Origin of the sequence: Wenxinia saemankumensis, from assembly GCF_900141735.1 — a bacterium.
Classification (GTDB): Bacteria; Pseudomonadota; Alphaproteobacteria; order Rhodobacterales; family Rhodobacteraceae; genus Wenxinia; species Wenxinia saemankumensis.
This window is the reverse complement of the sequence record NZ_FQYO01000004.1, coordinates 1-113919: the sequence shown is the minus strand read 5'-3', so window position 1 is coordinate 113919 and position 113919 is coordinate 1. Positions and strand designations below refer to the sequence as shown.

The 113919-nt window shown below is 71.1% G+C and carries 93 protein-coding genes, 1 tRNA gene and 2 pseudogenes (1 of these 96 only partly in view); 57 read left to right on the top strand and 39 right to left on the bottom strand.

Translation table 11 applies throughout. From position 1 onward, the window contains the following. The 4 genes from BUE30_RS11645 to BUE30_RS11630 form a co-directional block, all read right to left on the bottom strand. Positions 1–879, bottom strand: partial view of an ABC transporter permease gene (locus tag BUE30_RS11645; protein ID WP_073330633.1) — the 5' portion only. Its footprint begins 126 nt before the window's first position; only the first 879 of its 1005 coding nucleotides appear in the window; its start codon is at positions 877–879; the stop codon falls past the left edge of the window. Positions 880–961: 82 nt separating this feature from the next. Beyond that, entirely contained in the window at positions 962–2872 is a 1911-nt protein-coding gene (locus BUE30_RS11640; protein WP_073330630.1) for an ABC transporter substrate-binding protein, read from the bottom strand. Positions 2873–3106: 234 nt separating this feature from the next. Further along, the gene (gene arfA / locus BUE30_RS11635) at positions 3107–4618 is read right to left on the bottom strand and encodes an arabinosylfuranosidase ArfA (RefSeq protein WP_073330627.1); all 1512 of its coding nucleotides are present in this window, start codon (positions 4616–4618) and stop codon (positions 3107–3109) included. A 91-nt stretch (positions 4619–4709) separates the two neighbouring features. Next, positions 4710–5639 (bottom strand): ArsR/SmtB family transcription factor, encoded by a 930-nt coding sequence (locus tag BUE30_RS11630; RefSeq protein ID WP_073330624.1) that lies wholly within the window; start codon positions 5637–5639, stop codon positions 4710–4712. A gap of 187 nt (positions 5640–5826) precedes the next feature. Here BUE30_RS11630 and BUE30_RS11625 point away from each other — a divergent pair, with 187 nt between their 5' ends. The 4 genes from BUE30_RS11625 to BUE30_RS11610 all read left to right on the top strand — a co-directional run bounded on the left by BUE30_RS11625 (position 5827) and on the right by BUE30_RS11610 (position 12619). Then, positions 5827–8994, top strand: coding sequence for an alpha-mannosidase (locus BUE30_RS11625; protein ID WP_083601365.1), 3168 nt, complete (start codon positions 5827–5829; stop codon positions 8992–8994). A gap of 25 nt (positions 8995–9019) precedes the next feature. Then, positions 9020–10231: an AGE family epimerase/isomerase gene (locus BUE30_RS11620; protein ID WP_073330621.1), complete on the top strand. Its 1212-nt coding sequence runs from the start codon at positions 9020–9022 to the stop codon at positions 10229–10231. Positions 10232–10369: 138 nt separating this feature from the next. Then, positions 10370–12073, top strand: a complete 1704-nt coding sequence (locus BUE30_RS11615; protein WP_073330618.1) for a bifunctional sulfate adenylyltransferase/adenylylsulfate kinase — start codon at positions 10370–10372, stop codon at positions 12071–12073. Positions 12074–12259: 186 nt separating this feature from the next. Then, complete coding sequence (locus tag BUE30_RS11610) at positions 12260–12619, top strand: hypothetical protein (RefSeq protein ID WP_139300551.1); 360 nt, start codon at positions 12260–12262, stop codon at positions 12617–12619. Positions 12620–12631: 12 nt separating this feature from the next. On the opposite strand, the gene BUE30_RS11605 is transcribed toward BUE30_RS11610, so the two are convergent. Further along, positions 12632–13657: a LacI family DNA-binding transcriptional regulator gene (locus tag BUE30_RS11605; RefSeq protein ID WP_073330612.1), complete on the bottom strand. Its 1026-nt coding sequence runs from the start codon at positions 13655–13657 to the stop codon at positions 12632–12634. A 143-nt stretch (positions 13658–13800) separates the two neighbouring features. On the opposite strand from BUE30_RS11605, the gene BUE30_RS11600 reads away from it, so the two are divergent. The 4 genes and pseudogenes from BUE30_RS11600 (at position 13801) to BUE30_RS11585 (ending at position 16730) form a co-directional block, all read left to right on the top strand. Next, a tRNA-Arg gene (locus tag BUE30_RS11600) sits at positions 13801–13877 on the top strand. Between the two features lie 631 nt (positions 13878–14508). Next, the gene (locus tag BUE30_RS11595) at positions 14509–15408 is read left to right on the top strand and encodes a LysR family transcriptional regulator (protein WP_073330609.1); all 900 of its coding nucleotides are present in this window, start codon (positions 14509–14511) and stop codon (positions 15406–15408) included. Between the two features lie 100 nt (positions 15409–15508). Further along, positions 15509–16138 (top strand): annotated as a pseudogene (locus BUE30_RS11590) (carboxymuconolactone decarboxylase family protein); the annotation flags it as partial. A gap of 196 nt (positions 16139–16334) precedes the next feature. Beyond that, on the top strand, positions 16335–16730 hold the full coding sequence (locus BUE30_RS11585) for a (R)-mandelonitrile lyase (protein ID WP_073330607.1): 396 nt from the start codon (positions 16335–16337) through the stop codon (positions 16728–16730). A 27-nt stretch (positions 16731–16757) separates the two neighbouring features. Here BUE30_RS11585 and BUE30_RS18050 read toward each other — a convergent pair whose 3' ends face one another. Both BUE30_RS18050 and BUE30_RS18255 read right to left on the bottom strand, forming a co-directional pair. Then, complete coding sequence (locus tag BUE30_RS18050; protein WP_244526350.1) at positions 16758–17312, bottom strand: MFS transporter; 555 nt, start codon at positions 17310–17312, stop codon at positions 16758–16760. Positions 17313–17371: 59 nt separating this feature from the next. Continuing rightward, positions 17372–17839 (bottom strand): annotated as a pseudogene (locus tag BUE30_RS18255) (MFS transporter); the annotation flags it as partial. Between the two features lie 38 nt (positions 17840–17877). On the opposite strand from BUE30_RS18255, the gene BUE30_RS17815 reads away from it, so the two are divergent. Beyond that, positions 17878–18054 carry a hypothetical protein gene (locus BUE30_RS17815; protein ID WP_170865636.1) on the top strand — a complete coding sequence of 59 codons (177 nt, stop codon included), beginning with the start codon at positions 17878–17880 and terminating at the stop codon, positions 18052–18054. A 247-nt stretch (positions 18055–18301) separates the two neighbouring features. Here the strand turns inward: BUE30_RS17815 and BUE30_RS11575 are convergent, their stop codons facing one another. Both BUE30_RS11575 and BUE30_RS11570 read right to left on the bottom strand, forming a co-directional pair. After that, complete coding sequence (locus tag BUE30_RS11575; protein WP_073330605.1) at positions 18302–19426, bottom strand: GGDEF domain-containing protein; 1125 nt, start codon at positions 19424–19426, stop codon at positions 18302–18304. Positions 19427–19783: 357 nt separating this feature from the next. Further along, complete coding sequence (locus BUE30_RS11570; protein ID WP_073330603.1) at positions 19784–20812, bottom strand: AI-2E family transporter; 1029 nt, start codon at positions 20810–20812, stop codon at positions 19784–19786. 111 nt (positions 20813–20923) lie between these two features. On the opposite strand from BUE30_RS11570, the gene BUE30_RS11565 reads away from it, so the two are divergent. From BUE30_RS11565 to BUE30_RS11545, 5 genes are all read left to right on the top strand, one after another. Continuing rightward, positions 20924–23173: an acyl-CoA dehydrogenase gene (locus tag BUE30_RS11565; RefSeq protein WP_073330601.1), complete on the top strand. Its 2250-nt coding sequence runs from the start codon at positions 20924–20926 to the stop codon at positions 23171–23173. Further along, the gene (locus BUE30_RS11560) at positions 23170–24456 is read left to right on the top strand and encodes an acetyl-CoA C-acetyltransferase (protein ID WP_073330598.1); all 1287 of its coding nucleotides are present in this window, start codon (positions 23170–23172) and stop codon (positions 24454–24456) included. The genes BUE30_RS11565 and BUE30_RS11560 overlap by 4 nt, the downstream gene beginning before the upstream one ends. Continuing rightward, positions 24453–26522 (top strand): 3-hydroxyacyl-CoA dehydrogenase NAD-binding domain-containing protein, encoded by a 2070-nt coding sequence (locus BUE30_RS11555; RefSeq protein ID WP_073330595.1) that lies wholly within the window; start codon positions 24453–24455, stop codon positions 26520–26522. Before BUE30_RS11560 ends, BUE30_RS11555 begins: the two co-directional genes overlap by 4 nt. A 16-nt stretch (positions 26523–26538) precedes the next feature. Next, the gene (locus BUE30_RS11550) at positions 26539–28368 is read left to right on the top strand and encodes an acetyl-CoA hydrolase/transferase C-terminal domain-containing protein (protein WP_073330593.1); all 1830 of its coding nucleotides are present in this window, start codon (positions 26539–26541) and stop codon (positions 28366–28368) included. Between the two features lie 333 nt (positions 28369–28701). Continuing rightward, on the top strand, positions 28702–29049 hold the full coding sequence (locus BUE30_RS11545; RefSeq protein WP_073330590.1) for a hypothetical protein: 348 nt from the start codon (positions 28702–28704) through the stop codon (positions 29047–29049). A gap of 22 nt (positions 29050–29071) precedes the next feature. On the opposite strand, the gene BUE30_RS11540 is transcribed toward BUE30_RS11545, so the two are convergent. Together BUE30_RS11540 and BUE30_RS11535 are read right to left on the bottom strand one after the other, a co-directional pair. Continuing rightward, on the bottom strand, positions 29072–29773 hold the full coding sequence (locus BUE30_RS11540; protein ID WP_073330587.1) for a winged helix-turn-helix domain-containing protein: 702 nt from the start codon (positions 29771–29773) through the stop codon (positions 29072–29074). Then, on the bottom strand, positions 29745–30026 hold the full coding sequence (locus BUE30_RS11535) for a hypothetical protein (protein ID WP_073330583.1): 282 nt from the start codon (positions 30024–30026) through the stop codon (positions 29745–29747). The genes BUE30_RS11540 and BUE30_RS11535 overlap by 29 nt, the downstream gene beginning before the upstream one ends. Before the next feature lie 224 nt (positions 30027–30250). Here BUE30_RS11535 and BUE30_RS11530 point away from each other — a divergent pair, with 224 nt between their 5' ends. The 4 genes from BUE30_RS11530 to BUE30_RS11515 all read left to right on the top strand — a co-directional run bounded on the left by BUE30_RS11530 (position 30251) and on the right by BUE30_RS11515 (position 33533). Further along, positions 30251–30721: a hypothetical protein gene (locus BUE30_RS11530; RefSeq protein WP_073330580.1), complete on the top strand. Its 471-nt coding sequence runs from the start codon at positions 30251–30253 to the stop codon at positions 30719–30721. A 192-nt stretch (positions 30722–30913) separates the two neighbouring features. Beyond that, positions 30914–31552: a ribonuclease HII gene (locus BUE30_RS11525; RefSeq protein WP_073330576.1), complete on the top strand. Its 639-nt coding sequence runs from the start codon at positions 30914–30916 to the stop codon at positions 31550–31552. Between the two features lie 104 nt (positions 31553–31656). Continuing rightward, positions 31657–32766, top strand: coding sequence for a site-specific DNA-methyltransferase (locus BUE30_RS11520; protein ID WP_073331811.1), 1110 nt, complete (start codon positions 31657–31659; stop codon positions 32764–32766). Between the two features lie 167 nt (positions 32767–32933). Further along, positions 32934–33533, top strand: a complete 600-nt coding sequence (locus tag BUE30_RS11515) for a glutathione S-transferase family protein (RefSeq protein WP_073331808.1) — start codon at positions 32934–32936, stop codon at positions 33531–33533. 151 nt (positions 33534–33684) lie between these two features. Here BUE30_RS11515 and BUE30_RS11510 read toward each other — a convergent pair whose 3' ends face one another. Beyond that, entirely contained in the window at positions 33685–34101 is a 417-nt protein-coding gene (locus tag BUE30_RS11510; protein WP_073331804.1) for a metallopeptidase family protein, read from the bottom strand. Positions 34102–34168: 67 nt separating this feature from the next. On the opposite strand from BUE30_RS11510, the gene gltX reads away from it, so the two are divergent. The 6 genes from gltX to BUE30_RS11480 all read left to right on the top strand — a co-directional run bounded on the left by gltX (position 34169) and on the right by BUE30_RS11480 (position 39419). Further along, on the top strand, positions 34169–35494 hold the full coding sequence (gene gltX, locus BUE30_RS11505) for a glutamate--tRNA ligase (RefSeq protein ID WP_073330574.1): 1326 nt from the start codon (positions 34169–34171) through the stop codon (positions 35492–35494). A gap of 325 nt (positions 35495–35819) precedes the next feature. Next, complete coding sequence (locus BUE30_RS18040; protein WP_073330571.1) at positions 35820–36758, top strand: aldo/keto reductase; 939 nt, start codon at positions 35820–35822, stop codon at positions 36756–36758. Continuing rightward, positions 36755–37825: an NAD(P)/FAD-dependent oxidoreductase gene (locus BUE30_RS18035; protein WP_073330568.1), complete on the top strand. Its 1071-nt coding sequence runs from the start codon at positions 36755–36757 to the stop codon at positions 37823–37825. The genes BUE30_RS18040 and BUE30_RS18035 overlap by 4 nt, the downstream gene beginning before the upstream one ends. A 106-nt stretch (positions 37826–37931) precedes the next feature. Next, positions 37932–38126 carry a hypothetical protein gene (locus BUE30_RS11490; protein WP_073330565.1) on the top strand — a complete coding sequence of 65 codons (195 nt, stop codon included), beginning with the start codon at positions 37932–37934 and terminating at the stop codon, positions 38124–38126. A 335-nt stretch (positions 38127–38461) separates the two neighbouring features. Further along, positions 38462–38668, top strand: coding sequence for a cold-shock protein (locus BUE30_RS11485; protein ID WP_073330561.1), 207 nt, complete (start codon positions 38462–38464; stop codon positions 38666–38668). Between the two features lie 16 nt (positions 38669–38684). Next, positions 38685–39419, top strand: a complete 735-nt coding sequence (locus tag BUE30_RS11480; RefSeq protein WP_073330558.1) for a DUF4329 domain-containing protein — start codon at positions 38685–38687, stop codon at positions 39417–39419. On the opposite strand, the gene BUE30_RS11475 is transcribed toward BUE30_RS11480, so the two are convergent. Further along, the gene (locus BUE30_RS11475) at positions 39416–40108 is read right to left on the bottom strand and encodes an arylesterase (RefSeq protein ID WP_083601361.1); all 693 of its coding nucleotides are present in this window, start codon (positions 40106–40108) and stop codon (positions 39416–39418) included. The genes BUE30_RS11480 and BUE30_RS11475 overlap by 4 nt on opposite strands. On the opposite strand from BUE30_RS11475, the gene BUE30_RS11470 reads away from it, so the two are divergent. Genes BUE30_RS11470 through BUE30_RS11460 form a run of 3 tightly spaced genes read left to right on the top strand, consistent with a single transcriptional unit; the run spans position 40107 to position 43842 of the window. Further along, on the top strand, positions 40107–40790 hold the full coding sequence (locus BUE30_RS11470; protein WP_073330555.1) for an ABC transporter ATP-binding protein: 684 nt from the start codon (positions 40107–40109) through the stop codon (positions 40788–40790). The two genes, BUE30_RS11475 and BUE30_RS11470, sit on opposite strands and share 2 nt — an antisense overlap. A gap of 32 nt (positions 40791–40822) precedes the next feature. Further along, a complete protein-coding gene (locus BUE30_RS11465; RefSeq protein ID WP_073331798.1) occupies positions 40823–43297 on the top strand; it encodes an ABC transporter permease in 2475 nt (824 codons plus the stop codon). Continuing rightward, entirely contained in the window at positions 43294–43842 is a 549-nt protein-coding gene (locus BUE30_RS11460; RefSeq protein WP_073330552.1) for a gamma-glutamylcyclotransferase family protein, read from the top strand. The genes BUE30_RS11465 and BUE30_RS11460 overlap by 4 nt, the downstream gene beginning before the upstream one ends. A 154-nt stretch (positions 43843–43996) precedes the next feature. Here BUE30_RS11460 and BUE30_RS11455 read toward each other — a convergent pair whose 3' ends face one another. From BUE30_RS11455 to xdhA, 7 genes are all read right to left on the bottom strand, one after another. Beyond that, entirely contained in the window at positions 43997–45097 is a 1101-nt protein-coding gene (locus tag BUE30_RS11455; RefSeq protein ID WP_073330549.1) for a BMP family ABC transporter substrate-binding protein, read from the bottom strand. 55 nt (positions 45098–45152) lie between these two features. After that, the gene (locus BUE30_RS11450) at positions 45153–46064 is read right to left on the bottom strand and encodes an ABC transporter permease (RefSeq protein ID WP_170865635.1); all 912 of its coding nucleotides are present in this window, start codon (positions 46062–46064) and stop codon (positions 45153–45155) included. Positions 46065–46170: 106 nt separating this feature from the next. Continuing rightward, entirely contained in the window at positions 46171–47256 is a 1086-nt protein-coding gene (locus tag BUE30_RS11445) for an ABC transporter permease (protein ID WP_073330543.1), read from the bottom strand. Continuing rightward, positions 47253–48791 (bottom strand): ABC transporter ATP-binding protein, encoded by a 1539-nt coding sequence (locus BUE30_RS11440; protein WP_073330540.1) that lies wholly within the window; start codon positions 48789–48791, stop codon positions 47253–47255. Before BUE30_RS11440 ends, BUE30_RS11445 begins: the two co-directional genes overlap by 4 nt. Continuing rightward, positions 48788–49558, bottom strand: a complete 771-nt coding sequence (gene xdhC / locus BUE30_RS11435) for a xanthine dehydrogenase accessory protein XdhC (RefSeq protein ID WP_244526348.1) — start codon at positions 49556–49558, stop codon at positions 48788–48790. The genes BUE30_RS11440 and xdhC overlap by 4 nt, the downstream gene beginning before the upstream one ends. A gap of 4 nt (positions 49559–49562) precedes the next feature. Next, positions 49563–51989 carry a xanthine dehydrogenase molybdopterin binding subunit gene (gene xdhB, locus BUE30_RS11430; protein ID WP_073330537.1) on the bottom strand — a complete coding sequence of 809 codons (2427 nt, stop codon included), beginning with the start codon at positions 51987–51989 and terminating at the stop codon, positions 49563–49565. Continuing rightward, positions 51986–53512 carry a xanthine dehydrogenase small subunit gene (gene xdhA, locus BUE30_RS11425; protein WP_073330534.1) on the bottom strand — a complete coding sequence of 509 codons (1527 nt, stop codon included), beginning with the start codon at positions 53510–53512 and terminating at the stop codon, positions 51986–51988. Before xdhA ends, xdhB begins: the two co-directional genes overlap by 4 nt. A gap of 161 nt (positions 53513–53673) precedes the next feature. Between xdhA and BUE30_RS11420 the strand changes: the two genes are divergently transcribed. Genes BUE30_RS11420 through BUE30_RS11410 form a run of 3 tightly spaced genes read left to right on the top strand, consistent with a single transcriptional unit; the run spans position 53674 to position 56797 of the window. Next, positions 53674–54522, top strand: a complete 849-nt coding sequence (locus tag BUE30_RS11420) for an alpha/beta hydrolase fold domain-containing protein (protein ID WP_073330530.1) — start codon at positions 53674–53676, stop codon at positions 54520–54522. Positions 54523–54558: 36 nt separating this feature from the next. After that, entirely contained in the window at positions 54559–55908 is a 1350-nt protein-coding gene (locus tag BUE30_RS11415; protein ID WP_073330527.1) for a mechanosensitive ion channel family protein, read from the top strand. Between the two features lie 37 nt (positions 55909–55945). Continuing rightward, positions 55946–56797 carry an EamA family transporter gene (locus BUE30_RS11410; RefSeq protein ID WP_073330524.1) on the top strand — a complete coding sequence of 284 codons (852 nt, stop codon included), beginning with the start codon at positions 55946–55948 and terminating at the stop codon, positions 56795–56797. Between the two features lie 387 nt (positions 56798–57184). Here BUE30_RS11410 and BUE30_RS11405 read toward each other — a convergent pair whose 3' ends face one another. Further along, the gene (locus tag BUE30_RS11405) at positions 57185–58699 is read right to left on the bottom strand and encodes an ABC-F family ATP-binding cassette domain-containing protein (RefSeq protein WP_073330520.1); all 1515 of its coding nucleotides are present in this window, start codon (positions 58697–58699) and stop codon (positions 57185–57187) included. Between the two features lie 393 nt (positions 58700–59092). Between BUE30_RS11405 and rsfS the strand changes: the two genes are divergently transcribed. From rsfS to BUE30_RS11375, 6 genes are read left to right on the top strand one after another with little or no spacing between them, the layout of a single operon-like run. Next, positions 59093–59467, top strand: coding sequence for a ribosome silencing factor (gene rsfS, locus BUE30_RS11400; RefSeq protein ID WP_425303929.1), 375 nt, complete (start codon positions 59093–59095; stop codon positions 59465–59467). Between the two features lie 27 nt (positions 59468–59494). After that, positions 59495–59965 carry a 23S rRNA (pseudouridine(1915)-N(3))-methyltransferase RlmH gene (gene rlmH, locus BUE30_RS11395; protein ID WP_073330515.1) on the top strand — a complete coding sequence of 157 codons (471 nt, stop codon included), beginning with the start codon at positions 59495–59497 and terminating at the stop codon, positions 59963–59965. 44 nt (positions 59966–60009) lie between these two features. Next, positions 60010–60969, top strand: a complete 960-nt coding sequence (locus BUE30_RS11390; RefSeq protein WP_073330512.1) for a DMT family transporter — start codon at positions 60010–60012, stop codon at positions 60967–60969. Between the two features lie 11 nt (positions 60970–60980). Then, on the top strand, positions 60981–61613 hold the full coding sequence (locus BUE30_RS11385) for an HAD family hydrolase (RefSeq protein ID WP_073330509.1): 633 nt from the start codon (positions 60981–60983) through the stop codon (positions 61611–61613). Further along, entirely contained in the window at positions 61610–62518 is a 909-nt protein-coding gene (locus BUE30_RS11380) for an ornithine cyclodeaminase family protein (protein WP_073330506.1), read from the top strand. Before BUE30_RS11385 ends, BUE30_RS11380 begins: the two co-directional genes overlap by 4 nt. Beyond that, entirely contained in the window at positions 62503–63414 is a 912-nt protein-coding gene (locus tag BUE30_RS11375) for an alpha/beta fold hydrolase (RefSeq protein ID WP_073330503.1), read from the top strand. Before BUE30_RS11380 ends, BUE30_RS11375 begins: the two co-directional genes overlap by 16 nt. Here the strand turns inward: BUE30_RS11375 and BUE30_RS11370 are convergent. From BUE30_RS11370 to BUE30_RS11360, 3 genes are all read right to left on the bottom strand, one after another. Further along, positions 63411–64661 (bottom strand): MFS transporter, encoded by a 1251-nt coding sequence (locus BUE30_RS11370; protein ID WP_073330500.1) that lies wholly within the window; start codon positions 64659–64661, stop codon positions 63411–63413. The genes BUE30_RS11375 and BUE30_RS11370 overlap by 4 nt on opposite strands. 252 nt (positions 64662–64913) lie before the next feature. Then, the gene (locus BUE30_RS11365) at positions 64914–67727 is read right to left on the bottom strand and encodes a [protein-PII] uridylyltransferase (RefSeq protein WP_083601360.1); all 2814 of its coding nucleotides are present in this window, start codon (positions 67725–67727) and stop codon (positions 64914–64916) included. 4 nt (positions 67728–67731) lie between these two features. Further along, entirely contained in the window at positions 67732–68907 is a 1176-nt protein-coding gene (locus tag BUE30_RS11360; RefSeq protein ID WP_073330497.1) for a penicillin-binding protein activator, read from the bottom strand. Positions 68908–69003: 96 nt separating this feature from the next. Here BUE30_RS11360 and rsmI point away from each other — a divergent pair, with 96 nt between their 5' ends. From rsmI to BUE30_RS11340, 4 genes are all read left to right on the top strand, one after another. Then, the gene (gene rsmI / locus BUE30_RS11355; RefSeq protein WP_073330495.1) at positions 69004–69861 is read left to right on the top strand and encodes a 16S rRNA (cytidine(1402)-2'-O)-methyltransferase; all 858 of its coding nucleotides are present in this window, start codon (positions 69004–69006) and stop codon (positions 69859–69861) included. Positions 69862–70079: 218 nt separating this feature from the next. Beyond that, on the top strand, positions 70080–70424 hold the full coding sequence (locus BUE30_RS11350; RefSeq protein ID WP_244526347.1) for a YraN family protein: 345 nt from the start codon (positions 70080–70082) through the stop codon (positions 70422–70424). A gap of 119 nt (positions 70425–70543) precedes the next feature. Further along, a complete protein-coding gene (gene gshB, locus BUE30_RS11345) occupies positions 70544–71488 on the top strand; it encodes a glutathione synthase (protein ID WP_073330492.1) in 945 nt (314 codons plus the stop codon). Further along, entirely contained in the window at positions 71485–72396 is a 912-nt protein-coding gene (locus BUE30_RS11340; protein WP_073330489.1) for an alpha/beta hydrolase, read from the top strand. Before gshB ends, BUE30_RS11340 begins: the two co-directional genes overlap by 4 nt. Here the strand turns inward: BUE30_RS11340 and BUE30_RS11335 are convergent. The 4 genes from BUE30_RS11335 to cobU form a co-directional block, all read right to left on the bottom strand. Further along, complete coding sequence (locus BUE30_RS11335) at positions 72365–73876, bottom strand: YifB family Mg chelatase-like AAA ATPase (RefSeq protein ID WP_073330486.1); 1512 nt, start codon at positions 73874–73876, stop codon at positions 72365–72367. The genes BUE30_RS11340 and BUE30_RS11335 overlap by 32 nt on opposite strands. Positions 73877–73945: 69 nt before the next feature. Beyond that, a complete protein-coding gene (locus BUE30_RS11330) occupies positions 73946–74659 on the bottom strand; it encodes a glutathione S-transferase (RefSeq protein WP_073330483.1) in 714 nt (237 codons plus the stop codon). A gap of 93 nt (positions 74660–74752) precedes the next feature. Continuing rightward, the gene (locus BUE30_RS11325) at positions 74753–75331 is read right to left on the bottom strand and encodes a histidine phosphatase family protein (RefSeq protein WP_073330478.1); all 579 of its coding nucleotides are present in this window, start codon (positions 75329–75331) and stop codon (positions 74753–74755) included. After that, positions 75328–75855 (bottom strand): bifunctional adenosylcobinamide kinase/adenosylcobinamide-phosphate guanylyltransferase, encoded by a 528-nt coding sequence (cobU, locus tag BUE30_RS11320; protein ID WP_073330474.1) that lies wholly within the window; start codon positions 75853–75855, stop codon positions 75328–75330. Before cobU ends, BUE30_RS11325 begins: the two co-directional genes overlap by 4 nt. Before the next feature lie 109 nt (positions 75856–75964). On the opposite strand from cobU, the gene BUE30_RS11315 reads away from it, so the two are divergent. The 3 genes from BUE30_RS11315 (at position 75965) to BUE30_RS11305 (ending at position 81218) form a co-directional block, all read left to right on the top strand. Next, the gene (locus BUE30_RS11315; RefSeq protein WP_073330470.1) at positions 75965–76843 is read left to right on the top strand and encodes an RNA polymerase factor sigma-32; all 879 of its coding nucleotides are present in this window, start codon (positions 75965–75967) and stop codon (positions 76841–76843) included. A gap of 194 nt (positions 76844–77037) precedes the next feature. Then, positions 77038–80565, top strand: a complete 3528-nt coding sequence (gene dnaE, locus BUE30_RS11310) for a DNA polymerase III subunit alpha (protein WP_073330467.1) — start codon at positions 77038–77040, stop codon at positions 80563–80565. 101 nt (positions 80566–80666) lie between these two features. Continuing rightward, positions 80667–81218 carry a hypothetical protein gene (locus BUE30_RS11305; RefSeq protein ID WP_073330464.1) on the top strand — a complete coding sequence of 184 codons (552 nt, stop codon included), beginning with the start codon at positions 80667–80669 and terminating at the stop codon, positions 81216–81218. 228 nt (positions 81219–81446) lie between these two features. Here the strand turns inward: BUE30_RS11305 and BUE30_RS11300 are convergent, their stop codons facing one another. From BUE30_RS11300 to BUE30_RS11280, 5 genes are all read right to left on the bottom strand, one after another. Further along, the gene (locus tag BUE30_RS11300) at positions 81447–81635 is read right to left on the bottom strand and encodes a SlyX family protein (protein WP_073330462.1); all 189 of its coding nucleotides are present in this window, start codon (positions 81633–81635) and stop codon (positions 81447–81449) included. 2 nt (positions 81636–81637) lie between these two features. Further along, a complete protein-coding gene (gene hisG / locus BUE30_RS11295; protein WP_073330458.1) occupies positions 81638–82327 on the bottom strand; it encodes an ATP phosphoribosyltransferase in 690 nt (229 codons plus the stop codon). Next, a complete protein-coding gene (locus tag BUE30_RS11290) occupies positions 82324–83430 on the bottom strand; it encodes an ATP phosphoribosyltransferase regulatory subunit (RefSeq protein WP_244526346.1) in 1107 nt (368 codons plus the stop codon). The genes hisG and BUE30_RS11290 overlap by 4 nt, the downstream gene beginning before the upstream one ends. Continuing rightward, a complete protein-coding gene (gene hisS, locus BUE30_RS11285; RefSeq protein ID WP_073330454.1) occupies positions 83427–84923 on the bottom strand; it encodes a histidine--tRNA ligase in 1497 nt (498 codons plus the stop codon). The genes BUE30_RS11290 and hisS overlap by 4 nt, the downstream gene beginning before the upstream one ends. Positions 84924–85323: 400 nt before the next feature. Further along, positions 85324–85755 (bottom strand): DUF1489 family protein, encoded by a 432-nt coding sequence (locus BUE30_RS11280; RefSeq protein ID WP_073330451.1) that lies wholly within the window; start codon positions 85753–85755, stop codon positions 85324–85326. Positions 85756–85867: 112 nt separating this feature from the next. Between BUE30_RS11280 and BUE30_RS11275 the strand changes: the two genes are divergently transcribed. Further along, entirely contained in the window at positions 85868–88486 is a 2619-nt protein-coding gene (locus tag BUE30_RS11275; RefSeq protein WP_073330448.1) for an adenosylcobalamin-dependent ribonucleoside-diphosphate reductase, read from the top strand. A 4-nt stretch (positions 88487–88490) separates the two neighbouring features. Here the strand turns inward: BUE30_RS11275 and BUE30_RS11270 are convergent, their stop codons facing one another. Then, a complete protein-coding gene (locus tag BUE30_RS11270) occupies positions 88491–90155 on the bottom strand; it encodes a thiamine pyrophosphate-dependent enzyme (RefSeq protein ID WP_073330443.1) in 1665 nt (554 codons plus the stop codon). Between the two features lie 111 nt (positions 90156–90266). Here BUE30_RS11270 and BUE30_RS11265 point away from each other — a divergent pair, with 111 nt between their 5' ends. After that, positions 90267–91550, top strand: coding sequence for a glycerate kinase type-2 family protein (locus tag BUE30_RS11265; protein WP_083601357.1), 1284 nt, complete (start codon positions 90267–90269; stop codon positions 91548–91550). 153 nt (positions 91551–91703) lie between these two features. Here the strand turns inward: BUE30_RS11265 and BUE30_RS11260 are convergent, their stop codons facing one another. After that, a complete protein-coding gene (locus tag BUE30_RS11260; RefSeq protein WP_073330440.1) occupies positions 91704–92630 on the bottom strand; it encodes a helix-turn-helix domain-containing protein in 927 nt (308 codons plus the stop codon). Positions 92631–92818: 188 nt separating this feature from the next. Here BUE30_RS11260 and BUE30_RS11255 point away from each other — a divergent pair, with 188 nt between their 5' ends. The 7 genes from BUE30_RS11255 (at position 92819) to melA (BUE30_RS11225) (ending at position 103620) form a co-directional block, all read left to right on the top strand. Then, positions 92819–94894, top strand: coding sequence for an ABC transporter substrate-binding protein (locus tag BUE30_RS11255; RefSeq protein WP_073331773.1), 2076 nt, complete (start codon positions 92819–92821; stop codon positions 94892–94894). Between the two features lie 118 nt (positions 94895–95012). Further along, a complete protein-coding gene (locus BUE30_RS11250; protein ID WP_073330436.1) occupies positions 95013–96041 on the top strand; it encodes an ABC transporter permease in 1029 nt (342 codons plus the stop codon). Next, on the top strand, positions 96038–97279 hold the full coding sequence (locus BUE30_RS11245; protein ID WP_083601355.1) for an ABC transporter permease: 1242 nt from the start codon (positions 96038–96040) through the stop codon (positions 97277–97279). Before BUE30_RS11250 ends, BUE30_RS11245 begins: the two co-directional genes overlap by 4 nt. A gap of 259 nt (positions 97280–97538) precedes the next feature. Then, a complete protein-coding gene (locus BUE30_RS11240; protein WP_342068327.1) occupies positions 97539–99158 on the top strand; it encodes an ABC transporter ATP-binding protein in 1620 nt (539 codons plus the stop codon). Then, complete coding sequence (melA, locus tag BUE30_RS11235) at positions 99155–100516, top strand: alpha-glucosidase/alpha-galactosidase (protein WP_073330428.1); 1362 nt, start codon at positions 99155–99157, stop codon at positions 100514–100516. The genes BUE30_RS11240 and melA (BUE30_RS11235) overlap by 4 nt, the downstream gene beginning before the upstream one ends. A 126-nt stretch (positions 100517–100642) precedes the next feature. Then, entirely contained in the window at positions 100643–102136 is a 1494-nt protein-coding gene (locus BUE30_RS11230) for a tryptophan halogenase family protein (RefSeq protein WP_073330423.1), read from the top strand. Beyond that, positions 102133–103620, top strand: coding sequence for an alpha-glucosidase/alpha-galactosidase (gene melA / locus BUE30_RS11225; protein ID WP_073330418.1), 1488 nt, complete (start codon positions 102133–102135; stop codon positions 103618–103620). The genes BUE30_RS11230 and melA (BUE30_RS11225) overlap by 4 nt, the downstream gene beginning before the upstream one ends. Before the next feature lie 248 nt (positions 103621–103868). Here the strand turns inward: melA (BUE30_RS11225) and mnmH are convergent, their stop codons facing one another. Together mnmH and BUE30_RS11215 are read right to left on the bottom strand one after the other, a co-directional pair. Then, positions 103869–104930: a tRNA 2-selenouridine(34) synthase MnmH gene (mnmH, locus tag BUE30_RS11220; RefSeq protein ID WP_073330414.1), complete on the bottom strand. Its 1062-nt coding sequence runs from the start codon at positions 104928–104930 to the stop codon at positions 103869–103871. A gap of 193 nt (positions 104931–105123) precedes the next feature. Next, a complete protein-coding gene (locus BUE30_RS11215) occupies positions 105124–106377 on the bottom strand; it encodes a DNA polymerase IV (RefSeq protein ID WP_073331762.1) in 1254 nt (417 codons plus the stop codon). Between BUE30_RS11215 and BUE30_RS11210 the strand changes: the two genes are divergently transcribed. Further along, positions 106376–106924: an NUDIX domain-containing protein gene (locus BUE30_RS11210; RefSeq protein WP_083601354.1), complete on the top strand. Its 549-nt coding sequence runs from the start codon at positions 106376–106378 to the stop codon at positions 106922–106924. The genes BUE30_RS11215 and BUE30_RS11210 overlap by 2 nt on opposite strands. Positions 106925–106969: 45 nt before the next feature. On the opposite strand, the gene BUE30_RS11205 is transcribed toward BUE30_RS11210, so the two are convergent. After that, on the bottom strand, positions 106970–107182 hold the full coding sequence (locus BUE30_RS11205) for an orotidine 5'-phosphate decarboxylase (protein ID WP_073330411.1): 213 nt from the start codon (positions 107180–107182) through the stop codon (positions 106970–106972). Between the two features lie 93 nt (positions 107183–107275). Then, positions 107276–108019, bottom strand: coding sequence for an orotidine-5'-phosphate decarboxylase (pyrF, locus tag BUE30_RS11200; RefSeq protein WP_073330408.1), 744 nt, complete (start codon positions 108017–108019; stop codon positions 107276–107278). Positions 108020–108171: 152 nt separating this feature from the next. Here pyrF and BUE30_RS11195 point away from each other — a divergent pair, with 152 nt between their 5' ends. The 4 genes from BUE30_RS11195 (at position 108172) to msrQ (ending at position 113624) form a co-directional block, all read left to right on the top strand. Continuing rightward, positions 108172–109143: a hypothetical protein gene (locus BUE30_RS11195; RefSeq protein WP_073330404.1), complete on the top strand. Its 972-nt coding sequence runs from the start codon at positions 108172–108174 to the stop codon at positions 109141–109143. 207 nt (positions 109144–109350) lie between these two features. Beyond that, positions 109351–111960: an ATP-dependent chaperone ClpB gene (clpB, locus tag BUE30_RS11190; RefSeq protein ID WP_073330399.1), complete on the top strand. Its 2610-nt coding sequence runs from the start codon at positions 109351–109353 to the stop codon at positions 111958–111960. Positions 111961–112110: 150 nt separating this feature from the next. Next, a complete protein-coding gene (msrP, locus tag BUE30_RS11185) occupies positions 112111–113013 on the top strand; it encodes a protein-methionine-sulfoxide reductase catalytic subunit MsrP (protein ID WP_073330395.1) in 903 nt (300 codons plus the stop codon). After that, positions 113013–113624 carry a protein-methionine-sulfoxide reductase heme-binding subunit MsrQ gene (msrQ, locus tag BUE30_RS11180; protein WP_073330391.1) on the top strand — a complete coding sequence of 204 codons (612 nt, stop codon included), beginning with the start codon at positions 113013–113015 and terminating at the stop codon, positions 113622–113624. The genes msrP and msrQ overlap by 1 nt, the downstream gene beginning before the upstream one ends. Positions 113625–113919 lie beyond the last annotated feature (295 nt).

The following is a 113919-nucleotide window of genomic DNA, read 5'->3' as shown; positions in this document are numbered from 1 at the left end:
CGCACGGATCAGCAGCGAGCCGAGCCCGGGATAGTTGAACACCTGTTCGGTGATGATCGTGCCCGAGAAGATGCCGCCCAGGGCCATGGCGAGCGCGGTCAGCTGCGGGACGAGCGCGTTGCGCATCACGTAGCCGCCGACCACCGTGCGGCGGTCCACCCCGGCGAGGTCGGCATAGGTCACGTAATCCTCGGTCACGATGTTGGAGACGAGGGCCCGCATCCCGAAGAACCACGTCCCGATCCCCGCCACCACCAGCGAGAAGGCGGGCAGCAGCGAGTGCCAGAGGACGGAGAGGACGAAGTCCACCGACCAGGCGGGGCGCACGCTCATCGCGAAGCCGCCCGAGATCGGCATGACCGGCCAGACGTAGCCGAACAGGATCACGAGCAGGAAGGCGATGATGTAGTAGGGGATCGGCTGGATCCCGATGGCGACCACGCCGATCGACTTGAGGATGCGGTTGTCCTGGAAGTAGCCGGCAAGCCCGCCGAGCAGGTTGCCGAGGATCCACGAGATGACGATGGCGACCGTCAGCAGGCCCACGGTCCAGGGCAGGGCGCGCATCACCAGCTCCATCGCCGGGGTCGGAAAGGCGATGAGCGACGGGCCGAGATCGCCCTGGATGAAGCGGCCCCAGAAATTCAGGTATTGCTGCCAGAGCGGCTGGTCGTAGCCGAAGAGCTCGGTCAGCGTCGCGCGCAGCGACTCGACGGCGGTCGGAGAGAAGGACGACTGCCCCGAGACGCGGCCGATGATCGTCTCGACCGGGCTGATGGGCGAGAAATGCGCGACCAGGAAGGCGGCGGAGGTGCCGGCGAACACGACGACGGCCAGTTGCAGGAACCGCTTCGCGGCGAAGAGGAAGTAGCCTCTCATCGGGGGTCTCGTCCGGCTGGGGGGGATGGCGCGGGGAAGACCCCGCCCGGCCGGGATGCGGCCGGGCGGGGCTGGCGTCAGGTCACTCGGCGCCCGTCGGCGTGAGCTGGGTGAAGATGTACTTCGAGTTCGCCCAGTTGTTCACGATGTTGGCGTAGGGGTTCTCCTCCGCCGTGGGCCAGCCTTCCCAGTAGGCCGTGTCGTAGACCGAGAAGACGTTGTAGGACATGACCGGGATCACCGGCATCTCCTCGACCATCAGGCGCACGAATTCCTGCCCGAGCTCGAGGTTGCGCGGGTCGGTGAACTCGGTGACGCGGATCTCCTCGATGATGCGGTCGAGCTCCTCGTTCTCCCAGCGCTGCCAGTTGCGCGAGGGCTGACGCTCGCCCGGCTCTACCACGAAGTCGGAATGCCAGCTGTCGAGGAAGAACGACAGGTCGGGATCGCCGCCCCACGTCTCCACCGACCAGGCCGTCGCCACGTCGAAATCGCCGAGCGGCAGCGTGGTGCCGAAGATCTGCGGATCGGCCAGCGGCGTCACCTCGATCCCCTGCTGCGACCATTGCTGGGCGATGATCGTGCCGAGCCGGTTGATGACCCCTTCGGAGAACGTGTTGATGGTGAACTCGAAGGGCTCGCCCTCCGGGGTCATCCAGGTGTTCCCGTCCTTGGTGAAGCCGGCCTGCTCGAGCAGCGTCGTCGCCGCGTCGATGTCCTGACGCCACCAGCCGTAGCCGAAGGCCCGCTGGATCGCCGCCTCGTCGGTCGGCACCTCGTCGCCGAATTGCGGCCGCACCATGTCGGCGATCTGCATGCCGATATTGGGATCGTAGGGCTGGATCGTCTCGCCGTTGCCGAGATCGAGCTCGTAGTCGATGAGCCAGTCCTGCATCGGCATGTGATAGTCGTCGGGATGGGTGCCGGTCGGCGGGACCGAGATCGCCGACAGCGTCGCCGCGCCGCGATAGGACGCCATCGACATCGCCCGCGCATCCAGCATCAGCGCCAGCGCCCAGCGGACGCGCCGGTCGTCGAACGGTGCGTTCTGGGTGTTGAAGATGATCATCGGCAGGGTCGGGTCGGGGTGGGCGTAGGGGAAGCCCTCGAACCAGCCGCGCACGCTGTCGCGATCCTCGATGATCGAGAACGTGCCCTCGGGCGTGAGGTCGTGGATCAGGTCGAGATTGCCGTTCGACATCTCGATCAGGCGGTTGTCGATGTTCGGGATCGACCGGTAGATGATGTATTCCGGCCCCGGCTCGCCCCATTGGGCCATCGCGGTCCGGTCCCAGTCCTCGCGCTTCTGCCAGGCATACCAGGACCCGTTCGGGTCGAAGGAATGCAGCGTGTAGGGGCCGAGGCCCACGGGCGGGTTGAACTGGAACGCGGTGACGTCATCGACCTCGGAAAAGATGTGCTCCGGCATGATCCAGGCGCCGTTCCAGCGGACCGAGAACAGCGCGTGGAACCGCGAGTTCGGCTCCTTGAGCGTGAAGCGGACGGTGTAGTCGTCCACCGCCTCGACGCTCTCGACGTTCTCGTTGAAGGCGGCCGACCAGGTCATGCCCGGCGTCGCCATCTGCGTCTCGACCGTGTAGACCACGTCCTCGGCGGTGAATTCCTCGCCGTCGGACCAGTAGATCCCCTCGCGCAGGCTCGCCGTCATCTCGGTGAAGTCGTCGTTGTACTGCCAGCCCTCGTCGGCGAGCTGGTTGTAGATGGCCCCGTCGAGGCCGGCATCGGGGTCGATGAACCACAGCGTGTCGGCGACGAGCTGTTGGTTGCCGTTCGACAGAGCCGCGCCGTTGCCGGCGACCCAGAGGTTGAAGTTCGGTGGATTGGTCGCCGGCGGTTCGGGATTCTGGATGATCAGAGTCTCGTTGCGCGGGAACTCGGTGATCGGCGGTGCCGTCGCCTCGTCCTGCGCGGTGGCGGCCGTGGTCAGCGTCGCGACACCGAACGCAAGGCCCCAGGCGGTAAAGCCCTTCATGGTCTCCTCCCTTTCATGCGCGCCGCCTCCACACGGCGCTGCGGAAACAGGTTACCCGCTCCCCGCTACCTGTCAACGCTTTTGCAGATACAAACCCGTTATGCTGATTGATAAAAACGGGTCCGCCCCGGGAGGGAAGCGGACCCGTTCTCGATCGCCGGGAGGCGCGATCTGCCGGCCGGGCGCGGGAGTCGTTCGGCCCCGCTTTCCCGGCCGGTGGTTCGGAGGCAGCGCTCAGGCGCGCAGCCGGATCACGTGGTAGGACAGGGCCGGCAGCGGGCAGGTCAGATGCTCGCCATCGAGGCTGGCGCCGGTCCCGTCCTGGGGCGCGACCTCGTCAGGTCTGTCGGCGGTGTTCACCGCCTCGAGGTCGTCGTGCCGGATCATCTTGTGGGTCTCGACCCGCAGCTTGCCGAATCCCGCGAGCCGGGTGTCCAGCTCGATCGTGTCGGTCTGGCTGCGGTTCACGACGAAGAGCGTGACGGTCCCCGCCGCCTCGTCATGGACGCCCGAGACGTCGACGAAGGGGACGTTGTCGCCGTGGGCGCAATCGTAGCCCGGCCCGTCGGTCACGAGGTGCAGCGCGGTGCCGCGCCCGTAGCGCGAGGCGAACCAGAACGGCCAGAAGATGGTCTGCCGCCAGGCCCGGCCGCCCTTCTCGGTCATGATCGGGGCGATCACGTTCACCAGTTGCGCGATGGCCGCAAGCTTCACCGTATCGGCATTGCGGATGAACGTGTTGAGCACGCAGCCGACCTGCAGTACGTCCTCGAAGTTGTAGATGTCCTCGAGCAGGCCCGGGGCATGGGGCCAGCCGTTCGCCCCGTCGAGGATCTCGCGGTCCTGCTGGTTCGAATGGTACCAGACGTTCCACTCGTCGAAGCAGATCGTGACGTCCTTCTTCGACCGCTTCTTGGATTTCACGTAGCGGATCGTGCTCGCCACGGTGCCGATGTAGTCGTCGAGCTTCTGGTTCAGCGCGAGGTAGTCGGCCGTGTTCTTCTCGGGGTTGCGGAAGTACATGTGCAGCGAGACGTGGTCGATCTCGTCGTAGGTCTCTTCCAGCACCGTGCGTTCCCATTCGGGATAGGTCGGCATGTTGGCGTGGGACGAGCCGCAGACGATGAGTTCCAGGTTCCTGTCGAAGGCGCGCACCGCCTTGGCCGTCTCGTTGGCGAGGCGGCCGTATTCGTAGGCGGTCTTGTGGCCGACCTGCCAGGGACCGTCCATCTCGTTGCCGAGGCACCAGAGCTTGACGTTCCAGGGATCGGCGCGGCCGTTCTTCTTCCTCAGGTCCGACCAGGCGCTGCCGCCGGGATGGTTGACGTACTCGACGAAGTCCCGCGCCTCCTGGATGCCGCGGGTCCCGAGGTTCAGCGCCAGCATCATGTCGGTGCCCACGCTCTCGGCCCAGTCGGCGAATTCGTGGATGCCGACCTCGTTCGATTCCGAGGTGTGCCAGGCGAGGTCGAGACGCGTGGGCCTATCCTCCTTCGGCCCGATCCCGTCCTCCCAGTTGTAGGCCGAGACGAAGTTGCCGCCCGGGTAGCGGACGAAGGGGACATCGAGCTCGCGGACGAGATTGGCCACGTCGCCGCGCATGCCGTTCGCATCGGCGGTGGGGTGGGTGGGCTCGTAGATGCCCTCGTAGACCGCGCGGCCCAGATGCTCGAGGAACGCGCCGTAGACGCGGTCGTCGATCCTCGACACGGTGTAGGTGCGGTGCGCCGTGACGCTCGCCTTCATGATGTCCTCCCTCCCGGCCCGAAATGCCGGTATGTATCCTCAATTCGGATATAACGGGCCGGAAGGGCCGCCCGTCAAGCGAAAGTCGCGGTCAGTCGGCGAGATGCAGGCGCATCACGATGTCCTGGTCGTAATTGCCGAAGCCCTTGCCGAAGATGTTCACCCCGCCGGGATGGCGCGCGCCGGCATTGACGGCGACGCGCATCCGGATCGAGTGATGTTCCTCCAGCCCCAGCTGGGCCAGCGTGACGGGAGAGATCCGGGTGCCGTCGACATAGGTGCCGTCGCCGTTGATCCGCCAGCTCTTCAGCATGCCGTACTGGCTGCCCTTCAGCTTCCACCAGTCGGGCGTGTAGACGCCCCGCTTGTCGCCGAAATCGCCGGGCGACGTCCAGGTGCCGACCTCGGTGTCGTTGACCGACAGCGTGATGTCCGACGGCCAGTCCTCGCGCGTGCCCGGTACCTCCGAGCTGAGCTCCATCACGAACTCGACGGCGTCCAGCCTCTTGCCGCGCAGCCGGGCGTTGTTCGGGAACTGGTATTCGACATGGCCGCGCGTGAACCAGAGCAGCCCCGCCCGCATCCGGTCCGGGTCGAGGAAGCTGTCCGGCACGTCGAGCAGGCCGACGATCCCCTCGGTCGTGCACAGCCCGCAGGGCGCGCTCAACTCGAACGAGGTGTAGAGGCCGAGCGGCATCGCCACCTCGATGGCATTGGCCGGCAGCGTCTCGCGCGCGGCCTTGAACGAGACGAGCACCTCGTCGACCGTGGCGATGCAGATCTTCTGACTGCCCTTGCGCGCCTTGCGCGTCTCGGTCCGGATCAGCTGCCCTTCCTCCAGCAGCGCCACGTTCGACGAGACGGTCGATTGCGGCAGGTCCAGACGGGCGGCGATGTCGTTGACGTTCATCGCCCCCTCGGAATGGAGGAGCTTGAGGATGCGGACGCGCAGGGCGGAGGCCAGCCCCTTCAGCACGTCGAGGTCGGTCTCGGGATCGATGACACGGTAATTGGCGGGCAAACGGTCTCTCCCCCGGAATTGGTGCCGGACTGTGTATCAGGTTTTCGGGTAATAACAATGCCGGCCTCGCCGGCGCCGTCAGCCGCGATGCCGCGCCGGAGGGGCCGTTGCCGCGGAGGCGCGAACGTGGTCTGCCTTGCGCCGGGGCGCGGCGGCAGGCCGGGAGGGGCCCCGAGGAGGCACGCGCATGACCTATTCCACGCCGTTGCGGCAGAAGCTGTCGCTCAGCACGGACGACGTGAAGCAGGAGGGCAAGCTCGACCGCCTGCTGGCGGACCTCGCGGCGAAGGTGCTGGCGCCGGTGCCGGCGGCGGTGCAGTGGCGCATGGCCCCGGACGAGATGGAGGCGCCCGCCGCGCTGGCCGCCGAGTGGCGGACCTGGCCCGCCTTCGGGCCCCGCGACGTCTGGTCCCGCAAGCAGGGGCATACCTGGTTCGCCGCCGAGGTGGAGGTCCCGCAGGTGGCCGCCGGGAGGACCTTCCTGCTGCGGATCTCGTCGCAGTGGCAGGACCGGCCGGGATCGACCGATCCCCAGTGCCTCGCCTATGTCGACGGGCGGATCGCGCAGGCGCTCGACGGCAACCATACCGAGCTGGTCCTGATGCGGGACGCCGTGCCGGGGACGAAGATCGTCGTGCATGTCGACGCCTTCACCTTCTTCGACCGGCCGCTCGCGGGCCTGGGCGCCGAGCCGATGGTGCGACACGAGGCGGTCGAGGCACTCTACCACGATCTGCGCACCCCCTTCGACGTGGCCCGGCACCTGCACGGGACGGACGGCCGGCGGCACGCGATCTTCGCCGCCATCGACCGGGCCCTGCGCGCGCTCGACCGGCGGGGCGAGGGGCTGACGGACGGCCTCGCCGCGACGCTGGACGAGGCGCGGGGGATCGCGGACGGGATCTACGCCGCGCAGGACAGCGAGGCGCAGCCGGTGATCACGGCCTTCGGCCATACCCATATCGACATCGCCTGGCTCTGGCGGGTGCTGCACACGCGCGAGAAGGGCGGGCGCAGCTTCGCCACCGCGCTGGCGAACATGGCCGAGTACCCGGCCTTCCGCTTCATGTACAACCAGGCCATCGTCTACGACTTCCTCAAGCGCGATTATCCCGACCTGTGGGAGCAGGTGAAGGCGGCGGTGTCGCGCGGCCAGCTGGAGATCGAGGGCGCGATGTGGGTCGAGCCCGACGCCAACATCGTCTCGGGCGAGAGCATGGTACGGCAGATCCTCGTCGGCCGCCGCTTCCACCAGCGCGAGTTCGGCGTGACACCGACCTGCGTCTGGCTGCCCGACACGTTCGGCTATTCGGCCAACATGCCGCAGATCCTCGACAAGTCCGGCCTCGACTACTTCGTCACGTCCAAGCTCAGCTGGAACGACACCGACCGGCATCCGTTCGATACGTTCTTCTGGCGCGGGATCGACGGGACCGACACGAAGGCGCATCTGCTGGTCGCCCAGAAGTTCGAGAGCGACGAGATATTCACCACCTACAATTCCGACCTGTCCGCCTCGGAGGTGATGGGCGCGTGGAAGCGCTACGAGCCCAAGTCCGTCTCGTCCGAGCTCGCCATCTGCTACGGCTGGGGCGATGGCGGCGGCGGGCCGACGCGCGAGATGATCGAGCGCGGGATGCGCTTCGAGCGGGGAATCCCCGGCGCGCCGAAGGTCGATCTCGGCACGCTGCGCGGCTTCCTGCAGCGGATGGGGGCGGCGATGGACGCGCCGGGCGCGGGCTATCCGCGCTGGCAGGGCGAGCTCTACCTGCAATACCATCGCGGCACGCTGACCACGATCGGCCGGACGAAGCGCAACAACCGCGCGGCGGAGCGCGCGATGCGAGAGCTCGAATGGCTCGCCGCGCTGGCCCATGCCACCGGGGGGGCGGAGTATCCCGTCGCCGATCTCGACCGGCTGTGGAAGGTCGTGCTGGTCAACCAGTTCCACGACATCCTGCCCGGCACCTCGATCCCCGAGGTCTATGCCGATACCGACGCCGAATACGCCGCGCTCTTCGCCGAGCTGGACAGCGAGAACGGCCCCGCGATGCGCGCGGCGCGCGCGCTCTCGGGTCAGGGCGCGCGGGTCTACAACTTCACCGGCCGCGACCGGGAGGGCGCCCTGCTGCGCCTTCCGGACGGGATTGCGGGCCTCGCCTCGGGCGGGATCACAGAGCCGGCCCAGCGGCTGGTCATGGCGGACGGGACGGAGGTGAGTGCCGCGCCGGTCCACGGCCTGCCGGCGCAGGGCTGGACCGGGATCGCGCGGGCCGAGGCGCCGGCCCCGCGCGCGAGAGCGGTCGAGGCCGCGCCGGACCGGCTGGAGAACGCGCTCCTGCGGGTGACGCTGACGCCGGAGGGCGAGATCTCCTCGATCGTCGACAAGGCGCGCGGGCGCGAGCTGCTGCCCGAGGGCGCGCGGGCCAACCGGCTGATCGTCTTCGAGGACAAGCCGATGGAATGGAGCGCCTGGGACATCGACTGGTACTTCGAGGAGCAGTCCTGGCCCTTCGGCGAGACGGCCGAGGTGGAGGTCGTCGAGACCGGCCCGCACCGGGCCGCCCTGCGGATCGTGCGGCGCTATTGCGGATCGAGGCTCACGCAGATCGTGTCGCTGGAGGCGGGCGCGGCGCAGGTCGAGTTCGACACCCATGTCGACTGGCACGAACGGGAGAGCGTGCTGAAGGCGCTGTTCCCCTTCGACCTGAACACCGCCGAGATCCGGGCCGAGATCCAGTTCGGCCATGTCGCCCGCCCCACTCATCGCAACACCAGCTGGGACCGCGCGCGGTTCGAGGCGTCGATGCATCGCTGGGTCGACATGTCGGAGGCGGATTTCGGCGCCGCGCTGCTGAACGACTGCAAGTACGGCTACAGCGCCCACGGGACCGAGGTCGGGCTGACGCTGCTGCGCGGGCCGCGCTTCCCCCATCCCGAGGCCGACCAGGGGTCGCACCGGATCCGGTACGCGCTGATGCTGCACGGCGGGATCGGCGACCTCGAAGTCGTCCATCACGCGGCCGAGGCGTTCAACAACCCGCCGCGCCTGATCGGGACGATCGGGGACAGTGCGGAGGGCCCGTTCAGCCTGGCCCGGATGAGCGCGCCGAACGTCGCGGTCGAGACCGTGAAGCGGGCCGAGGAGGGGGATGCGCTGGTGCTGCGCCTCTTCGAGCACGCGAACCGGCGCGCCGCCGGCCGTCTGGATTTCGGCCTGCCGGTGAAATCCGTCCGGCGCGTCACCCTGATGGAGGAGGATCCCTCCGGACCTTTGGAGCTGGACGGAAACGGCGTGACGCTGTCCTTCCGCCCCTTCGAGATCGTGACCCTGATGGTGGAGGTGGGGGCCTGAGCCCCCGCCAGGAGGAAGAGAGCAGATGACCGACACCGCCCCCGATTTCCACGCGACCGGCCGCCCGGCCCTGATGCGGCAGGACGCGCTGCGCCAGCTCGACTTCTTCCGTGCCAGCCTGCGCCCCGGCGGCCGGCTCGCCACGCTGGCGCAGGACGGCACCCCGAAGGACGGCCCGCAGGAACTGATCACGACGACGCGGCTCGTCCATTCCTACGGGCTGGGCCAGATCGCCGGGGCGCCGGATTGCGCCGACATCGTCGATGCCGGGATGGCCGCCCTGCGCGGCGGGCACGCGGACGGCCAGCATGGCGGATTCGTGTGGTCCTTTGATGCGGATGGCCCCGTCGTGGGCGACAAGCTCGCCTACGGGCACATGTTCGTCCTTCTCGCCGCCGCCACGGCGAAAGCGGCGGGCCACCCCGACGCGGACACGCTGCTGGCAGAGGTCGACGCGGTGATCGCGGAGCGGTTCTGGGAGGAGGGCAGGGGCCTGTCCGCCGACGAGTTCCGGCGCGACTGGTCGCCGTTCTCGGAGTACCGGGGCATGAACGCCAACATGCACGGGGTAGAGGCGCATCTTAGCGCCTACGAGGTGACCGGGCAGGTGCATTTCCTGACCCGCGCGGAACGCATCCTCGCCTTCTTCGTCGACCGGATGGGGGCGTCCAACGGCTGGCGCCTGCCGGAGCATTACGACAGCGACTGGCAGGTCGACAGGGAGTACGAGGGCGATCCGATGTTCCGCCCCAAGGGCACGACGCCCGGCCATTCCTTCGAGCTGGGGCGGCTGCTGCTGCAGGCCTGGGACCTGCGGGGCCGGCCGGAGGGCGACGCCCCGGCCCGCGCCCGGGCGCTGATCGAGACGGCGCTGGCCGATGCCGCGATGCCGGATGGCGGTTTCTGCTACACGCTGGACTTCGACGGCACCAAGCGCGTCCGCGACCGCTACTGGTGGCCCCTGACCGAGGCGATCGGCGCGGTGGCAACCCTGCTGAAGCTCGATCCGCGCGAAGCGGATGCCGCGCTCTACGAGGATCTGTGGCAGCAGGCCGAACGGCTGTTCATCGACGAGGCGCGAGGCGGCTGGTTTCCCGAGATCGATGCCGGGGGGCGCCCGGTCGAGATCCAGTTCACCGGCAAGCCCGACATCTACCATGCGTTGCAGGCCGATCTCTACCCGCTGCATGGCGGCCTGTCTCGGCATTACGACGGCATCGCGGGGATCCTGACCTGAGGCCCAGAACCCGGCCCCGGCCGTGCGGTCACGGCCGGCGGCGGCGTGGCGCGGGCGGTCTTGTCATCGTCGCCCGCCGCGCCTAGGCCGCGTCGCGACTCGTCCGCCCCGCAACCACCTGCATCCCGAGAAGTCCCCATGACGCCCAATCACACGCCGGTCCCCGAACTCTACGTCTCCTACGACAGCGCGCAGAAGCTGAAGCGCGAGGCGGCGGAGCTGCCGTCCTGGGATCTTTCGCCCCGCCAGGTCTGCGATCTGGAACTGCTGATGAACGGCGGGTTCAACCCGCTGAAGGGCTTCCTGGGGCGCGAGGATTACGACAGCGTCGTCGAGACGATGCGCCTTGCGGATGGCGCGCTCTGGCCGATGCCGATCACGCTCGATGTGTCCGAGAAATTTGCCGACGGGATCGAGGAAGGCGCCGACATCGCGCTGCGCGACGCCGAGGGCGTGATCCTCGCCACGATGACCGTCACCGACAAGTGGGTGCCGGACAAGGCGCGCGAGGCCGAGAAGGTGTTCGGCGCCGACGACCTGGCGCATCCGGCGGTGAACTACCTGCACCATACCGCCGGCAAGGTCTATCTGGGCGGGCCGGTGACCGGCCTGCAGCCGCCGATGCATTACGACTTCAAGGCCCGGCGCGACACGCCGAACGAGCTACGCGCCTATTTCCGCAAGATGGGCTGGCGCAAGGTCGTGGCCTTCCAGACCCGCAACCCGCTGCACCGCGCGCACCAGGAACTGACCTTCCGCGCCGCACGCGAGGCGCAGGCGAACCTGCTGATTCATCCCGTCGTCGGCCTGACGAAGCCGGGCGACGTGGATCATTTCACCCGCGTGCGCTGCTACGAGGCGGTGCTGGACAAGTATCCGGCCGCGACGACCCACCTGTCGCTCCTGAACCTCGCCATGCGGATGGGTGGCCCGCGCGAGGCGCTGTGGCATGCGATCATCCGCAAGAACCACGGCCTGACGCATTTCATCGTCGGGCGCGACCATGCCGGCCCGGGCAAGAACTCCGCCGGCGAGGATTTCTACGACCCCTATGCCGCGCAGGATCTCGTGCGCGAGCATCAGGCCGAGATCGGCATCGAGATGGTCGACTTCAAGATGATGGTCTATGTCGAGGACAAGGCCCAGTACTACCCGATCGACGAGGTGCCCGAGGGCGCGAACGTGCTGAACATCTCCGGCACGGAACTGCGCCGGCGGCTTCGGGAAGGTCTGGAGATCCCCGACTGGTTCTCCTTCCCGGAAGTCGAGGCCGAGCTGCGCCGCACCTCGCCGCCGCGCTCCAAGCAGGGCTTCACCGTCTTCTTCACCGGCTTCTCCGGGAGCGGAAAGTCCACCATCGCCAACGCGCTGATGGTCAAGCTGATGGAGATGGGCGGCCGCCCCGTGACGCTGCTCGACGGCGACGTGGTGCGCAAGAACCTCTCCTCCGAGCTCGGCTTCAGCAAGGAGCACCGCGACCTCAACATCCGCCGCATCGGCTACGTGGCGAGCGAGATCACCAAGAACGGCGGCATCGCCATCTGCGCCCCGATCGCGCCCTATACCGCGACGCGACGGGCCGTACGCGAGGAGATCGAGCAATACGGCGCCTTCGTCGAGGTGCATGTGGCGACCAGTCTCGAGGAATGCGAGCGGCGCGACCGCAAGGGCCTCTACAAGCTCGCTCGGGAAGGCAAGATCAAGGAGTTCACCGGCATCTCGGACCCCTACGAGGAACCCGCGCATCCCGAGCTGCGGGTCGAGACCGAAGGGACCGACGTGGACAATTGCGCCCACCAGGTCCTGCTGACGCTCGAGAGCATGGGCCTGATCAAGGGCTGACGGCGCGGGGGCCGGCGGACGGCTCCGGCCGTTGCCGGGATCGGTGCCGGTCCCGCCGTCCGCTAACCCCCTGATGCACAAAACCGACGCCCCGTCCGGCAATCCGGGCGGGCGCCGCGCCCCGAAGGTGACAGAGGCCCGTGCCCCGTGCTGTTCTTCCCCCGGGGAAGAGCAAGGGGCACGGGCATGAGACGAATTGCGGGACGGGCGGGGCGGGCGGCGTGCCTTCTGGCCGCCCTCGGCGCGGGGCCGCTGGCTGCGCAGGTGGCGGACGGAACCTACGATGTCGGGGCCTGCGGCGAGACACTCTCCGACGCCCGGGTCGTCGTTGCCGGAACGCAGCTGACCTTCGCCGAGGCGAGCTGCCGCCTGACCAACCCCACCAACGTGCGCGACATGGGCGAGGCCATCCTCTGGGACGCCGAGTGCAGCGGCGAGGGAGAGACCTATACCCGCCGCTACCTGCTGATGCAGGGCCCGTCCGGTCGGCTGGTCATCGTGCAGGCCGGCTTCGCCACCACCTATGTGAGCTGCCCGCCCGAATGATTGGTCGCCGTCTCAGCGGCGGCGCAGCGTGTCGCCCCAGGCGAGGCGGGGGGTCAGCTCCTCGGTTGCGGCGCGGGCGAGATCGGGATCGGTGACCCGGCCGGCCACGATCGCGGCGGCGCGCTGGCCGATCTCGCGCCGGCAGGCATCCATCGTCGCGAGCTGGCGCGGCAATCCGTCGAGCAGCTCCACCCCGTTGAACCCGGCCAGGCCGACCCGGCCCGGCACCTCGACGCCCTGCGCGGCCAGTTCCAGCACGCCCCCGGCACCGATCATGTCGTTGGAATAGTAGAGGAAGTCGAGGTCCGGACTCCGCGCCATCAGGGTCCGCGTCATCTCGCGCCCCTTGGCGAGGGCAGAGCCGCCCGAATAGAACTCGCGGTCCGCGATCTCGATCCCCGCGCGGGCGAGCGTGGCGGTGAAGCCCTCGAACCGCTTCCGCGCCCGGTGATCGAGCGGCATCTTGGTCCCGAGGAAGCCGATCCGGCGGTAGCCCTGCTCGAGGATGGCCTCGGCCATGGTGCGCCCCGCCCGTCGGTGACTGATGCCCACGCAGGCGTCGATCGGATCGCCGTCGGTATCCATGATCTCGACCACCGGGCAGCCGGCCCGGACCAGCATCGCGCGGCTGGCCTCCGAATGTTCGAGCCCCGCGACGATCACGCCGGAGGGCCGCCAGGACAGCATCTCGAACAGGACCTCTTCCTCCCGTTCGGGCAGGTAGTCGGTCACGCCGACGACCGGCTGCAGCCCGGTCCCGGCCAGCGTCTCGGAGATACCGGAGAGCACCTCGGGAAAGACCATGTTCTTGAGCGAGGGGATCACCACGGCGACGAGGTTCACCCGGCTGGAGGCGAGCGAACCGGCGATCCGGTTCGGCACGTAGCCCAGCCGCTTCGCCGCCGCCTTGACCCGGGCCCTCGTGGCCTCGGACACGTCGCCCTTGTCCCGCAGGACCCGGCTGACGGTCATCTCGCTGACCCCCGACGCCTCGGACACGTCGCGCAGGGTGAGCGGTCGTCGGGGCGGTACTGTCACGGGCGGCGGATCCTTCGCGCAACGATCTTGCGCGATGCATAAAGCAGCCGGCCCCCCCTGCCAATCCGCCGCCTGTCGTTCCGCTCGCCCGGTCGCCGCCCCGATTGACGCCCGGGGCCCGAGCGGGCAGGTAGATGGCAGGCGGTCCCGTGGCTCAACTGGATAGAGCAGCCCCCTCCTAAGGGGCAGGTTGCAGGTTCGAATCCTGCCGGGATCACCAATCGACCCCTGGAATGAGGGCCCTCCCACGGCGACGCTGCGCTCCGCCCGGTCCCGATCCGCAGAACGATGCTGGATCATGCAGCCGTTTCCGAACCCGATGCATAGATTCCCGGCGCAGGTCTTCGCCCGGACCGGACCTCTGCGAAGGGCACCCTACGCGCCCGGCTCCCCGGTACGCGAGCACTCGGCCGGGCGGGAAGTACCAACCCGTCAAGCGAAGGCGCGGGAGCGATCGGAGCCGGGGGAGGAACTCGGCGAAGGCCATGGTGGCGATCGTCGCCAGCAGGCCCACGGTCGAGCGGGGCGACACACTTCCGCCCCGGGGCCGGGAGCGGCTCGAGCAACCGACCCCGTCGAACGGCGGCTTCGGAACGGGAGGCGACTGGTTGGCCTTTCCCGAGGGTCGGTTGCGGGCCGGGATGGGCGAAGGCGGTGCGGCGGGTCGCCTCTCCGCTCTGTGTGCCCTGCGGGCCCCGGCAGCTCGTCAGGTCGGAAAGTCGCTGGTCTCAGAAGCTTGTTGCCTCGCGATCCCCCGTTCGCTGTCACGGCACGATCGAAAGCGGATATTGGACAAGCCTTCCGCACCGCGCCTAAATCTTGCATGGGCCGCCCGGCCCGGGAGACCCGCGATGCTGCGCGAGAACATCCATGACCTGATCGCCCTCGCCGCCGTGGCGGAGGAGCGGAGCTTCACCCGGGCGGCGGCGCGGCTGAATGTCAGCCAGTCGGCGCTCAGCCACACGATCAAGGCGCTGGAGACGCGGCTCGGGATGCGGCTCCTCACCCGCACGACCCGTTCGGTCGCCCCGACGCTGGAGGGGGAGGACCTGCTGGCGACCCTCAATCCCGCCTTCGACATGATCGAGGCGCGGCTGAAGGCGCTGAACGATTCCCGCGACCGGCCCTCGGGGACGGTCAGGATCGTCGCGGGGGAATATCCGATCGAGACCCTGCTCTGGCCGAAGCTCTCGCCGCTGCTGAAGGAGCACCCGGCGGTGAACGTCGAGTTCGTGATGGAATACGGCTACACCGACCTCGCCTCCGCCCAGTGCGATGCCGGCGTGCGCTACGGCGAGCAGGTGAGCGAGGGGATGATCTCGATGCGGATCGGGCCGGACGAGCGGATGATCTGCGTGGGCGCGCCGGACTATCTCGGCCGCGCGGGCGCTCCGGAGACGCCGCACGACCTCGGCGGGCACGACTGCATCAACCTGCGGCTCTCGACCCACGGGCAGCTCTACGCCTGGGAGTTCCAGGAGCCGGGCGGGGCGGAGTTCCGGGTCAAGGTGTCGGGCCAGCTGACCTTCAACACGATCAATCCGGTGCTGCAGGCGGCGATCGACGGCCACGGCCTCGCGCTCGTGCCGGACCGGCTGGCGGGGCCGGCGCTGGAGGCGGGGCGGCTGAAGACCTGCCTCGACGCATGGTGTCCGACCTTCCCGGGATTCCATCTCTACTACCCCAGCCGGATGCGGCCCTCCTCCGCCTTCGGCCTCGTGCTGGAGGCGTTGCGGGAGCGGTCCGATTGATGAGGCAGGCTCATGGACGGGGTGGGCCGGCGGGGCATTAACGCGGGGCGAAGGGGCGCCACCTCGGGGGCAGACACGAACCTCCGAAGGGACCGCCCCGATGAAGAGCTTCCTTGCCGCCACCTCGGCCGCCGCCGCACTCGCCGCCACCTCCGTTCCGGCCCAGGATCCCGCCGGCACCCTGCCGGACGCGGTGGGCGAGGTCGCCCCGGCGCTGGAGGCCTATTCGACCGAGGATCTCTTCGGCGAGGTCTGGCTCGGCGCGGCGTTGCCCCTGCGCGACCGCGCCCTCGTCACTTTCGCCGCGATGTTGACCCGGGGCGAGAGCGGACTGCTGGCCGATCACGCTGAACTGGCGCTCGAGGCCGGAGTCACCCCGGCGGAGCTGTCGGAGACGATCACGCATCTCGCGTTCTATTCCGGATGGGGCAACGCCGTCGCGGCCGCCGAGGTGCTGGCCCCGGTCTACGCCGAGCGCGGCGTCGCGGCCGCCGATCTGCCGCCGGTCGATCCCGAGCTTCTGCCGCTGGACGAGGAGGCCGAGGCGGCGCGCCAACGACAGGTCCAGCAGACCCACGGCGACACCAGCCAGGGGGTCGTCGACACCACGGAGGCGCTGCTCTTCCGCGACCTCTGGCTGCGCCCCGCGCTCGAGCCGCGCGACCGCTCCCTGGTCACGGTCGCGGCGCTGATCGCCGCGGGGCAGCCCGACCAGATGTCGTTCCACCTGAACCGCGCGATGGACAACGGCCTGACGCAGGACGAGGCAGGGGCGATGCTGGCATCTCGCCTTCTACACCGGTTGGCCCCGGACCTTCTCGGCCCTGCCGGTCGCGCGCCAGGTCTTCGACTCGCGCGCCGACTAGGACTTGTCCCTGCGGTGCCCCCCCCTCGTGCCGCCGCGCCCCCCAGAGGAGACCCCCCCCATGAAGATCACCCGTTCCGGCACCGCCCCGTCCAATCCGGGGCCCGAGGCCAACTTCACCGGCACCGTCCGCATCGACCCGCTCTACGCCTCGACCGAGCCCGGCCGAGCGATGGGCGCCCATGTCACCTTCGAGCCCGGCGCCCGCACCGCCTGGCACACCCACCCCGCCGGGCAGGCGCTGATCGTCACCTTCGGCCGGGGCCGCGTCCAGCGCGAGGGCGGCCCGGTGAAGGAGATCTCGGCCGGCGACGTGGTCTGGTTCGAGCCGGGCGAGAAGCACTGGCACGGCGCCTCGCCTGAGACCGCGATGAGCCATATTGCGGTGCAGGAATCCGTGGACGGCTCGCCCGTCACCTGGATGGAGAAGGTCTCGGACGCCGACTATTCCGGCTGAGGCCGGCGACGGGGCATCGTCCGCGCCTCACGCGGGCGACACGCCGCGGCGCGTGGCGACGAGGGTCAGGGCCAGGCACCCGCACCCCGCCACCGCCGCCACGGCGCCCATCGGCCCGGGCGTGCCGTCGGCCAGCAGGCCGACCAGCGCCGAGCCGACCATCCCGCTGCCATACTGGATCGCCCCGACGAGGGCCGAGGCGCTGCCGGCGCCCCGAGTGACGTTCGCCAGCGCCCCGGCGATGGCGTTCGCGGTGATGAGGCCGTTCAGCGCGTTGAACAGGAAGCTGGCCAAGACCAGCCCCGCGGCGGCGCCCAGATCGGCCCTCGCCACGGCCAGGAAGACCAGCCCGAACAGCGCCGCGCCGCCCGCGCCGTAGCGCAGCATCCGGTCCGAGCCGATCCGCGTGACGAGCCGCGCATTCGCGATGTTGGCGATCATCAGCCCGCCGACCCCGCTGGCGAAGACCAGCGCGTAGGCGGACGGGAACAGGCCGTGATAGGTGACGAAGGCGAAGGGCCCGCCCGCGGCCACGGCGAACACGCCCAGGTAGTAGAACCCGATCGCCTCGGCATAGGCCATGAGCGTGCCGTTCCCCAGCAGGACGCCATAGGCCGCCAGGCTGCGGGGCAGCGGCTCGGTCTCGCGCGCCTCCGCCGGCAGGCTTTCGGCAGGGCCGAGACCAGAGCCATCGTGACGAGCCCGAACCCGACCAGCGTCCAGAAGATCGCCTGCCAGCTCGCCACGGCGAGGATCTGCGCCCCGGCCATCGGGCCGAGCAGGGGCGCGACCGCCATCACCGTCATCAGCGTCGACAGGACCCGCGCCTCCCGGTCCCGCTCGTAGAGGTCGCGCACCATCGCGCGCGCCAGCGCAACCCCCGCGCTCGCCCCAAGTGCCTGCACGATGCGCCAGGCGATGATCTGCCACGGCGCCGCCGCCAGTGCGCAGCCGGCCGAGCCGAGGGCGAAGATCGCGAGCCCCGCCAGGATCGGCCCGCGCCGCCCCAGCCGGTCGCTGACCGGCCCCCAGAGCAGCTGCCCGGCCCCGAAACCGAGCAGATAGGTCAAGACGACGAGCTCGAGCTGCCCCTCCGCCGCGCCCAGCACCTCGGCTCGAGGACGAGGCGGAGGCGGCAGGCAGCCTGATGGTGGCGGCGATCCAGGCGTCGATCCTGCTCGGCGCGCTGTTCGGCGGCGCCCTGCTCGACGCCTTCGGCATCGCCGCGACCTTCCTCGGCAGCGCGGGGATCGCGGTGCTCGCGATGGCGGTGATCGGGTCGGGGAAGGGGCTGGTGCGTCCCGTCGATCCGCCCGACCCCTAGAAGGGCGACGCACGGAAGGATGATGCCGCCTGGGGTGGCCCAGCCGGGAATGGCATCGCGTCAGACCTCGGGGACGCTCGATGTGATCGAGGACATCCGCGCGGGCGGCATGGCGGTGCGGTGGACCGAGCGGAGGGTCCGCCCGGTCCTCGGCGATGGGAGGAAGCCCTACATCCTTGCTGCCCCCGCTTCTCGCGAGTCCGGCGAGAAGCACGTTCGGAGCCCTCCGGCGGGCCCCCTTGCCGCCTCAGGCGGCGCGGGGGGCGAGGCCGTGGACCCGGGGCGCCGGGCGCTGCGGCGAGAGGGTGGCGGTGACGGTGCGGTTCCGGCCCCCCTCCTTGGCGGCGTAGAGCGCGGCGTCGGACAGACGGATCGCGTCCGACAGGCCCGGCACGCGATCGCGGAAGGGCAGCAGCCCAAGGCTCGTCGTGACCTGCAGGCCCGGGCATTCGGGCAGGACGATCTCGGCCACGCGGGCGCGGATGCGCTCGGCGATGCGGAAGGCCTGGTCGGACTGGACGCCCGGCAGCACGATCGCGAATTCCTCTCCCCCGAGGCGGGCGATGCAATCCTCGGCCCGCAGGACGCCGCGCACGGCCTGCACCGCGTGCCTCAGCACCTCGTCCCCGATGGCGTGGCCGTGGGTGTCGTTGACCGCCTTGAAGTGGTCGAGGTCCATCAGCAGGAAGGCCCCGCCCCGGCCGCGCAGCTGAGGGGCCACCTCCTGGTAGTGCCGGGCGAGGCCGCGGCGGTTCAGCGCGCCGGTGAGCGGATCGGTCAGCGTCTCCTCGCGCAGGGCGCGCTGTTCGCGGGTCAGGGCGCGCTCGCGCTCGATCATCGCGCCGAAGAGCAGGGCGCCGAGGACGTTGAAGACCACGAGGACGGGCACAAGCAGCCCGAAGGCGGCGAGGCGCTGCTCGGCCGGGAGGAACGCCACCGTCACCAGCGCGACCGAGATGGTGAGCCCCATCGCGGGAAAGCGCCACCAGGTGGGCCGCGGCGCCAGCAGGCTGCTGCGGTTCCACATCACCCCCACGATCGCGGCGATCACCATGGAGGCGACGCCGAGACCGGCGCCCCCGCCGCCGAGTCCCAGCCGGACCGGGGCCGCGACCAGCAGGGACGCGGCCGCGCCGATCGGCCCGAGGAACGCGCCCGCGAACCCGATGAAGAGGTTGCGGCTATCGAGGATGACGCCCGGCGCGATCTCGGTCGTATTGAACATCATCAGCGTCGCACCAATCCCGAAGACCAGCCCCGCCATCAGGTGGCGCTGGTAGCGCGCCCAGCGCCGGCGCTGCACGATTGCATAGGCGCCGGTAACCAGCGCCATGATGCCGAGACCGTTGACGAAATTGATAAAGACTTCCATCGGCCCACCTCCGATCGCTCTATTATTAACCAATCCAAACGGGCGCATGTGGCGGAGGTGAGGCGCAAGCGGGACGAGTCTCGACACGATGGCGCGAGGGCGCGGAGGCCGGTTCCCTGCCGGGACGGCGGGCGCCGCCGTCGACGCCCGGCAGGCGGGCAACCGCGGGTGCGGCCGCCCCTGTCGCGGGTCCGTCCCGTCGGAACGGGCCCGCCGCCCGGACCGTTCGGGGCCGGGGCAACGCCGCGCGGCACGGGGCCGTGCCGCGTGGGGCCGTGCCGCGTGGGGCCGTGCTGCGTGGGGCGCGCATCCGGGCCGCCGATCCCGGCGCTCCGCCGCCGGAACCTCACCCGCGGGTCACGTCTGGTCCACGTCGCCCAGGTCGTCGCCCAGCGCGTCCTCGACATAGAGCATCCGGACGAGGATGATCGCGGTCAGCAGAAGGGGCGTCGCGAGCAGGACGCCCGCCATCCCGAACAGGATCCCGGCCCCGACGACGGCCAGCAGGATGAGCACCGGCGGGATCGACGCGACCCGGCTCTGGATCATCGGCAGGAGGACGTTGCCCTCCACCTGCTGGATCGCGACGAAGAGGGCGGCCGTCCAGACCGCATCCATCGGCGATTGCGCAAAGGCCACGAGCACGGCCGGGATGCCGGACAGGAAGGGGCCGACGAAGGGAATGAAGTTGGTCAGTCCCGCGATGAGTCCCAGCAGCAGCGGCAACGGGATCCCCAGGAGCCACAGCCCCAGCCCCGTCAGGACCGCCACCGCCGCCATGTCGAGCGCCTGCCCCGCCATCCAGCGCCAGAGATCGCGGCCGAGCGTGTCCAGGACCTCGCGCGCCCGGTCGCGATGCGCGGGCGGAACGAGGTGCAGCAGCCCGCGCCGGTAGAGCGCCGGGTCGAGGGCGAGGAACACCCCCACCGACAGGACGATCACGATGTTGGCGAGCGCGCCGAGGGCGGCGGACATCGTGCCGCCCAGCGTGCCCATGACATTCAGCTCGTTGACCGGCTCGGTCTCCTGCACCTGCTCGACCACCCAGCTGCCCCAGCGGCTGTCCTCCAGCCGGTCCTCGATCGACATCAGCGTGCGGGGGATGCTGTCCGACAGTTCGGCCGCCTGCGCCGCCAGCCTCGGCCCCGCGAGGATGGCGAGCGTCGCGAGGGCGGCGAGGAGGCCCAGCAGGACCAGCGCCAGCGCCGCCCCGACCGGCAGCGGCGTCAGCCGTGACACGATCAGGGCGAGATGGCGGAACAGGATCGCCAGCAGCGTGCCGCCGAAGGCGAGCAGCAGGACGAAGGACAGTGTCCAGGCCGCAACCGCGAGCGCCGCGATCGCCAGCACGAAGAGGAGGTCTCGGGTCAGCCGGTCTGTCTGCATGGAGCGTCCTCTTCGCTGTGCCGTCCGCGTTCCCGGGCCGGTCGCCGGCGCGGTGGGGGGCGACGCCGCGTCCTTCCGGAACTGGCGCCGCCCCCCGCACGTTCCGCGAGCATGTCCGATTTCCGCAGGAACTGGATCACCAGGCCCATCCATCGCTGGGGCAAGCGTACGCTGCCGCGGCTGTCCGATACCGAGGCCGAGGCGCTGAACGCGGGCGAGGTGTGGTGGGACGCCGACCTCTTCTCGGGCGATCCCGATTTCGACCGGCTGCATGCGGTCGAGGCGTCCCGCCTGACCGAGGAGGAGCAGGCCTTCCTCGACGGCCCGTGCGAGACGCTGTGCGGGATGATCGACGACTGGCGCATCAACCAGGAGACGGCCGACCTTCCCGAGGAGGTCTGGGACTTCCTGCGGCGCGAGAAGTTCTTCGGCATGATCATCGACAAGGCGCATGGCGGCCTCGGCTTCTCGGCCTTCGCCCATTCCGAGGTGGTGCGCTACATCTCCACCCGGTCGGTCGCCGCCGCCGTCACGGTGATGGTGCCCAATTCGCTGGGCCCGGGCGAGCTGATCCACCAGTTCGGCACCGACGCGCAGAAGGAGCACTGGCTGCCCCGCCTCGCCGACGGGCGCGAACTGCCGGCCTTCGGCCTGACCAGCGACGAGGCGGGATCCGACGCCTCGGCCATGATCGACGACGGGGTGGTGACCAGGGGCAGCTGGAACGGCGAGGAGGTGGTGGGCATCCGCCTCAACTGGGCGAAGCGCTACATCACCCTCTCGCCCGTCTGCACGGTGCTCGGTCTCGCCTTCAAGCTACGCGATCCCGACGGACTGCTGGGCGACGCGAAGGAGATCGGCATCACCTGCGCGCTCGTGCCGACCGATCTCGACGGGGTCGAGACGGGGCGGCGGCACATCCCCTCCACCACGATGTTCATGAACGGGCCCACGACGGGCAAGGACGTGTTCGTTCCCCTCGATCACATCATCGGCGGGCCGGACTACGCCGGGCGCGGCTGGATGATGCTGATGAGCGCGCTCGCCGCCGGGCGGGGCATCTCGCTGCCGTCGATGGGCAGCGCGGCCATCGCGCTCTCGGCCCACACGACCGGCGCCTATGCCCGCATCCGCCAGCAGTTCAACCTGCCCATCGGCAAGTTCGGCGGGATCCAGATCCCGATGGCCCGGCTCGCGGTCGACGCCTACGTCGTTGACGCCGCGCGGCGACTGACCTGCGCCGGGCTGGACGAGGGACGGGCGCTCTCCGTCATCTCCGCCATCATGAAGGCGCATGCCACCCTGCGGATGCGCGAGGCACTGAACGACGCGATGGACGTCCATTCCGGCAAGGCGGTGATCGACGGGCCGTCGAACTACCTGCTGCCGCTCTACCGCGCCGTGCCCATCGGCATCACGGTGGAGGGGGCCAACATCGTCACCCGCGCGCTGATCATCTTCGGCCAAGGGTCGATCCGCGCCCATCCGCACATGCTGGACGAGATGCAGGCCCTGCAGATCGAGGATGAGGACGAGAGCCTGAAGGCCTTCGACAGACATTTCTGGGCGCATGTGAAGCACAGCCTCCGGACGACGGGCCGCGCCTTCGCCCGCGCCTGGACCGGCAACCGCTCCGCACCCGTGCCGAAGAACGCGGGCAAGGCGGCGCCGATCTACCGCGAGCTGTCGCGCTGGTCGGCGTCCTACGCGCTGGTCGCGGACCTGTGCTTCCTCACCTTCGGGGGCGAGCTGAAGCGGCGGGAGATGATCTCGATCCGGATGGGCGACATCCTGTCCGAGATGTATCTCCTCTCCGCCGCGCTGAAGCGCTGGCAGGACGAGGGCCGGCAGGAGGCGGACCTGCCGCTGCTGCGCTACGCGGCCGAGCGCGCCTTCGCCACGATCGGGCAGCTGCTCGACGAGGTGCTCGAGAACATGCCCCCCGCCTGGGCGCGGCTGGTCGGCCGCGTGGTCACCCGCCCCGGCAGCCGGCCGAGCGGGCCGGACGACCGGCTGATCGCGGAGTGCGCCGACCTGATCTACGAGCCCTCCGCCACGCGGGACCGGATCACCGGGCGGCTCTTCGGCGGCTGCAACCGCGACGGGGTCGAGGTGCTGAACGCGGCCTATGCCGCCGTGATCGACCTTGCGCCCCTGATGAAGCGGCTGCGCGAGGCGAAGAAGACGCCGGATGCCGCGCTGAAGGCGGGCCTCATCAGCGAGGAAGAACGGGAAAGGATCGCCGACATGCAGCAGAAGGTGAGCGCCGTGATCGCGGTCGACGATTTCACGCCCGAGGCGCTGTCGCGCTACTATGCCGGCTTCGCACCCGGGCGCCCGACCGACATGGCCGCGGAATGACCCGGCCCGTCTACCTCGTCGACGGGGCGCGCACGCCCTTCCTCAAGGCGCGGGGCAAGCCCGGCCCGTTCACGCCCGTCGACCTCGCCGTGCAGTGCGGCCGGCCGCTGCTGGCGCGGCAGGGCTTCGACCCCGCCCTGATCGACCTCGTCATCCTCGGCTGCGTCAACGTGATCTCGGACGAGATGAATCCCGCCCGGGTCGCCGCCCTCCGGCTCGGCCTCGGCGAGGACAAGGTCGCCTTCACCGTGCAGATCAATTGCGGTTCGGGCATGCAGTCGATCGACACCGCCTATCGCTACATCCGCGAGGGGTCGCACGAGATGATCCTCGCGGGCGGGACCGAGGCGCTGAGCCATGCGCCGCTCGTCCTGCGGCAGGGCGCGGTGGAATGGTTCGGCAGGATGGCCTCGGCCAAGGGGCCGCTCGACCAGGCCAAGGCGTTGGGCGGGCTGCGGCCGGACTTCCTCAAGCCCGTCGTCGGGCTGGAGCGGGGGCTGACCGACCCGATCACCAAGCTGAACATGGGCCAGACCGCCGAGGTGCTGTCCCACCGCTTCGACATCGACCGCAAGGCGGCGGACACCTACGCGATGGAGAGTCACCACCGCCTCGCCCGCGCGCAGCGCGAGGGCTGGCTCGAGGACGAGGTGCAGCCCGCCTTCTCGCGCGGGGGGGAGGCCTACGATCACGACGACGGCGTGCGCCCGGACAGCGATCTCGGGGGTCTTGCCAAGCCGAAGCCCGCCTTCGAGCCGCCCTACGGGCGCGTGACGGCCGGCAATTCCAGCCAGATCACCGACGGGGCGAGCTGGACGATCCTCGCCTCGGAAGCGGCGGTCGAGGCGCACGGCCTCACCCCGCTGGCCAAGGTCGTCGACAGCGAATGGGCCGCGCTCGACCCGTCCGTCATGGGGCTGGGGCCGGTCCTGGCCTCCACCCCGCTCGCGCGGCGGCACGACCTCGACCTCGGCGACATCGACCTGTGGGAGCTGAACGAGGCCTTCGCCGCACAGGTGCTGGCCTGCCTCGCCGCCTGGGACGACGCGGAGTTCTGCCGCGAGGTGCTGGGCCTCGACGGCGCCTTCGGACGGATCGACCGCGACCGGCTGAACATCGACGGCGGGGCGATCTCGCTCGGTCATCCGGTCGGAACGAGCGGCAACAGGATCGTGCTGCATCTCGCCAACGCGCTGAAGCGCACCGGCGGGACGCGCGGGATCGCGACGGAATGCATCGGCGGCGGCCTCGGCGGCGCCATGCTGCTGGAGGCGGTGCGATGACCCGGCCCGTGCTCGACCATCTCGGAGCGACGAAGCTCGAACTCGGCCCCGCGGCAGGGGCGGAGGGCCATCCCTGGCGGCGGGCCGAGGCGGACGGGATCGTCTGGCTGGTCCTCGACCGCGAAGGCAGCACGACCAACACCGTCTCGCGAGGCGTGATCGAGGCGCTGGACGAGGAGATCGCGCGGCTCGAGGGCGACACCCCCCGCGCGGTCGTCCTCCGCTCTGCCAAGACGGGCGGCTTCGCGGCGGGGGCCGATATCGGCGGCTTCGCCGAGATGTCGGACGAGGGCGCGGCCGACCTGCTGCGGCAGGGGCACGCCGTGCTCGACCGGCTGGAGGCGCTGTCCTGCCCGACCATCGCGGTGGTGCATGGCGCGGCGCTGGGCGCGGGGTTCGAGATCGCCCTGGCCTGCGACCATCGCATCGCCATCGACGGCGCGTCGTTCGGCTTTCCGGAGGTGAATCTCGGCCTGCATCCCGGCCTTGGCGGGACGGTGCGACTGCCCGCGCTGATCGATCCGCTCGAGGCGATGACGATGATGCTGACGGGCAAGACCGCGCATACGAAGCGGGCGAAGTCGCTCGGCATCGTCGACCTCGTGGTGGAGGAGCGGCACGTCCTCAACGCCGTCCGGGGCGTGCTGGACGGCGACGGCCCCTCCCGGTCGAAAGGGCTGAAGGCCCGCGCCCTGCAATCCGGCACCGCCCGCGGCCTCGCCGCGCGTCGGATGCGGGCCGAAACGGAGAAGAAGGCGCCCAAGGCGCATTATCCCGCGCCCCATGCGCTGATCGATCTCTGGGAAGAGCATGGCGACGATCCGCGAGCGATGCAGCGGGCCGAGATCGAGAGCTTCGCCGCGCTGCTCTCCTCCGAGGCGTCGCGGAACCTGCGGCGGGTCTTCTTCCTGCGGCAGGGGCTGAAGGCCGGGGCCAAGGGGGAGGACGGCATCGCTCATGTCCACGTGATCGGCGGCGGAGAGATGGGGGCCGAGATCGCCGCCTGGGCCGCGATCCGCGGCAAGCGGGTGACGCTGGCCGATCTGGAGCTCGCGCCGCTCGCCCGCGCGGTGAAGGCGGCGGAGAAGGTCTGCAAGGACAAGCACCTGACCGGCCCCGAGACGCGCGACGCGCTCGACCGGCTGATGCCCGATCCGAACGGATACGGCCTGCGACGCGCCGATCTGGTCGTCGAGGCCGTGCCGGAGGATTCCGAACTCAAGGCGAAGATCTACGCGCAGGCCGAGGCGGGAATGAAGGACGGTGCGATCCTCGCCAGCAACACGTCGAGCCTGCGCCTCGCCGAGCTGCGGGGCTCGCTGCAGCGGCCCGAGCGGTTCGCGGGCCTGCATTTCTTCAACCCGGTCTCGAAGATGCAGCTGGTCGAAATCGTCCGCCATGACGGGACCGAGAACGCGGTCATCGACCGGCTGCGCGCCTTCTGCGGCGTCATCGACCGGTTGCCAGTGCCCGTCACCGATTATCCCGGCTTCCTCGTGAACCGGGCGCTCACGCCCTACCTGATGGAGGCGATGGTGCTGATGGACGAGGGCGTCGACAAGGCGGTGATCGACCGCGCCGCCATCAAGTTCGGCATGCCGATGGGGCCGGTCGCGCTGGCCGATCAGGTCGGCCTCGACATCTGCCTGCACGTTGCCGAGAGCCTGAAATCGAGCCTCGACAAGCCGATGCCCGCGATCAGCGACCGGCTGCGGCGCAAGGTCGAGGCGGGCGAGACCGGCAAGAAGGCGGGGCGGGGCTTCTACGACTGGTCGGACGGCACCCCCCGCCCGGACCCGCAGGAGGGGGGGCCGGACGACCTGACCGACCGGCTGATCCTGCCGATGCTCGACGGCTGCGTCGAATGCCTGCGGAAGGGCGTCGCCCGGGACGAGGACGAGATCGACGGGGCGATGATCTTCGCCACCGGCTTCGCGCCGTTCCGGGGCGGCCCGATGCATTATGCTCGGGCCCGTGGAACGGGGAAGGTGCGGGACCGGCTGGCCGAGCTGGCGGATCGGCACGGCCCGCGCTTCGCCCCCGATCCGGGCTGGTCCGACATCTGAGACGACCATGCCGTGGATGACGGATCCCGACGCGGCCGCGCACGAGGCGGTGCGCCTTACCGGGGGCGAGATCCGCCTCGCCCTGCCTCTCGGCCTCGGAAAGCCGGTGCGGTTCGTCAATGCGCTGGTCCGATTGGCGCGGGACGATCCGTCGATCCGCCTCGACATCTTCACCGCGCTGACGCTGGAAGTGCCGGATCCGGCCGACGACATGGAGCGGCGGTTCCTCGGCCCCGCCCGCGACCGCCTGTTCGGCGCCTATCCCGACCTGCTCTATGCCCGGATGCTGCGGGACGGCACCCTGCCGGCCAACGTCACCGTCTCGGAATTCTTCTTCATGGCGGGCAACTGGCTGAGGCACGAGGGCGCACAGCAGTCCTATGTCTCGGCGAACTACACCGACGCGCTGCATGTCCTCGTCTCGCGCCGGCCGAACGTCGTCGCCCAGCTGGTCGCGGAAGAAGGGGAATCGATCAGCCTGTCCTCGAATACCGACATCTCGACCGACCTGTTCCGGATGCGCGACGCGGGAGCCCTGGACTTCGTCGCCGTGGCCGAAGTGCATCCGCAGATGCCCTTCCTCGACGGGGAGGGGGCGATCCGGCCCGCCGGCGACTTCGCGGTGCGCCTGCGCCCGAGGGACGGCTACGAGCTCTTCTCGGCGGTCAAGCGCCCGGTGGAGCGGCCCGCCCATGCGATCGGGCTGCACGTGGCGGGTCTCGTCGCGGATGGCGGCACGCTGCAGATCGGCATCGGCGCGATCGGCGATGCGGTGGCCCATGCCCTGATCCTGCGCCATCGGGGCGAAGACGGCGCGATCCGGGTGACCTGTCCCTTTCCCGTTCCGTCGGCCGCCACGGGGCCCTTCGACACGGGCCTGCACGTCGTGACCGAGATGCTCGTCGGCGGCCTGCTCGCGCTGTTCGAGGCCGGGGTGGTGAAACGCGAGGTCGACGGCATCGCGGTCAATGCGGGATTCTTCGTCGACACGCGCGACTTCTACCGCCGCCTGCGCGAGATGCCCCGCGACCGGCGGGACCGGATCGCGATGCGGCCCGTCAGCTTCACCAACACGCTCTACGGGGACGAGGCGGGCCGGCGCGCCGCCCGCTCCGGCGCCCGCTTCGTCAACGGAGCGATGAAGGTCTCGCTCCTCGGCGACGTGATGTCCGACACGGTCGCGGACGGGCAGGTCGTCAGCGGTGTCGGCGGGCAGTTCAACTTCGTCGAGCAGGCGATGGCCCTGCGCGACGGCCGCTCGATCATCACCGTTCCGGCGACCCGTATGTCGGGCGGGCGGGTCGAGAGCAACATCGTCTGGTCGGTGGAGACGACGACCGTGCCGCGCCACATGCGCGACATCGTTGTCAGCGAATACGGGATCGCGGATCTCGGGGGACGATCCGATGCCGAGGTGATCGCCGCCCTGATCGGAATCGCCGACAGCCGGTTCCAGGAGGGGCTGGTCGCCCGTGCGAAGTCGGCCGGCAAGCTGCCTCAGGACTACGTCCTGCCGGAGGCGGCGCGGCAGAACACGCCCGTGCGGCTGGAGGCCTGGCTCGCCCCCTTCGCGCACCGGCTGCCCGACTTCCCGCTCGGCACCGATTTCGACGACGTGGAGCGTCGCCTCCTTCCCGCTCTGGCGACGCTCCGCAGGGAGAGCGCGAGCTGGGCAGGCCGGGCGCGGCTGCTGCGCGACGCGGTCTTCCGTCGCGGCGACGTCGATGCCGGGGCGATGCGGCGGATGGGCTTCGCCCCGGGAACCTGGCGCCCGGCCGGGCTGGCGCTGAAGGGCGCCCTGAGACGCGAGGCACGCTCGGGGCCGGGCCCGTCGGCCGGGTCCTGACGCCGCGGTGCCGGTACCAGTGGTGGTGCCTGTGGCAGGGCAAGCGGCACCCTGCCCCGTGGGAGGGGGCAGGACGGACTGGGCCAGTCCGGGAAACCTGCCCTTGCGTGAGGAGGCGAGATACCGCTTAACTCGAGCAGGTGACAGCTGTCCGGCGTCGTCCGCCGATCGGGGCGTCGTCGGATTGTCGGACAAAATGCCTCGGGGCAACGCGATGTTATCCTTGAGACAAGTCCTGTTGTTCGTCCGTGCCGAGTATGTCCACGTTACTGAATAATGGAACTGAAGCGGTATCTCGGGGGTCATCCTGCGGTGCAACGAGGATGAGCGATAATGGAACGGAGCGCGATACTGGACGAGATGATCGAGTTCGCCATGGAGGCGCTGCTCTCCGGCGAGCCGTTGCGGCGTCGCCGCGTGGTGCGCGATCTGGCCCATCGTTGGCCCGACGAGAGCGCGCATGCGATCAGCTTCGCCCTCACCTCGGCGACCGCGCTGATCGAGGACACGTTCCGGGACGCGGCCAACCACGATCCCGTGGTGCCCCTGGGCTACCGATTGTCGGCGCTGATCTCGGCCGACATCCACGCGATCCAGGCGATGGGTCAGAGCCCGGCTCGGGCGGGGGACCTGCTGCATTTCTGGCGCCGCGCCGATCCCGGCTACCTCGACGTGCAGTAGCGCCCGGCGGCGGGCAGGTCCGTCAGACCATGCGGATCACGTCCTTGTCGATCGCCAGCATGTAGCCGCGCCGCGCGATGTTCTTCACCAGCAGCTCCGAGACCATCTGGTTTCCCAGCGAATCACGCAGCCGCTTGATCCGGGTCGCGCCCGCCGCCTCCTCGCAATCCGACGGATCGCGCCCCGAGATCACCGCCTCGATCTGGCTGCCGGACATCACCTCGTCGTCGAGCCGCGCCTCGGCCAGGACGCTGAGCGTCTCGATCGCGGCCTCGGTCAGCTTGAACTCGAAATTGTTCAGGTAGACCACGTTCTGGTCCCGGGCGATCATCAGGCTGTTCACTTCGATCCCCTGCCGCTCGATCTGGCCCATGCGGCGGTTCAGCGCGATCAGCATCACCAGGAACGCGATGGCCGCGATCAGCAGCGCCGTGGCGAAGACCAGCAGGACGAAGACGATGATCCGGTAGCTGGCGAAGGTCTCGGAGAAGGCCGTGCCCGACTGGGCCAGGATCTCGAGCAGGCGCAGCTCGGAATTCGTCGTGAAATCGTTCTCGACGAAGATCCGCTCGACCCGCGCGTTGAAGGCGTTTGCGTCCGGCAGGTTGATGAACAGCAGCACGGCCGCGACGGCCAGGATCGCCACGATGGCCGCGAGGCCGCCGACGACGATCCTGTTGCCGGTGGCCCGCGTCTCAGTAGCGGAGAAAGTACTCTCCCGCATCCTCTTCCCTCTCGTTCAGTCCGTCCGCGCCGAAGGTCCCGACGACTTCGAGCAGTTCCCAGCCGTCGGCCGCGAGGACCGGCTGCAATTGCTGGGCGGCGGCGCCGGTCGAGCAATCCGCCCCCGTCACCTCGCTCACACCGTACATCAGGCGGAGCGGGTCGTCCCGCTTGGCCTTGAAATCGGCGTAGCACTCGGCCCGGGCGGCGCCGGCGGCGAGCGCGAGGAGGAGCGAGAGGATCAGAAGGCGCATTGTCGGCCGGTCCGGAGCTGGAGGGTCTTGCAGGACCGACCATGGGCGCGGCCGGTGAAGTCATACAATAGCAGGCACATTGGGCCCGCTGTCAGCGGATAACAAGCGGCCGCTATTGCCTGTTCCCCCGGGCCGGCCCCAATTCCGGTCCCGACACGACGGCGTGCCCCCGGCAACGGGCCCGCCGGATCCGCAACGCAGTCCGGGACAACGGGAGAGGACGCATGACAACCCATCGGCGCACGGCCCTGGCCGGATTGCTGTCCGCGATCCTCGCCCTCGGTCTCGCCCTGCCGGCGCAGGCCGACCGGGACGAGCGGCGGACGCGGCTCGTGCAGGGGGCGGCGCTGCTGGCGATCGCGGGTCTGATCGTCCACGAGGCGCGGCGGGACGGCCGGGACGACGGGCGGCACCGGGTCGCCCGGGCGCCGGTTCCGGTGCCGCCGGACGCGCCGCCCCCGGCGGCCGGGGGGACGGACCCGGCGCTGCCCGCCTCCTGCCTGCGGCAGGTGGCGAGCACGGGCGGGGCGGTGACGCTGTACGACGGCGACTGCCTCGATGCGCGCTCGCCCGTCGCGTCGGACCTGCCGCTGACCTGCGGGGTGATCGTCCGGCGGCCCGAGGGGGGGATCGCCAGCGGATACCGGCCGGATTGCCTGGCCGGACAGGGATACGAGGTTGCCGACCGGCGCTAAGGCAAGGGTCGAGCAGCGGCGCGGTACGAGCCCCAGTCACCGCGTCGGGGATCGGGGGCGGATCGGCCGAAGGGCCGGCCGCCCCCGAAACCATTGAGGGGCAGGGCGATCGCGCCGATCCGGGTGGGGCGCCCCGCATCGTGAGATCGGGGCCCTTGCGCCGCCCCGCCCGGGAAGGGCACATCTTGGGCCATGCCGCCGCCCACCCCCCATTACGCCTTCGAACAGGCCGCGCTATCGCGCGGCGCCCGCATCGTCGCGGGGGTGGACGAGGTGGGCCGCGGCCCGCTGGCCGGGCCGGTCGTCGCCGCGGCGGTCGTCCTGGACCCCGCGCGGCTGCCGGCCGGCCTCTCCGACAGCAAGGCGCTGAGCGCGAAGCGGCGCGAGACCCTGACGGAGGAGATCCGGGCCTGCGCGCAGGTCGGCCTCGGGATCGCCACGGTGGAAGAGATCGACGCGCTCAACATCCTGCGCGCCAGCCACCTGGCGATGTGCCGCGCGCTGCGGGCGCTGCCCGTCGCGCCCTGCCACGCCCTGATCGACGGCAAGCTGCTGCCCCGCGACAATCCCTGCGGTTGCGAAGGGATTGTGCGGGGGGACGGCCGGTCGGTCTCGATCGCCGCGGCCTCGATCGTGGCAAAAACATGGCGCGACGCGCACATGGTGGAACTCGCGCAACACTTCCCCGGCTACGGCTGGGAGACGAATGCGGGATACGGGACGAAAGGCCACAGGTCGGCCCTGCAGACGCTCGGCGCGACCCCTTACCATAGGCGCTCGTTCCGGCCGGTCCACGACATCTTGTGTCGAGATGAAAACGTAACCGCTTAGTTAGATATAACTTTTGACCCTGTCGGCCGGGTCGGACCATCCTTGGCGCATCAGAGCGGGACAACCCGCCGATGGCCGAGGCAGGCCGGACCGAGAGGCAGACGATGAAGACCAAAGAGACGGTGCGGGCCGCCCCCGCGCTGCCCCTGAACACGATTCTGGACGGCGATTGCGTCGAGCGGATGCGGGCCCTGCCCGATGCGTCCATCGACCTGATCTTCGCCGACCCGCCCTACAACCTGCAGCTGAAGGGCGAGCTGCACAGGCCGGACAATTCCCGCGTCGACGCCGTCGACGACGCCTGGGACCGGTTCGACACCTTCGCGACCTACGACGCCTTCACGAAGGCCTGGCTGACCGAGGCCCGCCGCCTGCTGAAGCCGCATGGCGCGATCTGGGTGATCGGCTCCTACCACAACGTCTTCCGTCTGGGCGCGGAGCTGCAGAACCAGGGCTTCTGGATCCTGAACGACGTGGTCTGGCGCAAGTCCAACCCGATGCCGAACTTCCGCGGCAAGCGCCTGACCAACGCGCACGAGACGCTGATCTGGGCGTCGAAGGAAGAGGGCGCGAAGTACACCTTCAACTACGAGGCGCTTAAGGCGCTGAACGAGGGCGTGCAGATGCGGTCGGACTGGGTGATTCCGATCTGCACCGGGCACGAGCGTCTCAAGGACGAGGCCGGCGACAAGGCGCACCCGACGCAGAAGCCCGAGGCGCTGCTGCACCGCGTCCTCGTCGGCACGACGAAGCCGGGCGACGTGGTGCTCGACCCGTTCTTCGGCACCGGCACGACCGGCGCGGTCGCCAAGATGCTGGGCCGCGACTTCATCGGGATCGAGCGCGAGGCGTCCTACCGCGCCCATGCCGAGAAGCGCCTCGCCCGCGTGCGCCGCTTCGACAGCGACGCGCTGGAGGTCACGACCTCCAAGCGGGGCGAGCCCCGCGTCGCCTTCGGCGTGCTGGTCGAGCGCGGCATGCTGCGCCCGGGCGAGGAATTGTGGAGCCTGAACGGCCGCCACAAGGCCAAGGTCCGCGCCGACGGCACGCTCGTCGCGCAGGACGTGAAGGGGTCGATCCACCAGGTCGGGGCGCATCTGGAAGGCGCGCCCTCCTGCAACGGCTGGACCTACTGGCACTTCCGCCGCGAGGGTCAGCGCGTGCCGATCGACGTCTTCCGCCAGCAGATCCGCGCCGAGATGCGCGCGGGCTGAGGCCCCCCACCCGTTTCACGGTCTACCGCCGGGCTGCGGCACCTTCCGCCGCTGCAGCCCCACCTTGCCCTGCCCGGCCCCCTCAAGGGCCCGGCAGGGCTTTTTTCGTCCGCGGGGCGGGCCTATCAAGGCCCGACCGATCCCTCAGGAGAGCCCCGCCGATGCCGATGATCCTCATGTCCTCGAAGGCGTCGCCCTTCGTCCGCAAGGTGCGCGTCCTGATCCAGGAAGCGGACCGCTGGGCGGAGGTCGAGGAGAACGTGACCCCGACCACGCCGCTCGACTCGGCGCCCGCCGTGCTGGCGGCCAATCCTCTGGGCAAGATCCCCGCCCTGATCCGCGAGGAGGGGCCGACCCTGCACGACAGCCGCGTCATCACCCGCTATCTCGACGATCGCTGGTCGCTCGGCCTCTATCCCGCGTCCCGCCTCTGGGAGGTGCTGACCCTGGAATCGATGTCCGACGCGATCATGGAGGCCGCTCTGGGCATGGTCTACGCGGCCAAGTTCCACGCCGCGCCCGACGCCGCCTGGGCCGACGCGCAGTGGACCAAGGTCGCCCGCACGCTGGACGCGGTGGAGGATCGCTGGATCAGCCACCTCTCCGGCCCGCTGGACATGGGCCAGGTCGCGCTCGGCTGCGCGCTCGGCTATCTCGACCTGCGGCACGGAAATCGCGGCTGGCGCGAGGGACGGCCGGTCCTGACCGAATGGTCGGCGCGGTTCGCGGAACGCCCCTCGATGGCAGCGACGGTGCCGGCCGGCTGAGGGGGCAGGGGGCGCTGCCCCCGTCGCCTGACGGCGACTCCCCCGGAGTATTTCGGGCAAGATAAGGGGGCGGGGGCGTGCGCACCCCGCGCCGCGCCGCGCCGGGATGCGATGTGCCGCGAGGGCGGCGGGCGAGAGGCGCGTCGCCCCGTCAGGTCCACCATTCGTCGATGGCGGCGATGTCGTCGTCGGACCAGCCGAAATGGTGGGCGAGCTCGTGGATCGTCACATGCGCCACCAGTTCCTCGACCGTGACGTCCCCGCGTTCGGCCCATTCGTCGAGGATCGGCCGGCGGAAGAGCCACACGGTGTCGGGGCCGGCCGGCTGGTCGAAGACGGATTTCTGCGTCAGCGGCACGCCCTCGTAGAGGCCCGTCAGCTCGAAGGCCTCGCTCTCCGTGTCGGCCAGCATCTCCTCGTCGGCGAAGTCGGCGACGCGGATCGCCACCTCCATCGCGCGGGCGCGGAAGGCGCGGGGCAGGCGGGCCTGCACGGCGCGGGCAAGTTCCTCGATCTCGTCGAGGGTCGGGGCGACGAGGTTCGCGGCGGGGATGGTGGTGGCGTCCATCCCGCCCATATGGACAATGCGGGGCGGCTGTGGAAGAGCCGCTGCCGTCCGACAGGAGGCCCTGCCCATGACCACCACCCGCTTCGCCCCGTCGCCGACCGGCTGGCTGCACATCGGCAACCTGCGCGCCGCGCTGTTCAACTATGCCATCGCCCGCCGGCAGGGCGGCACCTTCGTGCTGCGCATCGACGACACCGATGCCGAACGCTCGAAGGAGGAATATGTCGAGGGCGTGAAGGAGGACCTGACCTGGCTCGGCCTGAGCTGGGACCGGGTGGAGCGGCAGTCGGCGCGGCTGGACCGCTACGCACAGGCGCGGGACCGGCTGATCGCGATGGGCCGGCTCTACGAATGCTTCGAGACGCCGGGCGAGCTGGACCTCAAGCGCAAGAAGCAGCTGAACATGGGCCGCCCGCCGGTCTACGACCGCGCGGCGCTCGCCCTCCCGGAGGAGGAGAAGGACCGCCTGCGGGCCGAGCGCGGCTCGCACTGGCGCTTCAGGCTGGACCGGGAGCGCATCGAATGGACCGACGGGATCCTCGGCGACCTGTCGATCGACGCGGCCTCGGTCTCCGATCCCGTCCTGATCAAGGAGAGCGGACAGGTCCTCTATACCTTCGCCAGCGTGGTCGACGACGTCGAGATGGGGATCACCGACATCGTCCGCGGCTCGGACCACGTGACCAACACCGCGACGCAGATCCAGATCATCGAGGCGCTGGGCGGCACCGTTCCGCGCTTCGCCCACCATTCGCTCCTGACCGGACCGCAGGGCGAGGCGCTGTCGAAGCGGCTGGGCGCGCTCAGCCTGCGCGACCTGCGGGCGGAGGGGATCGAGCCGATGGCGATCCTGTCGCTGATGGCGCGGCTCGGCTCGTCGCAGCCGGTGGAACTGCGCGGCGCCGTCGAGGAGGTGGTGGCGGGCTTCGACCTCTCCACCTTCGGCTCCGCGCCGACGAAGTTCGACCCCGCCGATCTCCGGCCCCTTTCCGCCCGCATCCGGGCCGGGCGGCCCTACGAGGACATGGAGGACGAGATCCGCGCCGCGGGCGTGCCCGACGCGATCGCCCCCCGGTTCTGGGAGGTGGTGCGCGAGAACATCGACGGGCCCGGCGACATGGCGCAATGGTGGGCCATCCTCTCCACCGGCCGGGCCGGCCGGGCAGAGCCGGAGGATGCCGATTTCGTCGCCGCCGCGCTCGCCGATCTCGGCGCGCCGCCCTACGGGCCGGAGACCTGGGGCGAATGGACGTCCCGGGTCAAGGCGGCCTCAGGGCGCAAGGGCAGGGGGTTGTTCCAGCCGCTACGTCGCGCGGTCACGGGCCGCGACCACGGCCCCGAGATGGCGGGCGTGCTCGAACTGATGCAGGTCCGGCCCGGCCTCGCGGACTAGCGCTGGCCCGGTGGACGGCGCCGGGGGGCGGCCGCGACGCGCCCTTCGGACCCGCGCTCCCCCCTCGACGGCGCCCCGCCGGCCCCCCGTCCAGCGCCGGGGGCCGCCGCGCCCGCCATCGCGCCCTGACCCGCGGACCGGCGAGGGAGCGACCCTTCCCGCCCTTTGGCCGGCCGCCGCCCGATCGTCGGCGCCCCGCGCGCCTCTCCTTCGCAGGGGCGCAAATACCGCGGGGGGCCAGGGGGGCAGAGCCCCCCTGCCCCCGCCGGCGGCGGCCGCGATCGCCGCCTCGACCCGGACGCGGGTCCGTGACACTCTGCGCGCCATGACACTTACGCTTCAGGACGGCCGGCCCGTCTCCCGCTTCGCCTTCGGCACCATGCAATGGGGCGACACCGCCGACGAGGACGCGTCGCGGGCCCTCTACGAGCGGTGCCGCGCCGCCGGGATCACCCATTTCGACTGTGCCGTCGGCTATGCCGAGGGGCGCTCCGAAGAGTGGCTCGGCCGTTTCGCGCGCGACGACCGCGCGGATCTCTACATCGCGACGAAGGTCGCCTTCGACGGGGCCTCGCGCGCCAACATCCTGGCCCAGTGGGATCGCTGCCGGCGCCAGCTCGGAATGGAGAGCGTCGACCTGCTCTACCTGCACCGGTTCGACCCCGCGACCCCGCTCGAGGAGAGCTTCGAGACGATGGCCGAACTTCAGCAGGCCGGCGCCTTCCGCCATATCGGGGTGTCGAACTACGCCGCCTGGCAGGTGATGAAGGCGCAGGCGGTCTGCGCCGGGCTCGGCACCCGGATCGACGCGGTGCAACCGATGTACAACCTGGTGAAGCGCCAGGCCGAGGTGGAGCTGTTGCCAATGGCCGCCGATCAGGGCATCGCGGTCCTGCCCTATTCGCCGCTGGGCGGCGGTCTCCTGACGGGCAAGTATTCGCGCAGGCAGGGCGGGGGCGGCGGGGGCCGCCTGGAGACCAACGAGATGTATGCCCGCCGATACGCGCCGGACTGGATGCTGCGGGCCGCGGAGGAGCTCGGCGACATCGCCGCGGCCGAGGGAGTGCATCCCGCCACGCTCGCCGTGGCCTGGGTCGCCGCCCACGCGGCGGGGCCGATGCCCATCGTCTCCGCCCGGTCGGTCGAGCAGCTCGAACCCTCGCTCGCCGCAATGGGCTACGAGATGCCGGGCGAGCTGCGGGCGCGGCTGTCGGCGCTGACCCCCACGCCGCCCCCGGCGACGGACCGGCTGGAGGAGCAGTGAGCGACTTCCTCGTCATCGGGGGCGGGATCGCGGGGATCAGCGCCGGCGCGCGGCTCAGCGCGCTCGGATCGGTCACCGTGCTCGAGCGGGAAGGGGCGCTGGCCTACCACGCCTCCGGCCGCTCCGCCGCGCTCTACGAGCGCAATTACGGCCGGCCGGCGACGATCGCGCTGAACGAGGCGAGCTACGACCACCTGCGCCACGAAGGGGGCGGCGTGCTGTCCCCCCGCGGGATCATGGTGATCGGCAAGGAGGCGGACCGCGCCGCCTTCGACGCCGACATGGCCGCGATGCGGCTGGCCCCGCTCGGCCCGGGCGAGGCGCGGGCCCTCTTTCCGCTCCTCGCCCCGGAGGTGACGCTGGCCGCCCACGATCCGGAGGCGTGGGACATCGACACCGACCGGCTGGTGCAGGACTTCGCCCGCGCGATCCGCGGGGCGGGGGGGCGCATCGTCACCGGGGCGGAGGTCACGTCGATCCGCCGGACAGGCACCGGCTGGGTGGTCGAGGCGGGAGAGACCGTCGAGGCCCGCCTGCTGATCGACGCGGCGGGCGCCTGGGCGGACGGAATCGCGGCCATGGCCGGGATCGCGCCGCTCGGCCTCGTGCCGCACCGCCGCTCGATGGCCCGCGTCCCGGCGCCGGAGGGGATGGACCCCGCCGGCTGGCCGATGGTGATGGGGCCGGGCGAGGACTGGTACATGAAGCCCGATGCCGGCGCCCTCATCGTCTCGCCCGCCGAGGAGGATCCTGCAGAGCCGCACGACGCCTATCCGGACGACATGGTCCTGGCCGAGGGGCTGGCCCGGTTCGAGGCCTACACCACCTACGAGACGAGGCGGATGCTGTCGAACTGGGCGGGGCTGCGGACCTTCGCCCCGGACCGGACGCTGGTGCTCGGGCCCGATCCGGCCGACCCGTCCTTCCTCTGGTGCGCGGGGCAGGGGGGCTACGGATTCCAGTCGGCGGCGGCGGCCTCCACTTTCCTGGCCGACCTGGTCGGGGGGCGGCCGAGCGTCCTGCCCGCCGAGGTGCAGGCGGCGCTGCGGCCGGACAGATTGCGCTGACCGCGCCGGGTCGCGGCCCGCCGTTCGGAAAGTTTTCATTCCCATGCCCCAATCTGGCCCCAAAACGCGGTCTCTCTGGAGAGGCGCCTCGAGGAAGGGATGCATCATGGGACCGGTTATCGTGCTTCTCGGCGGCCTTCTCGGTCTCGTCGGCGCCATCGGCGGCTGGCTCTTCCTCGATATGCCGGTCTTCGCGGCCCTCGCCATCTGGGCCCTGTCCGGCCCGGCCGCGGCCCTCCTCCTGCTTCTGCCGTTCGGTCCCCGCCCGGCCCGCGAGGAGTTGAGGCCGCAGGGCGCCTGACCGCCAGCCTCTCATGCCTGCCCCCGCCGCATCGTGGGGACCGGTCTCCTTCGCGCCGCCGAGCCGCGACCTCGCCCTGCCGTGATCGCGCGTCCCCGCAGGGCGGCCGGACCCGTCCGGTCCGGGCCGCGCCGGGCGGACCGGCGGGTCGCGGAGGCCTGCCGAGGCCGAAACGAATACTTGATCGGAGGGGTCTTGCGACCGATAATCAGGGGCGCGTGACGTTACCTCTATCGACCCTCGGCTCCACTCCCGTGCAGTCCCTCGATCAGCACTGACCATCGCCTCCCCGCTGCAATCCCGCGAGCGGACACGACAAATTGGAGAGTCTCACGATGGCCACCGGCACCGTGAAATGGTTCAACGCAACCAAGGGGTATGGCTTCATTGCCCCCGATGGCGGCAGCAAGGACGTGTTCGTCCACATCTCCGCCGTCGAGCGGTCGGGCCTGAACGGCCTGAAGGACAACCAGAAGGTCAGCTTCGACATCGAATCGGGCCGCGACGGTCGCCAGTCGGCGATCAACCTCTCGCTCGCCTGACGGGGTCTTCGTGCGGATGAACGTCGAGCGCGCATCCGCGCGATCCCATCGGGGCTGCGCCGCGATCGGGGCGGCGATGCTGGCGCTGGCCCTTCTCGGCGCCTGCGCCCCCCGGCAGCCCGGTCCCGTGACTTACGCGCCGGTCGGAGGGCGATCGGTGCCGCAGGGCCATGGCAGCCTCGTTCCGGCGGGGCCGCTGGTGGGCCTCCCCCTCAACGGGCTGCAGCGCACGGCGGCGAGCATCGCCCGCCCCGGTCGGCCCGCCACAGCGGAGGCGACCGGCACCGGCGCCGAACTGGCCTATGTGCGGGACATCCTGACCGAGCTGCAGCGCGTCTCGTTCCGCGAGAACCGGGAATATTGCGGCTATATCGGGCTCGACCCGTCGGGCCGTCTGATGCGGACCGACCTGTCGGCGGGGGTCGAGGCGGGATGCGCGCTGCCCGTCATCCCGTCGGGGATGCGGGCCCTCGCCTCGTTCCACACCCACTCGACCTATTCGCCGCTCTACGCCTCGGAATTCCCGACGACGCAGGACATGCGCTCGGACAGCGCGCTGGGCGTGGACGGCTACATCTCCACCCCCGGCGGGCGGCTGTGGTATGTCGACAGCGACACGATGACGGTCCGGCAGATCTGCGGCCGGGGCTGCCTGCCGCAGGATCCGAACTACCGGCCCGAGGATGACGGCCCCGTCCGGCCGCAATTCACCTTCGACGAGCTGGCACGGTTCGAGCGGGGCATGCTCTAGTCGCCGGCCCCGCTCTCCTCCTCCAGCAGCTTCAGCAGCATCGGACCGATCTCCTCGACGATCAGGGCGACCCCCTCGGCATTCGGGTGGATGCCGTCGGCCTGCATGTAGCGGGCCATTCCGGCCTCCATCCCCTCGGCGCGGAGCGGCGCGAACCAGTCGGGCAGCAGGGCGGCGTCGTAATCCTCTGCCAGGTCCGGCCAGATCGCGTCGAAATCGGCGGCATAGTCCGCGCCGTAATTGCCCGGCGCCTCGACGCCGGCCAGCAGGATGGCGGCCCCGCTCTCCCGCGCGGCGTCGAGGATGCCGGTGAGGTTGGCGCGCGCCTCCTGGGGGTCGAGGCCGCGCAGCATGTCGTTGCCGCCCAGCGTGACGAGGATCGCGTCCGGCGGGTCCGCCAGCGTCCAGTCGATCCGCGCGAGGCCGCCGGCCGTGGTGTCGCCCGAGACGCCGGCGTTCACGACTGCGACATCGGCGCCCGCGGCGTCGAGCCATTCCTGCAGCTGCGCGGTGACCCCTTCATCCGGCGGTAACCCGTAACCCTGTATCAGGCTGTCGCCGAAGGCGGTCACCACCGCCTCCTGCGCCGCCGCCGGCGCGGCGACGAGGGCGAGCGCCAGGGCGAGGTTGCGGCCCGTCCGGCCCGCCCCATATCGACCCCCGACGATCCGCCGAAGGACATGCCGCATGCCGATTCTCGACCTGGTCGACCTGTCCCTGACCCTGCCGGGCAATGCCGGGCCGGTGGACATCCTCCACGATGTCACGCTCTCGGTCGAGGCGGGGGAAAGCGTCGGGCTGGTCGGTCCGTCGGGGTCGGGCAAGTCGTCGCTCCTCATGCTCATGGGCGGGCTGGAGCGTCCCAGTTCGGGGCGCATCGCCGCCGCGGGGCAGGACCTCACCGATCTGGGCGAGGATGCGCTGGCCCGCTTCCGCCGGGACAATATGGGGGTGGTGTTCCAGTCCTTCCACCTGATCCCCACGATGACCGCGCTCGAGAACGTGGCGACCCCGCTGGAACTTGCCGGGCGGCGCGACGCCTTCGACATCGCCGCGCGCGAACTGGACGCGGTGGGCCTGGCGCACCGGGCCGATCACTATCCCGCCCAGCTCTCTGGCGGGGAGCAGCAGCGCGTGGCGCTGGCCCGCGCCGCCGCGCCGGGGCCGCGCATCCTGCTGGCCGACGAGCCGACCGGCAATCTCGACGAGGCGACGGGCGAGGTCGTCGTGCGCCAGCTCTTCGCCCTGCAGGAGCGGGGGGCGACGCTGATCCTCGTCACGCATTCCCCGTCGCTGGCCGCGCGCTGCGACCGCACGATCCGCCTGCGCGGCGGCCGGATCGAGCCCGGCTTGCGGGACGCGGCCGAGTGAGCGGCCTCGCGCTCCGCCTCGCCCGGCGCGAGATGCGCGGCGGGCTGCGCGGCTTCCGCATCTTCCTCGCCTGCCTCGCCCTCGGCGTCGCGGCCATCGCGGCGGTCGGCCTCGTCCGCGCCTCGATCGCGGCGGGGCTGGAGCGCGAGGGGGCGGCCCTGCTCGGCGGCGATGTCGAGATCACCTACACCTACCGTCGCGCCACCGACGCGGAACGCGAATGGATGGAGGCGCAGTCCCTCGCCGTGTCGGAGGTGATCGATTTCCGCTCGCTCGCTGCGGTCGACGGGCCGGACGGAACCGACCGGGCGCTGACGCAGATCAAGGCGGTCGACGGCGCCTACCCGCTGGTCGGGGAGGTGCGTCTCGACCCGCCGATGCCACTGGAGGAGGCGCTGACGGGCACCGGCGCGGTGATGGAGCGCAGCCTCGCCGCCCGGCTGGACCTGTCGCCCGACGACACCTTCCGCCTCGGCGAGACGGTTTTCACGCTCTCGGCCCTGCTCGAGCGCTATCCCGACAATGCCGGTGGCGGCTTCGGCCTCGGCCCGCGGACGATCCTGCGGCAGGCGGCGCTGGAGGGGTCTGGCCTGATCGCGGACGGCACGTTGTTCGACAGTGCCTACCGGCTCGACCTGCCGGAGGGCGCGGACCCCGCCGCGCTCCGCGCCGAGGCGCGACGTCTGTTCGAGGGCAGCGGGCTGCGCTGGCGCGACGCCCGCAATGGCGGGGCGGGCATCGGCGTCTTCGTCGACCGGCTCGGCGCGTTCCTCGTGCTGATCGGCCTGTCCGGGCTCGCGGTCGGGGGCGTCGGCATCTCCTCCGCCGTCGGCGCCTATCTCTCGGGCAAGACCGCGACCATCGCCACGCTGCGCACCCTCGGCGCCACGCGGGGGACGATCTTCGCCGTCTACTTCCTGCAGATCGCGGCGCTCGCCGCGCTCGGCATCGCCATCGGGCTGGTCCTCGGCGCCGGGCTGCCCCTCGCCCTCGCGCCGCTGATCGAGGCGCGGCTGCCGATCCCGGCGGAATTCGCGCTCTATCCCGCCCCGCTGGCCGAGGCGGCGCTCTACGGGGCGCTCGCCGCGCTGCTCTTCGCGCTCTGGCCGCTCGCCCGGGTCGAGGAGGTGCGCGCCGCGACCCTGCTGCGCGACGGGGCGGCGGGCGGGCGACGGCTGCCGCGCGCCCGCTACCTCGTCGCCACCGCGCTGCTCGCCGCGGCGCTGGTCGGGGCCGCGGCCTGGTTCTCGGGCACGATCTTCCTGACGCTCTGGACGGCGGGCGGCATCGCGGGGGCGCTGGTGCTGCTGGTCCTCGCCGCGATGGCGATCCGCCGGATCGCGCGGGGCAGCGCCCGCCTCGCCCGGGGCCGGCCCGCCACGCGGCTGGCGCTCGGCGCGATCGGCGCGCGGGGGGGCGAGACGACCTCGGTCGTGCTCTCGCTCGGGCTCGGCCTGTCGGTCCTGGCCGCGGTCGGGCAGGTCGACGGCACGCTGCGCGGCGCCATCGAGGGCGAGCTGCCGGAGGTGGCGCCCGCGCTCTTCGTCCTCGACATCCAGCCGGGCCAGATCGACCCGTTCCGCGCGGCCCTGTCCGGGGATCCCGACGTGACCGAGGTCGACGCGGTCCCGATGCTGCGCGGCATCATCACCGAGGTGAACGACCGCCCCGCGCGCGAGACCGCCGATCACTGGGTGTTCCGCGGCGACCGCGGCGTGACCTATGCCGACGCGCTGCGCGAGGGAGAGGTGATCACCGAAGGCGACTGGTGGCCCGAGGATTACGACGGCCCGCCGCTCGTCAGCTTCTCCGCCGCCGAGGCGGAGGAGATCGGCCTGCAGCTCGGCGACACGATCACGGTCAACGTGCTCGGCCGGGACATCACCGCGACCATCGCCAGCTTCCGCGAGGTGGACTTCCAGAGCGCGGGGATCGCCTTCGTGATGATCTTCGACCCCGCGACGCTGGCCGCCGCGCCGCATAGCTGGATCGCGACGATCTATGCGGACGAGGCGGCCGAGGGGCGGATCCTGCGCCAGCTCGCCGATGCCTATCCCAACATCACCGCGATCTCGGTCCGCGAGGCGGTGACCGAGGTCGCCCGCGTGGTCGAGGGGATCGCCACCGCCTCGCGCGTGGGGGCGGGGGTCACGCTGCTGGTCGGGTTCATCGTCCTGATCGGCGCGGCGCTGGCGGGCGAGCGCGCCCGCACCTTCGAGAGCGCGGTGCTCAAGACGCTGGGCGCGAGCCGGGGCCGCATCCTCGCCAGCTTCGCCCTGCGGGCCGCGCTGATGGGGGCGGCGGCCGGACTGGTGGCGCTGGGGGCGGGGGCGCTCGGCGGCTGGGCGGTCGCGCGCTTCGTGATGGAGATCGACTACCGGGTGATCTGGGGCAACGCGCTGCTCGTCGTCAGCTTCGGCATCGCGGCCTCGCTGCTGGCGGGGCTCGGCTTCGCGCTCGGCCCCCTTGGCGCGAAACCGGCCCGCGTGCTACGCGGCCGCGAATGAGCGATCCCCTGTTCTTCGGCTACGGCAGCCTCGTCAATCTCGCCACGCATGACTACCGCGACCCCCGCCCGGCGCGCCTGCCCGGCTGGCGCCGGATCTGGCGCACGACCAACCTGCGCGGCGGCGCCTTCCTCTCGGTCGAGCCGGTGGGCGGGGACGGGGCGATCGACGGCGTCGTCGCCGCGGTGCCCGGCGCCGACTGGGCCGCGCTGGACGAACGCGAGGGCGCCTATGCCCGGATCGACGTGACCGGGACGGTCGTGCATGACGGCCCCCCCGCGCCCTGCGCGGTCTACCGCGTCAGCGACTCCTATACCGACGGCGCCGGCGCCCCGGCCCCGATCTGGCTGTCCTATCTCGATGTCGTCACGCAGGGCTTCCTGCGCCTCTTCGGCGAGGCGGGGGTGGAGCGGTTCTACGCCACCACCGACAATTGGGGGCCGATCGAGGACGACCGCGCCGCCCCCCGCTACTCGAGGGCCCAGGTCCTGACGGGGGAGGAGCGCGCGCTGGTCGACCGCTCGCTCGCCGCCCTGCCTCGTTGAGCGCGCGGGGCGGGCGATCCCGCGGCGGCGGACCGGGCGGGCCGGTCGCCTGGTCCGGACCGACGAAGGGGGCAGCGCGGACGCTCCCCCCTTCGCATGGGTCCGCATGTTCGTCCGGCCCCTCCGCCCGCGCGAAGGGTCCGGACGGCGCGGCTCAGTTCGGGATCTCGCCTGTCAGCCCCTCGACGTAGAAGTCCATCGAGACGAGCTGCTCGTCGGTCGCGACCTCGCCCTCGGCGAGGAAGACGCTGCCGTCCTGGCGGTTGATCGGCCCGGTGAAGGGGTGGTACTCGCCCGAGCTGATCCGCGCGATCATGTCCTCGGCGGCGGCCTTCACCTCGGCCGGGACCGCGTCGGTGATCTCGCCAATCTCGACTTCGCCATCGGCGATCCCGCCCCAGGTATGGGTGCTTTCCCAGGTGCCGTCGATGACCTGCTGGACGCGGTCGATATAGTAGGGCGCCCAGTTGTCGATGATCGAGGAGACCCGCGGCATCGGCTTGAACGACGCCATGTCCGAGGCCTGCCCGAAGGTGTAGATCTCGGCCCCCGCCTCGTTCGCGGCGGCGGCCGCCGCCTGAGGCGCGGTCGAATCGGTGTGCTGCAGGATCACGTCGACGCCCTGCTCGATCATCGCCTGCGCGGCATCCGCCTCGCGCGCGGGATCGAACCAGGTATAGGCCCAGATCACCACCATCTCGACGTCCGGGTTCACCTTCCGCGCGTGCAGGAAGGACGAGTTGATGCCCTGGATCACCTCGGGGATCGGGAAGGATCCGATATAGCCGATCTTGTTCGTCTTGGTCAGCATCCCGGCCATCGTGCCGATCACCGCGCGCCCCTCGTAGAAGCGGGCGTCGTAGGTGGCGAGGTTGTCGGCGCGCATGTAGCCCGTCGCATGCTCGAACTTCACGTCCGGGAACTGCGCCGCGACGTTCACCGTCGGCTCCATGTAGCCGAAGGAGGTGGTGAAGATCAGGTCCGCGCCCTGCAGCGCCATCTGGGTGATGACGCGCTCGGCATCGGGGCCCTCGGGCACGCTCTCCTGGTAGATCGTCTCCACCCGGTCGCCGAAATGCTCCTCGACAGCGAGACGGCCCTCGTTGTGCTGGAAGGTCCAGCCGCCGTCGCCGATCGGGCCGACATAGACGAAGCCGATCTTGACCGGCTCGCCGTCCTGGGCGCGTGCCGGCAGGCCGAAGGCGGCGGAGGCCGCGACGGCGGAGCCGGTGGCGAGGAAGGTTCTTCTTTTCATTGGCAGGTTCTCCCCTGTTGGTCGGCCCCGTCCAGGGGCCGGATGCGGTTCGGCCCTAGCGGGCCGCGTGGAAGGATCGGCCCAGCGAGCCGGGCGCGCGGCCCGAGGACAGCAGGACGAGGACGAGGATCGTGGCGAGGTAGGGCGACATCGAGAGCAGCTCGACCGGGACGCGCGCCCCGGCGGCCTGCAGGTTCAGCTGCAGCTGCGCGACCCCGCCGAAGAGATAGGCTCCGATCACCAGCCGCCCGGGCCGCCACGAGGCGAAGACGACGATGGCCAGCGCGATCCAGCCCGCCCCGGCGGTGATGCCGTCGGTCCATTGCGGCACGCGCACGAGAGACAGGTAGGCGCCGCCGAGGCCGGCGCAGGCCCCGCCGAACAGGATCGCGGCCATCCGTACCGCCCGCACCCGGTAGCCGAGCGCGTGGGCGGAATCGTGGTTCTCGCCCACAGCGCGCAGGATCAGGCCGGCGCGGGTCCGGGTCAGGACGACCCAGACGGCGAGGCAGAGCGCGAGGCCGAGATAGACCATCGGGTCGTGCCGGAAGAGGACGGGCCCGAGGATTGGCAGGTCGCTCAGCGGTCCGAGCGGCAGGTCGGGCACCCGGGGCGCGCGGATCCCCGCCCAGTCCTGCCCGAGAAGCGAGGCGAGACCGAGACCGAACAGGGTGAGCGCGAGGCCGGTCGCGACCTGGTTCGACAGAAGGTACTGCGTCAGCAGGCCGAACAGGGCGGCCAGCACCGCGCCGCCGAGCGCGGCAGCGGCGAAGCCGATCCAGGGGGAGCCGGTCTGCACCGCGACGATGAAGCCGCAGATCGCGCCGGTGATCATCATCCCCTCGACGCCGAGATTGAGCACGCCCGCCCGTTCCACGACGAGTTCGCCGATCGCGGCGAAGAGGATCGGGGTCGCCGCCACCATCAGCGAGGCGAGGAGGAGCAGAGGGTCGATCGAGCCGAGCATCAGCGGGCGCTCCTCGTGGCGGGGGGCGGAGGGGGGCGTCCCGCCCCCCGCGCCTGCGGCGCCCCCCGGGGAGTATTTGGGGCAAGATAGGAGCGGGGCCGGGTCCTCATGAAGCGGCCTCGCCGGTGCGGCGGATGCGGTAGGCGGTGAGGACGTCGACCGCGAGCAGGAAGAACAGGAGCATCCCCTGGAAGACCTGGATCGCCGCCGCCGGCAGGTTCAGCGCCATCGAGGCCATCTCGCCGCCGATATAGGTGAGCGCCATCAGGAGCCCCGCCAGCAGGATTCCGAACGGGTGCAGCCGGCCGAGGAAGGCGACGATGATCGCGGTGAAGCCGTAGCCCACGTTGAAGTCGATCGAGACCCGGCCCGAGGGGCCCGCGATCTCGAACATGCCGGCCATCCCGGCCAGCGCGCCCGAGATGCCCATGCAGAGGACCACCAGCAGCCCCGGCCGCACGCCCGAGAAGGCGGCGGCGCGCGGACTCTGCCCCGCGAGCCGGATCTGGAAGCCGAGCCGGTGCCGCGAGAGCAGGACCTGCGCCGCGATCACTGCGAGCAGCGCCGCGACCACCCCCCAATGCGCCCCCGTCCCCGCGACCAGTTCGGGATTCGCGGAGGAGGCGTATTGCGACAGGTTGCGCGAGCCGGGAAAGCCCATTCCGTCGGGATTGCGCAGCGGGCCGAGCGCCATCCACGATTGCAGGTTCTCGGCCACGTAGACCAGCATCAGCGAGACGAGGATCTCGTTCGTGCCGAACCGCACCTTCAGCAGCGCCGGAATCAGCGCCCAGATCATGCCGCCCGCCATTCCGGCGAGGATCATCAGCGGGAAGATCAGCCAGCGCGCCTCCATCGGGTAGAAGGCCAGAGCCGTCGCGGCGGCGCAGAGCGCGCCCATGATGTACTGCCCCTCGGCCCCGATGTTCCAGATCCCGGCCCGGAAGCCGAGGGCGAGGCCGGTGGCGATCAGGATCAGGGGCGCCGCCTTGATCAGGAGCTGCGGGCGCGAATAGCTCGCGAAGTCGCCGAAGAGCGGATCCCAGAAGATGGTGCGGATCGCGACGAGGGGATCCTCGCCCAGGGCGGCGAAGAGCGCGCCGCCCGCGATCATGGTCAGCAGCACCGCCAGGGGCGGCGTGGCCCATGTCCATGCACGGGAGGGCTGGGGGCGACGTTCCAGCCGGATCATGCCGCGCCCTCCCGGGCCGGCGCATGCGCGGCTTCCATGTCGTGGGCGCCCCCCAGCATCAGGCCGATCCGCTCCACCGTCAGGCCCTGCGCTGGGACGGGCGCGCTCAGGCGGCCGCCGGTCAGCGCGGCCATCCGGTCGCTCACCTCCATCAGCTCGTCGAGGTCCTGGCTGACGACGATCACCGCCGCCCCGCCCGCCGCGAGGTCCAGCAGGGCCTGCCGGATCGCGGCGGCCGCGGCGGCGTCGACCCCCCAGGTGGGCTGGTTCACGACCAGCACCTTCGGCGCCTGCAGGATCTCGCGCCCGATGAGGAACTTCTGCAGGTTGCCGCCCGACAGGGCGCGGGCCGCCGTTCCGGGCCCGGGCGTGCGCACGTCGAAGGCCTCGATCACGCGGGCGGCGAAGGCCCGCGCCCCGGCCCAGTCGGCGAAGCCGCGCCGCGAGAGGCGCTGCCGCGTCTCGCCGGTGAGGAAGGCGTTCTCGGTCAGGCTCATGTCGGGGGCGGCGGCATGGCCCATCCGCTCCTCCGGGGCGCAGAGCAGGCCTGCCTCGCGGCGCGCGGCAGGTCCGGCGCGGCTGCAGTCGGTGCCGCCCATCAGGATCGTGCCCGGCGCGGTCGTCATCTCGCCCGACAGCGCGAGCAGCAGCTCGTCCTGGCCGTTCCCGGCGACCCCGGCGATGCCGAGGATCTCGCCCGCGCGGATCGTCAGGGCGACCTCGCGCAGCGCCGTGCCGAAGGGGCGGGGCGAGGCGGCGGTGAGGTCCGACACCTCCAGCGCGACGGGCCCCTCGGGCCGGGACGCCCGTTCGGGGGCCTGAAGCGCGCTGCCGACCATCGTCTCCGCCATCGCGCGCGCCGTCGTCTCGCCCGGGATGCAGCTGCCCACGACCCTGCCGCCCCGCAGGATCGTCGCGGTGTCGCAGAGGGTGCGGATCTCCTCCAGCTTGTGGCTGATGTAGAGGATCGAGGTGCCTTCGGATTTCAGCTTGCGCAGGGTCTCGAACAGGATCGCGACCTCCTGCGGGGTGAGCACCGAGGTCGGCTCGTCCATGATGAGCAGCCGGGGATCCTGCAGCAGGCAGCGCACGATCTCGACCCGTTGACGCTCTCCGGCGGAGAGGTCGCCGACGATGCGCGCGGGATCGAGCGGCAGGCCGTAGGCCTGCGATACCTCGCGGATCCGGGTGGCGAGGGCGCGCATGGGCGGCGGGTCCTCCATCCCGAGGGCCACGTTCTCGGCCACGTCGAGCGCATCGAACAGCGAGAAATGCTGGAAGACCATCGCGACGCCGGTGCGCCGCGCCTCGGACGGCTCGGCCGGGGCGTAGGGGGCGCCGCGCCATTCCATCGTGCCCTCGTCGGGCTTCACCAGTCCGTAGATCGTCTTGACGAGGGTCGACTTGCCGGCGCCGTTCTCGCCCAGCAGGGCATGGATCTCGCCGGGCGCGATGTCGAGGGAGACGCCGGAATTGGCGATCACGCCGGGATAGGCCTTGGTCAGGCCGGTCAGCCGCAGAAGGGGCCCCGTCACGCCGTATCCATCCGTCCCTGCACCTGTCCCGGCGCCCTGAGTAGCGCGGCCGCCACGCCCACGGCAATGGCATGCGGGTGTTTTCCGAGCGCCGGGTCGCCTATCGGGCAGGCGATGCGCGAAATTTGGGCGGTGTCGTGCCCGAGCGCGGTCAGGCGTTTGCGGAAGCGGGCCCATTTCGTCGCCGACCCGATCAGTCCGCAACTGGCGAAGCCCCGTCGCAGCAACCCGTCGCAGAGCGCGAGGTCGAGCTCGTGCGAATGGGTGACGATCAGGTGGTCGGCGTCCGTCGGCGCATGCGGGGCGAGCCGCGCCGGATCGGCGGCGATCAGCGGCGTGACGCCGTCGGGAAGCGGATCGGGCAGTCGCGCCGTGTCGAAATCGACCAGCGTCACGGCCCAGCCCGGCAGGGGCGCCATCACCTGCGCCAGCGCGCGGCCGACATGGCCCGCGCCCCAGATCCAGAGGGGGACGCGCGCTGCCGCCTCCACCCGGTCGATCGCGGCGAAGGACAGCGTGACCGTCCCGCCGCAGCACTGGCCGAGCGCCGGGCCGAGCGGGATCGTGCGTCGCCGCTCCGTCCGGCCCTCCGCCAGCATCGCCCGCGCCTCGGCCGCCGCCTCCCATTCCAGCCGGCCGCCGCCGATCGTCCCCTCCTGCCCGTCCGCGCGCACGGTCATCGCCGCGCCGACCTCGCGCGGGGCGGAGCCCTGCACCCGCGCCACCCGGACCCGGATCGCGCCCGCCCCGGTCACGGTCCCGGCCACGCCCTCAGCCCCGGGCCCGCTTCACCGCCGCCAGCACCCGCTCCGCCGTGGCGGGCGCATCGAGCGCGGGATAATGCGGCCCGCAGGCCGCGCAGGCATCGCCCAGCGCGAGGAAGGCGGAGATGCCCAGCATGAAGGGCGGCTCGCCCACCGCCTTCGACCGGTAGACGGTGTCGGCCGCGTTCTCGCCGTCCCAGAGGGCGACGTTGAAGATGCCGGGCCGGTCCGAGCAGGCGGGAATCTTGTAGGTCGAGGGGGCGTGCGTCCGCAGCCGGCCGCGATCGTCCCAGACCAGCTCCTCCGTCGTCAGCCAGCCCGCGCCCTGCACGTAGCCGCCCTCGATCTGGCCGATATCGAGCGCCGGGTTCAGCGAGGCGCCCACGTCGTGCAGGATGTCGGTCCGCAGGATCCGGTTCTCGCCGGTCAGCGTGTCGATCGCGACCTCGGTCACGGCGCAGCCATGGGCGAAGTAGTAGAAGGGCCGGCCGCGCCCCGCGATCCGGTCCCAGCTGAGATCGGGCGTGCGGTAGTAGCCCGTCGCGGACAGGCTCACCCGGTTCTCGTAGGCCAGGGTCGCCGCGCGGTTGAAGGTCAGGCTCTCGCCGCCGATGCGCACCGCGCCGCCCTCGAACACCACGTCGGAGGGCTTCGCCTGGTGCAGCCCGGCGAGGCAGTCCGCCATCCGGTCCCGGATCGTCTCGCAGGCCGCCTTCGCCGCCATGCCGTTCAGGTCCGAGCCGGAGGAGGCGGCGGTGGCCGAGGTGTTCGGCACCTTTCCGGTATCCGTCGCGGTGATCCGCACCTGCGCGGGATCGACCCCGAACACCGTCGCGGCCACCTGCGCGACCTTCTGGTTCAGGCCCTGCCCCATCTCGGTGCCGCCGTGGTTCAGATGGATCGACCCGTCCTGATAGACATGGACCAGCGCGCCCGCCTGATTGAGATGGGTCAGCGTGAACGAGATGCCGAACTTGACCGGGGAGAAGGCGATCCCCCGCTTCAGCACGTCGCTCTCCGCGTTCCAGTCCGCGATGGCGGCGCGGCGGGCGGCATAGTCCGAGCTCTCCAGCAGCCGCCGCGTCATCGCGTTCAGCAGGAAATCCGTGACCTCCATCCCGTAGGGCGTCGTCTGCGCCTCGGCCATGGGGGCGGGCGGCGAATGGTCCGCGCCGAAGCGCTTGCCGGCCCCCGCCAGCGCCCCGGCGAAGCGTTGCCCAGTTCCCGCTCCCTTATCTTGCCCCAAATACTCCGGCGACCGGCCTGCCTCGGGCGGGGCCCCCGGAAGGCGCGCATCGGCATAGTAGTTGACCCGCCGCACCTCCACGGGATCCATGTCCAGCGCATGGGCGATCCCGTCCATCACCCGCTCGATCCCCAGCACGCCCTGTGGCCCGCCGAAGCCGCGGAAGGCGGTGGCCGAGCAGGTATTCGTGCGCAGCCGGTGCGAGGTGATCCGCACCGCCGGCAGGTGATAGGCGTTGTCGGCATGCAGCATCGCCCGGTCGGCGACGGGCAGGGACAGGTCCATCGACCAGCCGCAGCGGGCATAATGGGTGAAGTCGATGCCCCGGACCCGGCCCGCCTCGTCGAAGCCGACCTCGTAGTCGACGCGGAAATCGTGCCGCTTGCCGGTGATGACCATGTCGTCGTCGCGGTCGTAGCGCATCTTGGCCGGCCGCCCGAACGCGTTCGCCACCAGCGCGCAGGCCACGGCGAGCGCGTTGCCCTGGCTCTCCTTGCCGCCGAAGCCGCCGCCCATGCGCCGCGTCTCGACCCGCACCTGCGCCATCGGCACGGCCAGCGCGTCGGCCACCTTGTGCTGGATCTCGGTCGGGTGCTGGGTCGAGCAGGTGACGCGGGCGCCGCCCCCCTCCTCGGGATGGGCGAGCGCGGCCTGCCCCTCGAGGTAGAAATGCTCCTGCCCGCCGATCTCGATCGATCCCGAGAGGCGGTGCGGGGCAGCCGCGATGGCCGCCGCCGCCTCGCCCTTCTGCCAGATCCGGGGCCCGTCCTCGAACCGGCTGTTCGCGGCCAGCGCCTCCTCGACGCTCAGGATCGGGGTGCCCTCCTCGTACTCGACCTTTCCCAGCCGCGCCGCCTTGCGGGCGGCGAGATGGCTCTCGGCGATCACCAGGAAGACGGCCTGCCCGGCGTAATGCACCTCGCCCTCGGCCAGCAGCGGCTCGTCATGTGCGCCGGGCGAGACGTCGATGCGGCGCGGCAGGTCCTCCGCCGTCCAGACCGCCACCACGCCGGGCGCCGCCCGCGCGGCGGCGATGTCGATCGTGGCGATCCGTCCCTTCGCGACGGGCGACAGGCCGAAGGCCAGGTGCAGCGCGTTCGCGGGCAGGGGGATGTCGTCGACGTAAGGCGCGCGCCCGGTGACGTGCAGCGGGGCGCTGTCATGGGGCAGGGGCTTCAGCGCGGTCATGCCGTGATCCTCCGCACGTCGGTCTCGGCCCCGGTCAGGTCCGCGTGGTAGCGCGTCAGCAGGCCCGCCGCCGCCTCCAGCCGGTAGGCCGCGCTCGCCCGCATGTCGCTCATCGGGGTGAAATCCTCGCCCAGCCGCGCCGCAGCCGCCGCCATCGTGGCGCGGGTGAAGGGCTGGCCGGCCAGCGCCGCCTCGACCGCCGCCGCCCGCTTCGGCACGCCGGCCATCCCGCCGAAGGCCACGCGTGCGCCCGCGATCAGGGGCGGATCCCCTCCTTCGCGGGGATCCCGAAGATTGTCCGCACCCCCCGCCCCGCGCAGGTCGAGCAGGAAGGCGCCGCAGACCGCCGAGATGTCCTGGTCGAACCGCTTGGAGATCTTCCAGACCCGGAAAGTCGGCGCCTCGACCGGGACCGTCACGCCGGTGACGAACTCGCCCTCCCGCCGGTCCTGCCTGCCGTAGTCCAGGAAGAAGTCCTCGATGGCGAGGTCGCGCATCTCGTCCCCCCGCCGCAGGTGCAGCGTGGCGCCGAGCGCGATCAGCGCGGGCGGGTTGTCCCCGATGGGCGAACCGTTGGCGATGTTGCCGCCGATGGTCGCGGCGTTGCGCACCTGGACCGAGCCGTAGCGCGCGATCATCGCGGCGTAGCTCGGCAGCGGAGCGGCCAGCGCCTCCATCACGCGGGTCATCGTCACCCCGGCGCCGAAGCGCAGGCCGCCCGGGACCTCCTCGATCCGGGCGAGGTCCGCGCAGCCGTTCAGGAAGGCGACGGTGCCGAGGTCGCGCAGCCCCTTCGTCACCCAGAGGCCGACATCCGTCGCCCCGCCGACCAGCACCGCGTCCGGGTGGCGCAGATACCACCCAGCCAGCTCGTCCGCCGAGCGCGGACGATACCCGCCCGATGCCTCGCCCGGGTCGCCCTCGTCCGAGGCGCCGGTGCCGAGCGCCGGGGCGGCCTCGCCCCAGTCCGTGCCCCGGCCGATCCCGCCTTCGCGGCCGGGCTCCGTCGCCCCGCCGTGCCGCGCTTCGCCACCGACCGGGGCGTCGCGCATCCAGTCCGGCACCTCCGCCTCCTCCGCCGCCTCGGCGGCCCGCACGATGGGGGCGTAGCCCGTGCAGCGGCAGAGATTGCCCGACAGCACCGCGTCGTGGTCGCGCCGCCCGTTCAGATGCGCGACCGCCAGCGACACGGCGATGCCCGGGGTGCAGAAGCCGCACTGGCTGCCGTGATGGGTGATCATCTCGCGCTGGACCGGGTGCATCTGCCCGTCCGGGCCGCTCAGCCCCTCGACCGTGCGGATCGCCGCGCCCTCGATCTGCGGCAGGAACAGGATGCAGGCGTTCAGCGCCCGCGCGCCGCTTTCGTCGGTGACCATCACCGTGCAGGCGCCGCAATCGCCCTCGTTGCAGCCTTCCTTGGTGCCGGTAAGGCCGCGCGTCTCGCGCAGCCAGTCGAGAAGCGTGCGCGTCGGCGGCGCCTCCGCTTCGCAAGGTTCCCCGTTCAGAGAAAACCTGACCTTCATGGATATGGTCCCGCCGCCTTACCGAAAGGGTCCCCGTGGGGGCCTCTCCTCCCGGTCGATGCGGCGTAGACCGGGGCCCCGTATGAACGTCCGATTGAAGCGAGCCGGGCGCGGTTTGGCAAGGGGCGGAACCGCGCGGGCCGAGGCGGGGTTTGGCCGCCATGACGACATCGCATGACGAGGGCGGCCCGCGCGGCGACGGTCCGGCACTGCTGGACTGGATCGAGGCGCACCCGGTCGAGGGATCGCCCGACGAGATGCGCCGCACCTTCGACGCGCTGGCCGGTCCCCAGCCGGCGGGCCGCGCCGCCGAACTGGGCGGTCTCCCGGCCCGCACCTACGGGCCGGAGACCGGCGCCCCCGTCCTCTGGTTCCACGGGGGCGGCTACGTCTTCGGCGGGGCAGGGAGCCACGGCAACGCGGCCCTTGCATTGGCGCAGCGGCTGGACCGCCCGGTGATCCTGCCGGAATACCGTCTCGCCCCCGAGCATCGCTGGCCGGCGCAGAAGGCGGACGGTCTCGCGGTGCTGGAGGCGATGGCGGGCCCGGTCGATCTCGTCGGCGACAGCGCGGGCGGGCACCTGGCGCTGATCCTCGGCCTCGCCGCGCCGGAACGCGTCCGCCGGATCGTCGCCTTGTCCCCGAATACCGACCGCACCGGCCGGTCGGAGACCCGCGCCGCGCATGCGGATCGCGACCCGATGGTGGATCCGCAGGGCGATACCGACCTCGCCCGGCAGACCTTCGGCACGCTCGATCCGGCGGATCCCGAGCAATCGCCGACCCTCGCCGATCTCTCCGCCCTGCCGCCGGTCACGCTGATCTCGGGCGCGCGCGAGGTGCTTCTTGGGGATGCGCGCCTTTTCGCCGGGGCCGCGCGGGACGCGGGGCGGGACGTGACGCTGCACGAGGTGCCGGATCTCTTCCACATGGGCTGGATCTGGCCCGGCATCTGCGCCGCCGGCAACCGCGCGCTGGGTCTCGCGGCCGGGGCGCTCGAGCCTTCGTAGCTTGAGCGCGCCCGGCGCCCGCGCCATGCTGCGGCGATGGATGACGATCTGACGATTTCCGAGCTGCGCCAGCTCGGCACCGGCCTTCTCGGCGAGGCCGAGATGCTCCTCCGCTCGCTCGCGCGGGAATGGAACCTCTACCAGCTGCTGATCCTGGTCGCCCTGTTCCTCTCGGCGATGGCGATCCGCGCCTGGGCGGCGCCGCGCTTCCATGACTGGATGCGCAGCCACAAGGACTGGCCGATGTGGCGGCTGCGGATGCTGATCGTGCTCCACCGGCGGCTGACGCCGATCTTCTTCGTCGCGCTGCTGTGGCTGACCGTCTGGATCATGCGCGAGGCGACCTGGCCGTCGCGGTCCTACCTGCTGGGCGTGGCGGCGAACCTCGCCACCGCCTGGCTGGTGGTGGTCTTCGCCACGCGCCTGATCGGCAACCCCTTGATGCGGACCCTCGTGCGCTATTCGGCCTGGATCTGGATCGGGCTCAGCATCCTCGGCCTTCGGGACGAGGCGGTGCGGCTGCTCGACGGGACCGCACTGTCGATGGGCGAGTTCCGGCTCTCGCTCTGGACGCTGGTCCAGGCGGTGTTCTGGCTCTGCGTGCTGATCGTCGCGGCACGGTTCGTCACCAATTCGGCCTCGGCCCGGATCCGCTCGAACGAGGATATCAGCCCCTCGATGCAGGTGCTGGCGACGAAGGTGCTGCAGATCGTCCTCTATGCCGCGGCCTTCTTCACCGGCCTCAGGATCGTCGGGGTCGACCTCACCGGCCTCGCCGTGCTGTCGGGGGCGATCGGCGTCGGGATCGGCTTCGGCCTGCAGAAGGTGGTGTCGAACCTCGTCTCGGGGGTCATCATCCTGCTCGACAAGTCGGTGAAGCCCGGGGACGTCATTACGATCGGCGACACGTTCGGCTGGATCACCGCGCTGGGCGCGCGCTACGTGTCGATCACGACTCGGGACGGCAAGGAATACCTCGTCCCGAACGAGGACCTGATCACCGGGCAGGTGGTGAACTGGTCGCACAACAACGAGTTCGTGCGGCTCGACATCTTCTTCGGCACCGCCTACGCGGACGATCCCCACAAGGTGCGCCGGGTGGCGATCGAGGCGGCGAAGGGCGTGACCCGCGTGCTGACCGACAAGCCGCCGGTCTGCCACATCACCGGCTTCGGGGATTCCAGCGTCGACTACATCCTGCGCTTCTGGATCGAGGACCCGACCGGGGGCCTGACGAACATCCGCGGCAACGTCTATCTCGCCCTCTGGGACGCGTTCCAGGCGAACGGCATCTCGATCCCCTTCCCGCAGCGCGAGGTGAAGGTGCTGGAAGGGTCCGCGCTGGACGTGGCGCGGGCCCGGTCCGCGCCGCTCTCCGGGGACTGACCTTGCGCCCGCGCCGGGCGCATGGGCAGATGCCGGGATGAGCCTGACCGTCTTCCTCGCCGTCCTTCTCGCCGCCGCCCTCCATGCCGGGTGGAACGCCCTCGCCAAGGGGGGCGCGGACAAGGAGCTGTCGATGGCCGCCGTCGTGATCGGCCACGCGCCGCTGGGTCTGCTGGTCCTGGCCGTCGCGCCCTGGCCCGAATGGGAGGCCTGGCCCTTCGTCCTGCTCTCGATGGGGCTGCATTTCGGCTACCAGGTCTTCCTGATGAACGCCTACCGCGTCGGGGACCTGACGCAGGTCTATCCCATCGCGCGCGGCACCGGGCCGCTGATCGTCGCGCTGGTGACGACGGGGCTGATGGGGGCGCATCTGTCGGGGCAGGAATGGCTGGCGATCTGCGTGATCACGGCGGGCCTGTTCTCGCTGGCGCTCGTGCGGGGACGGGACGGGCTGAGGAACCGCGCGGCGACGGCGCTGGCGCTGGTCACCGGCGCCTTCATCGCCTGCTATTCGCTGTCGGACGGGGTCGGCGCGCGCGTCGCGGGGACGCCCTGGTCCTATTTCGCGATGCTCTCGGTCCTGAACTCGGTGGTCTTCGCCGGCTTCATGGTGTGGTGGCGGCCGGGCGTGCTGAGCCGCCTCGCCCGGGGCGAGGCGCGCCGCACCTTCTGGATGGGCGGCGCCGCCTCCTTCGCCGCCTATTCCATCGTCGTCTGGGCCTTCACGCAGGCGCCGCTGGCGCTCGTCACGGCCCTGCGCGAGACCTCCATCGTCTTCGCCCTGCTGATCGGGGTCGGGCTGATGGGCGAGCGGCTGAACCTCGGCAAGGTCTTCTCCACCTTCGTGACGCTGGCCGGGGCGGCGCTGCTGCGGCTGGGGAAGGGGTAGGGGTAGGGGCCCGCCCCTTCCCCCGATCCGGGGACTCGACATGTGGAGGGCCGTGCGCCCCGATCGCCGGAGCCCCGGATCAGATCCGGGGCGGGAATGCCTGGTCCCGAAGGCCCGCCCTGACCGGATCCCGAGCGTCCCGAGGTCGCCTGTGCGGTTTCCGACCGGCGGCCTGTTGCCCCCGCGCGGACAGCGGGCGAAGCCCGCCGCGCGATCGCCGGCCCGTCCCCCGGGGCGGCGATAGGTCGACGCTTCGCCGCCGCTCCGGGATCGTCCGGGACCTCTTCCATCAGGCTCCGCCGCTCTGCCGGCAGGACCGCCTCCCCGCGGGCCGGCGATCGCGCTCCGCCCGGAGGGTCGGCGGGCGCGGGGAGCGATCCCCGAATCCTAACCTTCCATCAGCCGGTCGAAGACCGGGTCCGGATCCTCCACCTCCACCAGGCGCTTGCCCTCGATGGACCAGACGCGGCTCGCCACGGCGCGGACGAAGGCGCGGTCGTGGCTGACGAAGAGGGCGGTCGCGCCATGCTCCAGCATCTCCAGCTCCAGCGCCTCCTGCCCCTCGATGTCGATATGGTTGGTCGGCTCGTCGAGCAGGTAGAAGTTCGGCTGCTGGAGCCGCAGCCGCAGCAGCGCCACACGCGCCTTCTGCCCGCCCGAGAGCCGTCCCATCGGGTCGGTCTGCCGGTCCGGGGGCAGGCCCGCCCGGGAGAGCATCGCGCGGGCCCGCGCGTCGCCGTGGTCGAACCCGGTCGTCACTGCCTCCCACGGGGTGCGGAAGGCGTCCAGCTGCGCCAGCGCCTGATCGGACAGCCCCGGCCGCAGGGTGGCGGCGGGTCGGATGGCGGGATCCTCGCCGCCGGCCAGCGCGGCCGCCACGCGACCCATCAGCCGCGACTTGCCCGCCCCGTTCGGCCCGAGCAGGGCGACGCGGTCGCCCCGCTCGACCCAGAGGCGGGGCACGCGGAACAGGACCCGGCCCGGCACCTCGATGTCCGTCTCCTCGATCGCCAGCAGCGCCTTGGCGTGCGTTCCCGAATTGGTCAGCCGGATCGCCCCCGAAGAGCGCTCCTGATGCGCGGGGCGGGCGCCCTCCTTGATCCTTTCCGCCCGGTCCTTCAGCTGCTTCGTCTTCGTCACCAGCAGGTCGGAGCCGGAATTGATGCCGATGTTCTTCAGCTTCGCCGCCTGCGCGCGCAGCTGCCGGGCCTTCTTCATCTCGGCCTCGAAGGCGCGGTCGTCGGCCGCGTCCCGCTCGTCCAGCGCGGCGCGGGCGCGGCTGTAGGGCAGGGCGAAGGCGGCCGACCGGGCGGGTCGCAGGAAGAGGGTGGAGGACGTCACCGCGTCGAGGAAGGCGCGGTCATGGCTGGCCGCGATCACCGCCATGCCCTGCGGCAGGCCGGCGAGCAGGCGCTGGACCTGCCCGATCCGGGCGAGGTCGAGATGGTTGGTCGGCTCGTCCAGAAGCAGCACGTCCGGCTCGGCGATCAGCGCCCGCCCCAGCAGGACGAAACGCTGCCAGCCGCCCGACAGCGCGCGCACCGGCGTGGCCCGCAGGTCCTCAGGGATGGCGAGGTCGTCCATAACGATGTCGGCGCGCCAGAACTCCAGCTCCGCCGTTTCGGGGTCGAGGCCGGAGCGGATCGCCTCGGCCAGCGGCTGATCCATGATCTCCGCAGGCGGGTCCTGCGGCACGCGGGCGATCAGGCAGCCCCGGGCGCGGGTGATCGTGCCGGAGGTCGGCTCGTCCTCGCCCGCGATCAGCGACAACAGCGAGGTCTTGCCGCGCCCGTTCGCGGCGACGAGGCCGAGGCGGTCGCCCCTGGCCAGCGTGAAGGTCAGGCCGGAGAACAGCGTCTCGGCACGGGTGAGCGAGAGGTCCTGAACGGAAAGAAGGGTCATGGGGAAAGTCCTGCAGAACGGGTCGGACCCCGAGGGGCCCGGATGCGGACTGTCCGGTCGTGGATCGAGATGTCGGCCCGGATCAGCCCTGCGACATGCGACGCAGGGCGGTCCTGGGTCCTCGGGTGCGGTCGTGGAAGCGGCGCGTGTCCACCTTCCCCTCCTTGGCTTGCGCGCCGCAACGTAGAGCGGGGCCGCCCGATTGAACAGTCCCGGCGGAACGCCGCGTCCGGGCGGCGTGGCGGCCTTGTTTCATTGAAACGTCACGGCGTTCCGTCTATCTTGTGGACATGGCCCTGCGCCGGGGCCGTGTCGGCGGCGCGAAACCCGGAGGACGATGATCTGTCTCACCCCAGCATGGCGACCGAGGTCGCCCCGCGCCCCGGCTCGCGCATGAGCGAGCCTTCCTACACGAGCGATGAGCTTCTGGAAGCCATCCTCGCCTCCCTCGACGACGACAAGGCCGAAGACGTGACGCGCATCGACCTGCGCGGCCGCTCTGACATGGCCGACTGGATGGTCGTGGCTTCCGGCCGCTCCACCCGGCAGGTCGCCGCCATCGCCGAGAAGCTCGCCGACCGGCTGAAGCAGGGCTTCGGGCTGAACGTCAAGATGGAGGGCAAGGAGAGCGCGGACTGGGTGCTGATCGACGCCAGCGACGTGGTCGTCCACGTCTTCCGGCCCGAGGTGCGCGAGTTCTACCAGATCGAGAAGATGTGGGCGCCCGCCGCCACCACGCCCGAGGCGCGGGCCGCGCAGTTCCGCTGATGTCGCTCCGCTGACGCTTCCGTTCCCGTGAAGGTCACGCTCTGCGTCGTGGGCCGGCTGCGCGCCGGCCCCGAGCGCACGCTCATCGACGATTACCTGACCCGGTTCGACCGCACCGGCCGCGCGCTCGGCCTCGGCCCCGCACGGGTGGTGGAGGTCGAGGACCGCAGGGGCGGCGGCATGGCGGCCGAGGCCGCGCTGCTGGACCGCGCGATTCCCGCCGGCGCCGCCCTCTGCGCGATGGACGAACGCGGCCGGCAGATGACCTCGCCCGATTTCGCGGACCTGCTGGGCGGCTGGCGGGACCAGGGCCGCGGCGAGGCCGCCTTCCTGATCGGCGGGGCGGACGGGCTGGACCCGGCCCTGCGCGCGCGCGCCGACATGGCGCTGTCCTTCGGGGCGATGGTCTGGCCGCACATGCTGGCGCGGGTGATGCTGGCCGAGCAGCTCTACCGCGCCGCCTCGATCCTGGCGGGGGCGCCCTACCACCGGGTCTGAACGCCTCTGGACCCCGGGGCGGATCGGGTATCAGGTGCGCGGCGATGCCCCAGCTGTCCCCCGCCGCCATCGGCGCGCTGTCCGCCGTGATCGCCGTCACCGCCTTCTCGGTGAATGACATGGCGATCAAGTTCCTCTCGGGCGGCTACGCGCTGCATCAGGTCGTTCTGATCCGGACCCTCTTCGGGCTGACGCTGTTCTTCGCCGTGATCCTGCCCCTGTCGGGGGGCCTGTCGGCCCTGCGGACCCGGCGGCCGGTCATGCACGCGCTGCGCGGGTGCTGCGTCGTCTTCGCCAACATGACCTTCTTCCTCGGCCTGGCGGCGCTGCCGCTGGCGGAAGGGGTCGCGATCTTCTTCGTCTCGCCGCTCATCATCACCGTCTTCTCGGTGATCTTCCTCGGCGAGACGGTCGGTCCGCGGCGCTGGACGGCCATCGCGCTCGGCCTCGTCGGGGTGGTCATTGTCCTGCGGCCCGGGACCGAGGCGTTCCGCCCGGCCGCGCTGCTGCCCATCCTCGCCGCCTTCGGCTATGCGAGCCTGCACATGCTGACCCGCGCCATCGGCCGGACCGAGACGACGGCGGCGATGTCCTTCTACATCCAGGCGACCTTCGTCGTCGTCTCGCTCGTCATGGGCGCGATCCTCGGGACGGGGCGCTTCGCCGGGTCCGAGGACGCCTCGCTCGTCTTCCTCACCCGGGCCTGGGACTGGCCGGTGCTCGCGGACCTGCCCGTCTTCGCCGTCGTCGGGGCGGCCTCGGCCATCGGGGGATTCTTCATCAGCCACGCCTACCGTACCTCCGAGGCGGCGCTGGTCGCGCCGTTCGAGTATCTCGCCCTGCCGCTCTCGGTGATCTGGGGCTTCGCCGTGTTCGACGAACGGCCCGACGCGGTGGCGCTGATGGGGATCGCGTTGATCCTCGGCTCCGGCCTCGCCATGATCTGGCTCGAGGCGCGGTCCCGCAGGGCCGAGGTGCCCGCGACGCCGCGCTACAGACGCTGAAGGGGACGGACATGGAGACCACCGGGACTGCGCCGAAGGCCGCGATCTTCGACATCGGCAACGTGCTGATCGAGTGGAATCCGCAGCGCATGTACGACCGCCATATCGGGGCCGAGCGGCGCGCGGCCCTGTTCGAGGCGGTGGACCTGCACGGCATGAACCTCGCCGTCGACGGCGGCGCGCCCTTCGGCGAGAGCGTCGAGGCGCTGGCCGCGCGGCACCCGGACTGGGCCGCCGAGATCCGCCTCTGGCGCGACAACTGGCTGGAGATGGTGACGCCCGGGATCGAGGAGTCGCAGCGGCTGATGGCCGCGCTTCAGGCGCGCGGCGTGCCGGTCCACGCCCTGACCAATTTCGGGGACGAGACCTTTGCCATCGCCGAGCGCGAGATGCCCTTCATCCCGCGCTTCGACAGTGCCTTCGTCTCGGGCCGGCTGCGGATGCTGAAGCCCGCGCCCGCGATCTACGCCCATGTCGAGGAGACGCTGGGCCTGTCCGGGCCCGAGCTCTTCTTCACCGACGACAGTCCGGCCAATGTCGCGGCGGCCGAGGCGCGGGGCTGGCGGACCCATCTCTTCGAAGGGGCGGAGGGACTGGCGGCGCGCCTCGTGGAAGTGGGGCTGCTGGACGAGGTGCCGGCATGACCGCCTTCATCGGCTTCGACGAGGGGGAGAGCGTCCTCGACTGGATCGCCCTGACCGACGCGCTGGCGGCGGGACACGAACTGCCCCGCGCGCAGGTCGAGGATGTCTTTCTCAGGCGCGGTGCGGACACGCTGCTGAACCGTTCCGCCTGGATCGACGGGCTGGGCCTCGCCGTGAAATGCGCAACGGTCTTTCCGGGCAACAAGGCGAAGGGCCGCCCCGTGATCGGCGGGGCGATGACGCTCTATTCCGATGCGGACGGCACGCTGGAGGCGATCCTCGACTTCCACCTCGTGACGAAATGGAAGACCGCGGGGGACAGCCTGCTGGCGGCACGGCGACTGGCCCGGCCGGACAGCCGCGAAATCCTGATCGTCGGCGCGGGCATCGTGGGCCGCAGCCTGGTACAGGCCTACGGCGCGGCCTTCCCGGGGGCCCGGTTCACAATCTGGAACCGCTCGCCCGAGGGGGCGGCCCGCTTCGCCGACGAGACCGGGGCGGAGGTGGCCGGCGACCTGCAGGCGGCCGTCGGACGGGCCGACATCGTCGCCTGCGCCACGATGTCGACGGATCCCGTGCTGCGCGGCGAGTGGCTGCGGCCTGGTCAGCACGTGGACCTGATCGGCGCCTACCGCGCCGACATGCGCGAGGCGGACGACACGGCGATCCGCCGGGCGCGGGTCTTCTGCGACAGCCGCGCGACCACGATCCACCATATCGGCGAGTTCATGGCGCCCCTCCGATCGGGCGCCCTGACCGAGGACGCCATCCTCGCCGACCATTACGAGCCGGAGCGGTTCCGGCGCGGCAGCGACGACGAGATCACCCTCTTCAAGAACGGCGGCGGCGCCCATCTCGACCTGATGACCGCCCGGCATATCCTGACCGCATGGACATCGCGCTGATCCTCGTCGCCGGGCTGGCGCTCGTCGCCGCGGCGCCCTTCCTGCGCGAGGCGCTGCGCCGGGGCCCCGATCCCGCGCCGTCCTCCGATCTGGTGCGGACCGCGACCGGCACGCTGCGCCGGCGCTGGTTCGGGCCCGAGACGCGGGGGCGCGTGATCGTGGCGATCCACGGGCTGACCACGCCGTCCGACGCCTTCGACGCACTGGCCGAGGGGCTGGGCCAGGCCGGCTGGCGCACGCTGACCTTTGACCATCACGGCCGCGGCGGGTCGTCCAACGCGGCCGGAGCGCAGGACGCGGCCTTCTACGTCCGCGAACTCGACGCCCTGCTGGAGGCGGAGGGGCTGGGCGACGACCTCGTCCTCATGGGCTATTCCATGGGCGGGGCCATCGCCGCCGCCTATGCGGACGCCCATCCCGAGCGGGTACGGCGGCTGATCCTCCTCGCGCCGGCCGGGCTGGTGCCGCTCTCGGTGCCGCGCTGGCAGCTCGTCCCCGTGATCGGCGACTGGCTGGTCCGCTGGGCCTATCCGCTCCGGCTGCGGCGGGGGATCCGCCGCGGCAACGAGGCCAGCGCCGTGCCGGGCCTCGCCGCGATCCAGCTGCGCCAGACGCGGCGGCGCGGCTTCGCGCCCGCCGTGCTGTCCTCTCTGCGCTGGCTGGCGGGCCGCCCGCAGGAGGAGGAGCACCGGCGGCTGATGAAGCTCAACATCCCGGTCCTCGCGATCTGGGGAGGCGCGGACGACGTGATCCCGCTGCGCGCGCTGGGCGAGATGGCCCGCTTCAACCGCCGCGCCAAGCAGGAGTTGGTGGAGGGGGCCGGTCACGGACTGCCCTACACCCATCCGGGCGAGGTGGCGGAGTACGCGCTCGCGATGCTGCGCGAGGGGGACTAGGCGGGCAGCGGCGCGGCGCGGGGCGTCTCGCGGATCGGCAGATGCACGATGGCCGACAGCGCCCCGACCCCGACGCCGACCCACCACACGGCGGTATAGGTGCCGTAGAGATCGTAGAGCGCGCCGCCCAGCCAGACGCCGACGAAGCTGCCGAGCTGGTGCGAGAAGAAGACGATCCCGTAGAGCGTGCCCATGTAGCGCAGCCCGTAGAGATGCGCCACGAGTCCGCTGGTCAGCGGCACCGTCGCCAGCCAGAGCGAGCCCATCACGACCGAGAAGACGAGGACCGTCACCGGCGTGATCGGCGTCAGGATGAACCACGCCGCGACGATGGTGCGCCCGGTATAGATCCCGGCGAGCAGGTACTTGCGCGGGAACCGCTTGCCCGCCCAGCCCGCCGCCAGCGTGCCGGCGATGTTCGCAAGCCCGATGACCGAGATCGCGATGGCCCCCAGCGCCGAGGTCGACGTGATGCCGAGGTTGTAGAGCGTCGTGCCCGGCAGGACCGGGTCGCACATCTGGGTCACGAGGGCCGGGAAATGCGCGGTCACGAAGGCGAGCTGGTAGCCGCAGGAAAAGAAGCCGATGAAGATCAGCGCGTAGGACGGGTCCGTCACGGCGCGCTTCAGCGCGGCGCCCATCGTCTCCTGCAGCTCGGCCTTCGAGGCGGGGGCGGGCGCCCGCATCATCGGCAGGACCGCCAGAACGGCGAGGATCGCGGCGGCGAAGACGAGGAAGACCTGGTTCCAGGCCATGAAGCCCAGCAGCCATTCCGCCAGCGGCGCGCCGAAGACCTGCCCGGCCGATCCCGCCGCCGTCGCGATGGCCAGCGCCATCGAGCGGTTGTCGTCGCTGCTCGCCCGGCCGACCACGGCGAGGATCACGCCGAACCCGGTGCCCGCCACGCCGAACCCGACCAGCACCTCGTAGAGCTGATGCTGGAGCGGCGTGGTTGCCCCGGCCGACAGGACGAGGCCCACAGCATAGGTGATCGCGCCGAGGACGATGGCCTTGCGGTCGCCGATCTTCTCGGCCAGCGCGCCGAAGAGCGGCTGCCCGATGCCCCAGGCGAGGTTCTGGATCGCGATGGCGAGGGAGAACTCGGCCCGCGGCCAGCCGAACTCCTCGGCGATGGGGATCTGGAACACGCCGAAGGAGGCGCGGATCGCGAAGCCCGTCAGGATGACGAAGCACCCGGCGATCAGGACGGGCGAGAGCAGGCGGTCATGAGGCGCGGCGCGGGTCATGCGTGATCTGTGCGCTGCCGGGGCCGGCGGTCAATCGACTTTTCGTGATCCCGCGCATCCCTTGCCGGAATGGCCTCCCGGGAATGGACGCCCGCCCGGGCGCGCCCCGCCCCGAACGCCGGGGGCTTCACTCCGCCGGACCCCCGTGCGGTCTTCGGAGCAAGATGGGGGGCCGAGCTTTCGTTCCGGAGTGGGGGGGCGTCCCTGGCGGGGGCCGGAACGCCCGGTCCGGTTGCGCGCCTTGGCGGGCGCTCAGGTCCGCGCGCGTTCCGCCCCGGCGAAGATCGCCTCGCGCAGCTTGCGCTCCAGCGCCTTGCGCCGCGTCTCGGAATGGAACTTCAGCCCGAACATGTCCTTGACGTAGAAGGAATCGACCACCTGTTCGCCATAGGTCGCGATGACCGCGCTGGCGATGTAGACGTTGTTCTCGGCCAGGGCGCGGGTCAGGTCGTGCAGGAGGCCGGGGCGGTCGCGGGTATCGACCTCGATGATCGTGTAGATCTCGGATCCGTCGTTGTCGAAGGTGATGGAGGTCGGGACCGAGAAGGCGCGCTCGCGCTTCTTGACCCGGTCGCGCTCGACCAGCGCCTCGCGGGTCACCACCTCGCCCCGCAGCGTGCGGGTGATCATCTGCCGCAGGCGCGGCAGGCGCACCTCCTCGTAGGGATGGCCGTCGGCATCCTGGATCCAGAACACCGCCGTCGCGTAGCCGTCCTTGGACGTGTAGGTCCGCGCATCCACCACGTTCGCCCCGACCAGCGCCAGCGCGCCGCTCATCCGACTGAAGAGACCGGGATGGTCGACCATGGCGAAGGCGGCGCGGGTTGCGTCGCGGTCGGGGTCGAGCTCGAGGTCGATCCTCACCTCGTCGTCGCGCAGCTCCCGCAGCAGCCGGGCGAAGAGGGCGTGCGTCTCGGTCGACAGGCCCTGCCAGTAGGGTCCGTAATGGCGCGCGGTCTCGGCGCGCAGGGCCTTTCCCTCCCAGTCGGGCAGCGCCTCGCGCAGGCGCTTCTTGGCCTCGGTCTCGCGCGCCTCGCGGTTCAGATCCTCCAGCCCCGTGGCGAGGGCCTGCCGCGTGGCCGTGTAGAGCCCGCGGAAGAGCATCGCCTTCCAGTTGTTCCAGACATTCGGCCCGACCCCGCGGATGTCGCAGACGGTGAGCACCGTGAGCAGGTCCAGCCGCTCCTGCGACTTCACCGCCTTGGCGAAGTCGCGCACCGTGCGGGGGTCCGAGATGTCGCGCTTCTGCGCCATGTCGGACATCAGCAGGTGATAGCGGACCAGCCAGTCGACCGTGTCCGTCTCCTTGCGCGACAGGCCCAGCCTCGGGCAGACGGTCCGGGCGATGCGGGCGCCGAGGATCGAATGGTCCTCGTCCCGGCCCTTGCCGATGTCGTGCAGCAGCATGGCGACGTAGAGGACGCGCCGGTTCACCCCCTCGGACAGGATGCGGCTCGCGACGGGCAGCTCCTCGGCCAGTTCGCCCCGCTCGATCTGGGCGAGGGTCGAGACGCACTGGATGGTGTGTTCGTCCACCGTGTAGCTGTGGTACATGTTGTATTGCACCATCGCGACGATGGGGGCGAATTCCGGCATGAAGGCGGCGAGCACGCCGAGCTCGTTCATCCGCCGCAGCGCCCGTTCCGGGTTGCCGTGCCGCAGCATCAGGTCGAGGAAGATGCGGTTCGCCTCGCGGTCGTGCCGCATCGCCCTGTCGATCACGTCGAGGTTGGAGGCGATCAGCCGCATCGCGTCGGGATGCAGCAGCGTGCCGGTGCGCAGCGCCTCCTCGAAGATGCGCAGCATGTTGACGTGATCGCCGAGGAAGGCCGCCTCGTCCGCGACGGTCAGGCGGTTCTGCTTGATCGCGTAGGGCGGCTTGGCGCGGCGGCGGCGGGGCAGCAGCCGTGTCAGCAGCGGCTCCTGCTTGAGATGGGTCGTCTCCTGCGCGGTCAGGAAGATGCGCGTCAGCTCGCCGACGCGGGTGGCGTGGCGGAAATAGTCCTGCATGAAATGCTCGACCGCCCGCCGGCCGCCGTAATCGCGGTACCCCATCCGCTCGGCCACCTCGACCTGCAGGTCGAAGGTCAGCTGGTCCATCGCCCGGCCCGAGAGCAGGTGCATGTGGCAGCGCACGGCCCAGAGGAACTCTTCCGCCGCGCGGAAGGTCTGGTACTCGTCCTCGGTGAAGATGCCCTCGCCGACCAGCTCGGACGCGGTCTCGACGTTGTAGACGTATTTCCCGATCCAGTAGAGCGATTGCAGGTCGCGCAATCCGCCCTTGCCCTCCTTCACGTTGGGCTCGACGACGTAGCGCTGGCCGCCCTGCTTGCGGTGCCGCTCGCTGCGCTCCTTCAGCTTGGCCTCGATGAATTCGGGCGCGGTGGAGCGAAACAGATCGAGCCAGAGCCGCTGCCGCAACTGCCGGGCCAGCGGGGCATAGCCGGTGAGGTAGCGGAACTCGACGAGGCTGGTGCGGATGGTGAAGTCGTCGCGCGCGAGGCGGACGCATTCCTTCACCGTGCGGCTGGCATGCCCGACCTTGTAGTGAAGGTCCCACAGCACGTAGAGCATCGATTCGATGACGCTCTCGGCCCAGGGGGTGATCTTGTAGGGCGTCAGGAACAGCAGGTCGACGTCGGAATGGGGCGCCATCTCGCCCCGTCCGTAGCCCCCCACCGCGATCAGGGCGAGCCGCTCGGCGGCGGTGGGATTGGACAGCGGGTGCAGCACCTCGGTCGCGATCCGCAGCACCTCCGCCACGATGCAGTCGGTCAGCCAGGCATAGGCGCGGATCGTCGGCCTGGCCTCGAAGGGCGCGGCGAGGAAGGCGGCCTCGATCGCGGCGGTTCCCTTCGTCCGCGCGGCGCCGAGGACGCGGACGGCCGCCTTGCGGACCGCCAGCGCGTCGCCCGCGGGACAGGCGGCGATGGCCGCGTCGAGTTCGGCCCGCAGATCGTCCTGCACGACGATGTCGCCGGCCGGGAGGATCAGGTCGTCCGGAGAGAAATCGGGACGAAGCGCGGCCTCTCGGCCGCGCCTCGCTTCGGTCGCGGTTTCGGTCAAGGCGTCAGAAGCCCGTCCCGGAGAAGGAGCCCGGCGCCGGGTCGATGACCGTGACCTGGCCGTTCCGGATCGTGGCGACGGCGACGCCGCGCTGGTTGGTGCCGTCGCTCAGCAGGCGGAAGATGCCCTGCGTGCCCTGGAACCCCTGGCCGGTGGTCAGGTCCTGGGCGCCGAGACCCTGGCCGCGCTGCGCCAGCGCGCCGATCGCGGCGATGCCGTCATAGGCGAGCCCGGCCAGCGGATGCGGCTCCTCTCCGTAGGTCGACCGGTAGCGCTGGTCGAAGGCCGCCTGTGTGGCGGTGTTGGGGATCGCGAAGACCCCGCCCTGCAGGCCGGGCAGCGACAGCGCCTGCGGCGCCACGTCCCAGCGGGTCAGGCCCATGTAGCGCACGGCGTCGGGGGTCAGCCCGGCCTCGGGCAGGGCGGTGGCGAGGATCGGCAGGTCGGCGTTCACGCCCGCGGTCAGGAACAGCACCTGCGCGCCGGCCGCCTGCGCCTCGGACGCGATCGGCCCGGCCGCGGCCTGCACGTCCTGCTGCGACAGCGCGTAGCCGCGCGCGCCCACGACGGTCCCGCCGGCGCGCTGCACGGCGGCCTGGATCTCGGCCAGGCCGAGCTGGCCCTGCAGGTCGTCCGCATGGGCGACGTAGTAGCGCGTCAGGCCCTGCCCCATGCCCCAGGAGACGAGGCGGTTGGCCGTGTTGCGGAAGGTCGGGCCGAGGACGAAGACGTTGCCGCCCGCGATCGTGGGATTGTTCGAGAAGGCGAGGACGTTGATCCCCGTGCCGGACAGCGCGACGCCGGCGGCGTTGGCACTCTCGGCATAGAGCGGGCCGAGCACGACCTGCGCGCCTTCGTTCGCGGCATTGGCCGCCGCGTTCGCCGCCTGGGTCGGGTTGGCGCCGGTATCATAGACCCGCAGGTCGATCTCGACATCCCCCAGGTCGCGCACCGCCATCCGGGCCGCGTTCTCGAGGTTCTCGGCCAGGAACGCGTCCGAGGCGACGCCGGACCCGCCGGGGACCAGCAGCGCGACCTGCACCGGCTCGCCCGGGGTCAGGGCGGGGCCACCGCCCCCGCCGGGCATGGACATCGGGGCGCAGGCGGTGAGCACGGCGGCCGACAGGACGGCGAGGAGGCGTCCGGCCGCCTTGCGGCGGGACAGGGAACGGGGGATCATGGGAGGGCACTCTCCGGGAAAAGGGGTCGGGCCGCTCGACGGGGCCGGTTGCCCTCGATCATAGGGGGTGACCGTGAACGGTCTAGGGGGCCAGACTTGGAAATCCGACGCGAGCCCCTTTCCGCCGGCCTGCACGTCGTCGCCGTGCCGATCGGCAATGCCCGCGACATCACGCTGCGCGCGCTGGACACGCTGGCCTCGGCCGACGTGATCGCGGCCGAGGATACCCGCTCCGCCCGCCGCCTGATGGAGATCCACGGCGTCGCCCTGGGGGGGCGGCCGCTGCTGTCCTATCACGACCATTCCGGCGCGGGAGACCGGGCGCGGCTGCTGCGGCACCTTGCCGAGGGCCGGTCGGTCGCGCTGGTCTCGGAGGCGGGCACGCCGCTGCTGGCCGATCCCGGCTTTGCGCTGGGCCGCGAGGCGATCGCGGCGGGACACGCGGTGACGGCCGTGCCCGGTGCCTCGGCCCTCCTGGCGGCGCTGGCCGTGGCCGGGCTGCCCACCGACCGCTTCACCTTCGCCGGCTTCCTGCCGCCGGGAGAGACCCAGCGCCGCACCGCCATCGCCGGGCTGCGCGAGGCGCCGGGCACGCTCGTCCTCTACGAAAGCCCCCGGCGCCTCGCCGCGACGCTCGCCGATCTCGCCGCGATCCTCGGCCCGCGCCCGGCCGCCGTCGCGCGCGAACTGACGAAGCGGTTCGAGGAGGTGCTGCGCGGCGATCTCGCCGAGCTGGCGGAGCGGGTGGCCGCGGCAGAGCCGAAAGGCGAGATCGTCGTGCTGGTCGGGCAGGGGCCGGGCGAGGGGCCGGAGACGGGCGATGTCGACGCCGCCCTGCGCGAGGCGCTGAGGACGATGCGGATGAAGGATGCGGCCACCGCCGTGGCGGGCGCGCTCGGCCTGCCGCGGCGCGAGGTCTACCAGCGGGCGCTGGAGATGGGGAAGGACGATTAGGGGAATCTTCAGGCTTCTGGCCGATCCTGCTCGAAAGGAGGACCGCCATGCCGTTCGATCTCTTCGATTGGGCCGACCGATTCCCCGGCGATGACGGAACGCCGCGGGGCGGCGATGCGGACGGTCACGCCGGGTCGCCGCCGATCCCTTTCGCCGAACGGCCCGAAACGCGGCGGGCGGGCGCGCCGCCCGGGGATCACCGCAGGTTGCGCGGGGCCATGTCCCACCGGCGCGGCGCGTCGGCGGAGCAGCAGGTGCAGGACAGCTACGCGCGACGCGGCTACAGCGTGGCCGCGACCCGGTGGCGGGGCCGGGGCGGCGAGATCGACCTGATCCTTCGGCGCGGCGGGACCAGCATCTTCGTCGAGGTGAAGGCCGCGCGGGACGCGGACACCGCCCTGTCGCGGATCCGGCCGGCACAGATCGCCCGCATCCATGCCGCCGCCTCGGAATATCTCGGCACGCTCCCGGACGGTTCGCTCAGCGAGACCCGGTTCGACGCCGCCTGCGTCGATGGCTACGGGCGCGTGACCATCCACGAGAACATCCTCGCCCATCCCTGAAGGTCCGCCTGGCCATGCGTGCCGCCCCCGGGCGGCCGCGCGGCCGATGCGCGGGGCCTGTTGCCGCCGCCGCCCGGCGGGCCTAGGTCACGCCGGAACGCCACTTCCGGAGGCCCGACATGGCCCTGACCGTCGCCATCCAGATGGACCCGATCGCGCCCATCGACATCGACGCCGATACCACCTTCCGCATCGCGGAGGAGGCGCAGGCGAGGGGGCATGCCCTGTTCTACTACACGCCGGACCGGCTCGCCTTCCAGGAAGGGCGGGTGACCGCCCGGGGCTGGCCGCTCGCCGTCCGGCGGGAGAAGGGGGCCCATTTCACGCTGGGCGACGAGGTCGAGCGGGACCTGTCGGAGTTCGACGTGGTCTGGCTGCGCCAGGATCCGCCCTTCGACATGTCCTACATCACCACGACGCACCTGCTGGACCGGATCCATCCCGGCACGCTCGTCGTGAACGACCCGTTCTGGGTGCGGAACTACCCCGAGAAGCTGCTCGTCCTCGACTTCCCGCAGCTCACCCCGCCCACGGCCATCGCCCGCGACCTCGCCACGCTGCGCGCCTTCCGCGACCGGCACGGGGACATCATCCTCAAGCCGCTCTACGGCAATGGCGGGGCGGGGGTGTTCAAGCTGCATGCCGAGGACGGCAACCTCGCCAGCCTGCACGAGATGTTCAGCCAGATCAGCCGCGAGCCGCTGATCGTGCAGAAATACCTGCCCGCGGTGTCGAAGGGCGACAAGCGGGTCATCCTCGTCGATGGAGAGCCGGTGGGCGCGATCAACCGCGTGCCCCAGAAGGGCGAGACCCGGTCGAACATGCATGTCGGCGGCCGCGCCGAGAAGGTGGCGCTGACCGACCGCGATCGCGAGATCTGCGCCGCGATCGGCCCCCTGCTGAAGGAGAAGGGCCAGATCCTCGTCGGGATCGACGTGATCGGCGACTGGCTGACCGAGATCAACCTCACCTCGCCGACCGGCATCCAGGAGCTGGAGCGCTTCGACGGCGTCAACGTCGCGGCCCGCATCTGGGAGGCGATCGAGGCGCGGCGCGGGGGATGAGCTGGCGGCTCGTCCTGCTGGTCTGGCTGCTGCGCCACCTGCAGAAGCCCCTGCTCGCCCGGCTCGACCCCGTCGGCGCCCGCGCCCAGTTCGAGGCGGTCACGTCGCTCTTCGCCGCGCCGCGCGGCACCTATGTCGGCAAGGGCCGCCTCGGGGGCGTGCCGGTCCGGCGGGTCGTCGGGCCGGGCGTCGCGGACGACCCGGCGGCGCCTGTCCTGCTCTACGCCCATGGGGGGGCCTTCGTGCTGGGCTCGGCGAAGAGCTATACCGGCTTTGCCGCGCAGATCTCGACGCGCCTCGGCCGGCCGGTGATCCTGCCCGATTACCGCCGCGCGCCCGAGCACCGGTTCCCGGCCGCGCTCGACGATCTGCGCGCGGTCTGGGATGCGCTCGACGCCGATCTGGGGCCGGAACGGATCGTGCTCGGCGGTGATTCGGCGGGCGGCAACCTTGCGCTCGGTCTGCTGGCGCAGCTCTGTCACCTGCGGATCCCGGGGCCCGCCGCGACCTTCGCCTTCTCGCCCTTCACCGATTTCCGCGACCGGGCCGGCTCGCGCCGCCGCAACGCGGACGCCGATCCGCTGCTGCCGATCGGCCGGCTGCGCGAGGTGCGCGAGTTCTACCTCGGCGATGCCGACCCCGCCGATGCCCGGGCCTCGCCGGTGCTGGCGCGGTTTCGCGGGGCGGGGCCGGTCTGGCTGTCGGTCGGCACGACAGAGGTGCTGCACGACGACACGCTGCAGATGGCCGCGCGGCTGCGGGAGGACGGGGTCCGCACCCGCGTGCTGGAGGGGAGGAACGCGCCCCATGTCTGGCCGATCTTCGGCGATTACCTGCCCGAGGCGCGGACGGCGCTGGACGACCTCGCCGCCTTCCTCAGCTCTGTGTCGGCGGAAGCCGGTAGCTGATCGCCTCTGCCACGTGGGGACGGCGCACCTCGTCCGAGCCGGCGAGGTCGGCGATGGTGCGCGCCACGCGCAGGATGCGGTGGTAGCCGCGCGCGGTGAGGCCGAAGCGGTCGGCGGCGCGGGACAGCAGGTCGCGCCCCTCGGCGTCGGGGGCCGCGATGCTCTCCAGCGTCGTGCCCTCGGCATCGGCATTGGTGCGCAGAACCCCGCCCTCCCCGAACCGCGCGGCCTGCCGCGCGCGGGCGGCAACGACCCGCGCCGCGACCTCGGCCGATCCCTCGCCGGCGGGCGGCAGGTCCAGATCGGTATAGGCGACGGGCGGCACCTCGATGCGCAGGTCGATCCGGTCGAGCAGCGGGCCCGAGATCCGGCCCATGTACTCCTCGCCGCAATTGGGGGCGCGGCTGCAGGCGCGGTCGGGCTCGGTCAGGTGGCCGCACCTGCAGGGATTGGCCGCCGCGACGAGGAGGAACCGGCAGGGATAGCGGATATGGGCGTTGGCCCGGGCGACCACGACCTCGCCCGTCTCGATCGGCTGGCGCAGCGTCTCGAGCACGGGGCGGGGAAATTCGGGCAGCTCGTCGAGGAAAAGCACGCCGTTATGGGCGAGGCTGATCTCGCCGGGCTTCGCGCCGCGTCCGCCGCCCACGATGGCGGGCATCGAGGCCGTGTGGTGCGGCTCGCGGAAGGGGCGCACCCGGCTGATCCCGCCCTCGTCCAGCAGCCCGGCGAGGGAATGGATCATCGACGTCTCGAGCGCCTCGCGCGGGGAGAGCGGCGGCAACAGGCCCGGCATCCGCGCGGCGAGCATCGACTTGCCCGAGCCGGGCGGCCCGCTGAAGAGGAGGTGATGCCGCCCGGCGGCCGCGATCTCGAGCGCGCGCTTGGCCCGCTCCTGCCCCTTCACGTCGCGCAGGTCGCGGGCGGTGGCGGGGCCGGTCACCTCGCCGGCCGTGGCGGGGGGGAGGATCCGGGTGCCGGTATAGTGCTGGATCGCCTCGGCCAGCGTGGCGGGGGCGATGACCTCCGCCGATTCCACCCACGCCGCCTCGGCGCCGCAGGCGCGCGGGCAGAGCAGGGTGCGATCCTCGTCCGCGGCGGCCATGGCGGCGGGCAGGGCACCGATCACCGGCATCAGCGCGCCGGTCAGCGACAGCTCGCCCAGCGCGACGGTCGCGGCCACGGCATCGTGCGGCAGCACGTCGAGCGCCGCGAGCAGGGCGAGGGCGATCGGCAGGTCGAAATGCGAGCCCTCCTTCGGCAGGTCGGCGGGAGAGAGGTTGATGACGATCTTCTTCGAGGGAAGCGCGATCGACATCGAGGTCAGCGCCGCGCGGACCCGCTCGCGCGCTTCGCTCACCGCCTTGTCCGGCAGGCCGACGATCGAGAAGGCGGGCATGCCGGGGGCCACGGCGCATTGCACCTCGACCAGTCGCGCCTCCACCCCCTCGAAGGCCACCGTGTAGGCCAGCGCCACCATCCCGACATCCCGATCGTCCGGGATTATGGTTAACGTCTCGTCGGTTATGGAATGGTTAACGCCGGGGGGTCAGGCGTATCGGGCGACGGCCGCCTCCCAGGGCAGGGTGCCGAGGCCGCGGACGGCCGGCAGGTTCGCATAGGGCAGCGGATGGTACGCTACCGCCTGCCCGGCCGCGCGCCAGGCGACGAGGTTCGGCTCGGTCAGGGCCGCGTGGACGTAGGACGCGGAACCCGCGTCGACGGGCAGGTCGTAGGTGGCGATCCGCGTCGCCACGGGCGCGTAGAAGACGTCGGCCAGCGAGTAGCGGTCGAAGAGCCAGGGGCCATCCGCCCCGTGCCGGTCGCGGGCGAGCGACCAGAGCGCCTGCACCCTCCCGACATCCGCGATCACCTCCGGCGCGGGGTCGAAGCCGGTCCAGCCGTGCCGCAGGAACATCGGGCAGGCCCCGCGCAGCGCGCCGAATCCGGAATGCATCTCGGCCACCATCGACCGGGCGAGGCCGCGGGCCGCCGGATCCGCCGGCCACAGACCGGCTTCCGGGTTCTCCTCGGCCAGGGTTTCGGCCATGGCCAGGCTGTCGGTCAGCACCGCGCCGGAGGGAGAGCGCAGGACGGGCACCGTCCGGGCCGGGGCGAGCGGGGCGAGATCGCGGGCCATCGTGCCGGAATAGAGCCCGACGAAGGTATCGCGGTGCGGCAGGCCGAAACCCTCGCACATCAGCCAGCCGCGCAGGCTCCAGCTCGAGAAGGAGCGGTCGCCGAGGAAGAGCTCGTAGGTCATCGGGGGCCTCCGTTGGGTCGGCGCAGGATGACCGGCCCCGGCGCGGGGACGAAGCGCGTTTTCCTGACGGGGCCCATCACGGGCCGCGATGGGTCAGGCGATGCGGTTGACGGCGATGCCCCGTGCCCCGCCCGGCCCGTGGTGGATCTCGGTGATCGAGAGGGGGGCGACGTGCTGGCCGATCGCCTCCTCCGGGGTCCGGCCGGTCGCGGCCGCCCAGCGGGTGAGGATCACGCCCAGATGCGCGACCACGATCACGTCACGGCCCGGATGCGCGGCGAGGAGTTCCGCCTCGGCCGCGTCGACCCGGCGCGCCGCCGCGTGCCAGCTTTCGCCGCCGGGCGGAGCCACGTCGCCCGGCCGCTCCCAGTAGGCGCGGGAGAGGTCGGGATCGGTCCCGGCCACGTCCGAGAAGTGCCGCCCGTCCCAGTCGCCGAAATGGAACTCGCGCAGGTCGGCGCGGTCCGGCAGGCGGAGGCGGCCGGCGCCCAGCGCATCGGCGGTATGGCTGGCGCGGACCAGGTCCGAGGCGACGAGGACGGAGCCGGCCGGCAGGGCGGCGTCCAGCCGGGCGAGCGCGGCCCGGTCGCCGAGATCGGCGGGCACGTCGCGCCAGCCGGTGAAGGCCTTCTGGTGGGTCGGCCCGTGGCGGACCCAGAAGAGCCGGCTCACGGCAGCGTTCCCTTCAGCGCCAGCGGCAGCCCCGCGGTGACCAGCACCACCAGATCCGCTGCCGCGGCGGCGCGCTGGTTGAGGCGCCCCTGCGCGGCGCGGAACCGGCGGCCGAGCGCGGTCTCGGGCACGATTCCGGCGCCGACCTCGTTCGAGACGAGGACGACGGGCGCGGCGCAGGCGGCGATCCCGGCGAGCAGCGCCTCCCCCTCCGCCTCGACATCGCCCCCGGCGAGCAGGACGTTGGTCAGCCAGAGCGTCGCGCAGTCGATCAGCACCGCCTCGTCCGGGGCCCTCTCGGTCAGGCGGGCCGCGACGTTGCGGGATTCCTCGATCGTGACCCAGCCCCGGCCTGCCCTTGCGTCGCGGTGCGCGGCGATTTTCGCCCGCATCTCGTCGTCATGCGCCTCTGCCGTCGCGACGTAGACGGGGCGGAAATCCGATTGCGTGACAAGGGCTTCGGCGTAGGAGGACTTGCCCGAGGCGGCGCCGCCTAGAACCAGCGAAAATTTTTGCAAGGACATGGGGGAAACAATTTCCGGTTTGGCGCGTTAGCGGCTCGAACGGTCCCCGCCCGCGGGGAGGGACGCTTGCAGAAGGCCCGCCAAGGGCCACACGACACGGGGGTTACACATGGCATTCGACGGGTATTCCGACCAGACCCTGTCTCGCACCGCGATGAAGGCAGAGCTGCTGGACGCCGAGACGGAACTGAAACTCGCCTATGCCTGGCGCGACGAGCGCTGCGAGAAGTCGCTGCACCGCCTGATCACCGCCTACATGCGTCTCGCCATCTCGATGGCCGCGAAGTTCCGCCGCTACGGCGCGCCGATGAACGACCTGATCCAGGAGGCCTCGCTCGGCCTGATGAAGGCGGCGGACAAGTTCGACCCCGACCGGGGCGTGCGGTTCAGCACCTATGCCGTCTGGTGGATCAAGGCGTCGATCCAGGATTACGTGATGCGGAACTGGTCGATGGTCCGCACCGGGTCGACCTCGTCGCAGAAGTCGCTGTTCTTCAACATGCGCCGCGTCCAGGCCCGGATCGAGCGCGAGGCCGCGGCCGCCGGCGTCGTCTACGAGGGCCACGTGGTCCGCGCCATGATCGCCAAGGAGGTGGGCGTGCCGCTCGCCGATGTCGAGATGATGGAGGGGCGGCTCTCGGGATCCGACTATTCGCTGAACGCCACGCAATCGGCCGAGGACGAGGGCCGCGAGTGGATCGAAGCGCTCGAGGACGATGCCGAGCAGGCCCCCGAGAAGGTCGAGGCGTCCCACGACACCGACACGCTGCGCCAGTGGCTCTTCACCGCGCTGTCGCAGCTGAACGACCGCGAACGGTTCATCGTGCGCGAGCGCAAGCTGCGCGAGGATCCCCGGACGCTCGAATCGCTCGGCGACGAGCTCGGCCTGTCGAAGGAGCGCGTGCGCCAGCTCGAGGCGGCCGCCTTCGGCAAGATGCGCAAGTCGCTGGAGGGGCAGAGCCGGGAAGTGCTGAACTTCTTCGGCTGAGCCCTCGCCCCCTTTTAACCGATCGGCCCCCGCCCGGACTGGCGGGGGCCGATTGCGTTTCCGGCGGCGTGTTCCTGCCGGGCAGGCGGGTCCAGCGCGACCCATGTGTGCCCTTCCTGCGAAGCGAGGAAACGACGCGCCCTGTCCCTCGGGTCGTGGTGGCTGAGCCGGGCGGCACCATATAGGGTGGCGCCATGACCGAGAGCCCCCGATTCATCCACCTGCGCACCCATACCGAATACTCGCTGCTGGAAGGCGCGATCCCGGTGAAGAAGCTGCCCGATCTGGCGAAGGCCGCGGGCATGCCCGCGGTCGCCGTGACCGATACGAACAACATGTTCTGCGCGCTGGAATTCTCGGAATATGCCAGCAAGGCGGGGGTGCAGCCCATCGTCGGGTGCCAGGTGAGCTTGCGCTACCTGGTGCCGGAGCCCGGCAAGCGCCCCGGTGCCCCGGCGCCGGTCGTGCTGCTGGCGCAGGACGAGGCGGGCTACGAGAACCTGATGAAGCTCAACTCGGCGCTCTACCTCGCCGAGACGGACGAGCTGCCGCAGGTGGGCCTCGACGACCTCGCCGCCCATTCGGGTGGGCTGATCTGCCTGACCGGCGGGCCGGACGGCCCGGTTGGGCGTCTGCTCCGCGCCGGGCAGGGGCCGGCGGCCGAGGCGCTGATGCGGCGGCTGGCCGAGATCTATCCGCAGCGGCTCTATGTCGAGCTGCAGCGCCACCCGGTCGAGGGCGGCCTGCCGGCGGCCGAACGGGCGACGGAGCGGGGCCATGTCGAGATGGCCTATGCGATGGACCTGCCGCTGGTGGCGACGAACGACGCCTATTTCCCCAAGAGCGATCTCTACGAGGCGCATGACGCGCTGCTCTGCATTGCCGAAGGCACTTACGTCGACCAGCAGGAGGAGCGGCGCCGCCTGACGCCGCAGCACTACTTCAAGTCCCCGCAGGAGATGGCGACGCTCTTCGCCGACCTGCCCGAGGCGCTGGAGAATTCCGTCGAGATCGCGCGGCGCTGCGCCTTCAAGGCGTACAAGCGAGACCCGATCCTGCCGCGCTTCGCCGAGGACGAGGTGGCCGAACTGCGGCGCATGGCGAACGAGGGGCTGCAGGCCCGGCTCGCGGTCATCCCGCACGCGGTCAGCGTCGAGGAGTACCAGAAGCGGCTCGATTTCGAGCTGGGCATCATCGAGGGGATGGGCTTCCCCGGGTACTTCCTCATCGTCGCCGACTTCATCCAGTGGGCGAAGGATCACGACATTCCCGTCGGGCCGGGGCGGGGGTCTGGGGCGGGCAGCCTCGTCGCCTACGCGCTGACGATCACCGACCTCGATCCGCTACGCTACTCGCTGCTCTTCGAGCGGTTCCTCAACCCCGAGCGGGTCTCGATGCCGGATTTCGACATCGACTTCTGCATGGACCGGCGGGAGGAGGTGATCCGCTACGTCCAGGAGAAATACGGCCGCGACAAGGTCGGACAGATCATCACCTTCGGCGCGCTGCTGTCGAAGGCGGCGGTGCGCGACGTCGGCCGCGTGCTCCAGATGCCCTATGGCCAGGTGGACCGCCTGTCCAAGATGATCCCGGTCGAGGGCGTGAAGCCGGTGAGCATCGGCAAGGCGCTGGCCGACGAGCCGCGCCTGCGCGAGGAGACGAAGGAGACCGAGCAGGACCGCCGCGAGGGGCGGCGCAACCCTGCCGCGCGTCTGTTCGAATATGCCGAGCAGATCGAGGGGCTGCTGCGCAACGCCTCGACCCATGCCGCCGGCGTCGTGATCGGGGACCGGCCGCTCGACCAGCTCGTGCCGCTCTACCGGGATCCGCGCTCGGACATGCCGGCGACGCAGTTCAACATGAAATGGGTCGAGCAGGCCGGGCTGGTGAAGTTCGACTTCCTCGGGCTCAAGACGCTGACGGTGATCCAGAACGCGCTCGACCAGATCCTGAAATCTGGCCGGCCGCTGCATGTCGCCGCCGACGGGACGCAGCTCTACGCCCCACCGAAGGGCGGCGAGAACCAGATGAACCTGATCCCGCTGGACGACGAGAAGACCTACGCGCTCTATTCCAAGGCGAGGACGGTCGCGGTCTTCCAGGTGGAAAGCTCGGGCATGATGGATGCGCTCAAACGCATGAAGCCCACCTGCATCGAGGACATCGTGGCGCTGGTCGCGCTCTACCGGCCCGGCCCGATGGAGAACATCCCGGTCTATTGCGAGGTGAAGAACGGCCTGCGCGAGATCGCCTCGGTCCATCCGCTGATCGACCACATCCTGGAGGAGACGCAGGGCATCATCGTCTACCAGGAGCAGGTGATGCAGATCGCCCAGGTGATGGCCGGCTACAGCCTCGGCGGGGCCGACCTGCTGCGCCGCGCCATGGGCAAGAAGATCAAGGAGGCGATGGACGCCGAGCGGCCCAAGTTCGAAGCTGGCGCGGCCGCGAACGGGGTCGAGAAGAAGAAGGCGTCCGAGGTCTTCGACCTGCTCGAGAAGTTCGCCAATTACGGTTTCAACAAGTCCCACGCCGCGGCCTATGCCGTGGTCAGCTACCAGACGGCCTGGCTCAAGGCGAACCACCCGGTCGAGTTCATGGCCGGGGTGATGAATTGCGACATCCATCTGACGGACAAGCTCGGCGTCTACTTCCAGGAGGTGAAGAAGGGGCTGGGCCTGCCCTGGGCGCCGCCTTGCGTGAACCGGTCCCAGGCGACCTTCGACGTGCAGGACGGCACGCTGCACTACGCGCTGGGCGCGCTGAAGAATGTCGGCGTCGAGGCGATGCGGCTGGTGGTCGAGGGGCGGGGCGAGAAGCCCTTCGTCACCCTCTTCGATTTCGCCCGCCGCGTCGATCTCAAGCGTGTGGGCAAGCGCCCGCTGGAGATGATGGCGCGGGCGGGGGCGTTCGACGTGCTCGACCGCAACCGGCGGCGGGTATTCGACAGCCTCGACGCGCTGGTGGGCTATTCCGCCGCGATCCACGAGCAGCGCGCCTCGAACCAGGTCTCGCTCTTCGGCGAGGCGGGGGACGACCTGCCGGAGCCGCGTCTCTCCGGCGCCGCCGACTGGCTCCCGGCGGAGCGGCTGGCGGAGGAGTTCAAGGCGGTCGGCTTCTACCTGTCGGGCCATCCGCTGGACGATTACCTGCCCGCGCTCAAGCGGCGGCAGGTGCTGACGCTGGACGAGGTCACGGCCAAGGCCGAGCGCGGCGCCTGCATCGCCAAGATGGCCGGGACCGTCGCCGTCCGGCAGGAGCGGAAATCGGCGCGGGGCAACCGGTTCGCCTTCATCACGCTGTCCGATCCGACCGGGCAGTACGAGGTGACGATGTTCTCGGACACGCTGGAGGCGGCGCGCGAGCATCTGGAGCCCGGGATGCAGGTGATCCTGCAGGTCGAGGCGACGATGGAGAGCGACCAGCTCAAGCTGCTCGCCCGCTCCGCCGCGCCGATCGACACGGTGGTGGCGCAGGGCGCGTCCTCTGGCCTACGCGTCTTCGTCGAGGAGGCGGCGGCCGTCGCCCCGGTCGCGGCGGTGCTGGAGAAGGCGGCGCGCGAGGGGGTCCGCGGCGGACGCGGGCCGATCTATTTCTGCCTGATGGGGCAGGGCCTGCCGGGCGAGGTGGAGCTCGATTGCGGGACGGAGTTCCCGGTGACGCCGCAGATCAAGGGGGCGCTGCGCTCGCTCGACGGGGTGATCGAGGTCGAGGAGCTCTAGTCCGGTTTCGGCCATCTCCCGCCGAGGCGGACCCGGCCCGACTCCCGAATCCCGTCCGCCCCTGATAAGCCCGCCGGTGGGAACAATCAGGGGAACGATCCATGTCCGCGACGAGGCTGTCCTTGATGCTGTGCGCCGGTCTTCTTGCCGGCTGTGGTGCCGCACCGGTGATCGACCTGCCCGAGACGATGGCGCTGATGCCGGTCGCCCCGGGCCAGTCGCTGCCCTACGGCCAGCTCGCCACCGCCTGCGACACGCCCGAGGGCCAGATGGGCACGCGGATCGACGTGTCGGGGCAATACGCGCTCTACGACACCGATCCCGGCGCGACGGGCCCGCGCACGCAATACGTGACCGGCTTCAACGACGGCTGTGCGCGGCAGTTCACGGCCGCGCTGGCGATGTTCGGCGATCTCGAGTTCCACGAGACGATGCGCTACGCGCAGGGCGGGGACTACACCCGGACCGACACCGCCTACGAGACGATCAAGGCGCAGGTCTGCGGCGTCCCCTCCGGCCAGCCCTGCGGCGGGCAGCTGGAGTCGCTGTCGCAGAACACGGCCTTCCTGACGATCTACCGTGCCTTCGGCTCGTCCTCGTCCTTCGGGGACGTGCTGCTGTCGGCGGGCGAGGTCGTGGCGGCCGACATCTGAGGCGGATCGCGACCGGCCCATGAGGGGCCAGGGAGGGACATCCGCGCTGGTTTCGTCGATCCGGCCTTCCACGCGCGCCCGGGCGGCCGGCGGGATCCAGACAGGTGCGGATGCGGGCCCCCGCAGGTCGACGGGAGAGACGATCTTCCTTCCGGTCGATGATGCCGGGGGCCAGTGATTCCGGGGGGCAACGACGAGATCGCCCTGGCCGCTGGGCAGGGCCGGCCCTCAGTAATGCGGCGGGCGGGTGATCGGGGTGTCCTGACCCTCCTCCCGCTCGGCTTCGCGCTGCATCAGCATGGTCACTCGGCGCTGCAGCGCCTCGATCTCGCGCGCCTGGCGGGCGGCCACGTCGGACAGATCGTCGCAGAGCCGTTCGAGATGGGCGAGGCGTTCCTCCAGCGCGGTGGGGTCCATCGTCACACCCCCAGCTGCAGGCAGAGCGCCGCGTGGGCCTGCCGGTCCGCGTCGGACCAGTCCGCCACCCGGCTCTTCCACAGGGTCGCCTGGCTGGCATGGATCAGCCCGTCCGACAGGATCTTTAGGCCGTTGGCCCGCAGCGTCTCGCCCGTGGAGGTGATGTCGGCGATGGCCTCCGCCGTCTCGGCCTTGACCGTGCCCTCGGTCGCGCCCTGGCTGTCGACCAGCGCGTAATCGGCGACACCGGCCCCTTGCAGGAACTCGCGCACCAGCCGGTGATACTTGGTCGCGATCCGCAGCCGGTGACCGTGGCGCGCGCGGAACGCGGCGGCCGCCGCGTCGAGATCGTCGAGCGTGTCGACATCGACCCAGAGCTGCGGCACCGCGATCACGAGGTCCGCCCCGCCGAAGCCCATCTTGGCCAGTTCCATCACGCGGGTCCCGGAATTGGGGACCTTCTCGAGAACGAGGTCGCTGCCGGTGACGCCGAGATGCAGCGCGCCGCTGGCCAGGTCGCGCGGGATCTCTCCGGCCGATAGCAGGACGAGTTCCACCCCCTCGATCCCCTCGACGATCGCGGCATAGTCGCGGTCGGACCCGGCGCGGCGCAGCGTGATGCCGCGGGCCGCGAACCAGTCGAAGGTCTTCTCCATCAGCCGTCCCTTCGACGGCACGCCGAGGCGGATCATCGAGTCATCTCCCGGATCGCGGCAACGAGGTCGGGCCGGATCACGCCGCCGACCGCCGGGGTGCCGGCGCGGCCCGCCGGGGTGCCGGCCAGGGCGCGGGTCAGCGCGTCGTAGCGCCCGCCCGTCGCGATGGGCGGCAGGTCGGGGCGCCCCGCGGCATAGAGGCCGAAGACGAAGCCGTCGTAATATTCGAGCGCGGTGCGCCCGTAGCTCGCCTCGAAGTCGAGCGCCGAGACGTCGACGCCGCGATCCGACAGCGCGGCGAGCCGGTCCGCCATCGCCTCGACCGCGGGGCCGATGGCGGGCAGGTCGACCGCGATGTCCCGCAGGTGGGACAGCGCGTCGGGGGCGGGCGCGCGAATGGCGACCAGCTCGTCCAGCAGTTCGCGCGCGGTATCGGGGATCGGCGGGGCGGCGGCATCCTCGCGCAGCGCCGCGATCCGGGCGGCGATCTCGTCCCGGCCGCGCTTGCCGATCTCGGGCCCGGCCCCGTCCAGCGGATCGGAGAGACCCAGCAGCGCCGCGCGGCCGGCCGGGATCGCGCCGCGTCCGCCGAACCTGTCGAGCAGGGCGCGGAACCGGCGCGGCCGCCAGACATGACGCAGCAGCGCGGTCTTGCGCGCCTCGGTCGTCTCCAGCCCCCGGATCGCCGCGACGATCAGGCCCATGTCGCCGATGGCGGCGCGCAGGCCCAGACCGCCCAGCGCGTCCGACAGCACGCCGAAGATCTCGGCCTCGGCCCCGGCCGGGTCGGTCCCGCCGAAGAGCTCGAACCCGACCTGCAGGTATTCGGCCGGTCGGGTCTCGTCGATCTCCTGCCGCCGGAACACCTCGCCGGCATAGCAGTAGCGCGCGGGATCCCCTCCCGCGGCCATGTGCGCCTGCGCCACCGGGACGGTGAAATCCGGGCGCAGCATCATCTCGCCCCGGATCGGATCGGTCGTGGTGAAGGCGCGGGCGCGGATATCCTCGCCGTAGAGGTCGAGGAGGACGTCGGCGGGCTGCAGGATCGTCGTCTCGACCGGCACCGCGCCGGCCTCGCGGAACAGCTCGAGACAGCGCGCCGCCTCGTCCCGCGCGGCGGGGGATCCGGCGGGGATCACGGGGCCGCCCGGTCCAGCATGGCGCGGACCCGGGCGACGAGGTCGCCGCGCGGCACCTCCTCCTGCGCGGGCTGGTCCTTCCATTCCTCGAGGCTGGCGCTCTCGGCGATCTTCGCGCCGAGGACGAGGTCCTTGATCTGCACGATCCCGGCCGCGTGCTCGGCCGTGCCCTCGATCACCGCGACGGGGCTGCCGCGCCGATCCGCGTATTTCAGCTGGTTGCCGAAATTCTTCGGATTGCCGAGATACACCTCGGCCCGGATCCCGGCGGCGCGCAGCTCCTGCGCCATGGCCTGGTAATCGGCCATCCGCTCGCGGTCCATGACGGTGACGACGACCGGCCCGGCGGCGGCGCCGGTGGCCCGGCCCTTCGCCCGCAGGGCGGCGAGCAGGCGGTCGACGCCGATGGATACGCCCGTCGCCGGCACTTCCTGCCCGGTGAACCGCTTCACGAGGTCGTCGTAGCGCCCGCCGCCCGCGACCGAGCCGAAGCGGACGGGCCGGCCCTTGTCGTCCTCGACCTGGAACGTCAGCTCGGCCTCGAAGACGGGACCCGTGTAATAGCCGAGGCCGCGCACGACGGAGGGGTCGATCTCGATCCGGTCGGTCCCGTAGCCCTGCGCCGTCAGCAGGCGGCCGATCGTCTCGAGCTCGGACACGCCGTCGAGGCCCGTCTGCGAGCCGGCGACGAGGTCGCGCAGGGCGGCGATGGTGGCGCCGCCATCGGCGCGCTTGGCATTCACGAAGCCCATGACGATCTCGGCCTGTTCGGGGGCAAGGCCGGCCCCTTCCGCCCGGTCGCCGCTCTCGTCGGTGCGGCCCTCGCCCAGCAGGGCGCGCACGCCGTCGGGGCCGAGACGGTCGAGCTTGTCGATGGCGCGCAGGACGATGCCGCGCGCGGCCTCCTTGTCCTCGCCGCCGAGGCCCGCCGCCTCCATCACGCCGTTCAGGACCTTGCGGCTGTTCACGCGAACCACATAGTCGCCGCGCGGGATGCCGACCGCCTCCAGCGTGTCGGCGAGCATCGCGCAGATCTCGGCATCCGCCGCGACGTTCGGTGCGCCGACGATGTCGGCGTCGCATTGGTAGAACTGCCGGTAGCGCCCCGGCCCGGGCTTCTCGTTCCGCCAGACCGGCCCCATCGCATAGCGCCGATAGGGGGTCGGCAGGTCGTTCCGGTGCTGGGCATAGACCCGCGCCAGCGGCGCCGTCAGGTCGTAGCGCAGCGCCAGCCAGTCCGTCGCCTGCCCGGTCTCGTCCTCCTGCCAGGCGAAGACGCCCGCGTTCGGGCGGTCCACGTCGGGAAGGAACTTGCCCAGCGCCTCGACCGTCTCGACGGCGGAGGTCTCGAGCGCGTCGAAGCCGTGCAGGCGGTAGACCTCGGCGATGGTGCGCAGCATCTCCGTGCGTTCGGTCACCTCGGCGCCGAAATAGTCGCGGAAACCCTTGGGCGTCTCGGCCCGGGGGCGGCGGGGTCCCTTGGTCTTGGCCATCGTGATGCCCTTCCTGCTGTCGGGGCGGGCTTTATCGCGGGCGGGGCAGGGGGGCAACGGCGGGCGCGCCTGGCCCCGGCCGGGGAGGGGGGCGCCGCCCCCCGCCGCCTGCGGCGGCCCCCCGGGAGTATTTGCGGCAAGATAAGGGGGGGCGGGGCGCACTGCCTCGCCGCCGGCCACGCCATGGCCCTCCCGTCCCCGGGGGGAACGGCGCCGGAATCTGCTTCGTGGTGGCGTCCGGCATGCGGGGCAGGACAACTCCGCGTTGCCCCGGCGGGGGGCGGTCGCGGGCCGGCGAGCCAGGGCGGCCCCTTCGGGACGGAGCGGCCGGGGCGACGATGGGGCGCCCGTCCCCGGCGGGGGGCGGCGGATCCCGCGCCGCACCGCGAGGACGGGCGCCTCAGAGCACGCCGATCTCGGCCAGCGCTGCGGAGAGCTTCGGGGGCAGCGCGTCCTCGCGCTGGCGGCTCTCGGACAGGTCGGGCGGCGCCTCGTCCGCCGGCAGGTAGCGCCAGCCCTGGAAGGGGCGGCGCGGGACCGCCGCGGTGCGGATCAGGCCGGGCTTCAGCACGATCTGGCAGCGCGGGATGCCGTCCTCGCCCGTGACCTCGTCGAGGCGCAGGATCGGCTGGCGGGCCAGGATCACGCCCTTGATGACCCAGTAGATCGAGCCGCCGTCCAGCAGCTCCGCGGCGCGGCGGGGCCACATCCGCGTGCGGTGGCGGGGCAGTCCGTCATGGGTGGCGGCGCGACCCGAGGCCTGCCAGGCGGCGAGGTCCTCGACGCTGTCGGTGCCGACCGACAGCTTCAGCATGTGCAGCGATCCGGACATATCCCTGCCCCTGTCGTTCTTGTTTCACCCCAACATCTAGCGTAGCGTCCTATCCCTGCCATGTCCGATTCGACCAGAGCCGCGCGCTCACGTCTTTGCAAAGGCCGCCGCCATGACCCGTTTCGCCGCGCCGATCTCGGAAGCCATCTGGGACATGAAGTACCGGTTCAAGCGGGCGGATGGCACGCCGGTGGATGGCAGCGTCGAGGACAGCTGGCGGCGGATCGCCGGCGCGCTGGCCTCGGTCGAGGCGGATCCCGCCGCCTGGGAGGGCCGCTTCTACGCCGCGCTGGAGGATTTCCGCTACCTTCCCGCCGGCCGGATCACCGCCGGGGCCGGGACGGCGCGGGCGGTGACGCTGTTCAACTGCTTCGTCATGGGCACGATCGAGGATTCCATGGGCGGGATCTTCGACGCGCTGAAGGAGGCGGCGCTGACGATGCAGCAGGGGGGCGGGATCGGCTACGATTTCTCGACCATCCGGCCGAAGGGCGCGCCCGTGGCGGGGGTCGGGGCCGATGCCTCGGGACCCCTGTCCTTCATGGATGTCTGGGACGCGATGTGCCGCACGATCATGTCCGCCGGCTCGCGCCGGGGGGCGATGATGGCGGTTCTGCGCTGCGACCATCCCGACATCGAGGATTTCGTCGCCGCGAAGTCCGACCCCGCTCGGCTGCGCATGTTCAACATGAGCGTCCTCGTCACCGACCCGTTCATGGAGGCCGTGAAGGCGGACGGGACGTGGGACCTGACCTTCGGCGGACAGGTCACCCGGACGATCCGCGCGCGCGACCTGTGGGACCGCATCATGCGGGCGACCTACGATTATGCCGAGCCGGGCGTGATCTTCATCGACCGCATCAACGCGATGAACAACCTGGCCTATGCCGAGACCATCGCCGCCACCAATCCCTGCGGCGAGCAGCCGCTGCCGCCCTACGGCGCCTGCCTGCTGGGGTCGATCAACCTGGCCCGGCTGGTGAGCGAGCCCTTCACCGAGGCCGCCGGGATCGACGAGGCGGCGCTGGACGAGCTCGTCCGGGTCGCGGTGCGGATGATGGACGACACGGTGGACGCGTCGAACTTCCCGCTTCCGCAGCAGCGGGCGGAGGCGCAGGCCAAGCGGCGGATCGGGCTTGGCGTCACGGGGCTTGCCGATGCGCTGATGATGGTCGGGCTGCGCTACGGCTCGGAGGAGGCGGCGGCCCGGACCGAGGGCTGGATGAAGCGGATCGCGCGCGCCGCCTATCTCGCCAGCGTGGACCTGGCGAGGGAGAAGGGGCCCTTCCCGCTCTTCGAGGCGGAGGCCTATCTCGCCTCGGGCACGCTGCAGCAGATGGACGCGGACGTACGGGAGGCGATCCGCGCGCACGGGATCCGCAACGCGCTGCTCACCTCCATCGCGCCGACGGGGACGATCTCGCTCTATGCCGGGAACGTGTCCTCGGGGATCGAGCCGGTCTTTGCCCATGCCTATACGCGCAAGGTGCTGCAGAAGGACGGCAGCCGGACGGAAGAGGAGGTGGTGGATTACGCCGTCGCCCTCTGGCGCGAGATGCATGGCGACGCGCCGTTTCCGGACCATTTCGTGACCGCGCAGGAACTGGCGCCGGAGGAGCATGTCCGGATGCAGGCCGCGGCGCAGAGATGGGTGGATTCCTCGATCTCCAAGACGATCAACGTCCCCGCGACGATCGGGTTCGAGGCGTTCGAGGCGGTTTACATGCAGGCCTGGGACGAGGGGTGCAAAGGCTGCACGACGTACCGGCCGAACGACGTGACGGGGTCGGTGCTGACGGCGGCGGAGCCGAAGCCGGAGGCCACCTTGCCGGTACTCCAGTCCCCGGCGGCCCGGTTGCGCTGGGCTCAAGAAAAGGCAGGCTACGAGACGCAGCAGAGCGCCGCAGACGCGGTGGGTGTAAAGCGCAGCCGATATTCGCTCTGGGTCATCGAGGGCAAACAGGAATTGTCCAAGGAGGGCGCGGAGCTTGCAGGTAAAGCGTTCGGTGTCCCCGCCGGCTGGCTCCTCTTCGGGGAAGCCCCCCCGCCCGGCGGCACGCCGGGCCGCGCCGACCCGCCCCCACGGGGCGGCGCGTCTGCGCCCCCCCTCGGGTCGGCGCAGCCCTCCGCATCCGGCGGCCCGGCCGATCAACCTTCCGAGCCGGGCGCGGCGCCCGAGATCGTCTCCGACGCCAATTCCGGCGACGTGATCTGGCTGGCCGAGCCGCTCGACCGGCCGACCGAGCTGGAGGGCGCGACCTACAAGCTGAAGTGGCCCGACAGCGAGCATGCGATCTACATCACGGTGAACGACATCGTCGCGCACGGGCAGCGGCGGCCCTTCGAGGTCTTCATCAATTCCAAGAACATGGACCACTTCGCCTGGACCGTGGCGCTGACGCGCATGATTTCGGCCGTGTTCCGGCGCGGCGGCGACGTGAGCTTCGTGGTCGAGGAGCTGAAGGCCGTCTTCGACCCGCGTGGCGGGGCCTGGATGGGGGGGAAGTACATCCCCTCGATCCTCGCCGCGATCGGCGGGGTGATCGAGCGGCACATGATCGCCATCGGCTTCCTCGCCGCGGAAGGGGCGGGGCTGAAATCCGACCCCCACGCCGCCCCGGCGGGCGACCGCCCGCGCGGCAAGGCCTGCCCGTCCTGCGGAAGCTACGACGTCCACATGGTAGAGGGCTGCCTCACCTGCGCCAATTGCGGCTTCTCGAAATGCGGCTGAGGGGCTAGAGCGCCCCCTTCGCGTGCAGGGCGCCCTCGCGCAGCGAGGTGATCGTGGCGCGCGGGGCGATGGCCTCGGCCGCCACGTCGAGGTCGAGCAGCGCGCCGCTGCGGGCGGCGCGGGCGCGGGCGAAGGCGTCCGGGAAGTCCTCGGTCCGCTCCACCCGTTCGGCGTGGAGGCCGTAGGCTCGGGCGAGGGCGGCGAAGTCGGGCGAGGTCATCTCGGTCCCGGAGACGCGGCCGGGATAGTGCTGCTCCTGGTGGGCGCGGATCGTGCCGTAGATGCCGTTGTTGACGACGAGGACGATCGGCGCCGCGTCGTGCTGCACCGCCGTCGCCAGCTCCTGCAAGGTCATCTGCAGGTCGCCGTCGCCCGCGTAGCAGACCACGCAGCGCTCCGGATGGGCGATGCGGGCGGCGATGGCGGCGGGCAGGCCGTAGCCCATCGCGCCCGATTGCGGGGCGAGCAGGCGCTGGTCGCGGCCGAAGCGGAAATGCTTGTTCGGCCAGATCGCGAAATTGCCCGCGCCGTTGGTCAGGATCGCATCCCCGGGCAGCACCTCCTGCAGGTGGCGGGTGACCGCGCCCATGTCGACGGGGGAGGGCTGGGGCGGGGCCTGCAGCGCGCTCTCGTAGTCGCTGCGGGCCTGCGCGCGCCAGTCGGACCAGCCGCCGCGCACCGGGGTCAGCGCGCGCGCGACCGCGGCGGGATCGGCATGGAGGGCGAGGGCGGGACGGTAGACCTTGCCGATCTCGCGGTCGCTGGCATGGACGTGGATCACCCGCTGGCGCGGCTCGGGCACGTCCAGCAGCGACCAGGCGCCGGTCGTCATCTCGCCGAACCGCAGGCCGAGGGCGAGGATCGTGTCCGCCTCGCGGATCAGCCGCGCGACATGGGGCGGCATGCCCACGCCGGCCTCGCCGGCATAGCAGGGCGAGGCGTTGTCGACCTGGTCCTGGTAGCGGAAGGCGGCCACGACCGGGATGTCGGAGGCTTCGGCGAAGCGCAGCAGCGCCGCCTGCGCGTCCCCGAGCCAGGGGGCGCCGGCGACGAGGACCAACGGCCGCTCCGCCTCGGCCATCAGGGCCTGCGCCTCGGCCAGGGCGGCGGCGTCCGGGGCGGGCGGCGCGATCCGGGCGGCGCCGGTGAGCGGCGCGGCGGGGCAGGGGGCCGAGAGCATGTCCTCGGGCAGGGCGACGACGACGGGGCCGGGGCGGCCGGTCGTGGCGGTGGTCCAGGCCCGCAGGAGGATCTCGGGCAGGCGGGCGGGATCGTCGATCTCGACCGCCCATTTCGCCATGGTCCCGAAGACGGCGCGGTAGTCGAGCTCCTGGAACGCCTCGCGGCCCTTCTGGTCGGTCGCGACCTGCCCGACGAAGACGAGCATCGGCGCGCTGTCCTGCATCGCGGTGTGGATCCCGATCGAGGCGTTGGTCGCCCCCGGTCCGCGCGTGACGAAGCACAGGCCCGGCTCGCCGGTCAGCTTGCCCCAGGCGGCGGCCATGAAGGCCGCGCCCCCCTCCTGCCGGCAGAGCACGAAATCGAGCCGCCCCCGGCTGTCATGCATCGCGTCGAGCGCGGCGAGGAAGCTCTCGCCCGGCACGCCGAAGGCCTTGCGCCCGCCGAGATTGATCAGGCTCTCGATCAGCACCTGTCCGCCATGGGGCATGTCGCGTCTCCCTTTCGTTCCTGGGGGTCATGGGTGCGACGGGCGGTGGGCGAAGGCAAGGCTTCCCCGCCGGGGGCGGGGGCTGGTATCCCCGCGGCGAAGGAGATGCCGATGACCCGCCCGAACGCCGCCCCCTCCGATGCCGCCCCCGATCCCGGGGCCGATCCCACCGCCTTCCTGCGCGCGCTCTTCGACCGGGCGGTGGCCGCCGCGGACCCGATGCTCTGCGTGCCGGGCGCGCTGGGGGACCGGCCCGCCGGGCGGGTCGTCGTGATCGGGGCGGGCAAGGCCTCCGCCCGGATGGCCGAGGCGCTGGAGAGCGCCTGGGGTCCCTGCGAGGGGCTGGTGGTCACCCGCTACGGCTATGCCCGCCCCTGCGACGGGATCGAGATCGTCGAGGCCGCCCATCCCGTCCCGGACGCGGCCGGGGAGGCGGCGACCCGGCGGATCCTGGAGCTCGTCTCGGGGCTGGAGGCCGGCGACGTCGTGATCGCGCTGATCTCGGGCGGGGCCTCGGCGCTGCTGGTCGCGCCCCGCGCGCCCCTGACGCTGGCCGACAAGCGGGCGGTGAATGCGGGGCTGCTCGCCTCGGGCGCGCCGATCGGGGCGATGAACGTGGTGCGCAAGCACCTGTCGGCCGTGAAGGGCGGCCAGCTCGCGGCGTCCTGTCCCGCGCGGATGGAGGCGCTGGTGATCTCGGATGTGGCGGGGGACGACCCGGCCGACATCGCCTCCGGCCCGACGGTGGGCGAGGCGAGCCGCCCGGCCGACGCGCTGGCGATCCTGGACCGGTACCGCGTGGACGTGCCGGAGGCGGCGCGGGCTGTCCTGCGGGGCGGCAGCGGCGTGGTGGCGCCGGGCGATCCGCGCCTCGCCCGGTGCCGGACGCGGGTGATCGCCGCCCCCGCGCAATCGCTCGCGGCGGCGGCCGGTGCGGCTGGGCCATGCGAGGTCACGATCCTCGGCGACGCGCTGGAGGGCGAGGCGCGGGAGCTGGCGGCGGAGCATGCGGCGCTGGCCCTGCGGATCCGCGCCGGGATGACCACGGGCGATGCGCCCCGCCTGCTGCTGTCGGGGGGGGAATGCACGGTGACGCGCCGGGGGGACGGCTCGGGCGGGCCGAACGCGGAATACGCGCTGGCCCTCGCCCTCGCGCTGGACGGAGCGCCCGGCATCCACGCGATCGCCTGCGACACCGACGGGGTCGACGGCGCGGCGGAGGTGGCGGGGGCCCTGATCGGCCCGGACATGCCGCTCGACGGGGCGCGGGAGGCGCTGGCGCGGAACGACGCGCACGGCTTCTTCGGTCGCGCGGGGGGCCAGGTCGTGACCGGACCCACCCTGACGAACGTCAACGACTTCCGGGCGATCCTCGTCCTGCCTCCGGCCGTGTGATCCGGCTGCCGCCGGCGCTGTGATCCGGCTGCCGCCGGCGCGGGCCGGGGGGCGCTGCCCCCCGGACCCCCCGGAGTATTTCCGGCAAGATAAGGGGGCGGGCCGCCCCGGCCGGTCGACCTGTTCCCGGGCCCCCGGGGGCGGGCGGGACCCTCAGCGCAGTTCCATCGCCGCGTAGCGCGCGCGCAGCGCGGCGGGGCTCATCCCGTAGGCGGTCTTGAAGGCGGCGTGGAACTGGCTGAGCGAGGTGTAGCCCGACGCCTCGGCCACGGCCGCGACGGGATCCGTCGATTCCAGCAGCAGCGCGCGGGCCCGCAGCATCCGCATCCGCAGCATGAAGCGCTTCATCGGCACCCGCATCGTCCGGCTGAAGATGCTCATCGCGTAGTTCTGGTGCAGGCCCGTGACCGCGGCGACGTCGGCATTGCCGATCGGCCGGTCGAGGTGCTCGAGGATGAAGCGCAGCATCTCGACCGCGTGGCGGATGTTCGACGAGGACAGGACCCGCCCCTCGCCGGCATCGGCGGCCGAGGGGCGGCGCCAGTCGATCCCGCCGAGCAGCGCGCGGCGCAGCACGGCGTTCAGCTCCATCCGCAGGATCTCGGTCCGTTCGAAATCGCCCGAGCGGTAGTCCGCGTACCACCGCTCCACGATCTCCTCGGGGCACAGGCCGGCATCGAGCAGGGCCATGCCGCCGCCGAGAAGGCCGATCTGGAGCTGGCCGATATGGGCCATCAGCAGGAAGCCGTCGACCGGCAGGTAGAGGTTGGTCAGCCGCGGCGCGCCGGGGCCGGTCGGCTCGACCCCGACGAGCTGGTGCGGAATGCCCGCCCAGAACAGGAAGAGATGCCCGGCGGGGACGGCGATCCGCTCTCCCTCGACGTCGTAATGCAGCGTCGCGCCGGTCGCGAAGTTGGCCTCGACATGGCCGTGGCGATGCGGGGTCTCCATCACCGTGGGAGAGAAGACGCGCATGCCGAACCGGCCGAAGGCGCGGCTGTCGGAATAGAAGATCCGTTCGTGCGCGGGCACGCCGCGATGCCGGTCGACCTTGGGCTGGATCTCGTCCGCGCGGGGCATGGGCGCGGCATACCATCTTAGGAAACCGGAGGACAATCTCGCATAACGGCATTGTGGCGCCTGGGGGGCCGGTCTCATTCTGGAGCCGGGGACGCGCGGTGCACCACGGGAGGAGCGCCCGCCGGGAGAGCCCCGCTTGCATCGACCCGGATCGCCCGCAGCGGCGGCCGGACCTTGGGAGGACAATGATGACAATCCACGTGCGCGCCGCCTCGGCGGCGCTTCTTCTCGGCGTCTCGGGGACCGCGCTTCTCGCGCAGGTCACCCCGCCGACCACGCCCCCGACGGCGCCCGAATTCTCGGCCCAGGGCGAGCCGGTCTTCGCCGGGCTCGACGAGATCCTCGGCTACCGGGCGCTCGACGGCTATTCGCAGGCGCCCTGGCTCGACGCCTTCGTCGAGTCCGGCCAGCTGCCCCCGGTGGAGGAGCGCCTGCCGGCCGAGCCGATGGTCTACGAGGTGTCGAACATGCCGGACGGCGCCGGCGTCTATGGCGGCACGCTGCGCCACGTGATCGGCGGCCGGCCCGAGGGCTGGAACTACTGGGGCGGCCAGAGCCAGGGCTGGGGCGGCATCGACATCGGCCTCTACGAATGCCTGACCCGCACCGGCCCGCTCTTCCAGGTCGCGGCCGAGGACCTGCAGCCGATGCCGAACCTCGCCCGGTCCTGGGAATGGTCCGAGGACGGCATGATGCTGACCGTCCACCTGATCGAGGGGGCGAAGTGGTCCGACGGCGACCCCTTCGACACCGAGGACATCGACTTCTACTGGAACGACATCGTCCAGAACCCCGAGGTCACGCCGCTGAACGGCGCCACCCCGGCGACCTACGCGAACGCGACGCTCGAGATCGTGGACGACTATACCTTCACGATGAGCTTCGAGAGCGCCTTCCCCGAGAGCGTGCTCTATGCGATGGCCTACGGCAATTTCTGCCCCGGCCCGAGCCACGTCCTGAAGCCCCAGCATCCGGCCTATTCCGACAACACGATGGAGCAGTTCATCAACGCCTTCCCGCCGGAGATGATGGGCTTTCCCGTCATGGGCGCGTGGTCGCCGGTCGAGTACCGGGCCGAGGACATCATCGTGATGCGCCGCAATCCCTACTACTGGAAGGTCGACAGCGACGGGAACCAGCTGCCCTATCTCGACGAGCTGCATTACCGGCTGAGCACCTGGGCGGACCGCGACGTGCAGGCGGTGGCCGGCACGGGCGACTTCTCCAACCTCGAACAGCCCGAGAACTTCGTCGAATCGCTGCGCCGCGCGGCCGAGGACGACGCCCCCGCCCGCCTCGCCTTCGGGCCGCGGACGATCGGCTACACGCTGTTCCCGAACCTGTCCGGCAACGGCTGGGGCGAGCCCGACGACCGGGCGCAGGCGGTGCGCGAGCTGAACCGCGATCCCGAGTTCCGGATGGGCCTGACGCAGGCGATGGACCGGGTGCGGCTGGGCGAGAGCCTCGTCAAGGGGCCGTTCACCGTGCAGTATCCGGGCGGTCTCTACGAGGGCACGTCCTACTACGATGCCGAGAGCACCGTCTTCTATCCCTATGACGTGACCAGCGCGCGCGCCCATTTCGAAGCGGCAGGCCTGGCGGACACGGATGGCGACGGCTTCTACAACTGGCCCGAGGGCTCGCCCGCCGGCCAGGGCAACGTCCTGCTGACCATCCTCGCCAATGCCGACTACCAGACCGAGCGCAACCTCGCCGAGGGCGTGGTCGCGATGCTGGAGGAGGCAGGGGTCCAGTCCACGCTGCAGATCCTGACCGGCAACGACCGGGACGCGGCGGCGGATTCGGGGCGGTTCGACCTGATGCTGGTGCGGAACGCCTCCGAGCTCATCACCGTGGTGCAGAACACCCAGCAGCTCGCCCCGACCGGGCCGCAGAACTCGAACAACCACCGGGCCAATCCCGATGGCGAGCTCGACCTGCTGCCCTTCGAAGAGGAGATGGTGGAGATCATCAACACTTTCATCGGCAGCCGCGACGCGGAGGAGCGGACGGAGCTGATGAAACGGTACCAGCAGCTCTACACCGAGAACCTCTACGGGATCGGCCTGACCGCCTATCCGGGGGCGCTGATCATCAACAAGCGCTTCGCCAACATCCCGCCGGGGGCGCCGATCTTCCAGTTCAACTGGGCCGAGGACAACATCATCCGCGAGCGGGTCTACGTGCCCCAGGAGGCGCAGATGGACCTGCAGCTGCACCCGGAGACGATCCCGGGACCTGACGGCCCCGTCACGGCCGGCTGACGCCCCCTCCTCCCGGCGACGGGCGGCCCTCCCGCCGCCCGTCCGCCATCCCCGGGGGCCGGACATCCGTGCCCGGCTCCCGGGGGCCCGTTCCCCGACCCCCGGAAGGCCATCCCCGATGCTCCGCTTCCTCGGCATTCGATTGCTGCAGGCGATCCCCGTCCTCTTCGTGATGAGCGTGATCACCTTCGCGATCATCAACGCGCCGCCGGGCGACTACGCCGACTTCATCCGCACCAACATGATCACCCAGGGCAACGCGACGGTCGCCGCCGCCAACGAGGCGGCCGAGCGCTACCGCGAGACCCACGGGCTGAACGACCCCATCGTGGTGCAGTACGTCCGCTGGGTGACCGGCATCCTGACCGAGGGCGATTTCGGTCACAGCTTCTTCTACAACAAGCCCGTCGCCGAGGTGGTGGGCGAGCGGCTGCCGCGCACGATCATGCTCGCGCTGGCCTGCCACGTCCTCGCCTCGCTTTTCGGGATCACCTTCGGCATCCTCGCCGCCACCCGGCAATATTCCTGGACCGACACGGTCCTCAGCTTCATCAGCTTCCTCGGGATGACCGTGCCGAGGTTCCTGCTGGCGCTGATCATCCTCTACGTGCTGGCCTTCAAGCTCGACGTGCAGGAACTGGGCTCGTTCTACTCGTCGCGCTACGGCGGGCAGCCCTACTGGCTGGGGCCCTTCGACTTCAACTGGGCCAAGCTCTGGAACCTGATCGAGCATGTCTGGCCCGTCGTCTTCATCGCGACGGTCGGGGGGCTGGCCTACAACATGCGGGTGATGCGGGCGAACCTGCTCGACACGCTGAACCAGCAATATGTCGAGACGGCCCGCGCCAAGGGCCTGCCCGAACACCGGGTCATCATGCGCCACGCCGTGCCGAACGCGCTGCATCCGCTGGTCGCCTACCAGGGCGTGATCCTGCCCTACATGCTGACCGGAGAGATCGAGGTGGCGATCGTGTTCTCGCTGGCCACCGTGGGGCCGGCCATCGTCGGCTCCATGGGGATCGGCGACATCTACGTCACCGCGACGCTGCTGCTGGTGCTGGGCGCCACGCTCATCATCGGCAACATCATCGCCGACCTGCTGCTGGCGGTGCTCGATCCCCGGATCAGGGTGGGAGGCGGCGAATGACCTCCGATCCGTCCGACGTCCTGCCCTACGACAAGCGGCCGAACCGCTCGCTCACCGACGACACCGTTCCGGCGGTCGAGACCGACAGCGTGCTGCCCGACATCGCCGAATATCCCGAGGAGGAGGGCGAGGATTCGCGGCTCTCCACCGTCTCGTCCGAGGGGCAGAGCTACGGCGCCCTCGTCTGGCGCCGGTTCCGCAAGTCGGTGCCCGGGATGATGGGGCTGGTCCTCTGCGTGCTGCTTCTGGTGGTCGCGCTTTTCGCGAACTTCTTCGCCCCGATGGATCCCAAGGAGCCCGACATCTCCTTCGCGCCGCCGACCAAGATCAGCTTCTACGTGCCCGAGGGCCCCGAGGCGGGCTGGCGGCTCTGGCCCGTCGCCTTTCCCATCGTGGAAAGCGACGAGCTCGACCCGGTCACCTTCCAGCCGATCACCGGGCCGGACTACGCCAACCCGCTGTCGATCCGCCTCTTCGCCGAAGGCTGGGACTACGACTTCCTCGGCCTGATCCCGTCCGACACCCATTTCATCGGGCTGGAGGACGGCTCGCCCCTGCACATCCTGGGCACCGACAAGCTGGGGCGGGACATCCTGAGCCGGGGCATCGTCGGCAGCCGGATCTCCCTCGCCATCGCGCTGACCTCCATCGCGCTGATCTCGATCATCGGGACGCTGATCGGCATCACCTCGGGCTATATCGGCGGGCAGTTCGACCTGTGGTTCCAGCGCTTCGTCGAGGTGATCCTCGCCTTTCCGCAGCTGCCGCTCTATCTCGCGCTCGCCACGCTGATCCCCGTCACCGCGCCGTCGGGGCTGTTCCTGACCTTCGTCGTCCTGGTGATCGTCGGCCTCGGCTGGGCGCAGCTGAGCCGCGAGATCCGGTCCAAGACGCTGGCGCTGCGCCGGATCGACTACGTGCGCGCCGCGCTGGCGGTGGGGGCCGGGGACGGGCGGATCATCACGCGGCACATCCTGCCCAACGTGATGAGCCACGTGATCGTCGCGATCACGCTCGGCATCCCGACCATCGTGCTGCTGGAAAGCTTCCTCGGCTTCCTCGGCTTCGCCGTGAAGCCTCCGCTGATCTCCTGGGGCCTGATGCTGCAGGATGCGGGGACGTTCTCGGTCATCGGCAGCTATCCGTGGATCCTCTCGCCCGTCGGCTTCGTGCTGCTGACCGTCTTCGCGTTCAACGCGCTGGGCGACGGCCTGCGCGACGCGATCGACCCGTACTAGGAGGGGCAGACGTGAAAGCCCTTAGAATCGCAAATGGCTGGGTGCGCCGGGCGAGCGCCGGCCCGTGGGATGGCGCAGCTACGACGAAGGTCGGCGCTTTATGCCTGCCACATGACTCTATCGCCCGAACCGCGCGCGCGGGCGGCAAAGCGCCAGCCCGCGGGGACGGGCCGGCGCTCGCCCGGCGCCTTCGGCGCTGTTCGGGCGGGGCGGTCTCTTGCTCGGATGCCATAAGTATCGAGGCGCGGACATGAACGACATGACCCCCACACCCGCCCCGATCATCGACGCGCAACGCGTCGGCGTGACCTTCGCCGTCGATGGCGGCGTGGTCGAAGCGGTGCGCGACGTCTCCTTCCGGCTCTATCCGGGCCAGACCACGGCCCTCGTCGGGGAGAGCGGCTCGGGCAAGTCCGTCACCGCCCGCGCCGTCATGCGTCTGCTGTCGAAGCGGGCGCAGGTCGCGGACGCGACGCGCATCCTCTACGCCGGCAAGGACATGGCGCACCTGTCGCAGAAGGAGATGCGGCACCTGCGCGGCAACCGGATCTCGATGATCTTCCAGGAGCCGATGTCCTCGCTCAATCCGGTCTACCGGATCGGCACGCAGCTGGTGGAGGTCATCATGCTCCACCAGCGCCTGTCCAAGAAGAAGGCCTGGGCCCGCGCGGTCGAGCTGCTGGAGGAGGTGCGCATCCCCGACCCCGAGGCGCGGGTGAATCAGTATCCGCACCAGCTCTCCGGCGGGCAGCGGCAGCGGGTGATGATCGCGATGGCGCTCGCCAACCGGCCCGACGTGCTGATCGCGGACGAGCCGACGACCGCGCTCGACGTGACCGTGCAGGCCGAGATCCTGCACCTGATCGACGACCTGAAGGAGAAGTTCGGGATGGGCGTCGTGCTCATCACCCACGACCTGACGGTGGTGGAGCAGTTCGCCGACCACGTCGTCGTCATGCAGCACGGCGAGGTGCGCGAGGAGGGGCCGACGAAGGAGGTCTTCGCCAATCCCCGTCACCCCTACACCAGGCGCCTGCTCGCCTCGGATCCCAAGGGCATCGCCAACCCGCTGGAGGGCACGCCGGAGCCGGTGCTCGAAGGGCGGGGGGTCAGGGTGGAGTTCATGCTGCGCAAGGGCGGGGCCTTCCGCGGCACCTATTCGCCGCTGGTGGCGGTCGACGGCCTCGACCTGACCGTGCGGCGGGGCGAGACGCTGGGCCTCGTCGGCGAGAGCGGGTCGGGCAAGACCACGTTCGGGCAGGCCCTGCTGCGCCTCATTCACATGGACGGGGGCGAGGTCGACTTCCTCGGGGACCGGATCGAGCGCAAGGACCGCCGGCAGATGCGACCGCTCCGCAGCCGCATGCAGATCGTCTTCCAGGACCCCTTCGCCTCGCTCAATCCGCGCATGAGCGTGCGGCAGATCATCGAGGAGGGGCTGATCGTCAACGGCATCGGCAGGACCGGGCGCGAGCGGTTCCGCCTGGTGCAGCAGGCGCTGCGCGATGCCGGACTGCCCGACAACATCGCCCACCGCTTCCCGCACGAATTCTCGGGCGGGCAGCGCCAGCGGATCGCCATCGCGCGGGCCGTGGCGCTGGAGCCCGAGTTCATCCTGCTGGACGAACCCACCTCGGCGCTCGACCTCTCGGTCCAGGCCCAGATCATCGAGCTGCTGCGCAAGCTGCAGCGCGAGAAGGGCCTGAGCTACCTCTTCATCAGCCACGACCTCAAGGTCGTGCGCGCCCTGTGCCACCGCGTCCTCGTGATGCAGCACGGGAAAATCGTCGAACAGGGCCCCGTGAGCGAGGTCCTGACGAACCCCAGAACCGACTACACCCAGCGGCTCGTCCGCGCAGCCTTCGAGATTGCGACATGACCATTGTGACCTTCATCGGTGCGGGCAGCACCGTCTTCGCCAAGAACCTCGCCGGGGACATCCTGCAGCGCGAGGCGCTGAAGGGCGCCACGATCCGCCTGATGGACATCGACCCGGGCCGACTGGAAGAGAGCGAGATCGTCGTCTCCAAGATGGCCAAGACCCTGGGCGGCCACGCCACGGTGGAGACCTATACCGACCGCCGCCGCGCGCTGACCGGCGCCGATTTCGTCATCTGCTGCTTCCAGGTCGGCGGCTACGAGCCCTGTACCGTAACCGATTTCGAGGTGCCCAAGAAGTTCGGCCTGCGCCAGACCATCGCGGACACGCTGGGCATCGGCGGCATCATGCGCGGCCTGCGCACCGTGCCGGTCCTGTGGGACATCTGCGAGGACATGCTCGCCGTCTGCCCCCACGCGATCATGCTGCAATACGTCAACCCGATGGCCATCAATACCTGGGCGATCGGCGCGAAATATCCGCAGATCCGGCAGGTGGGCCTCTGCCATTCGGTGCAGGGCACGGCCGAGGAGCTGGCCCGCGACCTCGGCATCCCGATCGGCGAGATCCGCTACCACTGCGCCGGCATCAACCACATGGCCTATTACACGCGGTTCGAGCAGCGCCTGCCCGACGGGACGTACAAGGATCTCTATCCCGAGCTGAAGCGCGGCTATGCCGAGGGGCGCCTTCCCCGCTTCTCGAACCATTCGGATCGCTGCCCGAACAAGGTCCGCTACGAGATGATGATGCGGCTGGGCTATTTCGTGACCGAGAGCTCCGAGCATTTCGCGGAATACGTTCCCTATTTCATCAAGAAGGACCGGCCCGACCTGATCGAGCGCTTCGGCATCCCGCTGGACGAATACCCCAAGCGCTGCGTCGAGCAGGTGGAGCGCTGGCAGGCCCAGGCGCAGAAATATCGCGAGGCCGAGACGGTCGAGGTGAAGCCAAGCCACGAATACGCGTCGGAGATCATCAATTCCGTCGTCACCGGCAGCCCTTCGGTGATCTACGGCAACATCCCGAACCGCGGCTACATCCCCCAGCTGCCCGAGGGGGCGGCCGTCGAGGTGCCGGTGCTGGTCGACGGCAACGGCCTGCAGCCGACCGTGCGGACCGGCATTCCGCCGCAGCTGATCGCGCTCATGCGGACCAACGTGAACGTGCAGGAGCTGACCGTCGCCGCGCTGATGGAGGAGAATCCCGAGCACATCTACCACGCCGCGATGCTGGACCCGCATACCGGGTCCGAACTGGATCTCGACCAGATCTGGGAGCTGACGCACGAGCTTCTGGCGGCGCATGGCGAGTGGCTGCCCGAATGGGCCCGGCCCGAGCGGCGCAAGTCGGCCTGAGCGGCGCGGCAGGAGGCGGGCGGTCGCCGAGGTATCCATGATCCCTGCGAAACAGCAGAGCGGGCGCGCGGGACGGTTGACGATCCGTCACCGGACCGCGCGTCTTCCCCGCGGGGAAGGGCCGTCATGCGCCTCGTGATCGTCGGCGGCGGCACGGCCGGATGGCTGGCTGCGCTCCTCCTGAAGGAGGGGCGGGATGTGACCGTGATCGAGAGCTCGCGCCTCGGCACGATCGGGGTCGGCGAGGGGACCACGGCGCTGTTCCGGCAGACGCTGAAGCATCTCGGTCTCGACGAGCGGGACTTCCTGCGCCAGACGGGCGCGACGATCAAGTACGGCATCCGGCACCAGGACTGGCGACGGGTCGGGCACAGCTATGACGGGCCGATCGACGATCCGCGCGCGGTGACCGATCCCGCGCTGGATCATTACGCCGTCGCCGCCGGAAAGCCGGTGGCGGAGGCGCATCTCTTCTCGCATCTCATGTCCAAGGGGCGGGCGCCCGTCGCGCGGGCTGGCGGGCGCGAGGTGCCGGCCGGGCCGTTCCACCACGCTTACCATTTCGACCAGGCGAAGGCCGGGGCCTGGCTGCGGCGGCAGGCGGCGGGGGTGTGCGTCGTCGACGACATCGTCTGCGGCCTCGACCGGGACGGGGAGACCGGCGATATCCGCGCCGTGCTGCTGGAGGGCGGCGACCGCGTGGAGGGGGATGTCTTCCTCGACTGCACCGGGTTCCGCCGGGCGCTGATCGGGCCGCTCGGCGCGCGCTGGATCGACTATGCCGCCTCGCTGCCGGCGAACCGCGCCATGCCGTTCTGGCTGGACCTGAAGGAAGGCGAAGAGATCGCCCCCCTGACCCTCGCCCGGGCGCTCGGCGCGGGGTGGATGTGGCGGATCCCGACGCAGGACCGCTACGGATGCGGCTACGTCTATTCAGATGCGCATACGGGGCCCGACGCCGCGAAGGCGGAGGTCGAGGCGGCGCTGGGCCATGCGATCGAACCCCGCAACGACATCCGCATCGATGCCGGCCGGCTGGACACGCCCTGGCGGCACAACTGCATCGCGATCGGCCTGTCCTCGTCCTTCCTCGAGCCTCTGGAGGCGACGTCGATCCACGGCACGCTGGTGCAGCTGCTCTGGCTGCGGGACTGGCTCGGGGCGGCGAACGTCGATCCCGCCGCGCGGGACCGCTACAATTCCGCCGCCGCCCGGCAGGTCGACGAGTACCGCGATTTCATCCGGCTGCACTACGTGACCGAGCGGCGGGACACGCCGTTCTGGCGCGACGTCGCGGCCAGCCACCCCGCCGCCGTGACCGACCGCCTTGCCGCCTGGGGCGGGCGCCTTCCCGAGGCGCGGGACTTCACGCCCCTCCCGCTCGGCCTGCCGCATGTCGAGGAGGTGCTGCACCGCCCGGTCCTGGACGGGCTGGGCCTGCTGTCCCGCGACGTGGCGAAGCGGCAGATGGCCACCGACCCCGCCCGCCGCGCGCGGCTGCGGCAGAGTCACGACCGGATCACACGCGAGTACCGGCGCGCGGCGGCGGAATGCCTGCCGCACCGCGCCTGGCTCGCCTCCCTCACACCGACACCCGCCCAGAGAGAGACCACGACATGACCTTCCGCATCGCCATCATCGGCGCCGGTTCCATCGGCTTCACGAAGAAGCTCTGCACCGACATCCTCAAGGTTCCCGAATTCCGGGGCATCGAGATCGCGCTGACCGACATCAACGCGCACAACCTGGAGATGGTGGAGCAGATCATCTCCACCCTGATCCGGGTGAACGACCTGCCGGCCAGGGTCGTGGCGACCACCGACCGGCGCGAGGCGCTGAAGGGCGCGCGCTACATCATGAACTGCGTGCGGATCGGGGGGCTAGAGGCGTTCGAGAGCGACATCTCGATCCCGCTGAAATACGGCGTCGACCAATGCGTCGGCGACACGATCTGCGCCGGCGGCATCATGTACGCGCAGCGCGGCATTCCCCAGATCCTCGACTTCGCCCGCGACATCGAGGAGGTGGCCGAGCCGGGCGCCTGGCTGCTGAACTACGCCAACCCGATGGCGATGATGACCTGGGCCGTGCTGGACGAGACGAAGGTGAACGTCGTCGGCCTCTGCCACGGCGTGCAGAACGGCCACCGCCAGATCGCCCGCGCCCTCGGCGTGCCGATGGAGGAGACGGACATCGTCTGCTCGGGCATCAACCACCAGACCTGGTATCTCGACATCCGCCACAACGGCCGCAACATCGGGCGCGAGGAACTGACCGAGGCGCTGGAGAGGCACCCGGTCTATTCGCGGCAGGAAAAGGTGCGGATCGATGTGCTCAAGCGCATCGGCTACTATTCGACGGAATCGAACGGGCATCTCAGCGAATACCTGCCCTGGTACCGCAAGCGGCCCGACGAGATCCTGAACTGGATCTCGACCGACGAGTGGATCCACGGCGAGACCGGCGGCTACCTGCGCTATACGACCGAGAACCGGAACTGGTTCGAGACCGATTTCCCCGACTTCCTCAAGGATGCCGAGCAGCCCTTCGAGGGGCCGCGCACCGACGAGCATGCGAGCTGGATCCTCGAGGCGATGGAGACGGGCCGCGCCTATCGCGGGCATTTCAACGTCCGCAACGGCGGGATCATCCGCAACCTGCCCGACGATTGCATCATCGAGAGCCCCGGCTGGGTCGACCGCTTCGGCATCAACATGGTCGAGGGGATCGAGCTGCCCCTCGCCTGCCAGGCGACATGCTCGGCCTCGGTCAACGTCCAGCGGATGGGAATGCGCGCGGCGGTCACGGGCGACGTGGAGCTGCTGAAGCAGGCGGTGCTGCACGATCCGCTCGTCGGCGCCATCTGCACGCCCGACGAGGTCTGGCAGATGGTCGACGAGATGCTGGTCGCGCAGGCCGAATGGCTGCCGCAATATGCCCATGCGATCCCCGCCGCGCGGGAGCGGATGAAGGATCCCAAGGTGAAGACGCGGGACTGGAGTGGCGCGGCCCGGCTCGACGTGCGCTCGGTCGAGGACCTGCGCGAGGCGAAGAAGGCCCGCTCGAAGGAGCCGGCCGATCTGGGAACCAAGATCGGCGGCTGAGGCCGGACCGGTCGCGGTCCCCATTCGGGGCCGCGTCCGGCCTGCCCGGGCCGGTCGAAGGATCGCCCGGGCGGCGCGCCGGACCGTCTTTCGTCCCAATCCGGTCGGAGCTCGACCGCCGGGGCTGCGATACGCATGGGGGAGTTCGGCCGGTCGTCCCGCGCCGCGCCCGATCCGCTCGAGCCGGAAGAAGGCTGCCGGCCCGATCCGCGTCCGGAACGAGACGAGCAGGCCGCGCGGGCGCCGGGTCAGGCGTCGGGGCGGCCCTCCAGCCGCGCGACGATCCGGTCCGCCGCGCGGTCGAGATCGGCCCCGTCCAGTGCGCCGAGGTCGATCGCTTCGGCCACCTCGGCGCCGATGGCGGCGCGGCTCTTGGCGTAGGCCGGGTCGTAATGCTGTTCCATCAGGGCCTGCGTCAGGGCCACGCGCTCGCCCGCGTCGATCAGCGCGGACCAGCCCTCGACCACCTCGCCGCCGCGGACATGGCGCAGGTAGGCCAGCTTGTCCTTGAGGGCCGGGCCGTCCGAGAGCACGTCCTCGTAGGCGCGGGCGAGATAGGCGGCGCGGGCCGCGATGGGCGCGCGGATCTCGATCCGCCGCGCCGCCTTCATCGGCGCCCAGAGCGCGGGCGGGATCAGCACCTCGCCGATCTTGTTGCTCTCGGCCTCGATCAGGACGGGGCGGGCGGGATCGAGCGTCAGCATCGCCTGCGCCAGGGCCGTCTCGAAGGCCTTCTGGCTGGGCTGGCCGCCCGGCCGCGCGCCGAGGAGCGAGCCGCGATGGTTCGCTAGCCCCTCGAGGTCGAGGACCTGCCCGCCCTTCGCCGCGACGCGCGACAGGATGTCGGTCTTGGCCGTGCCGGTGAACCCGTCCAGCAGGATCGGCTTCAGCCCGAAGGCGCCGCCGTAGAGCAGTCCGTGGACGAGCCGCCGGTAGGACTGGTAGCCGCCCTGAACCGTGTCGGCCCGCCAGCCGATCTCCTTCAGCATCCAGCCGAAGCTGCCGGAGCGCTGCCCCCCGCGCCAGCAATAGACCAGCGGGCGCCAGCCCCCCTCGTGATGGGCGAGGGGGCCGGCGATGTGGTTTGCGGAATTGCGGAACACCATCGCGGCGCCGATCTTCCGGGCGAGGAACGGGCTCTGCTGGACGTACATCGTCCCCACCTCGGCCCGCTCGGCATCGTCGAGCACCGGAAGGTTTATCGCGCCCGGAACGTGGTCCTCGGCGTATTCGGAGGGGGAGCGCACGTCGATCACGGTGTCGAAGCCGTGGGCGAGGAAATCGCGAAGCGTGGGGAAGGACCGGGCCATGCGGGGGAGGTAGCCGCCCCGGCCGGGCAGGGGAAGGGCGATGGCGGCCGATCCCCCTTCGCCCGCGCTTGCGGGGACGATGCGGCGGGGCGGTGCCGTGGCCGGAGGGGGCACGCAGCCCCCCCCCCCCCGGTGGGGGGGCGAGAGGCGCCCCCCCACCTGCCGCCACGGCGCCCGCGCGCGGGGCAGGGCGTCAGCGCAGGGCGCGGCCCTTCAGGATCGCCTCGGCGCCGAACCGGGCCCGGATCCGGTCGGCGGCGCGCTCCACCTCGATCCGGCGTCCGGCGCCGGGATCGAGCAGGTCGAACTCCACGTCCGCCCCCTCCGCCGGGCCGATCTCGGACAGGCCGACGCCGAGCAGGCGGTAGGGGCCCGGCTCCTCCACCGCGTCGAAGAGGGCGCGGGCCGTGCGGTAGATCGTGTCGGCGATCTGCGTCGGATGGCGCAGCGACTGGCGGCGCGTGATCAGCGTGTGGTTCGCGCGCTTGAGCTTGAGGATCACCACTCGCCCCGCCTTCTCCTTGGCCTTGGCGCGGGACGAGACCTTCTCGGCCATGCGCCAGATATGGCCGTCGAGGATGTCCGGATCGGCGGTGTCGGCGTGGAACGTCGTCTCGTTCGACAGCCCCTTCACCGGGGCGCGGGCGTCGACGCGCCGCGCATCCTGTCCACGCGCGAGATGCCAGAGCCGGTCCCCCATGCCGCCGAACCGGGCGTGCAGGTCCGCCCGCTCCCACCGCTCGAGATCCGAGAAGGTGACGATCCCCGCCCGGCCGAGGCTTTCCTGCGCGGCGGGCCCGATCCCCCAGATCAGGCGGACGGGTTTCGGGCGCAGGAAGTCCACCGTCTCGCCTGCCCCGATGACCGAGAAGCCGCGCGGCTTGTCGAGGTCGGAGGCGACCTTTGCGAGGAACTTGTTGTGGCTGAGACCGATGGAGCCGGTCAGGCCGAGCTCCTCCTGCATGCGCCTGACCAGACGGGCCAGCATCACGGCGGGCGGTCTGCCGTGCAGGCGCGCCGTGCCGCCGAGGTCCATGAACGCCTCGTCGAGGCTCAGCGGCTCCACCACCGGGGTGAGCTCGTCCATCATCGCCCGGATCGCGCGGGACGCTTCGACATAGGCGTCGAATCGCGGCTTCACGATCACCGCGTCGGGGCAGAGCTTCAGCGCCTGGAACATGGGCATGGCCGACTTCACGCCCTTGATCCGGGCGAGGTAGCAGGCGGTGGAGACGACGCCGCGCTCGCCGCCCCCGACGATCACCGGCTTGTCCCGCAGGTCCGGATTGTCGCGCTTCTCGACGCTGGCGAAGAAGGCGTCGCAATCCATGTGGGCGATGGACAGGTCGAACAGCTCGGGATGCGAGGTCACGCGCGGGCTGCGGCAGGCCGGGCAGCGGGCACCGCTGTCGAACATGTGCAGGCAGGCGCGGCAGAGGGCGGGCATGAGCGGGGACGACAGGCCATCGGGCAGGGGCGGGATCGCCCGCAAGATAGGTCTTCCGGCGGGGGCGCTCAATCGCGCCGCCCCGTTCGACGGGGCGAAGGCGGCGGTGCTGGTCGGCGGGCGGCTGCTCGTGCTGCGGCGCGACGACCGTCCGGGGCTGCGCTGGCGCGGGATGCTGGACCTGCCGGGCGGCGGTCGCGAGGGCCGCGAGAGCCCGGCAGAGACGCTGGTCCGTGAGATACGGGAGGAAACGGGGCTGGACCTCGGGCGGGCGCGATGGCGCGGGGGCCGATGTTACCCTGCCGCCCACCGCGCCAGGGCGCGGGTCTGGTTCCTGCGCGTCCGGGTTCCCGGCGGGGCGGCGGCCCGGATCCGCATGGGCGCCGAGGGTCAGGGCTGGGTGCTGATGGCGCCATCCGCCTTCGTCGCCGCGCCCGACGCGGTGCCGCATCTGCGGGACCGCGTGGCGGAGCTGGGATTGTCCGGACGTTTGGCGGGGGACGGCGCAAAGAAAAAACCGCCCGGGACATCGGCCCGGGCGGTGTGAAGGGATCCGGCGACAGGCGGGACAGGGTCGCCGGAGGGGGGAACCTCAGTGGTGGGAATGCAGGGAGCGGGGGGTGTCCGACATCGCCTGGGCCTGCGCGGCGAGGGCGTTGCGCACGATTCCTTCGTCCATGTTCAGCGGGCCGGCAACCTCGCACGGATAGCGGAAGGTGCGGCCGCCGCGCATCACGTCGACGCGGGCTTCGAAGGTCTGGCGGGCGGCGTTGTAGTTGATGCGGCCAAAGCGAACGTCGTTCATTATCCTGCTCCCGTTTCCTGCCGGTTACGGGCTTCAAACGCCCCCTCGGCGGAAAAAGTTTCATGGAAGCGTGAAAAAGTCGTTGACTGCCGATCACGAATTCGGGCGGCGGGCCTGCGGAGAGGCCATCTCGCGCAGGATCGCTGTCGCGGCGGCGCGCGGATCGGCCGCCTGCCGGATCGGCCGGCCGACCACGATGTGATCCGCACCGGCGGCAAGTGCCTGAGCGGGCGTCGAGATCCGCTTCTGGTCGCCGGCCTCGGCGCCGACGGGACGCACGCCGGGACAGACGATCAGCCGCCCGTTCGATTCGGGCAGGGCCCGAATCGCCGCTGCCTCCTCCGGAGAGCAGATGATGCCGTCGGCCCCCGCCTCGAAGGCGCGGGCGGCTCGGGCGACGACGATCTCGGGCACGGGGCCCTCGGTCATCAGGGCGGCGTCGAGATCGGCCCGCTCGAGCGAGGTCAGGACCGTGACGGCGAGGATGCGGGTATCCGATCCGCCCGCCCCCTCGCGCGCGGCGCGCACGACATGGGGGTCGCCGTGGACGGTCAGGAAGTCCGGCCCGTGCCGGACCACGCCGCGCACCGCCGCCTCGATCGTGGCGCCGATGTCGAACAGCTTGAGGTCGAGGAAGATGCGCTTGCCATGGGCGTCCATCAGCTCGTTGGCGAGGGCGAGCCCGCCGCCGGTCAGCATGCCGAGGCCGATCTTGTAGAACGAGACGGCGTCGCCCAGCGTCTCGGCCAGGGCGAGCCCGGCCAGTGCGTCCGGCACGTCGAGGGCGACGATCAGGCGGTCGTCGGCGGGAAGGGCGGCGGGATCGGCGTCGGTCATCGGAACGGGCTCCTGAGCTGGCTGCCGGCCGGGAATGCGCCCCGCGGGGGCGGCGGTCAACCGACGCAAGGTCAGCGAGGGCGGAACCCGGGGGCGGGCGGGGCGTTCGACGCGTGAAGGGAACCCATAAGCATCAAGGAAGGGAACGCGCGATGGCCGACACCCCGAAGAAGGACAACAGCGCCAGCATGATCGTGATCATCGGCGCCGTGGCGGTGGGCGTCGGCGCGCTGATCGCGGTGGCGCTGGGCATCACGGCGGACGACACCCCCGGCACGCCCAGCGTGCAGGAGACGACGGACGATTCCGTCCTGCCCGAGGACGAGGCGCTGACGCCCTCTGCCGAGACGCAGGAGGTCGTGGGGGCCGAGGCCGCCGATCCGCCGGAGGCCGAGGCGGTGCCGGCAGACGAGCCGATTGCGGAAGTGCCCGAGACGGCGCCCGCCGATCTTGAGGCCGAGGCGGAGCAGGCCGACGAGACGGGTGCGACTGGCGGCGAGGATGCCGCCACTGCCGAGGAACTCGTGCCGGGCGAGACGATCTCCGACGAATCCCCGACCGAGGGTGCCGCAGAGGCCGACACCTCCGTCGACGGCGCGGCGGACGAGGCCGCGGTGCAGGACGCGTCCCCCGGCGCGGACGAGGGCACGTCGGCCGAGCCGGCCGTGACGGAGGTTCCCGCCGAGGACGCCGCGCCGGCCGAAGGCGCTGCGCCCGCCGATGACACTGCGTCTGCCGAAGAGGCCGCCCCGGCCGAGGACGAAGCCGCGGCGACGGAGACCGCGCCGACCGAAGAGGCCCCCGCTGCCGAGCCCGCCGGATCCGAGGCTGCGTCGGAGGCCGCGATCGCGGAGGATGAAGCGGCCGTGACGGCGGATGCCGGTGCCGACGAGGCTGCGCCCGCCGAACCGGCCACGCCCGAAGCCGCCACCGCCGAACCGGCCACGCCCGAAGCCGCCACCGCCGAGCCCTCCGCGGCCGGCGACGCGGCTCCCGCCGAGGGCGGGGAAGCCGACATGCAGGCGCTTCTGGATGCCGCCGCGACGAGTGCCGCCGCGCTCGAGGCCGCGGCCGCCGACCTGCGTGCGCTGATCGACGCGGTGCAGGAGCAGCAGGGCAACTGACCCCCCTCCTTACGAGTCCGGAAGGGGCGCGGACCTGCGGGACCGCGCCCCTTTTCGTGTCGTCCGGGCCGGGCGGGTCGCTTTTCGCGCCTGTGACACTTGAGCCACACGGCGCTGCTCCCCATCTCCATGTCGAGGCCCGCGACCGGGCCGCGCCGGGATCCGGGCGGCCGATGACAGGCGGGTGCTTTTGGAAGGAGAGACCCCATGAAACTCGAGACGTTCACCGAACGCTCGCGCGGCTTCATCCAGGCCGCCCAGACGATCGCGATGCGCGAGCAGCATCAGCGCGTCCTGCCCGAGCATCTGCTGAAGGCGCTGATGGACGACGAGCAGGGACTCGCCGCCAACCTCATCCGCAAGGCCGGCGGATCGCCCGAGCAGGTGGCCGTCCAGGTCGACGCGCTGGTCGCCAAGCAGCCCAAGGTCGGCGGCGATGTGGGCCAGGTCTATGTCGACCCGTCCCTCGTGCGTGTGCTGGACGAAGCCGAGAAGGTCGCGAAGAAGGCCGGCGACAGCTTCGTTCCCGTCGAGCGGATGCTGACCGCGCTCGCGCTGGTGAAGACCCGCGCGAAGGAGGCGCTCGAGGCCGGCGCCGTCACCGCGCAGAAGATCAACGCCGCCATCGAAGAGCTGCGCAAGGGCCGGACCGCCGACAGTGCCTCGGCCGAGGACGGCTACGAGGCGCTGAAGAAATACGCCCGCGACCTGACCGAGGCGGCGCGGAACGGAAAGATCGACCCGATCATCGGCCGCGACGAGGAGATCCGCCGCGCCATGCAGGTCCTGTCGCGCCGGACCAAGAACAACCCCGTCCTGATCGGCGAGCCCGGCACCGGCAAGACCGCCATCGCCGAGGGCCTCGCCATCCGCATCGTCGAGGGCGACGTGCCCGAGAGCCTGCGGAACAAGCGGCTGATGGCGCTCGACATGGGCGCGCTGATCGCGGGCGCGAAATATCGCGGCGAGTTCGAGGAGCGGCTGAAGGCGGTCCTGAAGGAGATCGAGGCCGCCGCCGGCGAGATCGTCCTCTTCATCGACGAGATGCACACGCTCGTCGGCGCGGGGAAGACCGACGGCGCGATGGACGCCGCCAACCTGATCAAGCCGGCGCTTGCGCGGGGCGAGCTGCACTGCATCGGTGCCACCACGCTCGACGAGTACCGCAAGTATGTCGAGAAGGACGCGGCCCTCGCCCGGCGCTTCCAGCCGCTGATGGTCGAGGAGCCGACAGTGGAGGACACCGTGTCGATCCTGCGCGGCATCAAGGAGAAGTACGAGCTGCACCACGGCGTGCGGATCAGCGATTCCGCCCTTGTCGCCGCCGCCCAGCTGTCGAACCGCTACATCACCGACCGCTTCCTGCCCGACAAGGCGATCGACCTCGTGGACGAGGCCGCCAGCCGTCTGCGGATGGAGGTGGACAGCAAGCCCGAGGAGCTCGACCAGCTCGACCGGCAGATCCTGCAACTGCAGATCGAGGCCGAGGCCCTGCGCAAGGAGGATGACGACGCCTCGCGCGAGCGGCTGGAGAAGCTGGAGCGCGAACTGGCCGACCTCCAGGAGCAGTCCGAGGCGATGACCGCCGCCTGGCAGGCGGAGCGCGACCGGCGCGAGGGCTCCACCCGGCTGAAGGAACAGCTCGATCAGGCGCGCGCCGATCTCGACCGGGCCAAGCGCGAGGGCGACTTCGCCCGCGCGGGCGAGCTGCAATACGGCACGATCCCGGGGCTGGAGAAGCAGCTCGGCGAGGCCGAGGGCAGCGACGTGATGGTCGAGGAGGCCGTGCGCCCCGAGCAGATCGCGGAAGTGGTGGAGCGCTGGACCGGCATCCCCACCTCCAAGATGCTGGAGGGCGAGCGCGAGAAGCTGCTCGGGATGGAGGACAAGCTCCACGGCCGCGTGGTCGGGCAGGACAATGCCATCCGGGCCGTGGCCAATGCGGTGCGCCGGGCGCGCGCGGGACTCAACGACGAGAACCGGCCGCTGGGGTCGTTCCTGTTCCTCGGCCCGACCGGCGTCGGCAAGACCGAGCTGACCAAGGCCGTGGCCGAGTTCCTGTTCGACGACGACCAGGCGATGGTGCGCATCGACATGAGCGAGTTCATGGAGAAGCATTCCGTCGCGCGGCTGATCGGCGCCCCTCCGGGCTATGTCGGCTACGACGAGGGCGGGGTCCTGACCGAGGCGGTGCGCCGCCGGCCCTACCAGGTGATCCTGTTCGACGAGGTCGAGAAGGCGCATCCGGACGTGTTCAACGTGCTGCTCCAGGTGCTGGATGACGGCGTGCTGACGGACGGGCAGGGTCGGCGCGTAGACTTCAAGCAGACGCTGATCGTCCTGACCTCCAACCTCGGGTCGCAGGCGCTCAGCCAGCTGCCCGAGGGCGCGGATGCCGGCGCGGCGAAGCGCGACGTGATGGATGCGGTGCGGGCCCATTTCCGGCCCGAATTCCTGAACCGCCTCGACGAGATCGTCGTCTTCGACCGGCTCGACCGGGGCGACATGGGCGGGATCGTCTCGATACAGCTCGCGCGGCTCGAAAAGCGGCTGGCGCAGCGGCAGGTCGCGCTCGACCTCGACGAGGGCGCGAAGGCCTGGCTCGCGGACGAGGGCTACGATCCCGTCTACGGGGCGCGGCCGCTCAAGCGGGTGATCCAGCGCGCGCTGCAGGACCGGCTGGCGGAGATGATCCTCGCCGGCGAGGTGCGGGACGGATCGACCGTCCCCGTCCGCGCCGGGTCCGACGGGCTGATCGTCGGCGACCGGCTCGCCACGTCCGAGCGGCGGCCGCCGCAGGATGCCGTGGTGCACTGAACCGGGATCGGGGCGGCCTTCGGGCCGCCCCGTTTCGTTCGGGCCCATGACGCGGGCGTGATGTTTCCACGCGCTGCCCGGATCGTGACCGGGCGTCACGCCATTCTCCGCTAGGTTCGCCACCGACGCGACCATTCCCGGAGGAACACCATGACTCGCCGCTGGACCCCAGACCTGTCCCCTGCCGACGTCACGCCGAAGGCGCTCTGGCTCAATCGCCGCCGCCTCATCCAGGCAGCCGCCGGGGCGGGGGGCGCGCTGATCGCCGGCCGCGCCGCCGCGCAGGAGGCGCTGGAGCCGAACAGCCTCGACGACATCCGCAGCTACAACAACTTCTACGAGTTCGGCACCGGCAAGTCCGATCCGGCCGAAAACGCGCAGGCGCTCGAGATCCCCGATCCCTGGACCATCGAGGTCGACGGCCTCGTGGACAAAGCGGGCACCTGGTCGCTCGCCGACCTGATCGACGGGCTCGACGTGGAAGAGCGGATCTACCGCTTCCGCTGCGTGGAGGCCTGGTCGATGGTCGTGCCCTGGAACGGGGTGGAGCTGGCCGCCGTGCTGGACCGGCTCGGCGTGCAGGAAGGCGCGCGCTACGTCGCCTTCGAGACGGTGGTCCAGCCCGAGAACATGCCCGGCGTCCGGCGGAACGTCATCCCCTTCCCCTATGTGGAGGGTTTGCGGCTGGACGAGGCGATGCATCCGCTCACCCTCCTGGCGACGGGCATCTACGGCGAGCCGATGGCCAAGCAGAACGGGGCCCCGGTCCGGCTGGTCGTTCCGTGGAAATACGGCTTCAAGTCGATCAAGAGCCTCGTGCGGATCTCCCTCGTCGAGGAGCAGCCGCCCGCGACCTGGAACATCATCAATCCGCGCGAATACGGCTTCTATTCCAACGTGAACCCCGAGGTGAGCCATCCGCGCTGGAGCCAGGCGACCGAGCGGGTGATCGGCGGCGGCCTGTTCTCGGCCCGGCAGGACACGCTCATGTTCAACGGCTACGACGAGGTCGCCTCCCTCTACGAGGGGATGGACCTGGCCGAGAACTTCTGATGCTCGCGGATCGTCTGAATGCCGCCGCGCGGCGCGTGCCCACCTGGCCGGTCTACGGCATCGGCATGGCGGTGGCGGGCTGGTACTTCTGGCTCGGCCTCACCGGGGGGCTGGGGCCCGAGCCGATCAATACGCTCGAGCGGCTCTACGGAGAGAAGGCGCTGCAGCTGCTGGTGGTGGGCCTCGCCCTCACGCCGCTGCGCCGCTTCGCGGGGGTGAACCTGATCCGCTTCCGGCGGGCCGTGGGGCTCACGGCGTTTTTCTTCGTGCTGGCGCATTTCTCGGTCTGGGCGCTGCTGGACGTGCAGCGGGTGGCGGCGATCTGGGCCGATCTGGTGAAACGTCCCTACATCACCGTGGGCTTCGCGGCGCTGCTGATGCTCCTGCCGCTGGCGCTCACCTCGAACAACCGGTCGATCCGGGCACTCGGCGCGCGGTGGCGGCAGCTCCACAAGCTGACCTACCCGGCCGCGATCCTGGCCGCGCTGCACTATGTCTGGCTCGCGAAGGGCTTCCAGATCGAGCCGCTCCTCTACATGGCCGCGATCCTCGCCCTGCTGGCGCTGCGGGTTCGCCTGCCCAAGGGGGCGAGTCGCCCGAGTCGGGCCTGATTCCGCCCCGAGTCGCGCCCCAAGGCGGCTCGGGGAGGCAATCCGGCGGGGGGACCGCCGGTCCCGGGGGGCGACCGAGACGCGATGTTGCGCCTGACGCGGGTGTCTTGCGCAATAAAATGGCGCCACGAGGGCCAGCTGGAAGAAAATCGGGCTGGAGACGAAAAAATCGAAAAAAGCGCTTGCGGGGTCCGACCCCAATCCGTAGATAGCCCCTCACCGGCGGCGCTGAGGCGCGGTTGGGGCCACCCGGGGCGGTTCTGAGAGGGACGGGTTCGGGGCTGGTTGGACGGAC

Excerpts from the sequence above, each read along its gene's own strand:
- BUE30_RS18040 (WP_073330571.1), top strand. The coding sequence starts at position 35,820 with ATGACACTTACGCTTCAGGACGGCCGGCCCGTCTCCCGCTTCGCCTTC.
- BUE30_RS11455 (WP_073330549.1), bottom strand. The coding sequence starts at position 45,097 with ATGAAAAGAAGAACCTTCCTCGCCACCGGCTCCGCCGTCGCGGCCTCC.
- BUE30_RS11260 (WP_073330440.1), bottom strand. The coding sequence starts at position 92,630 with ATGCCCCGCGCGGACGAGATCCAGCCCAAGGTCGACCGGCATCGCGGC.
- BUE30_RS11195 (WP_073330404.1), top strand. The coding sequence starts at position 108,172 with ATGGCCGACACCCCGAAGAAGGACAACAGCGCCAGCATGATCGTGATC.
- BUE30_RS11550 (WP_073330593.1), top strand. The coding sequence starts at position 26,539 with ATGACGGATCCCGACGCGGCCGCGCACGAGGCGGTGCGCCTTACCGGG.
- BUE30_RS11415 (WP_073330527.1), top strand. The coding sequence starts at position 54,559 with ATGGATGACGATCTGACGATTTCCGAGCTGCGCCAGCTCGGCACCGGC.
- hisS (WP_073330454.1), bottom strand. The coding sequence starts at position 84,923 with ATGGCCAAGACCAAGGGACCCCGCCGCCCCCGGGCCGAGACGCCCAAG.
- BUE30_RS11535 (WP_073330583.1), bottom strand. The coding sequence starts at position 30,026 with ATGCGCCTTCTGATCCTCTCGCTCCTCCTCGCGCTCGCCGCCGGCGCC.
- melA (WP_073330418.1), top strand. The coding sequence starts at position 102,133 with ATGACCTTCCGCATCGCCATCATCGGCGCCGGTTCCATCGGCTTCACG.
- BUE30_RS11470 (WP_073330555.1), top strand. The coding sequence starts at position 40,107 with ATGCCGATTCTCGACCTGGTCGACCTGTCCCTGACCCTGCCGGGCAAT.
- BUE30_RS11340 (WP_073330489.1), top strand. The coding sequence starts at position 71,485 with ATGAGCTGGCGGCTCGTCCTGCTGGTCTGGCTGCTGCGCCACCTGCAG.
- BUE30_RS11380 (WP_073330506.1), top strand. The coding sequence starts at position 61,610 with ATGACCGCCTTCATCGGCTTCGACGAGGGGGAGAGCGTCCTCGACTGG.
- BUE30_RS11375 (WP_073330503.1), top strand. The coding sequence starts at position 62,503 with ATGGACATCGCGCTGATCCTCGTCGCCGGGCTGGCGCTCGTCGCCGCG.
- BUE30_RS11360 (WP_073330497.1), bottom strand. The coding sequence starts at position 68,907 with ATGATCCCCCGTTCCCTGTCCCGCCGCAAGGCGGCCGGACGCCTCCTC.
- BUE30_RS11255 (WP_073331773.1), top strand. The coding sequence starts at position 92,819 with ATGACAATCCACGTGCGCGCCGCCTCGGCGGCGCTTCTTCTCGGCGTC.
- BUE30_RS11280 (WP_073330451.1), bottom strand. The coding sequence starts at position 85,755 with ATGTCCGGATCGCTGCACATGCTGAAGCTGTCGGTCGGCACCGACAGC.
- BUE30_RS11620 (WP_073330621.1), top strand. The coding sequence starts at position 9,020 with ATGACCGACACCGCCCCCGATTTCCACGCGACCGGCCGCCCGGCCCTG.
- BUE30_RS11570 (WP_073330603.1), bottom strand. The coding sequence starts at position 20,812 with ATGCAGACAGACCGGCTGACCCGAGACCTCCTCTTCGTGCTGGCGATC.
- BUE30_RS11315 (WP_073330470.1), top strand. The coding sequence starts at position 75,965 with ATGGCATTCGACGGGTATTCCGACCAGACCCTGTCTCGCACCGCGATG.
- BUE30_RS11510 (WP_073331804.1), bottom strand. The coding sequence starts at position 34,101 with ATGGACGCCACCACCATCCCCGCCGCGAACCTCGTCGCCCCGACCCTC.
- BUE30_RS11640 (WP_073330630.1), bottom strand. The coding sequence starts at position 2,872 with ATGAAGGGCTTTACCGCCTGGGGCCTTGCGTTCGGTGTCGCGACGCTG.
- BUE30_RS11275 (WP_073330448.1), top strand. The coding sequence starts at position 85,868 with ATGACCCGTTTCGCCGCGCCGATCTCGGAAGCCATCTGGGACATGAAG.
- dnaE (WP_073330467.1), top strand. The coding sequence starts at position 77,038 with ATGACCGAGAGCCCCCGATTCATCCACCTGCGCACCCATACCGAATAC.
- BUE30_RS11215 (WP_073331762.1), bottom strand. The coding sequence starts at position 106,377 with ATGCCCGCCCTCTGCCGCGCCTGCCTGCACATGTTCGACAGCGGTGCC.
- BUE30_RS11530 (WP_073330580.1), top strand. The coding sequence starts at position 30,251 with ATGACAACCCATCGGCGCACGGCCCTGGCCGGATTGCTGTCCGCGATC.
- BUE30_RS11485 (WP_073330561.1), top strand. The coding sequence starts at position 38,462 with ATGGCCACCGGCACCGTGAAATGGTTCAACGCAACCAAGGGGTATGGC.
- BUE30_RS11205 (WP_073330411.1), bottom strand. The coding sequence starts at position 107,182 with ATGAACGACGTTCGCTTTGGCCGCATCAACTACAACGCCGCCCGCCAG.
- melA (WP_073330428.1), top strand. The coding sequence starts at position 99,155 with ATGACCATTGTGACCTTCATCGGTGCGGGCAGCACCGTCTTCGCCAAG.
- hisG (WP_073330458.1), bottom strand. The coding sequence starts at position 82,327 with ATGATCCGCCTCGGCGTGCCGTCGAAGGGACGGCTGATGGAGAAGACC.
- BUE30_RS11525 (WP_073330576.1), top strand. The coding sequence starts at position 30,914 with ATGCCGCCGCCCACCCCCCATTACGCCTTCGAACAGGCCGCGCTATCG.
- BUE30_RS11610 (WP_139300551.1), top strand. The coding sequence starts at position 12,260 with ATGAGACGAATTGCGGGACGGGCGGGGCGGGCGGCGTGCCTTCTGGCC.
- BUE30_RS11560 (WP_073330598.1), top strand. The coding sequence starts at position 23,170 with ATGACCCGGCCCGTCTACCTCGTCGACGGGGCGCGCACGCCCTTCCTC.
- BUE30_RS11335 (WP_073330486.1), bottom strand. The coding sequence starts at position 73,876 with ATGGTGGCGCTGGCCTACACGGTGGCCTTCGAGGGGGTGGAGGCGCGA.
- BUE30_RS11625 (WP_083601365.1), top strand. The coding sequence starts at position 5,827 with ATGACCTATTCCACGCCGTTGCGGCAGAAGCTGTCGCTCAGCACGGAC.
- BUE30_RS11330 (WP_073330483.1), bottom strand. The coding sequence starts at position 74,659 with ATGACCTACGAGCTCTTCCTCGGCGACCGCTCCTTCTCGAGCTGGAGC.
- gltX (WP_073330574.1), top strand. The coding sequence starts at position 34,169 with ATGACCACCACCCGCTTCGCCCCGTCGCCGACCGGCTGGCTGCACATC.
- rsfS (WP_425303929.1), top strand. The coding sequence starts at position 59,093 with ATGAGCGAGCCTTCCTACACGAGCGATGAGCTTCTGGAAGCCATCCTC.
- BUE30_RS18050 (WP_244526350.1), bottom strand. The coding sequence starts at position 17,312 with ATGGCCTATGCCGAGGCGATCGGGTTCTACTACCTGGGCGTGTTCGCC.
- BUE30_RS11475 (WP_083601361.1), bottom strand. The coding sequence starts at position 40,108 with ATGCGGCATGTCCTTCGGCGGATCGTCGGGGGTCGATATGGGGCGGGC.
- BUE30_RS11410 (WP_073330524.1), top strand. The coding sequence starts at position 55,946 with ATGAGCCTGACCGTCTTCCTCGCCGTCCTTCTCGCCGCCGCCCTCCAT.
- BUE30_RS11555 (WP_073330595.1), top strand. The coding sequence starts at position 24,453 with ATGACCCGGCCCGTGCTCGACCATCTCGGAGCGACGAAGCTCGAACTC.
- msrQ (WP_073330391.1), top strand. The coding sequence starts at position 113,013 with ATGCTCGCGGATCGTCTGAATGCCGCCGCGCGGCGCGTGCCCACCTGG.
- BUE30_RS11270 (WP_073330443.1), bottom strand. The coding sequence starts at position 90,155 with ATGCCCCATGGCGGACAGGTGCTGATCGAGAGCCTGATCAATCTCGGC.
- xdhB (WP_073330537.1), bottom strand. The coding sequence starts at position 51,989 with ATGACCGCGCTGAAGCCCCTGCCCCATGACAGCGCCCCGCTGCACGTC.
- BUE30_RS11450 (WP_170865635.1), bottom strand. The coding sequence starts at position 46,064 with ATGCTCGGCTCGATCGACCCTCTGCTCCTCCTCGCCTCGCTGATGGTG.
- arfA (WP_073330627.1), bottom strand. The coding sequence starts at position 4,618 with ATGAAGGCGAGCGTCACGGCGCACCGCACCTACACCGTGTCGAGGATC.
- BUE30_RS11405 (WP_073330520.1), bottom strand. The coding sequence starts at position 58,699 with ATGACCCTTCTTTCCGTTCAGGACCTCTCGCTCACCCGTGCCGAGACG.
- BUE30_RS11300 (WP_073330462.1), bottom strand. The coding sequence starts at position 81,635 with ATGGACCCCACCGCGCTGGAGGAACGCCTCGCCCATCTCGAACGGCTC.
- BUE30_RS11565 (WP_073330601.1), top strand. The coding sequence starts at position 20,924 with ATGTCCGATTTCCGCAGGAACTGGATCACCAGGCCCATCCATCGCTGG.
- BUE30_RS11350 (WP_244526347.1), top strand. The coding sequence starts at position 70,080 with ATGTCCCACCGGCGCGGCGCGTCGGCGGAGCAGCAGGTGCAGGACAGC.
- BUE30_RS11245 (WP_083601355.1), top strand. The coding sequence starts at position 96,038 with ATGACCTCCGATCCGTCCGACGTCCTGCCCTACGACAAGCGGCCGAAC.
- gshB (WP_073330492.1), top strand. The coding sequence starts at position 70,544 with ATGGCCCTGACCGTCGCCATCCAGATGGACCCGATCGCGCCCATCGAC.
- BUE30_RS11240 (WP_342068327.1), top strand. The coding sequence starts at position 97,539 with ATGACCCCCACACCCGCCCCGATCATCGACGCGCAACGCGTCGGCGTG.
- BUE30_RS11545 (WP_073330590.1), top strand. The coding sequence starts at position 28,702 with ATGGAACGGAGCGCGATACTGGACGAGATGATCGAGTTCGCCATGGAG.
- BUE30_RS17815 (WP_170865636.1), top strand. The coding sequence starts at position 17,878 with ATGGTGGCGGCGATCCAGGCGTCGATCCTGCTCGGCGCGCTGTTCGGC.
- mnmH (WP_073330414.1), bottom strand. The coding sequence starts at position 104,930 with ATGGCCCGGTCCTTCCCCACGCTTCGCGATTTCCTCGCCCACGGCTTC.
- BUE30_RS11265 (WP_083601357.1), top strand. The coding sequence starts at position 90,267 with ATGACCCGCCCGAACGCCGCCCCCTCCGATGCCGCCCCCGATCCCGGG.
- BUE30_RS11540 (WP_073330587.1), bottom strand. The coding sequence starts at position 29,773 with ATGCGGGAGAGTACTTTCTCCGCTACTGAGACGCGGGCCACCGGCAAC.
- BUE30_RS11585 (WP_073330607.1), top strand. The coding sequence starts at position 16,335 with ATGAAGATCACCCGTTCCGGCACCGCCCCGTCCAATCCGGGGCCCGAG.
- BUE30_RS11370 (WP_073330500.1), bottom strand. The coding sequence starts at position 64,661 with ATGACCCGCGCCGCGCCTCATGACCGCCTGCTCTCGCCCGTCCTGATC.
- BUE30_RS11385 (WP_073330509.1), top strand. The coding sequence starts at position 60,981 with ATGGAGACCACCGGGACTGCGCCGAAGGCCGCGATCTTCGACATCGGC.
- BUE30_RS11210 (WP_083601354.1), top strand. The coding sequence starts at position 106,376 with ATGAGCGGGGACGACAGGCCATCGGGCAGGGGCGGGATCGCCCGCAAG.
- BUE30_RS11305 (WP_073330464.1), top strand. The coding sequence starts at position 80,667 with ATGTCCGCGACGAGGCTGTCCTTGATGCTGTGCGCCGGTCTTCTTGCC.
- BUE30_RS11420 (WP_073330530.1), top strand. The coding sequence starts at position 53,674 with ATGACGACATCGCATGACGAGGGCGGCCCGCGCGGCGACGGTCCGGCA.
- BUE30_RS11520 (WP_073331811.1), top strand. The coding sequence starts at position 31,657 with ATGAAGACCAAAGAGACGGTGCGGGCCGCCCCCGCGCTGCCCCTGAAC.
- BUE30_RS11480 (WP_073330558.1), top strand. The coding sequence starts at position 38,685 with ATGAACGTCGAGCGCGCATCCGCGCGATCCCATCGGGGCTGCGCCGCG.
- BUE30_RS11490 (WP_073330565.1), top strand. The coding sequence starts at position 37,932 with ATGGGACCGGTTATCGTGCTTCTCGGCGGCCTTCTCGGTCTCGTCGGC.
- pyrF (WP_073330408.1), bottom strand. The coding sequence starts at position 108,019 with ATGACCGACGCCGATCCCGCCGCCCTTCCCGCCGACGACCGCCTGATC.
- cobU (WP_073330474.1), bottom strand. The coding sequence starts at position 75,855 with ATGTCCTTGCAAAAATTTTCGCTGGTTCTAGGCGGCGCCGCCTCGGGC.
- msrP (WP_073330395.1), top strand. The coding sequence starts at position 112,111 with ATGACTCGCCGCTGGACCCCAGACCTGTCCCCTGCCGACGTCACGCCG.
- clpB (WP_073330399.1), top strand. The coding sequence starts at position 109,351 with ATGAAACTCGAGACGTTCACCGAACGCTCGCGCGGCTTCATCCAGGCC.
- BUE30_RS11250 (WP_073330436.1), top strand. The coding sequence starts at position 95,013 with ATGCTCCGCTTCCTCGGCATTCGATTGCTGCAGGCGATCCCCGTCCTC.
- BUE30_RS11595 (WP_073330609.1), top strand. The coding sequence starts at position 14,509 with ATGCTGCGCGAGAACATCCATGACCTGATCGCCCTCGCCGCCGTGGCG.
- BUE30_RS11515 (WP_073331808.1), top strand. The coding sequence starts at position 32,934 with ATGATCCTCATGTCCTCGAAGGCGTCGCCCTTCGTCCGCAAGGTGCGC.
- BUE30_RS11460 (WP_073330552.1), top strand. The coding sequence starts at position 43,294 with ATGAGCGATCCCCTGTTCTTCGGCTACGGCAGCCTCGTCAATCTCGCC.
- xdhA (WP_073330534.1), bottom strand. The coding sequence starts at position 53,512 with ATGAAGGTCAGGTTTTCTCTGAACGGGGAACCTTGCGAAGCGGAGGCG.
- BUE30_RS11445 (WP_073330543.1), bottom strand. The coding sequence starts at position 47,256 with ATGATCCGGCTGGAACGTCGCCCCCAGCCCTCCCGTGCATGGACATGG.
- BUE30_RS11230 (WP_073330423.1), top strand. The coding sequence starts at position 100,643 with ATGCGCCTCGTGATCGTCGGCGGCGGCACGGCCGGATGGCTGGCTGCG.
- BUE30_RS11615 (WP_073330618.1), top strand. The coding sequence starts at position 10,370 with ATGACGCCCAATCACACGCCGGTCCCCGAACTCTACGTCTCCTACGAC.
- BUE30_RS11465 (WP_073331798.1), top strand. The coding sequence starts at position 40,823 with ATGCGCGGCGGGCTGCGCGGCTTCCGCATCTTCCTCGCCTGCCTCGCC.
- BUE30_RS11575 (WP_073330605.1), bottom strand. The coding sequence starts at position 19,426 with ATGGAAGTCTTTATCAATTTCGTCAACGGTCTCGGCATCATGGCGCTG.
- BUE30_RS11390 (WP_073330512.1), top strand. The coding sequence starts at position 60,010 with ATGCCCCAGCTGTCCCCCGCCGCCATCGGCGCGCTGTCCGCCGTGATC.